The 90,300-nt window shown below is 74.3% G+C and carries 88 protein-coding genes (1 of these 88 cut by a window edge); 33 read left to right on the top strand and 55 right to left on the bottom strand.

What is annotated here, in order from left to right; genetic code table 11:
- The first annotated feature begins 118 nt into the window (after positions 1-118).
- Together ACFCY1_RS18685 and ACFCY1_RS18680 are read left to right on the top strand one after the other, a co-directional pair.
- Positions 119-1,333 carry a serine hydrolase domain-containing protein gene (locus ACFCY1_RS18685; RefSeq protein ID WP_375875257.1) on the top strand — a complete coding sequence of 405 codons (1,215 nt, stop codon included), beginning with the start codon at positions 119-121 and terminating at the stop codon, positions 1,331-1,333.
- A gap of 106 nt (positions 1,334-1,439) precedes the next feature.
- Positions 1,440-1,976 (top strand): hypothetical protein, encoded by a 537-nt coding sequence (locus ACFCY1_RS18680; protein ID WP_375875256.1) that lies wholly within the window; start codon positions 1,440-1,442, stop codon positions 1,974-1,976.
- 187 nt (positions 1,977-2,163) lie between these two features.
- Here ACFCY1_RS18680 and ACFCY1_RS18675 read toward each other — a convergent pair whose 3' ends face one another.
- A complete protein-coding gene (locus ACFCY1_RS18675) occupies positions 2,164-3,183 on the bottom strand; it encodes a hypothetical protein (protein WP_375875255.1) in 1,020 nt (339 codons plus the stop codon).
- Between the two features lie 130 nt (positions 3,184-3,313).
- Here ACFCY1_RS18675 and ACFCY1_RS18670 point away from each other — a divergent pair, with 130 nt between their 5' ends.
- On the top strand, positions 3,314-3,913 hold the full coding sequence (locus ACFCY1_RS18670; protein WP_375875254.1) for a TetR/AcrR family transcriptional regulator: 600 nt from the start codon (positions 3,314-3,316) through the stop codon (positions 3,911-3,913).
- On the opposite strand, the gene ACFCY1_RS18665 is transcribed toward ACFCY1_RS18670, so the two are convergent.
- The gene (locus ACFCY1_RS18665; protein WP_375875253.1) at positions 3,910-4,581 is read right to left on the bottom strand and encodes a TetR/AcrR family transcriptional regulator; all 672 of its coding nucleotides are present in this window, start codon (positions 4,579-4,581) and stop codon (positions 3,910-3,912) included. The two genes, ACFCY1_RS18670 and ACFCY1_RS18665, sit on opposite strands and share 4 nt — an antisense overlap.
- A 115-nt stretch (positions 4,582-4,696) precedes the next feature.
- Here ACFCY1_RS18665 and ACFCY1_RS18660 point away from each other — a divergent pair, with 115 nt between their 5' ends.
- Entirely contained in the window at positions 4,697-5,440 is a 744-nt protein-coding gene (locus ACFCY1_RS18660) for an SDR family oxidoreductase (RefSeq protein ID WP_375875252.1), read from the top strand.
- Between the two features lie 61 nt (positions 5,441-5,501).
- Positions 5,502-5,924 carry a hypothetical protein gene (locus ACFCY1_RS18655; protein WP_375875251.1) on the top strand — a complete coding sequence of 141 codons (423 nt, stop codon included), beginning with the start codon at positions 5,502-5,504 and terminating at the stop codon, positions 5,922-5,924.
- A 105-nt stretch (positions 5,925-6,029) separates the two neighbouring features.
- Here ACFCY1_RS18655 and ACFCY1_RS18650 read toward each other — a convergent pair whose 3' ends face one another.
- Positions 6,030-7,565 carry a carbohydrate binding domain-containing protein gene (locus ACFCY1_RS18650; protein ID WP_375875250.1) on the bottom strand — a complete coding sequence of 512 codons (1,536 nt, stop codon included), beginning with the start codon at positions 7,563-7,565 and terminating at the stop codon, positions 6,030-6,032.
- A gap of 345 nt (positions 7,566-7,910) precedes the next feature.
- Between ACFCY1_RS18650 and ACFCY1_RS18645 the strand changes: the two genes are divergently transcribed.
- Positions 7,911-8,864, top strand: a complete 954-nt coding sequence (locus ACFCY1_RS18645; protein WP_049658731.1) for an aldo/keto reductase — start codon at positions 7,911-7,913, stop codon at positions 8,862-8,864.
- Positions 8,865-8,892: 28 nt separating this feature from the next.
- On the opposite strand, the gene ACFCY1_RS18640 is transcribed toward ACFCY1_RS18645, so the two are convergent.
- From ACFCY1_RS18640 to ACFCY1_RS18625, 4 genes are all read right to left on the bottom strand, one after another.
- The gene (locus tag ACFCY1_RS18640) at positions 8,893-9,495 is read right to left on the bottom strand and encodes a GNAT family N-acetyltransferase (RefSeq protein ID WP_375875249.1); all 603 of its coding nucleotides are present in this window, start codon (positions 9,493-9,495) and stop codon (positions 8,893-8,895) included.
- A gap of 103 nt (positions 9,496-9,598) precedes the next feature.
- On the bottom strand, positions 9,599-10,282 hold the full coding sequence (locus tag ACFCY1_RS18635) for a nitroreductase family protein (protein ID WP_049658730.1): 684 nt from the start codon (positions 10,280-10,282) through the stop codon (positions 9,599-9,601).
- Positions 10,283-10,427: 145 nt separating this feature from the next.
- Positions 10,428-12,065, bottom strand: coding sequence for an ABC-F family ATP-binding cassette domain-containing protein (locus ACFCY1_RS18630; RefSeq protein WP_074002235.1), 1,638 nt, complete (start codon positions 12,063-12,065; stop codon positions 10,428-10,430).
- A 152-nt stretch (positions 12,066-12,217) separates the two neighbouring features.
- The gene (locus tag ACFCY1_RS18625; RefSeq protein WP_375875248.1) at positions 12,218-13,465 is read right to left on the bottom strand and encodes a hypothetical protein; all 1,248 of its coding nucleotides are present in this window, start codon (positions 13,463-13,465) and stop codon (positions 12,218-12,220) included.
- Between the two features lie 521 nt (positions 13,466-13,986).
- On the opposite strand from ACFCY1_RS18625, the gene ACFCY1_RS18620 reads away from it, so the two are divergent.
- Positions 13,987-15,600, top strand: a complete 1,614-nt coding sequence (locus ACFCY1_RS18620; protein ID WP_375875247.1) for an ABC-F family ATP-binding cassette domain-containing protein — start codon at positions 13,987-13,989, stop codon at positions 15,598-15,600.
- 3 nt (positions 15,601-15,603) lie between these two features.
- On the opposite strand, the gene ACFCY1_RS18615 is transcribed toward ACFCY1_RS18620, so the two are convergent.
- Positions 15,604-17,052, bottom strand: a complete 1,449-nt coding sequence (locus ACFCY1_RS18615; RefSeq protein WP_375875246.1) for a S41 family peptidase — start codon at positions 17,050-17,052, stop codon at positions 15,604-15,606.
- A gap of 370 nt (positions 17,053-17,422) precedes the next feature.
- Here ACFCY1_RS18615 and ACFCY1_RS18610 point away from each other — a divergent pair, with 370 nt between their 5' ends.
- Positions 17,423-17,635 carry a hypothetical protein gene (locus tag ACFCY1_RS18610; protein WP_074002239.1) on the top strand — a complete coding sequence of 71 codons (213 nt, stop codon included), beginning with the start codon at positions 17,423-17,425 and terminating at the stop codon, positions 17,633-17,635.
- 27 nt (positions 17,636-17,662) lie between these two features.
- On the opposite strand, the gene ACFCY1_RS18605 is transcribed toward ACFCY1_RS18610, so the two are convergent.
- The 10 genes from ACFCY1_RS18605 to ACFCY1_RS18560 form a co-directional block, all read right to left on the bottom strand.
- A complete protein-coding gene (locus tag ACFCY1_RS18605) occupies positions 17,663-18,313 on the bottom strand; it encodes a Pr6Pr family membrane protein (protein WP_049658279.1) in 651 nt (216 codons plus the stop codon).
- 157 nt (positions 18,314-18,470) lie between these two features.
- On the bottom strand, positions 18,471-19,178 hold the full coding sequence (locus ACFCY1_RS18600; RefSeq protein ID WP_375875273.1) for a response regulator: 708 nt from the start codon (positions 19,176-19,178) through the stop codon (positions 18,471-18,473).
- 17 nt (positions 19,179-19,195) lie between these two features.
- Positions 19,196-20,494, bottom strand: a complete 1,299-nt coding sequence (locus tag ACFCY1_RS18595) for a sensor histidine kinase (RefSeq protein WP_375875245.1) — start codon at positions 20,492-20,494, stop codon at positions 19,196-19,198.
- Positions 20,491-21,468, bottom strand: a complete 978-nt coding sequence (locus tag ACFCY1_RS18590; RefSeq protein ID WP_375875244.1) for a hypothetical protein — start codon at positions 21,466-21,468, stop codon at positions 20,491-20,493. The genes ACFCY1_RS18595 and ACFCY1_RS18590 overlap by 4 nt, the downstream gene beginning before the upstream one ends.
- Positions 21,469-21,595: 127 nt before the next feature.
- On the bottom strand, positions 21,596-22,144 hold the full coding sequence (locus tag ACFCY1_RS18585; RefSeq protein WP_375875243.1) for a GNAT family N-acetyltransferase: 549 nt from the start codon (positions 22,142-22,144) through the stop codon (positions 21,596-21,598).
- A gap of 81 nt (positions 22,145-22,225) precedes the next feature.
- Entirely contained in the window at positions 22,226-23,290 is a 1,065-nt protein-coding gene (locus ACFCY1_RS18580; RefSeq protein WP_375875242.1) for a hypothetical protein, read from the bottom strand.
- Positions 23,291-23,386: 96 nt separating this feature from the next.
- Positions 23,387-24,460 (bottom strand): hypothetical protein, encoded by a 1,074-nt coding sequence (locus ACFCY1_RS18575; RefSeq protein ID WP_375875241.1) that lies wholly within the window; start codon positions 24,458-24,460, stop codon positions 23,387-23,389.
- Between the two features lie 91 nt (positions 24,461-24,551).
- Complete coding sequence (locus ACFCY1_RS18570; protein ID WP_049654667.1) at positions 24,552-25,565, bottom strand: hypothetical protein; 1,014 nt, start codon at positions 25,563-25,565, stop codon at positions 24,552-24,554.
- Between the two features lie 5 nt (positions 25,566-25,570).
- Positions 25,571-27,721, bottom strand: a complete 2,151-nt coding sequence (locus ACFCY1_RS18565; RefSeq protein ID WP_375875240.1) for a hypothetical protein — start codon at positions 27,719-27,721, stop codon at positions 25,571-25,573.
- A gap of 22 nt (positions 27,722-27,743) precedes the next feature.
- Complete coding sequence (locus ACFCY1_RS18560; protein ID WP_375875239.1) at positions 27,744-28,226, bottom strand: hypothetical protein; 483 nt, start codon at positions 28,224-28,226, stop codon at positions 27,744-27,746.
- Positions 28,227-28,485: 259 nt separating this feature from the next.
- On the opposite strand from ACFCY1_RS18560, the gene ACFCY1_RS18555 reads away from it, so the two are divergent.
- The 4 genes from ACFCY1_RS18555 (at position 28,486) to ACFCY1_RS18540 (ending at position 34,426) form a co-directional block, all read left to right on the top strand.
- Positions 28,486-29,688 carry a CaiB/BaiF CoA transferase family protein gene (locus ACFCY1_RS18555; protein ID WP_375875238.1) on the top strand — a complete coding sequence of 401 codons (1,203 nt, stop codon included), beginning with the start codon at positions 28,486-28,488 and terminating at the stop codon, positions 29,686-29,688.
- 2 nt (positions 29,689-29,690) lie between these two features.
- Positions 29,691-30,833, top strand: a complete 1,143-nt coding sequence (locus ACFCY1_RS18550; protein ID WP_375875237.1) for an acyl-CoA dehydrogenase family protein — start codon at positions 29,691-29,693, stop codon at positions 30,831-30,833.
- Between the two features lie 83 nt (positions 30,834-30,916).
- Positions 30,917-32,131, top strand: a complete 1,215-nt coding sequence (locus ACFCY1_RS18545) for an acetyl-CoA C-acetyltransferase (RefSeq protein WP_375875236.1) — start codon at positions 30,917-30,919, stop codon at positions 32,129-32,131.
- A 93-nt stretch (positions 32,132-32,224) separates the two neighbouring features.
- Positions 32,225-34,426 carry a 3-hydroxyacyl-CoA dehydrogenase NAD-binding domain-containing protein gene (locus tag ACFCY1_RS18540; RefSeq protein WP_375875235.1) on the top strand — a complete coding sequence of 734 codons (2,202 nt, stop codon included), beginning with the start codon at positions 32,225-32,227 and terminating at the stop codon, positions 34,424-34,426.
- 70 nt (positions 34,427-34,496) lie between these two features.
- Here ACFCY1_RS18540 and ACFCY1_RS18535 read toward each other — a convergent pair whose 3' ends face one another.
- The 4 genes from ACFCY1_RS18535 to ACFCY1_RS18520 form a co-directional block, all read right to left on the bottom strand.
- Complete coding sequence (locus tag ACFCY1_RS18535) at positions 34,497-35,276, bottom strand: MerR family transcriptional regulator (protein ID WP_074002251.1); 780 nt, start codon at positions 35,274-35,276, stop codon at positions 34,497-34,499.
- A gap of 236 nt (positions 35,277-35,512) precedes the next feature.
- Positions 35,513-36,577, bottom strand: a complete 1,065-nt coding sequence (locus ACFCY1_RS18530; RefSeq protein ID WP_375875234.1) for an isopenicillin N synthase family dioxygenase — start codon at positions 36,575-36,577, stop codon at positions 35,513-35,515.
- 359 nt (positions 36,578-36,936) lie between these two features.
- Positions 36,937-37,584, bottom strand: coding sequence for a response regulator transcription factor (locus ACFCY1_RS18525; protein WP_049655241.1), 648 nt, complete (start codon positions 37,582-37,584; stop codon positions 36,937-36,939).
- A complete protein-coding gene (locus tag ACFCY1_RS18520; protein ID WP_375875233.1) occupies positions 37,536-38,984 on the bottom strand; it encodes a histidine kinase in 1,449 nt (482 codons plus the stop codon). Before ACFCY1_RS18520 ends, ACFCY1_RS18525 begins: the two co-directional genes overlap by 49 nt.
- Before the next feature lie 301 nt (positions 38,985-39,285).
- On the opposite strand from ACFCY1_RS18520, the gene ACFCY1_RS18515 reads away from it, so the two are divergent.
- Complete coding sequence (locus tag ACFCY1_RS18515; protein ID WP_234348522.1) at positions 39,286-39,999, top strand: ABC transporter ATP-binding protein; 714 nt, start codon at positions 39,286-39,288, stop codon at positions 39,997-39,999.
- Entirely contained in the window at positions 39,996-42,389 is a 2,394-nt protein-coding gene (locus ACFCY1_RS18510) for an FtsX-like permease family protein (protein ID WP_375875232.1), read from the top strand. The genes ACFCY1_RS18515 and ACFCY1_RS18510 overlap by 4 nt, the downstream gene beginning before the upstream one ends.
- Positions 42,390-42,527: 138 nt before the next feature.
- Here ACFCY1_RS18510 and ACFCY1_RS18505 read toward each other — a convergent pair whose 3' ends face one another.
- From ACFCY1_RS18505 to ACFCY1_RS18485, 5 genes are all read right to left on the bottom strand, one after another.
- Positions 42,528-43,286, bottom strand: a complete 759-nt coding sequence (locus tag ACFCY1_RS18505; RefSeq protein ID WP_375875231.1) for a MerR family transcriptional regulator — start codon at positions 43,284-43,286, stop codon at positions 42,528-42,530.
- Between the two features lie 141 nt (positions 43,287-43,427).
- The gene (locus ACFCY1_RS18500) at positions 43,428-44,471 is read right to left on the bottom strand and encodes a DUF2332 domain-containing protein (RefSeq protein ID WP_375875230.1); all 1,044 of its coding nucleotides are present in this window, start codon (positions 44,469-44,471) and stop codon (positions 43,428-43,430) included.
- A 440-nt stretch (positions 44,472-44,911) separates the two neighbouring features.
- Complete coding sequence (locus ACFCY1_RS18495) at positions 44,912-45,319, bottom strand: DUF6191 domain-containing protein (protein ID WP_375875229.1); 408 nt, start codon at positions 45,317-45,319, stop codon at positions 44,912-44,914.
- Between the two features lie 23 nt (positions 45,320-45,342).
- Positions 45,343-46,479 carry an SUKH-4 family immunity protein gene (locus tag ACFCY1_RS18490; RefSeq protein WP_074002256.1) on the bottom strand — a complete coding sequence of 379 codons (1,137 nt, stop codon included), beginning with the start codon at positions 46,477-46,479 and terminating at the stop codon, positions 45,343-45,345.
- Between the two features lie 125 nt (positions 46,480-46,604).
- Positions 46,605-47,549: a hypothetical protein gene (locus tag ACFCY1_RS18485; protein ID WP_375875228.1), complete on the bottom strand. Its 945-nt coding sequence runs from the start codon at positions 47,547-47,549 to the stop codon at positions 46,605-46,607.
- Between the two features lie 161 nt (positions 47,550-47,710).
- Here ACFCY1_RS18485 and ACFCY1_RS18480 point away from each other — a divergent pair, with 161 nt between their 5' ends.
- Positions 47,711-48,268: an ATP-binding protein gene (locus ACFCY1_RS18480; protein WP_375875227.1), complete on the top strand. Its 558-nt coding sequence runs from the start codon at positions 47,711-47,713 to the stop codon at positions 48,266-48,268.
- A 76-nt stretch (positions 48,269-48,344) separates the two neighbouring features.
- Here the strand turns inward: ACFCY1_RS18480 and ACFCY1_RS18475 are convergent, their stop codons facing one another.
- On the bottom strand, positions 48,345-48,935 hold the full coding sequence (locus ACFCY1_RS18475) for a DinB family protein (RefSeq protein ID WP_049653774.1): 591 nt from the start codon (positions 48,933-48,935) through the stop codon (positions 48,345-48,347).
- A gap of 123 nt (positions 48,936-49,058) precedes the next feature.
- Here ACFCY1_RS18475 and ACFCY1_RS18470 point away from each other — a divergent pair, with 123 nt between their 5' ends.
- Positions 49,059-49,898, top strand: a complete 840-nt coding sequence (locus ACFCY1_RS18470; RefSeq protein ID WP_375875226.1) for a class I SAM-dependent methyltransferase — start codon at positions 49,059-49,061, stop codon at positions 49,896-49,898.
- Between the two features lie 58 nt (positions 49,899-49,956).
- Here the strand turns inward: ACFCY1_RS18470 and ACFCY1_RS18465 are convergent, their stop codons facing one another.
- From ACFCY1_RS18465 to ACFCY1_RS18455, 3 genes are all read right to left on the bottom strand, one after another.
- Positions 49,957-50,529, bottom strand: a complete 573-nt coding sequence (locus ACFCY1_RS18465; protein ID WP_375875225.1) for a dihydrofolate reductase family protein — start codon at positions 50,527-50,529, stop codon at positions 49,957-49,959.
- Positions 50,530-50,622: 93 nt separating this feature from the next.
- On the bottom strand, positions 50,623-51,390 hold the full coding sequence (locus ACFCY1_RS18460; RefSeq protein WP_375875224.1) for an SRPBCC domain-containing protein: 768 nt from the start codon (positions 51,388-51,390) through the stop codon (positions 50,623-50,625).
- Positions 51,387-52,067, bottom strand: a complete 681-nt coding sequence (locus tag ACFCY1_RS18455) for a helix-turn-helix domain-containing protein (RefSeq protein WP_117487261.1) — start codon at positions 52,065-52,067, stop codon at positions 51,387-51,389. The genes ACFCY1_RS18460 and ACFCY1_RS18455 overlap by 4 nt, the downstream gene beginning before the upstream one ends.
- Positions 52,068-52,435: 368 nt before the next feature.
- Here ACFCY1_RS18455 and ACFCY1_RS18450 point away from each other — a divergent pair, with 368 nt between their 5' ends.
- The 3 genes from ACFCY1_RS18450 (at position 52,436) to ACFCY1_RS18440 (ending at position 58,190) form a co-directional block, all read left to right on the top strand.
- Positions 52,436-53,071, top strand: a complete 636-nt coding sequence (locus ACFCY1_RS18450) for a hypothetical protein (protein WP_079272076.1) — start codon at positions 52,436-52,438, stop codon at positions 53,069-53,071.
- A 1-nt stretch (position 53,072) separates the two neighbouring features.
- On the top strand, positions 53,073-54,782 hold the full coding sequence (locus ACFCY1_RS18445; protein WP_375875223.1) for a DNA polymerase Y family protein: 1,710 nt from the start codon (positions 53,073-53,075) through the stop codon (positions 54,780-54,782).
- 123 nt (positions 54,783-54,905) lie between these two features.
- Positions 54,906-58,190 carry an error-prone DNA polymerase gene (locus ACFCY1_RS18440; protein WP_375875222.1) on the top strand — a complete coding sequence of 1,095 codons (3,285 nt, stop codon included), beginning with the start codon at positions 54,906-54,908 and terminating at the stop codon, positions 58,188-58,190.
- Between the two features lie 57 nt (positions 58,191-58,247).
- Here ACFCY1_RS18440 and ACFCY1_RS18435 read toward each other — a convergent pair whose 3' ends face one another.
- The 3 genes from ACFCY1_RS18435 to ACFCY1_RS18425 form a co-directional block, all read right to left on the bottom strand.
- Complete coding sequence (locus ACFCY1_RS18435; RefSeq protein ID WP_375875221.1) at positions 58,248-58,730, bottom strand: hypothetical protein; 483 nt, start codon at positions 58,728-58,730, stop codon at positions 58,248-58,250.
- A gap of 85 nt (positions 58,731-58,815) precedes the next feature.
- On the bottom strand, positions 58,816-59,430 hold the full coding sequence (locus ACFCY1_RS18430; RefSeq protein ID WP_234348643.1) for a hypothetical protein: 615 nt from the start codon (positions 59,428-59,430) through the stop codon (positions 58,816-58,818).
- 70 nt (positions 59,431-59,500) lie between these two features.
- Positions 59,501-60,319 carry a TIGR03084 family metal-binding protein gene (locus tag ACFCY1_RS18425; RefSeq protein ID WP_375875220.1) on the bottom strand — a complete coding sequence of 273 codons (819 nt, stop codon included), beginning with the start codon at positions 60,317-60,319 and terminating at the stop codon, positions 59,501-59,503.
- Between the two features lie 147 nt (positions 60,320-60,466).
- Here ACFCY1_RS18425 and ACFCY1_RS18420 point away from each other — a divergent pair, with 147 nt between their 5' ends.
- Positions 60,467-61,303 carry a LuxR C-terminal-related transcriptional regulator gene (locus ACFCY1_RS18420; protein ID WP_375875219.1) on the top strand — a complete coding sequence of 279 codons (837 nt, stop codon included), beginning with the start codon at positions 60,467-60,469 and terminating at the stop codon, positions 61,301-61,303.
- An 18-nt stretch (positions 61,304-61,321) separates the two neighbouring features.
- Here ACFCY1_RS18420 and ACFCY1_RS18415 read toward each other — a convergent pair whose 3' ends face one another.
- From ACFCY1_RS18415 to ACFCY1_RS18405, 3 genes are read right to left on the bottom strand one after another with little or no spacing between them, the layout of a single operon-like run.
- Positions 61,322-62,857, bottom strand: coding sequence for an AMP-binding protein (locus tag ACFCY1_RS18415; RefSeq protein ID WP_375875218.1), 1,536 nt, complete (start codon positions 62,855-62,857; stop codon positions 61,322-61,324).
- A 51-nt stretch (positions 62,858-62,908) separates the two neighbouring features.
- On the bottom strand, positions 62,909-63,346 hold the full coding sequence (locus tag ACFCY1_RS18410) for a MerR family transcriptional regulator (protein WP_375875272.1): 438 nt from the start codon (positions 63,344-63,346) through the stop codon (positions 62,909-62,911).
- A 20-nt stretch (positions 63,347-63,366) separates the two neighbouring features.
- Complete coding sequence (locus tag ACFCY1_RS18405; protein ID WP_117487254.1) at positions 63,367-64,131, bottom strand: SDR family NAD(P)-dependent oxidoreductase; 765 nt, start codon at positions 64,129-64,131, stop codon at positions 63,367-63,369.
- Positions 64,132-64,373: 242 nt separating this feature from the next.
- On the opposite strand from ACFCY1_RS18405, the gene ACFCY1_RS18400 reads away from it, so the two are divergent.
- From ACFCY1_RS18400 to ACFCY1_RS18390, 3 genes are read left to right on the top strand one after another with little or no spacing between them, the layout of a single operon-like run.
- Complete coding sequence (locus tag ACFCY1_RS18400; RefSeq protein WP_049654748.1) at positions 64,374-64,832, top strand: group II truncated hemoglobin; 459 nt, start codon at positions 64,374-64,376, stop codon at positions 64,830-64,832.
- The gene (locus ACFCY1_RS18395) at positions 64,829-65,374 is read left to right on the top strand and encodes a GNAT family N-acetyltransferase (protein ID WP_241852856.1); all 546 of its coding nucleotides are present in this window, start codon (positions 64,829-64,831) and stop codon (positions 65,372-65,374) included. Before ACFCY1_RS18400 ends, ACFCY1_RS18395 begins: the two co-directional genes overlap by 4 nt.
- A 4-nt stretch (positions 65,375-65,378) precedes the next feature.
- Entirely contained in the window at positions 65,379-65,765 is a 387-nt protein-coding gene (locus ACFCY1_RS18390; protein WP_375875217.1) for a VOC family protein, read from the top strand.
- A 9-nt stretch (positions 65,766-65,774) separates the two neighbouring features.
- Here the strand turns inward: ACFCY1_RS18390 and ACFCY1_RS18385 are convergent, their stop codons facing one another.
- Positions 65,775-66,392: a maleylpyruvate isomerase N-terminal domain-containing protein gene (locus ACFCY1_RS18385; RefSeq protein ID WP_375875216.1), complete on the bottom strand. Its 618-nt coding sequence runs from the start codon at positions 66,390-66,392 to the stop codon at positions 65,775-65,777.
- Positions 66,393-66,585: 193 nt separating this feature from the next.
- Between ACFCY1_RS18385 and ACFCY1_RS18380 the strand changes: the two genes are divergently transcribed.
- Positions 66,586-67,233, top strand: a complete 648-nt coding sequence (locus ACFCY1_RS18380; RefSeq protein WP_049654755.1) for an NAD(P)-dependent oxidoreductase — start codon at positions 66,586-66,588, stop codon at positions 67,231-67,233.
- 46 nt (positions 67,234-67,279) lie between these two features.
- Here ACFCY1_RS18380 and ACFCY1_RS18375 read toward each other — a convergent pair whose 3' ends face one another.
- The gene (locus tag ACFCY1_RS18375; protein ID WP_074002274.1) at positions 67,280-68,062 is read right to left on the bottom strand and encodes a dioxygenase; all 783 of its coding nucleotides are present in this window, start codon (positions 68,060-68,062) and stop codon (positions 67,280-67,282) included.
- Between the two features lie 130 nt (positions 68,063-68,192).
- On the opposite strand from ACFCY1_RS18375, the gene ACFCY1_RS18370 reads away from it, so the two are divergent.
- The 3 genes from ACFCY1_RS18370 to ACFCY1_RS18360 all read left to right on the top strand — a co-directional run bounded on the left by ACFCY1_RS18370 (position 68,193) and on the right by ACFCY1_RS18360 (position 69,913).
- Positions 68,193-68,660 (top strand): MarR family winged helix-turn-helix transcriptional regulator, encoded by a 468-nt coding sequence (locus tag ACFCY1_RS18370; RefSeq protein WP_074002590.1) that lies wholly within the window; start codon positions 68,193-68,195, stop codon positions 68,658-68,660.
- 153 nt (positions 68,661-68,813) lie between these two features.
- Positions 68,814-69,275, top strand: coding sequence for a molybdopterin-dependent oxidoreductase (locus ACFCY1_RS18365; RefSeq protein ID WP_074002275.1), 462 nt, complete (start codon positions 68,814-68,816; stop codon positions 69,273-69,275).
- Between the two features lie 119 nt (positions 69,276-69,394).
- A complete protein-coding gene (locus ACFCY1_RS18360) occupies positions 69,395-69,913 on the top strand; it encodes a GNAT family N-acetyltransferase (protein ID WP_049654760.1) in 519 nt (172 codons plus the stop codon).
- A gap of 68 nt (positions 69,914-69,981) precedes the next feature.
- Here the strand turns inward: ACFCY1_RS18360 and ACFCY1_RS18355 are convergent, their stop codons facing one another.
- Positions 69,982-71,010: a LacI family DNA-binding transcriptional regulator gene (locus ACFCY1_RS18355; protein ID WP_375875215.1), complete on the bottom strand. Its 1,029-nt coding sequence runs from the start codon at positions 71,008-71,010 to the stop codon at positions 69,982-69,984.
- A 156-nt stretch (positions 71,011-71,166) separates the two neighbouring features.
- Here ACFCY1_RS18355 and ACFCY1_RS18350 point away from each other — a divergent pair, with 156 nt between their 5' ends.
- Positions 71,167-72,129: a DUF4436 family protein gene (locus ACFCY1_RS18350; protein WP_375875214.1), complete on the top strand. Its 963-nt coding sequence runs from the start codon at positions 71,167-71,169 to the stop codon at positions 72,127-72,129.
- Between the two features lie 84 nt (positions 72,130-72,213).
- Here the strand turns inward: ACFCY1_RS18350 and ACFCY1_RS18345 are convergent, their stop codons facing one another.
- From ACFCY1_RS18345 to ACFCY1_RS18325, 5 genes are all read right to left on the bottom strand, one after another.
- A complete protein-coding gene (locus tag ACFCY1_RS18345; RefSeq protein WP_074002276.1) occupies positions 72,214-72,963 on the bottom strand; it encodes a GNAT family N-acetyltransferase in 750 nt (249 codons plus the stop codon).
- 124 nt (positions 72,964-73,087) lie between these two features.
- The gene (locus tag ACFCY1_RS18340) at positions 73,088-74,182 is read right to left on the bottom strand and encodes a glycosyl hydrolase (RefSeq protein WP_074002277.1); all 1,095 of its coding nucleotides are present in this window, start codon (positions 74,180-74,182) and stop codon (positions 73,088-73,090) included.
- Positions 74,183-74,311: 129 nt separating this feature from the next.
- Positions 74,312-75,835, bottom strand: coding sequence for a dihydrolipoyl dehydrogenase family protein (locus ACFCY1_RS18335; protein ID WP_375875213.1), 1,524 nt, complete (start codon positions 75,833-75,835; stop codon positions 74,312-74,314).
- Positions 75,832-76,170, bottom strand: coding sequence for a hypothetical protein (locus ACFCY1_RS18330; RefSeq protein WP_375875212.1), 339 nt, complete (start codon positions 76,168-76,170; stop codon positions 75,832-75,834). The genes ACFCY1_RS18335 and ACFCY1_RS18330 overlap by 4 nt, the downstream gene beginning before the upstream one ends.
- A gap of 156 nt (positions 76,171-76,326) precedes the next feature.
- Positions 76,327-77,061 (bottom strand): alpha/beta fold hydrolase, encoded by a 735-nt coding sequence (locus ACFCY1_RS18325; protein WP_375875211.1) that lies wholly within the window; start codon positions 77,059-77,061, stop codon positions 76,327-76,329.
- 174 nt (positions 77,062-77,235) lie between these two features.
- On the opposite strand from ACFCY1_RS18325, the gene ACFCY1_RS18320 reads away from it, so the two are divergent.
- Complete coding sequence (locus ACFCY1_RS18320) at positions 77,236-78,198, top strand: helix-turn-helix transcriptional regulator (RefSeq protein ID WP_375875210.1); 963 nt, start codon at positions 77,236-77,238, stop codon at positions 78,196-78,198.
- A 99-nt stretch (positions 78,199-78,297) separates the two neighbouring features.
- Here the strand turns inward: ACFCY1_RS18320 and ACFCY1_RS18315 are convergent, their stop codons facing one another.
- On the bottom strand, positions 78,298-78,687 hold the full coding sequence (locus ACFCY1_RS18315) for a co-chaperone YbbN (RefSeq protein WP_049655132.1): 390 nt from the start codon (positions 78,685-78,687) through the stop codon (positions 78,298-78,300).
- Positions 78,688-78,875: 188 nt separating this feature from the next.
- Between ACFCY1_RS18315 and ACFCY1_RS18310 the strand changes: the two genes are divergently transcribed.
- The 3 genes from ACFCY1_RS18310 to ACFCY1_RS18300 are packed head-to-tail and all read left to right on the top strand — an operon-like array spanning position 78,876 to position 80,840.
- The gene (locus tag ACFCY1_RS18310; protein ID WP_375875209.1) at positions 78,876-79,463 is read left to right on the top strand and encodes a hypothetical protein; all 588 of its coding nucleotides are present in this window, start codon (positions 78,876-78,878) and stop codon (positions 79,461-79,463) included.
- A gap of 46 nt (positions 79,464-79,509) precedes the next feature.
- On the top strand, positions 79,510-80,082 hold the full coding sequence (locus tag ACFCY1_RS18305; RefSeq protein WP_375875208.1) for a sigma-70 family RNA polymerase sigma factor: 573 nt from the start codon (positions 79,510-79,512) through the stop codon (positions 80,080-80,082).
- On the top strand, positions 80,079-80,840 hold the full coding sequence (locus ACFCY1_RS18300; protein WP_375875207.1) for a zf-HC2 domain-containing protein: 762 nt from the start codon (positions 80,079-80,081) through the stop codon (positions 80,838-80,840). The genes ACFCY1_RS18305 and ACFCY1_RS18300 overlap by 4 nt, the downstream gene beginning before the upstream one ends.
- Here the strand turns inward: ACFCY1_RS18300 and ACFCY1_RS18295 are convergent.
- The 4 genes from ACFCY1_RS18295 to ACFCY1_RS18280 form a co-directional block, all read right to left on the bottom strand.
- Positions 80,808-81,557: a hypothetical protein gene (locus tag ACFCY1_RS18295; protein ID WP_375875206.1), complete on the bottom strand. Its 750-nt coding sequence runs from the start codon at positions 81,555-81,557 to the stop codon at positions 80,808-80,810. The two genes, ACFCY1_RS18300 and ACFCY1_RS18295, sit on opposite strands and share 33 nt — an antisense overlap.
- Positions 81,554-82,207, bottom strand: coding sequence for a hypothetical protein (locus tag ACFCY1_RS18290; RefSeq protein WP_375875205.1), 654 nt, complete (start codon positions 82,205-82,207; stop codon positions 81,554-81,556). The genes ACFCY1_RS18295 and ACFCY1_RS18290 overlap by 4 nt, the downstream gene beginning before the upstream one ends.
- 1,323 nt (positions 82,208-83,530) lie before the next feature.
- Positions 83,531-84,043 (bottom strand): DUF1990 family protein, encoded by a 513-nt coding sequence (locus tag ACFCY1_RS18285; protein ID WP_375875204.1) that lies wholly within the window; start codon positions 84,041-84,043, stop codon positions 83,531-83,533.
- Positions 84,040-84,945 carry a YndJ family protein gene (locus ACFCY1_RS18280; protein ID WP_375875203.1) on the bottom strand — a complete coding sequence of 302 codons (906 nt, stop codon included), beginning with the start codon at positions 84,943-84,945 and terminating at the stop codon, positions 84,040-84,042. Before ACFCY1_RS18280 ends, ACFCY1_RS18285 begins: the two co-directional genes overlap by 4 nt.
- A gap of 189 nt (positions 84,946-85,134) precedes the next feature.
- Here ACFCY1_RS18280 and ACFCY1_RS18275 point away from each other — a divergent pair, with 189 nt between their 5' ends.
- Positions 85,135-85,404 carry a DUF1876 domain-containing protein gene (locus ACFCY1_RS18275; protein WP_049655118.1) on the top strand — a complete coding sequence of 90 codons (270 nt, stop codon included), beginning with the start codon at positions 85,135-85,137 and terminating at the stop codon, positions 85,402-85,404.
- Between the two features lie 133 nt (positions 85,405-85,537).
- On the opposite strand, the gene ACFCY1_RS18270 is transcribed toward ACFCY1_RS18275, so the two are convergent.
- The 5 genes from ACFCY1_RS18270 to car form a co-directional block, all read right to left on the bottom strand.
- Entirely contained in the window at positions 85,538-86,014 is a 477-nt protein-coding gene (locus ACFCY1_RS18270; protein WP_063780248.1) for a PPOX class F420-dependent oxidoreductase, read from the bottom strand.
- Positions 86,015-86,045: 31 nt separating this feature from the next.
- Positions 86,046-87,656, bottom strand: a complete 1,611-nt coding sequence (locus tag ACFCY1_RS18265) for a cytochrome bc complex cytochrome b subunit (RefSeq protein ID WP_375875202.1) — start codon at positions 87,654-87,656, stop codon at positions 86,046-86,048.
- A gap of 123 nt (positions 87,657-87,779) precedes the next feature.
- Positions 87,780-88,823, bottom strand: a complete 1,044-nt coding sequence (locus ACFCY1_RS18260; protein ID WP_375875201.1) for a glycosyltransferase — start codon at positions 88,821-88,823, stop codon at positions 87,780-87,782.
- A gap of 96 nt (positions 88,824-88,919) precedes the next feature.
- Entirely contained in the window at positions 88,920-89,267 is a 348-nt protein-coding gene (locus ACFCY1_RS18255; RefSeq protein ID WP_049658964.1) for a nuclear transport factor 2 family protein, read from the bottom strand.
- Between the two features lie 12 nt (positions 89,268-89,279).
- Positions 89,280-90,300, bottom strand: the final stretch of a protein-coding gene (gene car, locus ACFCY1_RS18250) for a carboxylic acid reductase (protein WP_375875200.1). Its footprint extends 2,465 nt past the window's final position; the window shows 1,021 of its 3,486 coding nt (coding positions 2,466-3,486); its start codon lies beyond the right edge, outside the window; the stop codon is at positions 89,280-89,282.

Below are 90,300 nucleotides of genomic sequence, written 5' to 3'. Positions count from 1 at the left end.
CTTGGGGGGGGGGGCCCCCCCCCCCCGTTGCCCCCGGGGGGCGGGGTCTTTGCATCCTGGGTGGGCGGGGGGCCCACCCCCCCCCCGCCCCCACGACCAGTCTGGAGCCGGACCGCACGTGAACGCGCACACGAACCGCAACCGCTGGGCCGTCGTGGCCGCCTCCGCCGCCCTGGCGGCCGCGCTGACGGTCGGGGCGGGCACGCCCGCCCTCGCCACCACCTCCACCGTGTCGGCGACGACGGCGAGCCCGTCCGCACTGTCGCCGCTCGACCCGGCGGCGCTCCGGGCCGCCCTCGCCCAGCGGCCCGCCGCCGACGTCTCCGCCGGGTTCGTGCGGGTCACCGGCTCCGCCGGAAGGTTCGAGGGCAGCTCGGCGGAGGGCGGGGCGGCCGTGGACCCGCAGGGCCGGTTCCGGATCGGGTCGATCTCGAAGGTCTTCACCGCCACCGTCGTCCTCCAACTCGCCGCCGAGGGCCGGATCGACCTCGACGGCAGCGTCCGGCGGTACCTCCCGGACCTCCCCGCCCAGTTCGGGGCGGTCACGGTGGGGCAGCTGCTCAACCACACCAGCGGACTGCCCACCGGCGACAACACGTACTGGGGCGACGGCACCACCGGCTGGTTCGCCGAGCACCGGCTCGACGCGCCCACCCCCGAGGAGATCGTCGCCTCGATGGCCGGGCAGTCGCCGGCCTTCGACCCCGGGACCGCCCAGCAGTACAACGGCATGAACACCTTCGTCGCCGGGCTGGTCGTCGAGAAGGTCACCGGCCACCGCTACGCCGAGGAGCTGCGCCGTCGGATCATCGGCCCGCTCGGCCTGCGCGACACCTCCCTCCCGGACGCCGACGACCCGGCGCTGCGGCGCCCCGCGACCCGCCCGTACCTGACCGTCCCCGACGCAGACGGCGGCTCGCACCGCGTGGACGTCACCGAGCAGAGTCCGTGGCCCTGGGCCGAGGGCGGCATGATCTCCAGCGCCCCCGACCTGGACCGCTTCATGACCGCCCTGTTCCGGGGCCGCCTCCTCCCGCCGGCCCAGCAGGAGGAGCTGTTCACCGTCCCGGAGGTGCCCGTCGCCCCGGGCAACCGCTACTGCCCGGACGACACGGCGTGCCTGAGCATGGGCCTCGTGCGCCTCGCCTCCGGCGGCGTCGTGGCCTGGGGCAAGACCGGCTCCCGGCCCGGTTCCACCAGCGGCGTCTTCGCCACCCGCGACCTCTCCCGGACGGTCGTGTACTCGGTCGACCCGACCACGCTGAAGGGCACCGAGACCCCGTACGCCCTCGGGCTGCTGAAGTCCGCCTTCGGGTTGGGGTCCATCAGCTGACGGCCCGTCTCCGCCGCTGGTCGGACGGGCGGCTGGCTCGCGCGGGGGAGGGGGACGGGCCGAGCGGTGGACGTGCGGCGGGGGCGGTGTCCGGGAGCGTGGACGCATGCTGAAGACCATCCCGGTGGGCGACACCGAGCGCCCCGTTCCCCGGTGGGCCCTGCGGCTCGCCAAGGCCCTCCCGTTCATCGTGCTGCCGCACTGCCTGTGGCGGCTGCCGTTCGCGTTCGACTTCCGGATGGGCACCGTCGACCCGCAGGCCCCGGCCTACGTCTGGTGGGCCGCCCCGTACGTGATCGGTCTGAGCGTGCTCACCGAGGCGCTGACGCTCCTGACCCTGGGGCTGGTCAGCGGTTGGGGCGAGGTGTTCCCGCGCTGGGTGCCCGTGCTGCGGGGCCGCCGGGTGCCGCCGCTCGCGGCGGTCGTCCCGGCCGTGCTCGGCGGGCTGGTCCTGGCGGCCCTGTTCGACGGGATGCCGCTCGGCTGGCTGGGGGTGTTCGAGGAGGTCGGCTACAGCAACGGCTGGTGGCTGCTCCTGGGGCGGGTCTGCACCTCGACGGCGATGTTCTGGGGCCCGATCACCCTCGCCCTGGCCTGGGCCTACCACCGCCGCCGTCGCCCCGCCGCCGCTCAGGCCCGTTGACGCCCGGCCGCGGGCGGGCCGCCGTGCGCGGGGAGTCGGCCCGGCCGACATCCCCCTCCGCGCCCCGCGCCCGCCCCCCGGGGGGGGCGCGCCCCCCCGCCGCCGCCGGCCCCCGCGGCCGGGCGGGCGGGGGGGGTGGGCCGCCCCGCCGCCCCCCCCCCCCCCCCCCGCTTCCGCGGCGGGCGGCTCAGTGGGTGCGGTAGTACTCGGCGACGGCGGAGAACGCCTCCTTCGGGTCCCAGGGCAGGCCGGGGTAGGTGGTTCCCGTGCGGTCCTCGTAGGTCCTGACGACGCCGTAGCTGGCGAGGTCGAGGTCGTCGCGAGGGTCACCGTCCGGGCGGTGGACGTGGTCGTAGAGGGCGAAGGTGAAGACGAAGGCGGCGTCGACGCCGCCGGCGTCGAAGGCCTCCAGCAGTTCCCGGACGTACGCGGCCTGCCCGGCCTCGTCCCGCTCGTAGACGCCGTCCAGGCGGACCGGGCCCCCGTCGGCGTACTCGACGATGTCCAGGCCGTTCGCGCCCCGGTCGCCGGCGCCGCGGAAGGTGGCGGAGCCGAACTCGGTGACGGCGACCGGCTTGCCCTGGGCGGTCAGGTCGCGGACGCCGCCGGCGAAGCGGTCGGCGGTCTCGGCGGAGCGGTACAGGTCCAGGGAGACCAGGTCGAAGGGCTCCCAGTCGACGCGCTCCAGCGGTACGGCGGCGTACGTGACGCGCCCGCCGAAGCGGGCCCGGACGGCGGCCACCGCCTCGGCGAGGAACGCGTTGACCCGGCCGCTCACCGCACCGAGGTGTGCGCGCACCTGCTCGGGCCGGGCGAGCAGGGCGAGGCGCTCGCCGATGCCGGAGCCGGGCAGGAACCCCGGGTTCATCAGGCTGAGTTCGGCGCCGGTGACGAACACCACCTCGGCGCCGCGCCGCCGCAGCCGCTCGGCGCGCTCGGCGCAGTCGGTGAGGAGCGCGAGCATCGCGTCGGCGGTCAGTTCCAGCGGGTAGGGCGAGAACCAGACCTCCAGGCCCAGGTCGGCGGCGTGGCCGGCGGCGAGCTCGATCCGCTCCGGGTCGCCGCCCATGATGCGGACCGCGGTGCAGTGCAGGTCGTCCCGGATGATCCGCAGCTCACGCTCGACCGCCTCGGAGTCGAACCAGGCGCGGGAGTACGCCCCGTCCCTGATGAAGCCGGTGTCGTAGCTGATTCCCTTGGTGCGCACGTTCTTCCGCCTTTCCGGCGAGAGAGAATTTACGGTACGGCCAGTACCGTAGTTGCCGACGGCCCGGCACGGCAAGAAGGATGGGGAGGGTACGGGCGGTATCGGCGGGCGGACTGGGCGGAGCGAGGGCATGGCCGGGCAGACGCGACGGCGCGGGGCGGCGCTGGAGGAGGCGATCCTGCACGCCGCGGTCGAGGAGCTCACCGGGGCCGGGTACGCCGGGCTGACCATGGACAAGGTCGCCGCCCGCGCGGGCACCAACAAGAACGCCATCTACCGCCGCTGGCCCAACCGGCTGGCACTCGGCATCGCCGCGTACAAGCAGCTCGCGAAGACCGCCCCGCTCCCCGACACCGGTGAACTGCGCGGCGACGCCCTGGAGTTGCTCCGCCAGGCGAACCGCCACTGGAGCTCCCCGCTGGGCGCCGTACTGCGCGAGCTGCTGGCCGCGGCCGGCGGCGCCACGGAGTTCCTGGCCCAGTTGCAGGACCAGTCCGGCGACGCCGTGGCCGCGCCCTGGCTCACCGTCCTGGGCCGCGCGGTCGCCCGTGGCGAGGCCGCCCCCGAGGTGCTGCACCCCCGGGTGGCGACGGTGGCGATGGTGCTGCTGCGCAACGAGTTCATGGCGCGCGGGGTGCCGACGGCGCCGGACGACGTGCTGGTGGAGATCGTCGACGAGGTGTACCTGCCCCTGGTGCGCGGGCGCGGCCAGGGGTGGCAGCGGGGCTAACGGCCGCGGTTCCCCTCGGTGTTCGCCTCGGTGTTCGCCTCGGCGTTCCCGCTGGCGTTCCCCGTGAGCAGTGAGTCGGCGAGCCGCTCCGCGGTGCCCGCGTCCAGCGGCCCGTGCCCGAGCAGGAAGCGGTACCAGAACACCCCGTAGACCTGGTCGGCGATGAGGTCCGGATCGGCGTCCGCGGACAGTTCGCCGCGCTCGCGTCCCCGGGCGAGGAGTTCGCGCAGCGCGGTGCGGCGGGTGGCGGTGAAGCTCCGCATCAGGTCGGCGAGGTGCGGGTCGCGCGCGGCCTCGCGGGCGACGGTGCGCAGTGCGGGGGCGGTGGTGTCGCGCTGGGCCGCCTCGAAGGTGGTGCTGACGAAGGCGCGCAGGTCGGCGCGCAGGTCGCCGGTGTCGGGGCCGGACACGTCCTGGTCGGCGCGGTCGGTGAGGGCGTCGAGCAGGACGGCGCCCTTGGAGGGCCACCAGCGGTAGACGGTCTGCTTGCCGACGCCGGCCGCGCGGGCGATGGCGTCGATGGTGACGGGGGTGCCGTCGGACTCGGCGAGCAGGCGCAGCGCGGCGTCGAGGATCGCGCGGTGGGCGGCCTCGTTGCGGCGGCGTCCGGTGTGCGGGCGTACCGCCGGGGCGGCCTCGGTGGCCTCGGTGCCCTCGGTCTCGCTCATCGTGCTCCCTCTCCTCCGGTGTGCCTCTCCCCGATCCCCCTTGACAAGACTATCAGTCTCGACAACCATCATTTCCGGAACCGACAGTCTCGACAATTCGAAAGGCCCCACCACCATGAGCACTGCGTCAACCCCCTTCGCCGGACAGCGCGTCGTCGTGATGGGCGGCAGCTCGGGCATCGGCGAGGCCACGGCCACCGCCTTCGCCGCCGACGGCGCCGAGGTCGTGGTGACCGGCCGCGACCGCGACCGGCTGGACGCCGCCGTCGCCCGGATCGGCGGCAAGACCACCGGGCACCCGCTGGACGCGACCGACCCGGCCGCCCTCGCCGCCTTCTTCGCCACGACCGGCGTGGTCGACCACCTGGTCGTCGCGGTCAGCGGCGCGGCCGGCGCCGGCCCGTTCGCCCAGCTCGACCTGGCCGAACTCGCGGCCGGCTTCGACGCCAAGTTCTGGCCGCAGGTGCGCGTACTCCAGGCGGCGCTGCCGCACCTGCGCGAGGACGGCTCGGTCACCCTGATCACCGCCGCCTCGGCCCGCGCCGCCTTCCCCGGTACCGCCGGACTGGCCGCCATCAACGGCGCGCTGGAGGCGATGGTGCCGCCGCTGGCCGTCGAGCTGGCCCCGCTGCGGGTCAATGCCGTCTCGCCCGGCGTGATCGACACCCCGTGGTGGGACCGCGTACCGGCCGAGCAGCGGGCCGCGCTGTTCGAGGGCCTCGCCGCCACCACCCCGGTCGGCCGGGTCGGCCGGGCGGAGGACGTCGCCCGGGCGATCCACCTGCTGGCCGTCAACGGCTTCGTCACGGGTGTGGTGCTCGACTGCACCGGCGGGGCGAACCTCCCGACCGGCCGCTGAGCCGGCCGCTGGGCTGCGCGGAGCCGGCGGTGCTGTCACAGCTCGCCCGTACGGTTCGACCGTGAACGTTCCCGAGGTCATCCCCGTCAGCCACCGGCCCGACTACCGCACCGACACCATCGGCCGCTGGCAGGGCGGCCAGTTCCTCGCTTCGGCGCTCGGCCTCGGCGCCGGCCGGTACTACGCCGTCCTGCACCGCTTCGACGCCGCCGGCCGCCACCTCGACTCGCGGATACACCCCGCCGACGAGGCGCCGCAGGCCCGGCTGCTGCTGGCGGAGTGGCTCGACGCCCTGCCCGGCCGCGAGTACGGGGACATCGCGATCGCCCCGTTCGCCGTGCACGTCGACGGCGAACTGTTCGGCCTGGTGCGCGAGGACTACGAACCGGACGAGGGGGACGACGAGGAGGATCGGGTCCACTTCGAGCTCTACCCCGACGGCCTGGGCTTCGACGCCCCCTGGTGCGGCTGCTACGACACCTGAGCCGCCCCGGGGCGCGTCACCACTCCGCGTCCCGGTAGGCGGGGCCGGTGGCCGGCCGGCCACCGGGCGTGTGGTCGACTGCCCGGCGGCTGGCGGCCGGTGGGCTCAGCCCGCGTACTGGCCGAGGATCTTCGCGAACTCGTACGGCTGCTGCGGGATGTTGGTGCACTTGGACAGCGAGCCGCCGGTGCAGGCGTTGGCGTCCCGGGTGGCGTCCCAGAAGGAGAGCATCCCGAGGTGGTTCTGCCGGGCGAAGGCCACCAACTGCTGGGCGTCGGCCTGGTTGTAGACCTGGTGGTCGTCGTTCTCGCCGATCATCGGGGTGACGCCGACCATGGCCCACAGCTGGGCGTCGGTCTTCGCCGGGTAGAGCGCCTTGAGCTGGCCGAACAGCGACTGGGCGGCCTGGACGGCGGCGTTGCCGTAGTCCGTCCCGCTCCGGTAGTAGTCCATCGCCATGATGTTGACCAGGTCGACGGCGACCCCGGCGTCCCGGGCGGACTTGACGATGGCGACGCCCTCGGAGGTCAGGCCCTCGGGCAGGACGGGCAGGGTGAAGGAGACCCTGAGGCCCGGGTGGGCCTGCTGGAGCCTGGCGAGGGCGGCCGAGCGGCGGTCGTTGGCGGCGGTGTCGGCGATGGCCGCGCCCTCGATGTCGAAGTCGACGTAGCGCAGGTTGTAGGCGCTCACCACCGCGTCGTACTCGGCGAACAGCGAGTCCACCGTGGTGCAGGCGGCGGCGAGTTCGGTGCCGGCGGCGCCGCCGAAGGAGACCTTGACGTCGCCGCCGGCCGCGCGCAGCGCGTCCACCTGGTCCTTGGCCCAGGCGGTGCGCGGGTCGTAGGCGTTGAACCAGCTGGCCTTGCAGCCGACGCCGGTGACGAAGCCCATCGTGTAGCCCTTGAGGCCGGCCGCCTTGGCCAGGTCGGGCATCGAGGGGGTCGGCCAGGCGCCCATGTCGATGAACGGGGCGACCGGGAGCGCGACGTTCGGCGCCGGGGTGCCCGGGCCGCCGGTGGGCGTTCCGGTGGGCGCGCCGGTCGGGGTGCCGGTCGGGCTCGGCGGGGTCGAACTCGGCGGCGGGGTGGTCGGGTTGCCGCCGCCCGGGCCGGTCAGGGCGATGTCGTCGGCGAGGTAGCCGCCCTGCCCGTACCAGCCGTGCAGGTACACGGTGACGCTGGTGGTGGCCGCCCCGGTGGTGAAACTGGTGGACAGCTGCTGCCAGTCGGCGCCGCCGGCGGTCCAGGTGGCCGGGTCGGTGACGCCGCTGCCGGTGGCGCCGAGGTAGACGTACCGGCCCTGCACCCAGGCGCTGAGCGTGTACGTGGTGTTGGGCCGGACGCTGACGGTCTGGCCGCACTGCGCGGTGTCGCTCGCGCCCACCGCCCCCTTGAGCGCGTACGTCCCGCTGTGCGCGCCGGAGGCGACCACGCTCCCGGTGCCGGCCGAACAGCTCCACGGGCCGAGCGCGCCGCTCTCCAGCCCGCCGTTGGCGAGCAGGTTGCCGTCGGCGGCGCCGGCGTTCCCGGCGAGGACGGCCAGGCCGCCGGCGGCGAGCGCGGTGGCGGCGGCGAGGCTCAGCAGAGTGGTCCGGCGGGCGGGGCGGCGGTGCGTGGGGGCGTGCTGGGGCGCGCTGGGCATGGGGGTGCCTCTCGGGACGTGGGGGCCGCCCGCGCCGCGAGGGGGAGGCGCGGGGCGGGCGGCGGCCTGGGGTGGTCCGGGGTGGGGGAGCGCGGTGCTGAGCATCAAACTGGACTAGACCAGCTGTGCACGTCAAGCATTTCCCGGCCTCGGACGCCCCGTCAGGGACAGGTTTTAGGAACGGTTAAGACGATGCCGGGCGGTGGTCGCGGCGGGCCCGGGGACGAAGGGGCTTGACCTTGAGTGCACTCCAAGGTGAAAGCTGAGGGCGTTGATCACGCACCACCACGCGAACACCGCGGCCACCCCCACGGGAACCGCGGAAACCACGACGGGAGCACCACCATGCGCAACGCCTCGTTCGGCACCAGCGGCCCGGAGATCGGCGTCATCGGTCTCGGCTGCATGGGCATGACCTGGGCCTACACCGAGCGGGACCGGGACGACGAGAAGTCGGTCCGGGTGATCCGGCAGGCGCTGGACCTCGGCGTCGGCCTGATCGACACCGCCGACATGTACGGCCCGTACACCAACGAGGAGGTGGTCGGCGCCGCGCTGGCCGGCCCGTACCGGGAGCGCGCCTTCCTGGCCACCAAGGTCGGCATCGTGCCGGGCGGCGCGGGCCAGCAGGAGCGCAACGGCCGGCCCGAGCACGTGCGCCGCTCGATCGACGAGAGCCTGCGCCGGCTGGGCACCGACCACGTCGACCTCTACCAGCTGCACCGGGTCGACCCCCAGGTCCCGATCGAGGAGACCTGGGGCGCGTTCGCCGAGGTCGTCGCGGCGGGCAAGGCCCGGAGCATCGGCCTCTCCGAGGCGGGCGTCGAGGAGATCAAGCGGGCGCAGAGCGTGCACCCGGTGGCCTCGGTGCAGTCCGAGCTGTCGCTGTGGACCCGGGACGCGCTGGCCGAGGTGCTGCCGTACACCGAGGAGCAGGGCATCGCCTTCCTGCCGTTCTCGCCGCTCGGCCGGGGCTTCCTGACCGGCGGCATCACCTCCATCGAGGAGCTGCCCGCGGACGACTTCCGCCGCCGGCTGCCGCGCTTCCAGCACGACGCGCTGCGGGCCAACCTGGCGCTGGTCGGGAAGGTCCGGGCGGTCGCCGAGCGGATCGGTGCCACCCCGGCGCAGGTCGCGCTGGCCTGGGTGCTGGCGCAGGGCCGGTACGTCTTCCCGATCCCGGGCACCAGGACGCCGCGCTACCTGGTGGACAACGTGGGGGCGGCCGGGATCGAGCTCTCGGCGGCGGACCTGGCCGAGCTGGACGCGCTGCCGGCCGCGACCGGCGAGCGCTACTGACGGCGGCGCTGCCCCCGTACCCGCGCCGTCAGCGCTCCCGCACCCACACCAGCTGCCGTCCGGTCTCGCCCGGAGCCCGGACGGCGGCCTCCGCGACCCGGTCCAGCCGGTAGCCGAGCTTGCGCGGGACGGCCGCGCTGGCGCCGTTCGCCCGGTCGCAGCGGATCTCCACCCGGGTGATCCCGGGCAGGGCCAGCGCGGCCTCGGTCAGTGCCCCGGCCGCGGTGGTGGCGATGCCCCGGCCGACGTGCCCGGCGGCGACCCAGTAGCCGATCTCCAGCGCGCCCGGGCCGATCCGCCCGTGCAGGCCGAAGGCGCCGATCACGCCGCCGGGCTCGGCGTCCAGGCCGGCCAGGTACATGAAGTCGGTGCCGGCCTCCCAGGCGGCCGCGCCGGCCCGGGTCAGCTCGGCGGTCCGGGCCCGGGAGGGGGCCTCGGCCGCCCACTCCATCCAGGGCCGCAGGTGGTCCAGGTTGGCGCGGACGGCCTGGTTCAGCGCCGCCGTGTGGCTGCTGCGGCGGCGCCGCAGCCAGAGGCCGCCGGGCAGCCGCAGCCGTTCCGGCGGCCGCCCGGCGGTCGCCTCCACCAGCGGCGGGGCGAGGCCGCAGGGCCGTGGCTGTGCTTGGCTCATGGCGGCGATTATGTCCTTGGCCGGGACCTGTCACCATCGGATATCCCTCTGGTGGCGGGCGCGTCCCCCCGGTGGCGGGCGCGCCCGGCCGCACCCCGGCGCGTCAGAGCCGGACCATCACCTCGTCGAGCTCCTTGCGCCGCAGGTCCGGCACGCGCGCCCCCTCGGCCGGGTAGCCGACCGGGATGACGTACGCCGCGCGCTCCTCCGCCGGGCGGTCGCACACCTCGTTGAGGAACTTCATCGGGCTCGGGGTGTGGGTCAGCGTGGCCAGGCCGGCCTGGTGCAGCGTGGCCAGCAGCAGCCCGACCGCGATCCCCACCGACTCCTTGGTGTAGTACGGGCGCGGCGACTCGGGGCCCTTGTGCACCTCGAACACCACGATCACGGCCGGCGCGTCCTCCAGGAACGGCTTGCGCCAGTCGGTGCCGATCGGGGCGAGCGCGGCCAGCCACTCCTCGGACGCCCGGTGGCCGTAGAACTCGCGCTCCTCGGTCTCGGCCGCCTCGCGCAGCCGCCGCTTGCGCTCCGGGTCGGTGATCACCACGAACCGCCAGGGCTGGACGTGCGCGCCGCTGGGCGCGGTGGAGGCGGTCCGGACCGCCCATTCGACCACCCCGTCCGGGATCGGGCGGGTGGAGTAGTCGCGGACGGTCCGGCGCTGCGCCATCACGTCGTGGAAGGACCTGCTGCGGGCCTCGGCCTCGTGGGCGGGCACCGTCATGGGGGTGAGCGGGACGGTCGGGTGGGACGTCCCCGCCACGGCGCTGTCAGTGCTGTCAACCATGGCGCACAGCACAGCACATGACGGCCCCTCCGGGAGGGGGTTTCCGGGAAGAGGTAGAGACCAATCCCCGGAGGCCGATCCCGGAGGCCATCCCCGGAGGCCGATCCGGCCGGCGGCCGATCCCGTTCCCCGGGCCCGGCAACCCCTACAGCTCGTGCGCCCGCCCGTCCCGGACCTCGATCCGCCGGTTCACCGCCACGGTGTCCAGCATCCGCCGGTCGTGGGTGACCAGCAGCAGGGTGCCGGTGTACGAGCCGAGCGCGGACTCCAGCTGCTCGATCGCGGGCAGGTCCAGGTGGTTGGTGGGCTCGTCCAGCACCAGCAGGTTGACCCCGCGGGCCTGCAGCAGCGCCAGCGCGGCCCGGGTGCGCTCACCGGGGGAGAGGGTGCCGGCCGGGCGCAGCACGTGCACCGCCTTGAGGCCGAACTTGGCCAGCAGGGTGCGCACGTCCTCCGGCGCGAGCTCCGGCACGGCGGCCGCGAAGGCCTCCAGCAGCGGCTCCCCGCCCAGGAACAGCCCGCGCGCCTGGTCCACCTCGCCGACCACCACGCCGGAGCCCAGCGAGGCGCTGCCGCCGTCGAGTTCGAGCCGGCCGAGCAGGGCGGCCAGCAGCGTGGACTTGCCCGCGCCGTTGGCGCCGGTGATGGCGACCCGGTCGGCCCAGTCGATCTGCAGGTCCACCGGGCCGAAGGAGAAGTCGCCGCGCTTGGCGACGGCCGCGCGCAGGGTGGCCACCACCGAGCCGGAGCGCGGCGCGGTGGCGATCTCCATCCGCAGCTCCCACTCCTTGCGCGGCTCCTCGACCACGTCCAGCCGCTCGATCATCCGCTGGGTCTGCCGGGCCTTGGAGGCCTGCTTCTCGGTGGACTCGGTGCGCTTCGCCTTGGCGTTCTTGTCGTTGTCGCTGCTCTTGCGGCGGGCGTTGCGGACGCCGTGCTCCATCCAGTTGCGCTGCATCTGGCCCCGGGCCTCCAGCGAGGCCTTGGTGTCGGCGTACTCGTCGTACTCCTCGCGGGCGTGCCGGCGGGCCACCGCCCGCTCCTCCAGGTACGCCTCGTAGCCGCCGCCGTACAGGTTGACCTGCTGCTGGTGGAGGTCCAGCTCCAGCACCTTGGTCACGGTGCGGGCCAGGAACTCGCGGTCGTGGCTGATCAGCACGGTGCCCGTGCGCAGGCCCTTGACGAAGGACTCCAGCCGCTCCAGGCCGTCCAGGTCGAGGTCGTTGGTGGGCTCGTCGAGCAGGAAGACGTCGTAGCGGGAGAGCAGCAGCGAGGCGAGGCCGGCCCGGGCGGCCTGGCCGCCGGACAGGGCGGTCATCGGCAGGTCCAGCGAGACCTTCAGCCCGAGCGAGTCGGCGACCTCCTCGGCGCGCTCCTCCAGGTCGGCGCCGCCGAGGTCCAGCCAGCGCTCCAGGCCGACGGCGTACGCGTCGTCGGCGCCCGGCCGGCCCTCGACCAGGCCCTCGGTGGCCTCGTCCAGCGCGGCCTGCGCGGCCGCCACACCGGTGCGGCGGGCCAGGAAGTCGCGCACCGACTCGCCCTCGCGCCGCTCCGGCTCCTGCGGCAGGTGGCCGACGTTGGCGCTCGCCGGGCTCAGCCGCAGCGAGCCGCCCTCGGGGGTGTCCAGGCCGGCCAGCAGCCGCAGCAGGGTCGACTTGCCGGCGCCGTTCACGCCGACCAGGCCGATCACGTCGCCGGGGGCGACGACCAGGTCCAGGCCGGAGAAGAGGGTGCGTTCGCCGTGGCCGGCGCTGAGGTCCTTGACTACGAGTGTGGCGCTCATGATGAGCCCGATTGTAGGAGGAGCCGGGCGTCCGGCCGAAAAGGCGGGGGCCGCGGCCGTCGCGGCCGCGGCCCCCGGATCACCGCTCAGCGGGTCACCGCGCCGCTCGGAAGACCACTCGGCCTTCGTCGGAGCGGGTCACTCGGCCTTCTTCACTTGGCCTTCTTCGAGAAGTACTCGAACATGTGCTGGGCCACGTCCTCCAGGTACGGACCGGCCTCGTAGGTGTTCGCGCCGTTGCCGATGGAGGTGTCGCTGACCAGGGCGGGCTTGCCGTCCTTGGTCGCGTACCAGCCGCCGCCGCTGCTGCCGCCGGTCATGTTGCAGCCGATCAGCAGCATCGCCGGGCGGCTCGGGTCGCCGGTCTTCTTGGACGGCTTGCCGCCGTCGCAGTGCTCCAGCTCCACGCCGTCGAAGGGCTTGCCCTCCGGGAAGCCGTAGTTGCTGACGGCGCCGACCTGGTCACGCGGGGCGTTGAACCAGAGCGGGACGGAGCCGCCGACGGTCTCCTCCAGCGACTTGCCGCCCGGGCTGGGGTTGGCGACCTTCACGATGCCGAAGTCGTACTGGCTCCACGGGCCGCCCTTCTCCGGGTCGGCCTCCGCGGCCCACTGCGGCGAGACCATGCCGGAGGTGGCGGTCCACTCGCCGTACGGCTCGGCGTCCTCCAGCTTGGCCTGCTTGTTGCCGTTGCTCAGCACGCCGTTGCTGTTGAAGGCCGGGGCGAAGGTGATGTCGGTGTAGTACTTGTTGCCCTTGCCGCCGTGCAGGCAGTGACTGGCGGTCCACACCAGGTTGCTCTTGCCGGGGTTGGCCGGGTCGGAGACGACGGTGCCGGAGCACACGTAGTCCTCGTTGCCGTCCTTGAAGAAGATCTTGCCGTTGACGTGCATGTTCTTCGGGAACGGGTGCGCCACGGGCTTGGCCGGGACCATCGCGGGCAGCTGGTCCGCGCCGCCGCCACCGCCGGGCTGGGCCGCGGTGGGCTGGGCCGTGGGCGCGGCGGTGGCGGGCGCGGCCGAGGCGGGCGCGCTGGTGGCCGGCGCGGCGCCGGTGGGCTGCGCGGGCGGCTGGGTCCCCTCCGGGGCGGGCTGCGGCAGCGGCTTCGGCTTGGCGTCCAGCAGCTTCTGCAGGGTCCAGTAGCCCTTGACCGCCGGGGTGATCACGTTGGCCTGGGCCCACTTGTCCCAGTCCTCCAGCTTCCAGGTCTTCAGCTCTTCGAGCGTCGGAAGCTTGATCGGAGCCGCGCCCGGCGTGCCGGAGGCGCCGGCCGTGACGCCGGGAGCCGCGGTCACGGCCGGGTCGGCGTTGTCGGGGCCGCACGCGGTGGCGACCACCATGGTCAGCGCGACGACGGAGGCGCCCAGGACGGCACGGCCCGGCCGGGATATCGGTGACATGAGTTCAAATCCCCCTGTTGACTACCGCCATGCGGCCCGTTCCCCGGGTGCGGCCCCACTCGGCCGCAGGCATGGCAGGTGAGGAGTCTGCCATGCGTCCGGGGGACTCCCGAATTCCGCACCGGACCGGGACGGGGCCGTCACCGGATGGGCACGGGATCGGCACCGGGGCCCGTCGTGGGGCGGTCCCGGGGGTGCGCCCGGCGGATCGCGCGGTGGTCGCGGCGGGCCCGGCGGCCGGTAAATCGGTTGCACGCCCCGGGCGGGCTGCCTAGCGTGGTCCGGGTCATCAGCCAGACAAGGAGAAGGCCGTTGCTCTACTGAGGTCCCGGGACACCGCCCCCGCCGCGCAGGCCCTGCTGCCGTCGCGCGGTGCGCGAGTGTGCGACCTCAGTCACGGCCCGTGGCACTCCTCTGCGTGACGCCACCCCTTCGTTCCCCCGGCCGTGCCCGGTTTCCGCACCCGCGGTGTCTCCCCGTGTTGCTCACCACCCCTTCGGCAACCACCCCGGGAGGCCTGTATGGCACACCACCCCACCACCACCGCCGTCCTCTGCACCGAGCTCTCGTTCGAGTGGCCCGACGGCAAGCCCGTCCTGGACGGCTTCCAGCTCGCCGTCGGCCCCGGCCGCACCGGCCTGATCGGGCTCAACGGCGCGGGCAAGTCCACCCTGCTGCGGCTGATCGCGGGCGAGCTCGCCCCGACCGGCGGCACCGTCCGGATCGACGGCGAACTCGGCTACCTGCCACAGGGGTTGACGCTCGACACCACCCTGCGGGTGGACGAGGCGCTCGGCATCCGCGCCGCCCGCGAGGCCCTGCACGCCATCGAGTCCGGCGACACCGACCAGCGCCACTTCGACGCGGTCGGCGACGACTGGGACGTCGAGGAGCGCGCCCGCGCCACCCTCGACCGGCTCGGCCTGCACCGCCTCGGCCTCGACCGGACCACCGGCGAACTCTCCGGCGGCGAGGCCGTGCTGCTGCGGCTGGCCGCCCTGCTGCTGGCCCGCCCCGACGTCCTGCTGCTCGACGAGCCCACCAACAACCTCGACCGGGCCGCCCGCGAGCGGCTCTACGAGACGGTGGCCGGCTGGAACGGCGTGCTGCTGATCGTCAGCCACGACCGCGAGCTGCTCCGGCACGTCGACCAGATCGCCGACCTCCGGGACGGCGAAGTCACCTGGTACGGCGGCAACTTCGAGGAGTACGAACGCACCCTCGCGGCCCAGCAGGAGACGGCCGAGCGGCTGCTGCGCAACGCCGAGGCCGACGTCCGGCGCCAGAAGCGGGACTTGGCCGAGGCCCGCATCCGGCTGGACCGCAGCGCCGCGTACGGCAAGAAGCGCTCGGTCACCCGCAACGACCCGCACATCTTCGCCGGGATGCTCAAGCGCAAGGGCCAGGAGACGGCCGGCCGGCTCCAGGGCATGCACACCGAGCGCCTGGAGGAGGCCAAGGCCCGGCTCGACGCGGCCGAGGAGGCCGTCCGGGACGACGCCGAGATCCGGATCGACCTGCCGCGCACCGCCGTCCCGGCCGGGCGCACCGTGCTCACCCTGGACAGGGTCCGGCTGCCCCACGGCACCACGGCCGACCTCGACCTGCGCGGGCCCGAGCGGATCGCCCTGGTCGGCCGCAACGGCGCCGGCAAGACGACGCTGCTGCGCACCATCGCGGGCGAACTCGCCCCGCCGGCGGGAGAGGTCATCACCCCGGTGCCGCTGCGGCACCTCCCGCAGCGGCTCGACCTGCTGGACGAGGAGCGCTCCGTCGTGGAGAACGTCAAGCTGTTCGCCCCCGCAGCCGGGGACAACGCGGTCCGCGCCCGGCTCGCCCGCTTCCTGTTCCGCGGCGCCCGGGCCGACCAGCCCGCCGCCACCCTCTCCGGCGGCGAGCGGTTCCGGGCGACGCTGGCCGCCCTGCTGCTGGCCGACCCGCCGCCGCAGCTGCTGCTGCTCGACGAGCCGACCAACAACCTGGACCTCGCCAGCGTCCGCCAGCTCACCCAGGCGCTGTCCGCGTACCGGGGCGCGCTGATCGTGGCCAGCCACGACCTGCCGTTCCTGCGCGGCCTGGGCCTCACCCGGTGGCTGGAGCTGGACGGCGAACTGCGGACGGTGGGGCCGATGTAGCGCCTACTGCTGCTCCTGCCGTTGCTGCTCCTGGTCGTTCTCGGCGTTCCCCTGGTCGCCGTGGTCGCCCTGGCTGCTTTGGTTGCCTTGGGCGTCCTCGGTGAGCATCCGGCGGGCCGTGCTCAGGGCCGAGTCCCTGAGCGCGGCCAGCTCGTCCGGGGTGAACACCGGCGTGCGGACGTTCGGCGGGATGCCCGGGCCGTCGAAGGTACTGCCGTTCCTGGTCAGGTACTTCTCGTTCGGCAGGACGGCCATGAAGTCCGGCGAGAGCGACTTGATCATGATGTCGGAGAAGACGCCCTGGGTGTTCTCGCCGACCCGGAGCACCCGCGGGGAGCGGCCCGTCATGGCCTGGGTGAAGGTCTCCGCGGCGCTGGTGGAGATCGAGGAGGTGAGCACCGCCACCGGTCCGGTGAAGTGCCCGCCCGCCGACGGCCGTACGGTGATCGGCTCGGGCCGGGTGAACTTCGTCGGGTCGGCCGGGTCGTTGCGCGCCACCTTCCGGTAGGCGACGTACGGGCGGTCGGTGAGCCGGGCGGCGATGTGCAGCCCGAGCGCGTCCGAGCCGCCGCCGTTCAGCCGCACGTCGACGACCAGGCCGGTGGGCCGGTCCGGGCCGGCCAGCACGGCGTCCAGCGCCCGGTCCAGCTCGTCGACCTGGCTCCGGAAGTCGCCGTCGGTGTAGCCGTCGAAGCTGCTCACCCGGAGGTAGCCGAGGCCGTCCGGGAGCCGGCCCACGCCGAGCCGGCCGCCGGCGAACTGCTGCTCCGGGCCGGTGAGCTGGGCGGCCGAGGCCTGCAGGGCCCGCGCGGTCAGCTCCGGGGTCTGCACCGTCGAATCCGGCCGCTGCCCGCCGAAGACCTCCTTGGCGTGCCCGTCGACCACCCGGGCCAGCCCGGTGTGCGCGTCGCCGAGCGGGCCGAGCATGTCCGTGAAGACGTCCTGCAGCCGGTCGGCGGTCGTCGCCGGGGTGATCGTGGGCCGCTTCTCGTCCCGGACGGCGTGCCAGTCGATGCCCTTGGCGGCGAAGAACGGGTAATTCTCCTCGAAGTCCTCCCAGAACCGGTCGAAGACCGCGAGCGGGTCGTTCGGAGCCGGCCGCGCGCACAGCGGCGGCAGGGCGTCCAGGCGGGTGAGCGACTTGGTGCCGACCCCGCTCTCCTCGCGTTCCACGGCCCGGTTCCGGCCCTTGGGGGTGAGCGTCATGGCGAGGTTGCCCACGGTGTAGCGGGTGGTGCCGTCCGGGCCGGGCTCCGAGGCCTGCGTCCCGGTGACCCACCCGGGCAGGCAGCTGTGCGAGGTCACGTCGTAGGTGGTGACCCGGCCCCCGGAGACCGCGATCAGCAGGCCGTAGCCCTCCGTCCGCCAGACCCCCTCCAGCGGGTTCCCCCGCCCTTCCTGCGCCGCGGCCGCCCCCGGTGCCGCCAGCCCCACCGCCGTCGCGAGGGCCACCGCCGCGGCCGCGGTCCTGCCGACGCCGCTTCCGGTCCTGCTGCGCGCCGTTCCCGTCGTGCGTCCTGTTCCTGTCCTGCGTGCCGTTCCTGACCTGCGTGTCATCTCCGGCCTCCGCCGAAACCCCGGTCTCCCCCGCGGAACCCCTCCGCCACCGCTCCCCGTCGACGCTACGGCCGGCCCCACCGCCCGGGCGTCATCCGACGAGCCGCACCCGCTTCCTCCTCCGGGCGCACCGGCTTCCTTCTCCGGGCCGACCCGGAGCCGGGCGCAATGGTCCTCGGCGGTCTCGACAGCGACCGTTTTGACTGCGGGTGAAAAACCGCCGTCCGCGGCCCCAACTACCCGTCGCTCCAGTACCATCGGCGGCATGCCTGCGCTCACCATCGAGTACACGGAGCACGAGCTCGCCGCGATCCGCGAGGCCGCCGCCGCGGACGGCAAGACCGTGAAGGCCTACGTCCACGACCTGAGCGTGCGCGAGCAGCAGCGCCGGGTCTTCGTGGACCACGCGGTGGCGTTCTGGAAGGCGCACCGGGCCGAGTTCGACGCCGCGTTCCCCGAGGACGCGCCCGCTGCGTGAGCGACGGGGGAGCGTGAACTCCCGGGGCTATGCCTGCGGCGTCGACCGCAGCCTTCCCGCGATCCGCGTCCCGAGCCGGTCCAGCCCGACGACGAGTGCGGCGAGCGCCACGAACTCGACGGTCAGCAGGGCTATCTGGCCCCAGACGTAGCCGTAGCCCTTGGTGGTCGGGTCGAAGAAGAAGTACGGGTAGGGCATCGGGTAGTCGTCGAACAGCGCGTTGCGGGTGAGCACGATCGCCGCGTAGCCGAGCGGGAAGCCCAGCCAGAGCGGGATGTCCTTCCACGCCGAGGCGTTGCGCGGCTTGAGCACCAGCCAGTCGGCGATCACCATCACCGGCGTCACGTAGTGCAGGAAGAACGACGACCAGTGCGCCAGCTTGTCCGGCCCGCTGACCAGCCCGGGCAGCGGGTTGGCGCCGTGTTCGAGCAGGATGTGCGAGACCAGCCCGGTGATCAGGATGTACAGCGTGGCGGCGCCGCGCAGCCGGGGCGCGGGCGCGTCCACGGTGCCGCGCTTGAGCATCCAGTACACCGCGCCGATGAAGTAGCCGAACACGATCACGTTGCTCTGCACGGTGAAGTAGACCAGCGGCGCGGTCCCGAGGGTCAGGCCGAGGCCCGCCGAGAGCACGATGCCCATGCGCCACCAGAGCGCGGGTCGGGTCCGGACTGTCATGCGGCCACCAGTTCGTTCCAGGCGATACGGGAGGTATCGGACGTCGAGGGGGAAACCCGCACTCTACTCGCTGGTACCGATCGGATGGAATCCACGTTCGAGGCGCTCGGGCGTACCGGGGGCACGGGGGATGGTCGCGGTGGATCCTGAGCAGGCGTCAGCCCGGCAGCACGAAGCCCGACTCGTACGCCGCGATGACCGCCTGGGTGCGGTCCCGCGCGCCCAGCTTGGCCAGCACGCTGCCGACGTGCGTCTTCACCGTCTCCTGGCTCACCACCAGCTGCCGCGCGATCTCGCCGTTGTTGAGCCCGGTGGCCATCAGTCGCAGCACCTGCCCCTCCCGCTCGGTCAGCCGCCCGATCGGCCCCCGGTCGCCCGACCCGGCCTCCCGGCGCCGGTCCGCGCCGTGGCGCAGCGCGAGGTCGCGGACGGCCGCCGGGAACAGCAGCGAGTCGCCGCGCGCGACCAGCCGCACCGCCTGCACCATCTCCTCCGCCCGGGCCCGCTTCAGCAGGAACCCGGCGGCGCCCGCGCGCAGCGCGTCGTACACGTGGTCGTCGTGCTCGAAGGTGGTGACCACCAGGATGCGCGGCGGCGGGGCCATCCCGTTGACCAGCTGTTCGGTGGCCCGGATGCCGTCGATGCCGGGCATCCGGACGTCCATCAGCACCACGTCCGGGCGCAGTTCGCGCACCAGTGGAACGACCTCGGCCCCGTCGGCGGCCTCGCCGACGACGGTGAGGTCCGGTTCGCTGTCGATCACCACCCGCAGGCCCAGGCGGACCAGCCGCTCGTCGTCCGCGATCACCACCCGGATGCCGTCGGCGCCCTGCCGTGCACCCTCGTCCACGGCGTCGTTCCCCATCTCGTTCATGTCCTCGTTCACGTCGTCCCTCCCACCGGCAGCCAGACGGCCAGCCGCCACGTCGTTCCGTCCCCGTCCGGCCCCGCCGCGCTGCCGCCGTGCAGGGCCGCCGCCCGCTCACCGATCCCGCGCAGCCCGCGCCCGCCGCCGGGGCGGCTCGGCCGGGCGGGGCCGAGCGGATTGGTCAGGTCGATCTCCAGCCGGCCGTCGGCGAGCCGGACCCGCAGCCCGGCCGGGGCGGGCCCGGCGTGGCGCAGCACGTTGGTCAGGCCCTCCTGCACGATCCGGTACGCCTCGCGGGAGACCGGCTCGGGCAGGCCGGCCAGCCCGGGCGCCAGCTCGGCGTCCACCGCCACCCCGGCGCGGCCGAGCTGGCGCAGCAGGTCGTCCAGCCCGGCGAGGGTCGGCCCGGCGGGTCCGGCGGCCTCCGGGTCCTCCTCGCGCAACAGCCCCAGTACGGCGTCGAGTTCGGCGACGGCCGCCCGGGCGGTCTCCTCGATCGCCGCGAGCGCCTCGGCGGCGAAGTCCGGGTTGCTGCGCAGCACCCGGGCGGCGGCCGAGGCCTGGATGCCGACGGCGCTGAGCGCGTGGCCGACCGAGTCGTGCAGCTCGCGGGCCAGCCGGTTGCGGTGGGCGAGCACGGTGGCCCGGCGCTCGGCGGCGGCCACCCGCTCCTCCGGGGTCGGGCCGAGCAGGGCGGGCGCCCAGCGGGCGAGCAGCGCGCCGCAGACGGCGTTGGTGCCGACGATCAGCAGCAGAACGCCGAGGCCGAGGGCCGGGCCGGTGACCAGCCAGCCGGGGAAGTGCCGCTCCCACATCCGGACGAACTCCCTGGTCCCCGCGAAGCCGCAGACCAGCACCACCGCGAACGGGGTGCCCGCCAGCGTCATCCCGGCGACCACCCCGCCGAACAGGACGTGCAGCACGTACCAGAGCGCGGTGCGCCACCGGGCGCCCCAGGAGCGGGCCGGCCCGGTGGCCAGCTCCTCCGGCCGGGCCGCCGAGCACAGCGCCCGCGCCGCCGCGCCCTCCAGCCCCCGCACCATCGGCACCAGCGCGGTGACGGCGGCCATCGGCAGCGAGGTGAGCAACGACAGGACGTAGAGCAGCAGTTGGCGTTCAGGCGGCTGGTTCGGGTTGAGCGCCCCGTACAGCACCACCGACAGCATCCAGTACGGCATCAGCAGCGCGCCGCCCAGCACCAGGTGCACCCAGCGCAGCCGGGCCCGCCGGCCGACCGACGCCCCCGCCGCACGCCGCAGCCGGACGCCCGCCTCTCCCGTACGCCGCAGCCGCATGCCCACCCCCGTGATCACCCGCGCGACTCTACGGCAGCGGCGCGCCGGAGGGTGCCGCGTTCGGTGAGCGCGACCGCCCCGACCGCCAGGACCAGCACCGCGGCCACCACCTGGGCGCCCTGGACCAGGGGGGTCAGCCCGGGGACGGCCGTCCGCAGCTCGGTCACCCGGGTCGTCGTCGCCCCGAAGGCCACCAACTGCCAGGCGCCCCAGCCGAACAGCGAGCCGGCCGCCGTCCAGACCACCAGCAGCGGCCCGAGCAGCCGGCGCCCCGGACGGAACCGGAAGACCAGGACCAGCAGCGCCGCCGCCGCGGCCACCGCCATCACCGCGGTCACCCCGTTCATCACCGCCACGCCCCGGGACCGGCCGTCCACCAGGTCCTGCGGCACTCCGGCGGTGCCGCCGAACGCCCAGTAGACCCGGGCCGCCGCGACACCCGCGGCGAGCAGCGCGGCGACGCAGGCGAGGACGCGCTGCACGGTCAGGGTGGGGGAGTTGGGCAGGTCGCCGATCCGCTCCCGCAGCAGCCCGGCCCAGCGCCGGCGGGCGTACAGCACGAAGGCGGTGATCAGCGCGAGGCCCTGGACGGCGAAGCCGCCGTACACGACGGGGAAGACCCAGCCGCCGAGGCCCTTGTCGTCCGGGTCGGCGCTCTCCGGCCCCAGGACCAGGAGGCTCAGCAGGTACAGCGGCAGCGCGACCAGGATCGTGCCGAGCAGACCGGTCGCCACCCACATCGGGAACGCCACCAGCCCGGCCGGCGCCCGCCGCCCCCACGGCCGGACGAACGCCAGCGCCAGGGCCACGGCGATCGCGTCCATGCCGAAGGTCAGCAGGTTCACCAGCCACAGCCGGTCCATCTCGCCGGGATCGCCCGCCCCCACCGGATGCCCGGTCAGCCACAGCAGCTTCAGCGTCAGGTACGGCCCGGTCGCCGCCACCGCCGTCCACGCCGCCCCGGCCCGCACCACGTGCTCGTTGATCCTCATGCCCCCACGGTCCCGCCGGGCCGGGCGCCGGGGCCTCCGCCCGGGGCGCGATCCCGCTCCCCCTGGCGGGGGATCTCGGCGGGCGGGGGCTCCTCCGGGGGGCCTCTCCGGGCGGCGGGCTCCGGCCTCAGGCCATCCGGTGGATCACCCGGTCCTCCTCGTCGGTGCGGCCGTCCGGGTCGGCGACCAGCCCGAGCCGCTCGGCGAGCCGGCGCGAGGGCAGGTTGTCCGCATGGATCAGGGCGACCACCGGGACGCCGGGGTGGCGCGGCAGCGCCTCCGCCATCGCCGCCCGGGCCGCCTCCGCCGCGTACCCGAGGCCCCAGGCGGACGGCCGGAACCGGTAGTAGAGGTTGAACACCCGCTCCCCGTCCAGGGTGTGCAGGTAGAGCCCGGCGAACCCGATCACCGTCCCCGGGTCCTCCCGGGTGGCGACGGCGCAGTACCCCACCCCGTCCCGCACCCAGTCGGCGACGAACCCGTCCAGCATCTCCCGCGCCTGGACGAGCTCCCGCTGCGGCCCGTGCGGGTTGTACCGGTTGGTCTCCGGATCCCCGTGGATCGCGAACACCGCCTCCACGTCCCCCTCCCGCGGCCGCGTCAGCACCAGCCGCTCGGAGATGGCGACGACGGTGCGGGCGGTGTGGTCGGTACGGTCGGTGGTGGTGGTGCTCATGGTGCTCCCCCGTGTCTCACGTAATAGGTCCATCGCAAGATAGACCATTACCCCGACACCCGCCCGCCCATTTTCCGCCCGCTACAGGATCGGCTCACACCCGATCGCCTGGCCGCCGGCCGTGAGGAACTGCTTCCAGGCCTCGTCGGAGGTGGAGAACAGGTGCCCCAGGTGCCTGATCGCGCCGATCCGGAAGTAGACGGGGCGACCGTGGCAGGTCACCACGATCTCGTCCCGGGGGAGGGACCCCACCCAGCGGGCACGGCCGAACGCCGGCCTGGTGTCCCGCTCGGTGGCCTCCGGCCGGAGCCGGGACTCGGTGGCGATGACGAGGGAGGAGGTGCTCCCGTACGCATCCTCAGGCGTGATCTCGCAGGTCCACAGGGGATCGGATCCCACGGTCACGGCCTCCCTGTAGCGCTTGTCGGGCGAGCGCTGGACGGAGACCCCCGGCAGGCCGCAGACCGCGTCGCCGTCGAGCTCCCGCTCGGTGGCGGCCGGGGCCAGCTCGTGCAGGACAGGCAGCGGCGCTTTGCCGCAACCGCGCTGGTCCGCGATGCGGTCGGCCGCCGACACGGCGAGCCGGGCGAGCTTCAGCGGGTCGGGATCCTTCCCGGAGTACGCGGTGACCCTGGCCCAGAGCCCGTTGGGGCAGCCCTCGGGGAGCAGTGCCCACGCCTCGTCGCCACGGACGGCGCCGACCGCGCCACCGTTCGCCGAGGCGGCGAACGTCCGGGTGCCGGGAGGGATCGGGAGGTGGAACACATCCTTGCTCTCGCCGAGGGACACCCGGATGTTCCGGTCGTCACCGAACATCCCGCCGGCCACCTGCACGGTGCAGACCGCCGTGCCGCGGCTGACGTTCCCCTCGTACGGCTCCGCGCTGACCTTGCCCGACCCGAGCGCTTCGTTCACCGCCCGTGAGCTCACCACCTCGTCGCACACGCTGTCCGGCCCGAACCTGTTGGTCATGTCGTCCGCCAGCAGCGCCCACCCGGCGACCCCCAGCCCGGCCACCAGCCCGACCGCCGCCACTGCCATGACCCCGGCCCGCACCCGCAGCCCCCGGGTGGTGAACCCCCGCCGGTCGAGCGCCGCGTCCATCCGCCCGACGGGGCCGTTGGCGGAGCCGTTCTTGTCTTCCATGGTGTGTCGTTCCCCGGTTGATGCTCGGTCGGTCGGATTCAGGCGTGCTCCTGCGGGCGGCCGGTCGTCAACCGGCCGCCCGCAGGAGGGGAGGCGTCACAGGATCGGCTCACAGCCGATCGCCTTGCCGCCGGCGGTGAGGAACTGGCGCACCAGGTCGTCCTGGTCGGGGAAGAGGTAGCGCTTCTCAAGCTGAGAGGAGTACCCGCCGGTGACGGTGAAGAAGACGTCCTTGCCCTGACAGCTCGTGACGAGCGTTCCGCCGGCCACCCACTGGGCCCGACCCAGATCGGAGGCCGTACCGTTCTTCCGACCCAGGGCGGTTGTCTGCGGCTCGGTGGTGATCGCGAACTGCTGCACCCGGCTATCGCGTCGCGGGTCCCCGCCGATCGTGCAGGACCAGATCGGGGCGGTGGCGGTGGTGACCTGCTGTGGTATGCGCCACCGGGCCTCGGGGTTCTTCGCGGGTGCGAACCCCGGCAGGCCGCAGAGGTTGACCCAGTCCGGGTCCGAATCGATGCCCTTCTCCGACAGGCTCGCCGGTGCCGGGGGCACCCCGTTGCCGCATCCGCGCGCCTTGGCCACGTCGTTGGCGAGGGCTACGGCCAGCCGGGCCCTGGTCTCGTCCTGGCCGGTCTCACTGGTGCGGACCTCGGCTCGAACGCCCTTCTCGCACCCCTCGGGGAGTACGGCCCATGCGACGTCCGGCGTCACCGAACCGGCAGAGTCACCGGAGAACAGCCGGGCGTCCGAGGAGGCCAACGCGCCCGGACCGTCATCGGTGTTGTGGGTGATGGTGAACTGTGCGACCGCCGTGGAGGTCTGGAACAGGCCGGAAGTGACCCTGGTGGTGCAAGTGTTCCCGGTGTAGTTCTCCGTGGCGGAGTAGCGACCCTTGCTCTCACTGATCCGCCCCGACCCCAACAGGTGGTGCACCTGGTCCGCGGTGACCGCTCCGTCGCACACACTGTCCGGCCCGCCGAGGTTCGTCAGCCGGTACAGCCCGAACCCCACCGCCCCTACCGGAACGAGGGAGAACGCCACGAGTACGACCGCCAGCCGCACCCGCAGCCCCCGCGTGGTGAACCCCCGCCGGTCGAGCGCCGCATCGACGCGCCGGGCGAGGCCCGTGGCGGAGCCGTCGGGCTTGTCGTCGTCCTTCGTTTCCACGATGTGCTGTCCCCTGTGTGTTGCTCGGTCGGCCGGAATCACGCGTGCCTCCGTGGGCGGCCGGTCGCGAACCGGCCGCCCGCGGGAGGTGTCAGAGGATCGGCTCGCAGTTGATCGCCTTGGCACCGGCGGTGAGGAACTGTTCCCAGGTCGTCTTGCCGATGAGGTCCCGGAAACCGTCCACTTCGAACCGGAAGCGGGTGGGCCGTCCCTGGCATGTCGCCATGACTTCGTGTTGCCCGACCCAGTGGGCTCGGCCGAAGGCCGGGCCGGGGTCGAGGGTCCACGGCTGGACGAGGCGCGGATCGGTGCCGATGGAGAAGGTGATCGCGGACCTGAGGTCCGCGTCCGAGTGGATCCTGCAGGCCCACAGCGGATCGGTCGCGTTGGTCACGGTCTCCTGATAGACGGGGCCACCGGGAGTGTCGGGCATCGTCAGCCCCGGCAGGCCGCAGACGGCGTCGCGGTTGAGGGGGCGGTCCGCACCCGCCGGGGTGAGCTCGCGCGGTGCGGGGAGCGGCGCCCCGCCGCAACCCTGTTGTGCCGCGACGCGGTTGGCCACCGCGGTGGCGAGCCCGGCGAGCTTCCGGGCGTCGGAGGACCGGGACTTGACGGTGGCCCGCTGCCCGTTGGCGCAGTCCTTCGGGAGCAGCGCGAAGCCGTACGACGACTTGTGCACGGCGCCGGCCGCGCCTCCGTTCGCCGAGGCGGCGAACAGCTGGGACTCCGCGTCGTATTTGAACCTGGCGAGGTCTCCGGCCTTGGGGAGCTCGATGACGGCGAACCGGTCGTTGCCGAAGATCCCGTTGCTCACCATCGCCGCACAGGACGCGCCGGGGGTGTCCAGCTTCCCGTCGCCGTACATCGTGGCGCTGACCTTGCCCCACCCGAGCGCGTCGTTCACTTCGTCCGCGCTCACCGCGCCGTCGCACACGACGTCCGGCCCGAAGGCGTTCGTCAGGTTGTCCGTCAGCAGGAGCGACCCGCCGCCCAGCGCGGCCAGCACCACCGTCACCACGATCCCGCGCCAGGGTCGTTGCAGCCGGTAGCGTGGCTCGTCGGGGTTGTCGGAGTTCTCTTCGTGGTTGGTCTTCTTGGTCTTCACAGCGCTCACCCCTTGCCGAACGCGCCTCGGTAGGCCTTGTCGATCCCGGTTTGGTAGGCCTTCCCCACGTCGAGTACCAGCTGCTCCGTCACAGTGCCCGTACGGTCGGCGGCCTCGGGGTCGATGCCGTACTGGCTCGCCTTGTCCACGATCATGGCGTCCAGCTGCTGTTGCCCCCCTGAGTACCGGGTGCTCACGCTGGTCGTGGTGGCGGTGTCGATCTCGGCCTTGGCGTTCTCGGCGTACTTGGCAGTCCCGACATCAACGAGGCGCTGCGCCATGTCGCCCAGCGGCACCACTTGGGAGACTCCCGGTAGAAGAAGCCCCGGGACCACGTTCGCGGGCGTTCCGATCGCGTGGTACGCCATCCTCTGCTGCCAGTCGATGCCCGCCTTCTTCGCGTCCGCGTGGTCGACGGTCGCGTTGACGAACGCCGCGTCGAGCGAACCGAGGACCTTGGAGGACTCCTGTGTGAAGGCGGACAGGACGTGGTTCGGGCGGCCCGTCTTGTCGGGCTCGAAGGCCTCGGGCCCGTACGTGTCGAGGCGGCGGGCGATCTCCCTGGTCTCTGCCTGGTGGATGATCCGGAACGTGTCCGTGTCCTCCAGGGCGCCGCGGACCACGCGCAGCAGTTGCTCCGGCTTGGCGGTCAGCCCGTTCGGCTGGGACGGGTTCTGCAGATCCTTGCCGAGGATCTCGTGCATGTCCGGGGCGTAGTCGGCGAGCATCCTGGCCATCGGCTTGCGGAGGACCTCGGGTACCGGGAGGCTGTCGCCGGGCGTGGTGCCGCCGACGGTCTTGAGCGTCTCGTCCATGATCCGCGCGCTGACCTTGTCGTGCGGGGCGGGGTACCGGGAAGCGTCGTGGCTGGTCGTGGCGTTCTCCAGCATCTCGGCGAACATCTCGTGCGAGGTGTCGCGCAGGACGTCTCCGGGGAGCTTGCGCTCCTGGCCCTCGTCGAGCCAGCCGCGGTCCTTGAGCAGGTGGACGAGGTTCTTGTTCTGGCTCGGGTCGAGGAATTCCTGGGCAGTCTCCCGGTCGCCCCTCATCAACCTCAGCAGCGGGGCGAGGGGGTCGCCCTTCGTGGGGTCTTCGGTGAATGCCGGGCCCCACAGATCCACGCCCTTGGCCTTGCTGGAGGCCTCGTAGTCGAGCAGGTCGGTGCCGACCCTGCGGACGAAGGCCTGGTCGAAGGTCCCCTTCGTCTCCATGAGCGCGGTGAGCGCCGGGTAGTTGTCGTTCAGCCCGCCGGCCGGACCGCCCTGGCGGCGGGCAGCCTGGAAGAGGCCGTCCTCCCAGGCCTTGCCCATGCCGGCGTCCCGGGTGCCGGTGGCGAGGACGACGGCGAGGTTGCCGTAAACGTCCTGGTAGCCCTTGGCGTTGTGGCTGCCGTGGGCCAGTCCGTCGAGGACCTTGGTGTAGTCCAGGAAAGCCTCCGGGCCGGTCTTCCCGCCGATCTGGAGGCCGTTGAGCAGGGTGGTCGCGAATTCCCTGTTCTCCGCGTTCGCGGTCAGGAGGGCCTGCAGCTGCCGGAGTTCGTCGTCGGAGAGGTCGTACGCCCTGGCCATCAGGTCCCGCGCCCGGTTGGCGTCGGGGGCCGGGCCGGTGCCGCCAGGGGCGGGGTTGAAGGCGGTGTCGCTGGTGCCGATGTCGCTCTGGAGGTGGAGGGCGGCCCGCTGGTCGGCGGCGGTGGCCTTCTCGACGGCCTTGCCCAGGCGGTCCGCGACGGCTTTGGCCTTGGCGGCCATGTCCCGTGCCAGCACCTCGCCGTCCGTGTCGTTGCGCGCGTCCTTCGGCATGCTCCAGCTGACCGTGCCGTCCGCGGAGACGGTCAGATCCTGGGTCTGCGCGTCGTGGAGTGCTGTGTCGAGGTCACGGCGGGCGGCGGCGAAGTCCTCGGCGGCGGTCTTCATGACCGCGGCGAGGGCGGTGGCGACGGCCGAGGCCTGTTTGAAGTCGCCGTCCATGTCCTGGAGCTTCCTGGTCGCGCTGTCGGCGGCATCGCCCTTCCAGCCGGCCCGCTGTGCGGCGGTGGTGAGGTCCTTGGCGACCCGGCCGTCCAGGGCGGTGAGGGCTTTGGCGACGCCGGCCCAGGCCTCGGCCGCGTCGCTGACCCCGGAGAAGTCGGCTTCGTGCAGTTCCTTGAAGGACACCATCTGTCTTTCCCCCTTCTGGTGTCTACCGGGTGGCGCGCAGGTCGGCGGCGGTCGTGATCTCGTTGGAGTGGTAGTTCTGCCGGGTCTGCTCAAGGCCGTCGGCGGCGTTGGTGAGCTTGTCGTGCAGGACCTTGCACTCCTTCAGCCACCGCTCCGTGGCGCCGGTGAGTGCGCCGCTGAAGGCGAAGCCGCGGATCTTCGTCGACGCGGTGCTCGCGTACTCGGTGAGGCTGTGTGCGCCGGGGCCGGCCTTGCCGTTGGCGCTGTCGAGGTCGGTGGCGATCTGTCGGGCCATCCCGGCCGAGGCGCTGAGTTCGTACGGGGTGTCCAGTTGGGTGGTGACCTTGCCGGGGTGGATGAAGGGAAGGGCCGGCACGGTGCCGCCGTTGGACGAGGGCGGCGCGGGGTCGGCGTAGGGGGAGTCCTTGGCCGAGGCGAGCTCCAGGCCCGGCACCGGGTCCTTGGCCGGTGCGACCGGTCCGGTGACGAAGTTCGGGTTACCCATGTGCGCGGAATCCTCCCCAATCGGCAAAGCGGCCGCTCCCCTGCGGCATGACGACCGTACAGGGAGCCTCCGTCAGTGCACCGACCCACCCTCCGTGATTCCGTGGGCGCGGGGAGTGTCCGGGTTCACCGGGCGTGGGTCGAGGGGGAATTGGCGGCTCGGCGCGGGCGTGGAGGTCTTGTTACCGGCGGGTCGCTTGCCTATCATCCCGAGTGTGACAGCTTTACTGTCAAACCCGTCGGGAAGGGTTCAGCAGCCAGTGGGTGACGCGAGCAGGGCGCCGGAGGCCGGGGGGCCGTTGGCGGGTGTGCGGGTGGTGGAGCTCGCCGGGATCGGGCCGGGGCCGTTCGCGGCGATGCTGCTGGGGGACCTCGGGGCGGACGTGGTGCGGGTGGACCGGCCGGAGCCGTCGCCGCTGGGTACGGACCCGGCGTACGACCTCAGCAACCGCAACAAGCGTTCGGTGCTGATCGACCTGAAGTCCCCGGAGGGCCCCGGGCGGGTGCTGGAGCTGGTCGAGCGGGCGGACCTGCTGATCGAGGGGTACCGGCCGGGTGTCGCGGAGCGGCTCGGGGTCGGCCCCGAGGTGTGCCTGGCGCGCAATCCGGCGCTGGTGTACGGGCGGATGACCGGCTGGGGGCAGCACGGCCCGCGGGCGGCGACGGCCGGGCACGACCTCGGGTACGCGGCGGTCGCCGGGGTGCTCGGGATGGTGGCGGCGCCGGGCGGGGCCGAGGAGGCCCCCGGCATCCCGGCCAACCTGCTGGGCGACTACGCGGGCGGCTCGCTCTACCTGGTCGTCGGCCTGCTCGCCGGACTGCACCACGCCCGCGCCACCGGCGCCGGGCAGGTGGTCGACGCCGCGATCGTGGACGGCGCGGCGCACCTCGGCTCCATGCTGTGGGGCCTGCTCGCGGCCGGCCACTGGCAGGACCGCCGGGGCGTCAACCTGCTGGACGGCGGCGCGCCGTTCTATGCGGTGTACCGGGCGGCCGACGGCGGCCACCTGGCCGTCGGCGCGCTGGAGCCGCGCTTCTACGCGGAGTTCGCCCGGCTGCTGGAGCTGGGCCCGGACGCGCCCGGCCAGTACGACCCGGCCCGCTGGCCCGAACTGCGCGCCCTGATCGCCGCCCGCTTCGCCACCCGGACCAGGGCCGAGTGGGAGGCCGTCTTCGCGGGCTCCGACGCCTGCGTGGAACCGGTCCTGACGATGCGTCAGGCCGCCGTGGACGCCCATCTGTCAGCGCGCGGGACGTACGTCGAGGCGGACGGCGTCACCCAGCCGGCCCCCGCCCCGCGCTTCTCCGCCACGCCGGGCGCCCTGCGCCGCCCGCCGGCCCGGCCGGGCTCGGACACCGCCGAGGTGGCCCGCGACTGGGGCGTCCCCGCCCTCGATCCTGACGTACCGGTCCCAGGGGCCGGCGGCACCTTCCCCAACTCCACGGCAGAGCAAGGAGAGTAGCGTTGCAGCGCGAGATCTTCACCGAGCAGCACGACGACTTCCGGGCCACCGTGCGGGCCTTCCTGGCCAAGGAGGTGCTGCCGCACTACGACCGCTGGGAGAAGGCCGGCATCGTCGACCGCTCCGCCTGGCTCGCGGCCGGCCGCCAGGGCCTGCTCGGCCTGGCCGTCCCCGAGGAGTACGGCGGTGGCGGCACCCCGGACTTCCGCTACGCCGCCGTACTGGCCGAGGAGTTCGCCCGGGCCGGCGCGTCCGGACTGGCGATCGGTCTGCACAACGACATCATCGGCCCGTACCTCACCTCGCTCGCCACCGAGGAGCAGAAGCGCCGCTGGCTGCCCGGCTTCTGCTCGGGCGAGCTGATCACCGCGATCGCGATGACCGAGCCCGGCACGGGCTCCGACCTCCAGGGCATCCGTACCCAGGCGGTCGACCAGGGGGACCACTTCCTGCTCAACGGCGCCAAGACCTTCATCTCCAACGGCATCCTCGCCGACCTGGTGATCGTGGTCGCCCGCACCACCCCCGAGGGCGGCGCCCACGGGCTGAGCCTGCTGGCCGTCGAGCGCGGCACGCCCGGTTTCGAGCGCGGCCGCAACCTCGACAAGATCGGCCAGAAGGCCCAGGACACCGCCGAGTTGTTCTTCGAGGACGTCCGGGTGCCGAAGGAGAACCTGATCGGCGAGCTCAACGGCGGCTTCGTCCACCTGATGCAGAACCTCGCCCAGGAGCGGCTCACCATCGCCGTCGCGGCGATCGCCGGCGCCGAGTACCTGGTCGAGATCACCACCGACTACGTCAAGCAGCGCGAGGCCTTCGGCCGTCCGCTCGCCAGGCTCCAGCACGTCCGCTTCGAGATCGCCGAGCTGGCCACCGAGTGCGCCGTCACCCGCGCCTTCGTGGACCGCTGCATCACCGAGCACAACCGCTGGGCGCTCACCCCGGCGGACGCCTCGATGGCCAAGTGGTGGGCCACCGAACTGCAGAAGCGCACCGCCGACCGCTGCCTCCAACTGCACGGCGGCTACGGCTACATGAGCGAGTTCCCGGTCGCCCGGGCGTTCACCGACGGCCGCATCCAGACCATCTACGGCGGTACCACCGAGATCATGAAGGAGATCGTCGGCCGCTCCATCCTCGGCTGATCGCCCCCGTCCTTCCGAACCCCCAGAGTCCCCGCCCCGAACAAGCCCCCCGCCCCGAAAACCCGCTGAAAGGCGTTCCCACCGTGACCACCGAAGCGTACGTCTACGACGCGATCCGCACCCCGCGCGGCCGGGGCAAGGCCACCGGCTCGCTGCACGGCACCAAGCCGATCGACCTGGTCGTCGGCCTGATCCACGAACTGCGCGGCCGCTACCCCGGGTTGGACCCGGCCGCGATCGACGACATCGTGCTCGGCGTGGTCAGCCCGGTCGGCGACCAGGGCTCCGACATCGCCCGGATCGCGGCCATCGCGGCCGGCCTGCCCGACACCGTCGCCGGCGTCCAGGAGAACCGCTTCTGCGCCTCCGGCCTGGAAGCCGTCAACCTGGCCGCCGCCAAGGTCCGTTCCGGCTGGGAGGACCTGGTCCTGGCCGGCGGCGTGGAGTCGATGTCCCGGGTGAAGATGGCCTCCGACGGCGGCGCCTGGTTCGCCGACCCGATGACCGCGTACGAGACCGATTTCGCCCCGCAGGGCATCGGCGCCGACCTCATCGCCACCATCGAGGGCTTCTCCCGCACCGACGTGGACGCCTTCGCCGCCGAGTCCCAGGCCCGCGCCGCCAAGGCCCAGGCGGACGGCCTGTTCGACCGCTCGGTCGTCCCGGTGCGCGACCGCAACGGCCTGGTCGTGCTGGAGCGCGACGAGTTCATCCGCCCCGGCACCACCGTCGAGACCCTGGCCGGCCTCAAGCCGTCCTTCGCCGGCATCGGCGAGGCCGGCGGCTTCGACGCCGTCGCCCTCCAGAAGTACCACTGGGTCGAGGCCATCGACCACGTCCACCACGCGGGCAACTCCTCCGGCATCGTGGACGGCGCCGCACTGGCGGCCATCGGCAACCGCGAGGTCGGCGAGCGGTACGGGCTGCGCCCGCGCGCCCGGATCGTCTCCGCCGCCGTCTCCGGCTCCGAGCCGACCATCATGCTCACCGGCCCCGCCCCGGCCACCCGCAAGGCGCTCGCCAAGGCCGGGCTCACCGCCGCCGACATCGACCTGGTCGAGATCAACGAGGCCTTCGCCGCGGTCGCGCTTCGCTTCATCCGCGAACTCGGCTTCCGCCACGACCAGGTGAACGTCAACGGCGGCGCGATCGCGCTCGGCCACCCGCTCGGCGCCACCGGCGCGATGCTGCTCGGCACCGTGGTCGACGAACTGGAGCGGCGCGACCTGCGGTACGGCCTGATCACCCTCTGCGTGGGCGGCGGCATGGGCATCGCCACCATCGTCGAGCGCATCTGAGTCCACGCGTCGCCCGCCGCCTCCCTTCGTGGGACACGCTGCGCGTGGTACCTCCCTCTGCAGACCGGTAGACCGGTAGACCTGGAGAACTTGATGAGCGACACCACCACCATCCGCTGGGAGCAGGACCAGGACGGCGTGGTCACCCTCGTCCTCGACGACCCCACCCAGTCCGTCAACACCATGAACGAGGCCTTCACCGCCGACTTCGAGACCGTCGTCGGGCGGCTCGCCGCCCTGGCCGCCGCGGACGCGCTGCGCGGCGTGGTGATCGCCTCCGGCAAGAAGACCTTCTTCGCCGGGGGAGACCTGCGGATGCTCTCCGCCGCCCGACCCGAGGACGCCGAGGCCGTCTTCGAGAAGTCGATGCGGATCAAGCGCGCGCTGCGCACCCTGGAGACCCTCGGCAAGCCGGTCGTCGCCGCCGTCAACGGCAGTGCGCTCGGCGGCGGCCTGGAGCTCGCCCTCGCCTGCCACCACCGGATCGCGCTCGACACCCCGGCCAGCCGGATCGGCCTGCCCGAGGTCACCCTCGGCCTGCTGCCGGGCGGCGGCGGAGTGGTCCGTACGGTCCGGCTGTTCGGCATCACCGACGCCCTGCTGAAGTTCCTCCTCCAGGGCCGCCAGTACCGCCCGGCGCAGGCGCTGGAGCACGGACTGGTGCACGAACTGGTCGACACCCCGGAGGAGTTGACCGCCCGCGCGAAGGCCTGGATCGAGGCCAACCCGACCGCCGTCCAGCCCTGGGACGTCAAGGGCTACAAGATCCCCGGCGGCACCCCGGCCACCCCGGCCTTCGCCGCCAACCTGCCCGCCTTCCCGGCCAACCTGCGCAAGCAGCTCAACGGCGCGCCCTACCCGGCCCCGCGCAACGTCCTGGCCGCCGCGGTGGAGAGCGCCCAGGTGGACGTCGACACCGCGATGACGATCGAGGCCCGCTACTTCACCGAGCTGGCCTGCGGGCAGACCAGCAAGAACATGATCCAGGCGCTGTTCTTCGACATGCAGGCGGTCAACTCCGGCGCCGGACGCCCGAAGCACGTCGAGAAGCGGCCGGTCCGCAAGGTCGCGGTGCTCGGCGCCGGGATGATGGGCGCGGGCATCGCCTACGCCTGCGCCAAGGCCGGCATCGAGGTCGTGCTCAAGGACGTCGGCATCGAGGCCGCCGAGCGCGGAAAGGCCTACTCCGAGGGGCTGTTGAACAAGGCCGTCGCGCGCGGGCGCTCCACCGAGGCCGACCGCGACGAGCTGCTGGCCCGGATCACCCCCACCGCCGAGGCCGCCGACCTGGCCGGCTGCGACGTGGTGATCGAGGCGGTCTTCGAGAACACCGAGCTCAAGCACAAGGTGTTCCAGGAGATCGAGGGCGTGGTCGGCCCCGACACGCTGCTCTGCTCCAACACGTCCACCCTGCCGATCGGCCTGCTCGCCGAAGGCGTCGAGCGCCAGGGCGACTTCATCGGGCTGCACTTCTTCTCGCCGGTCGACAAGATGCGCCTGGTCGAGATCATCCGCGGCCCGCGCACCGGCGACGAGGCGCTGGCCCGCGCCTTCGACCTGGTCCGGCAGATCGACCGCACCCCGATCGTGGTCAACGACTCCCGCGGCTTCTTCACCTCGCGGGTGATCGGCCAGTTCCTCAACGAGGGCGTCGCCATGGTCGGCGAGGGCATCCACCCGTCCAGCATCGAACAGGCCGCCGCCCAGGCCGGCTACCCGGCCAAGGTGCTCTCCCTGATGGACGAGCTGACCCTCACCCTGCCGCGCAAGATCCGCGACGAGTACCGGCGCTCGGTGGAGGCCGTCGGCGGCAGCTGGACGCCGCACCCGGCGGACGCGGTGGTCGACCGGATGGTCGACGAGTTCGGCCGCCCGGGGCGCAGCGGCGGGGCGGGCTTCTACGAGTACGGCGAGGACGGCAGGCGCGGGCGGCTCTGGCCGGGGCTGCTGGAGCACTTCTCCGGTGCTCCGGCCGGTGCTCTGGGGGACGCCCCGGGGGACGTCCCGTTCGAGGACCTCAAGGAGCGGATGCTGTTCAGCGAGGCGCTCGACTCGGTGCGCTGCCTGGAGGAGGGCGTGCTGACCTCGGTCGCCGACGCCAACGTGGGCTCGATCCTCGGCATCGGCTTCCCGGCCTGGACGGGCGGCGTGTTCCAGTACATCAACGGGTACGAGGGCGGCCCGGCCGGCTTCACGGCCCGCGCCCGCGAACTCGCCGCCGCGTACGGCGAGCGGTTCGCGCCGCCGGCGCTGCTGGAGCGGGTCGCGGCCGAGGGGCGGACCTTCACGGACTGACCGGTCGGCCTGTCGACCTACCGATCTGCTGACCTGCTCGGACCTGGGTGAGGCCGTGGCCCGTACGGCCTCACCCGGGTTCCAGGCCCGACTCCAGGCCCGATTCCTGGTCCGACTCCCGGCTCAGCTCCTCGCCGAGTTCCTCCCGGAGCGAGCGCTGGAAGGCCGTGACCAGCGCCTGCGCCACCATCGGCTGGATGTGGTCCGTCAGCGCCCGCATCCGGGCCAGCTCGGCGGGCGCGGGCTCGCTCTCCCGGTACGGCTTCCACACCGTCTCGCGGAACAGCCGCTGCAACTCCCGTGCCGTCGCCCGGCTGTGCTCCAGCACCACGGCCCGGGCGGCCAGCAGCGTCTCCAATGGGATCGGCACGTCCAGGATCCGCACGCCCAGCGGCAGCAGCCCGGGATCCACCCGGAACACCTCCGGATCCCGCGTCCGCTCCAGCGCCCCCATCGCGGCGAGCCGCTCGACCTGCCCCTCCGTCAGACCCCGCCCGGCCCGCCGCTCCAGCTGCGCCCGGGTGACCTCCTCCGGGGTCTCCGGCGTCCACGACGCCACCAGCGCACGGTGGATCGCCAGGTCCAGCGGCGTACTGTCCTCCGGCAACCGCGCCAGGTACCGCTCGATCGCGGCCAGCGTCAGGCCCTGCCGCTGCAACTCCTCGATCAGCTCCAGCCGGTCCAGGTGGGCCGCCCCGTACAGACCCACCCGCCGCGGCCCCAGCTCCGGCGGCGGCAGCAGCCCCTTCGTCCCGTAGAACCGCACCGTCCGCACCGTCACCCCGGCCCGCGCCGCCAGCTCGTCCACCGTCAGCCGCACTCCGCCCCCCACCCCGCCGTGCTCCCCCATCCGCCGCCTCCCGCGCTGGCACACTCCTGCTGTGACAGCAGCAGTGTGACAGTGGTGGGCGGGCCGGTCCACCGATGCGGGCGGCGGGCGGCAGGCGAGCGGCGGGGGTGTGCGGGAGTGCGGGCGCGTGCGGACGCGTGGGGGCGCTGACGCCGACGCCCCGGCCGTCCGCCGGGGGACCGGCTTCGGGCAGGGGCGTCGGGGTTGCGGCGTCGGGGTTGCGGTGGCCCGGGGGGTCAGGCGAGGGCGGCGTGGTGGCGGCGGGTGACCTCGGGGTGGGCCCTGGTGTAGCCCTTCCACTCGTTGAGGCCGAAGTCGGCGAAGAGCGGGTTGGCCGGGTCGGCGGTGGCGCCGGGGGCGTGGTGGGCGAGCGGGAAGTCCAGCGGCTCGATGTGGGCGTCGAGGCGCGGGTTGTAGAAGAACGGCACCGAGAAGCGCTCGCGGGCGCCGACCGGGCTCACCACGCGGTGGTTGGTGGCCTTGAGGTAACCGTCCGTGGCCACCTCCAGCAGCTCGCCGAGGTTGACGACGAAGGCGCCGTCGAGCGGCGGGACCTCGAGGAAGGTGCCGTCCGCGCGCTCGACCTGGAGGCCGCCGACGGTGTCCTGCAGCAGCAGGGTGATGAAGCCGTAGTCCTTGTGGGCGCCGACGCCCTGGCCGGCGCCGTCCGGGGCGGTGCCGGGGTAGCGGACCAGCTTGAGGCGCAGGTGGGGGTGGCCGGCGAAGGCCTCGTCGTAGAAGTCGGGGCGGGCGCCGATCGCGGCGAGGAGTTCGTGCAGCAGGCGGCGGGCGACCGCGCCGAGGTGGTCGATCCAGCCGAGCGCGGCGGTGCGCAGCTCGGGGAGGGCCTCGGGCCACTGGTTGGGCCCCTCCAGCCACCAGTACGGGGGCTCGCCGCTGCCGGGGACGTGCGGGGGCAGCTCGGCGCCGATGTCCAGCTGGTCGCGCCAGTCCTGGCTGCCGCCGGTGCGCTCGTCGCCGGTGCGGGTGTAGCCCCGGTAGTGGGGGGAGTTGAGGTTGCTCACGGCGAGCCGGTCGGCCTCGGGGAGGGCGAAGAAGGCGCGCATGGCCCGGGCGAGCGCGGCCGTCTCCTCCGGGGTGACGCCGTGGCCGACCAGCTGGAAGAACCCGACGCCGGTGGCCGCGGCGCGGAGCTCGTCGTGCAGGCGGCGGCGGTCGTCCGGGCTGCCGTCGGCGAGCGAGAGGTCGATCACCGGGAGGGCGTCTGCCGAGGGGGCCTGCGCCGAGGGGGAGCCGGTGCCGGTGCCGGTCTCGGATATGGGCGTGTACTGCTGCGTCATGTGTGACATCCGCTGGGTCTCGTCCCGGCTGGTCCCGGTGGTCGACCGGGGGCGGCCGGAGCTGTGCCTGGTGCGGCGGGTGCTCCGGGGCCGGGAGGTGGTGGCGGCCGGGCAGGGGTCGCCGTTGAGGGTGGGTGGCGCGAGGTTCAGCCGGAGCGTCGACAGGACATGGTCGTCACGCGGAGCAGGTCCACGTGGCGGCGGCGAACAAGGATGAGCACCCCACCAGCCTAATTGACCCGTTCTGCGGCAGGCGAGCCCCCTGCAGCGGAGGGCCACTCGCCATTTGTCGGTGATCTATCAAGTTGTGGGACGGTGGTGCCGGAGTGTGGGCGGTGGCGGCTCCTTTCGGGAGTCGTTCAGGAGTTGTTGAGGTAGGCCAGGACGGCCAGGACCCGGCGGTTGTCGTCGTCGGAGGGCTGGAGGTCGAGCCGGACGAAGATCGACGCGGTGTGCTTGGCGACGGCCCGCTCGGTGATCACCAGCTGTTGGGCGATCGCCGCATTGGACCGGCCCTCCGCCATCAGTCCGAGCACCTGCCGCTCGCGCGGGGAGAGCGTGGAGACCGGGCCGGCCGAGGAGTTATGGGTGAGCAGCCGGGTGATCACCTCCGGATCCATCGCGGTGCCGCCCTGGGCGACCCGCCGTACGGCGTCGATGAACTGGGTGCCGTCCATCACCCGGTCCTTGAGCAGGTAGCCGATCCCGCCGGTGCTGCCGGCCAGCAGCTCGCGGGCGTACAGCTGCTCCACGAACTGCGACAGCACCAGGACGGGCAGGCCCGGGTGGGCCTGACGGGCCGCCAGCGCCGCCCGTAGGCCCTCGTCGGTGAAGCTCGGCGGCAGCCGGACGTCCACCACGGCGATGTCGGGCCGGTCCGCGGCCACCGCGGCGAGCAGCTGCTCGCCGTCCTCCACCGCCGCGGTGACCTTCATGCCGTTGGCCTCCAGCAGCCGGGTCAGTCCGTCCCGGAGGAGGAAGAGGTCTTCGGCGATGACAACGCGCACGGGATCTCCAGGTTCACGATGGTCGGCCCACCGGGCGGGCTGCTGATCGCGAGCACCCCGTCGAAGGCGGCCAGTCGGCGTTCGGTTCCGCTGAGGCCGGTTCCCCGGGACGGCTCGGCGCCGCCGCGCCCGTCGTCGGTGACCGATATCCGCAGCAGCCCGTCACTGTGCCCTATCTCGATCCACACTCGCGAGGCCCCGGCGTGCTTCACCACATTGGCCAGCAGCTCCGTCACCGCGAAGTAGGCGGCCGACTCCACCGGGGCGGGAGCCCGGCCGGGCAGGCCGCCGGTGAAGCCGACCGGCAGCGGCAGGTCCAGCACCGTCGCCCGCACCGCGTCGGCCAGGCCGCGGTCGGCGAGCACCGGGGGGTGGATCCCGCGGACCAGGTCCCGCAGCTCGCCCAGCGCCTTCACCGAGGACAGCCGGGCCTCGGCCAGCAGCGGCCCGAGGGCGTCCGGGTCGTCCTTCAGCTGCTCGGCCACGGTCAGCAGCATGCCCAGTGCGACCAGCCGGGCCTGCGCCCCGTCGTGCAGGTCCCGCTCGATCCGGCGCAGCTCGGCCGCGCCGGCGTCGATGGTGTCCGCCCTGGTCCGCGCGAGATGGCTGACCTGGCGGGCCAGCTCGGCCCGGCGGGAGGGCCCGAGCAGGGCCCGGGCGGCCTTCTCGTGGATCCGCAGGGCCGGCGGGGCGGCCCACAGGACGGCCAACGGGGCGATGGTCAGGCCCATCGAGTAGACGACGCCCAGGGCGAAGAACGGTCCGTTCCGGCCGAAGACCTCCAGGGCGACCGGGGTCAGCACGACGATCGCGGCGGTGAGCAGCACGGTGGCGCCGGTGAGCAGCGTCCAGGCGAAGTCCCGCCAGGTCGCCGGGTCGGTGAGCCAGCCGCCGGCCCGCAGTCGCGGCCAGGCCCCGGCGCGGACCGGCCGGCGGTACGGCACCGGTATCGGCCGCCCGCTCCACTTCCCGACGGTGCGCCTGCTCTCCGTCGCGATCCAGCGGGCGCCGAACAGCCCGAGCACCAGCAGTGCGGGCGCCAGCCAGACCGAACCAGACCGGCCGCCCGGCGCCGCACCGCCGTAGAGGTGGGCCGCCATCAGCGCTATCGTCCCCGGAGCGAACAGCGCGGCGCCGACCGCCCGGCCGCCGCCCCCGGTGGCCCAGCAGAGCGCCCACAGGGCGACCGGTGCCATCGGCACCGCCAGGATCAGCGGCCCGCCCGGGGTGAAGCCCCCGGGCTCGTCCGGACCGAACAGCGCGGTGGCCAGCAGGACCGGCCCCGCCAGCAGTGCGAGGAACCCCGTCACGGCCAGCGTCACCGCGTACCAGGCGCGCACCCCGTCCGCACACGCCCGGCCGACCCGCAGGGCCAGTCCGTTCAGCACTCCCGCGTCCATGACGCGCCCCCTCTCCCTTGCGCGGCCCCGCCCGGAGGCCGCGGTGCCGCGGCCCGAAGCCGCGGTTCCGAAGCTGTCGTTCCGGGGCCCCGCGGACCCCGGTTCCGATCTTTCGCTGGGTCAGTCTGCCCGGCCGGGGCCTCTGGTGCTCTAGGCCTGAACACCCAGTTCGGGGTGTATCTGGATACACCCCGCAGAGGCCGTCCAGACGGCTGTCGGCACCCCGCCGCCGATTCGTAGCGTGATGTTCCGTCAGCCGGCCCGGGCTTCCCGGGGCCGGACGCCCAACAGTGGAGGGCCCGTGAACGCGCCGATCATCCGGATCCGCGGCGTCAGCAAGACGTACGACCGATCCGACGCCGCCCGTCCCGCCCTGGCCGGGCTCGACCTGGAGGTCCGGGCCGGAGAGGCACTGGCCGTGCTCGGCCGTTCGGGCAGCGGCAAGTCCACCCTGCTGAACCTGATCGCCGGCCTCGACCGCCCGAGCGAGGGCGAGGTGGAGGTGGACGGCGTCGCCGTGCACCGGCTCGGCGAGGCCGCGCTGGCCGAGTACCGGCGGGCGCGGATCGGCATGGTGTTCCAGTTCTTCAACCTGCTGGACGACCTGACCGCGGAGGACAACGTGCTGCTCCCGGCCCAGCTGGCCGGGATGCGGCGGGAGCAGGCGCGGGCCCGGGCCGGGGAGCTGCTGGAGCGGCTGGGGGTGGCCCGGCACGCCAAGGCCTTCCCCGGCCGGCTCTCCGGCGGGGAGCGCCAGCGGGTCGCGGTCGCCCGGGCGCTGATGAACCGTCCGCCGCTGCTGCTGGCCGACGAGCCCACCGGGGCGCTGGACACCGCCTCCGCCGCCGACGTCCGCGACCTGCTGCGCGGGCTCAACGCGGAGGGCCAGACGATCCTGCTGGTCACCCATGACACCGCGCTCGCCGAGGCCTGCGCCGACCGGACGATCGAACTGCTCGACGGCCGGCTGGTCCGGGACACGGCGGCCGTGCCGGCACCGGGCGGTGGCCGATGAGCGCGCTCGGCAAGGTGGTGCGCGCCGGGGTCGGCCGCCGGCGGGTGCAGACCCTGGTGATGGTGCTCACCACGATGGTGTCCGTGACGGCGTGCATCCTCGCGCTCGGGCTGCTGGTCGCCGCCCAGGGCCCGTACCAGCGCTCCTTCGCCGACCAGCGCGGCGCCCACCTCAACGTGCTGTACGACCGGGCCAGGGCGAGCCCCGCCCAGCTCGCCGCGACGACCCACGCGCCCGGCGTGACGGCCTCGGCCGGCCCCTACCAGGCGGTCGCCGTCCAGCCGCGCTCCGGCCCCGATACCCGGATCCCGCCGGCCGGAAGCCCGCTGCCGCCGATGACGCTGGTCGGCCGCGCCCAGGACGGCCCGCTGGACGGCCTGCGGATCACCAGGGGCCGCTGGGTCGCCGGCCCCGGCGAGGTGGTGTTCCTGGACGGGCACTCCCCGCTGGCGGTCGGCGACAGCATGGAGTTCCCGGAGCTGCCGGGGCACCCGACGCTCAAGGTCGTCGGCCTGGCGGCCTCGGTCTCCTGGAGTGCGGACGGCTGGGTCGCCCCGGAGCAGGTGGCCGGGCTGACGGCGCCCGGAACGGAGCCCTCCGTCCAGTACCTCTACCGCTTCGCCCACGCCGGCGGCGACGCCGAGGTGGAGGCCGACCGCGCCGCACTGGCCGCCGCGGTCCCGGGCGGGGCGCTCGCCAGGGCCACCTCCTACCGGCCCGCCCAGGAGGAGGCGAACCGGACGGCCTCGACCTTCGTCCCGTTCGTCACGGCCTTCGGGGTGCTCGGCCTGGCCATGTCGGTGCTGATCATCGGAGTCGTGGTCAGCGGCGCCGTCAGCGCCGCCACCCGGCGGATCGGCATCCTCAAGTCCCTGGGCTTCACCCCGGCCCAGGTGGCGCGCGCCTACGTCGGCCAGGCGCTGATACCCGCCGGGGTCGGCACGGCGCTCGGTGTGCTCCTCGGCAACCTGCTGTCCGTACCGGTCCTCGGGCTGGCACACAAGGCCCTGCGCGGCGGGCTGCTCGGCATCCCGGTCTGGGTGGACGTCGTGGTCGCGGTGGCGGCCCTGGGGGCGGTGGCGGGCACCGCGCTGGTACCGGCGCTGCGGGCCGGGCGGCTGCGGACGGTGGAGGCGCTCGCGGTCGGCCGGACGGCGCCGGGCGCCAAGCGGGCAGCCACCCGCGGCACGGTCGGCGGGGCGGGGGCGGTGGGCCCGGTGTCCCGGGCGCAGGAGCTGATCGGCCGGCTGCCGGTGCCACGGGCGCTCAGCCTCGGGCTGGCCTCCCCGCTCAACCGGCCGGGCCGCTCGGCGACCACCGGGGCCGCCGTGGTGCTCGGCACGGTCGGGGTCACCCTCTGCGTCGGCCTGACGCTCTCGCTGGGCTCGATCCAGGACGGTCTGGCGGCCGACCGCGCGGGCAAGGTGGTGGTCCAGACCCCGTTCGACGGCGCCGCGCCGTCCGCCGACCACGTGGACGAGGCGGCCGTGGCCAGGGCCGTCGACTCCCGCCCGGGCACCCGGGCCTGGTACAGCACCGTCCCGACCCCGGCCGCCCTGGCCGGCAGCACCGGGCGCTCCGAAGTGGTCGCGTTCAGCGGCGACACCTCCTGGAGCGGCTTCCAACTGGTCTCCGGCCGCTGGTTCCACGGCCCCGGCGAGGTCGTGGTGGCCGCCGCCACCCTGCGGGCCACCCAGGCGAAGGTCGGTGACACCGTCACCCTCACCGACCACGGACGCAGCACCCCGGCGAAGATCACCGGCGAGGTCCTGACCACCAACGACCTGGTGTTCACGGACCGGTCCACGCTGGCGCCGCTCGGCGGCGCGATCCACGCCGAGGCGCTCACCTTCCACATCGACCTCACCCCGGGCACCGATGCGAAGTCCTACGCCGACGGGCTGGACCAGGCCGTGAAGCCGCTGGGCCTGAGCGCCGACCCCGGAGAGGAGCACCTCAGCATCGTGGTGCTGGCGATGAACACCCTGGCGGGCACGCTCACGCTGCTGCTCTCCGTGGTGGCGGGACTCGGGGTGCTCAACACCGTGCTGCTGGACACCCGGGAGCGGGTGCACGACCTCGGGGTGCTCAAGGCGCTCGGGATGTCACCCCGGCAGACCGTCGGCATGGTGCTCACCTCGGTCTGCGGCAGCGGGCTGGCGGCCGGGGTGATCGGGGTCCCGATCGGCATCCTGGTGCACCACCGGGTGATGCCCGCGATGGCACGGGCCGCCGGAATCGGGGTGCCGGACGCCGACCTCGCCGTGTTCGCCCCGTCGGTGGTGGGGCCGCTGATACTCGGCGGCCTGGTGCTGGCCCTGCTCGGAGCCGTCCTCCCGGCCACCTGGGCGGCCCGCACCAGGACGGTCACGGCGCTGCGGACGGAGTGACGACGCGGGGGAGGGCCAGGAGAGGAAACAAAACCCGGTACCCGGCCCCGTCTGGGAACCCCCCGTAAGGCTCCCAGACAGGGCCGGGCCGGGCAGGGCCGACCCAGGCCGTCCGATCAGGCCCGGACCAGGCCCGGATCAGGACAGCCGTGCCGCCGCGTACGCCTCCATGGCAGCACGCTGGTAAGCGGCCAGGCCCGGGGCGATGGCCTCGTACGCGGCGCTCCACTGCTCGTTCTCGGTGCAGGAGCGGGCGATCGCCAGGTACTCCTCGGTCGAGACGGACCGGAAGTCGTGGAGCAGCCGGTACTCCTCCTCGACCGTGCTCTGCACGGCCTCGGCGTCGGCCGGGTGGCCGGCCGCCTTCAGCTCCGCCAGGCGGATCATGCGGGCGGTCCGCTCGCGCTGCCCGGCCTCGATCTCGGCCGGGGTCATCGCGGCGGTCGCGCGCCGGGCCGCCTCGGCGTGCTCGGGGAAGTCGCGCAGGCTCGCGTCGACGTCGTCGGGCTGGATGCCCTCGAACAGGTTCTCGGGGCGGTTGATGGTCATGGGTGTGCCGTCCTTCTGGGAGCGTTCCAGGTCGGCGATCGTGCGGGAAACGGTGGCGGCCAGGGCGTCGAGCCGGTCGCGCTCGGCGACCAGCCGCCGGCGGTGGCCCCGCAAGGCCTCCAGCTCGTCCACCTGATCGCTCAGGATCCGGGCGATCTCGGTCAGCCCCACGCCCAGCGCCCGCAGTACCAGGATCTGTTGCAGCTGGAGCAGCTGCCGCTCCTCGTAGTAGCGGTGGCCGTTGGAGCCGATCCAGGCCGGGGGCAGCAGCCCGATCTCGTCGTAGTGCCGCAGGGTCCTGGCCGTCACACCGGACATCCGGGCCACCTCGGCGATGGGCCAGGCCATGGTTGCCTCCCTCGTTTCCACGTCCCACGTTCGCGTGGACCAGGGCCGGTTCTCCGGCCCTGGTCATGACGGTAGAAGCTGCCGCTGCGGCAGCTTCAAGCCCGGGACTTCCACGCTGCCCGCACGTTGTCGTACGGCCGCTCAGCCCTCGCCGAACCAGTCCAGGGACTGCCCGTGCGGTCCGGTGAAGGCCACCGGCCGCTCGTCCAGGGCCAGCGCGAACAACCCGGCGACGGCCGCCGGGCGGGGGAGGCGTCGGGCGACGGCCGGCAGCACCGAGACGGCCTCGTTGGAGATCCAGTGCCCGGGCAGCTCACGCATCGTCGCCGCGAACTCCTCCCGCTCCTCCGGCGGCAGGTACGCGAGCACCGCGCTGTGGAACACCACCGGCGTCGCCCCCGCCGGGGCCCGCGCGACCAACTCCCGTACCGTGGCGTTGAGATCGCCGCGCACCAGCAGCGGCGGTTCGGCCCGGGCGACCCGGACGGCGCCGCGCAGCCGCTCCAGCCGGTGGGTTTGCTCGGGCCAGACCAGCGACTCCAGCCAGCGCATGTCCTCCTCGGCCCGCACGTCCAACGGATTGAGGTCGATCCCGGCCCGCCACACCACCTCGGGCAGCCGTTCCCGCAGGGAGTCTGTGAGCGGCACCGGCCCGCTCACCACGCAGTCCAGCGTCACCGGGCTCGCGGCGGCGCCGAACTCGGCGACCGGGGCACCGGCCCCACGCTCATGTCCGTCCCCGTCCCCCTGCCCGTCCCCGTCCTGGTCCCCGGCCAGGTACCGGTACCGATACCGGTCCGGGTACAGGCAGAGCCCGGCCGAGGCGCCCACCTCGATCAGGGCGAGCGGCTGCGGCAGCGCGGCCAGCAGTGGCAGCAGGGTGGCGCAGCGGCCCGCCTCGTTGGTCTGCGTCCGCCGCTCCAGCATCGTCGCCGAGACCTCGGCCCACCGCTGCGCCGCCCAGTCGCGGAAGGCCGGCCAGCCCTCCGCCACCGGCCCACCCAGGTGCCGGACCGCGCCGAACAGAAGGTTCGGCTGCCGCTTCGCGGCCGGAAGCCCGTCCAGCAGTGCGCGCAACTGCCCGTCCCCGGCGATGCCTTCGGCCAGTTCCTGGTAGATCGGCGAGTTCCCGCGCGCCTCCCGCTCCGCGAACGCCCGGTAGAGCTCCTCCGTGTCGCCGCGCATCCCCCACCGGTCCTTTCGACGCCTTCGCGAGTGATCGAATCGGCCCAGCCTACGCCCGGACCGACGTGCCACCCGCTGACCCCAAGTGCTCTCCCGGATGGTGCAACCGGGGCGGCGCGGCCTCGCCGTGACCGCCGGGTGGTGGGGAGCTCACGGCCTTGGGAGCGACTGGGTTCGGGGCGTACCGGCCCGGCGGATCGGCCACCGGGTGACCGGCAGGTGGCCCGTCGGGCGAGCACGAGTTCGGTGTTGGGCCTGCGGTGAACAGCATCACCGTCTCCGATGACCTTCTGGAACGCCACTTCGCCGCCTTCGAGGAACCCAACGGTGAGGGCGAGCGCGTCATCGTCCAGGAGTAGCTCCCCAGGCCGCTTCCCAGGGCTCGTCCGCGAGTTCGGCAGGCTCCAGCAAGCGTCGGGCGCAAGGAGAAGGAGGGTGAACTACCGCTGCTGTCGGACGACTGCGGTGCCGGCGCCCAAGTCGACACCCAGGCGAGGCGGGGCGCCGGCGTGGTCGTCGTCCCGTAGGACCAGTTGAGTCCGCCGCTGCTCGATCTGCACGCGCTTGTTGGCATTGAAGAAGGCGTGCAACTCCTCGGTCGCGGTGGCGCCAAGGCCGAGTCCGCTCCTTCGCGTCCGAGTGGTCAGACGGCGGCACAACCATCGCGGGCTGCCCGATCGCACCACGAGATGCCGGATCGAGGCCAGTGTGAAGGGCACGATCACCAGTACTGCCATGAGGAGCAGACCCGCCATCATCACCATGTCGGTCCAACGCGTGGAGGTGACACGTCCGTTCCTGGCCGTTGCCGCCGTCCACGGCGGCGGCCGACCGGGCTTGTCGCCCACCGGCGGCAACGGCTCCTGGGCGCTCAGCCGAGCAGGCCGCCCATGTGGCCGTCCTCGGCGAGCAGCCGCCAGGAGCAGCCGGGCGAGGCGAACGCCTCCGGGTCGACGGCCTCCACCAGCCGGTCCACCACCGCGCTCAGCAGTGCCTGCGGATCGAACACCGACCATGTCTCCCGGGCCCGGCCGTAGTCCCAGCGGTCCCATTCGGCGCGCAGCCGCTCGTACGTCCAGAGGGCGTAGAGCAGGGCGGACAGGTCGCGGTTGAGGTAGGCCTCGGGGTGGCCGTCGTCGTACCAGTCCGGCAGCTCCAGCCGGCCGGTGGCGCCGTCCAGGGCGATCGTGAGGTCGGTCGGCCAGTCCCCGAGGGCGAGGAAGTCCCGCTGGTACGGGCGTTCCTCCTCGCCGTCGAAGTACTCGGGGTAGGCCTCGCCCATGGTGACCAGCGGTTCCTCGCACACCCCGAACATCGCCCCGCCCAGCGGCAGGCCGACCTCGGTCAGCAGCCGCCGGGTCGGCTCGTGGACCAGGGCGGCGGGCAGCTCGGCGGGCCGGAAGCGGTGCACCCGGCCGGGGCCGCCGTCCTCGTCCGTCAGCGCGGCCAGCTCCGCCACCAGCTCCGGGGCTATCGCGTACGCGGGCCCGCCCGGACCGCCCGGCAGGGCGCCCCAGCCCAGCGCCCGCACCAGCAGCGCGGTGCCCCAGTGCGGGGGCGGTGCGGAGCCGTCGCCGAACAGGCCGGGATCGATCTCCCGCATCCGCCGTTCGGCCCCCGCCAGCACCTCGGCCAGGACGGCCGGTCCGCGCCGCCCGTCCAGCGCCTCCGGGCGCAGCGCCGCCTCGGCCACCGCGTCGACCTCGCGCACCAGGCCCGCGAGCGCGGTCAGGCCGGAGGCCAGCAGGTCGCGCCGCGGGCCGCCGTTGTCCAGGAACACCTCACCGGTCACCCCGTCCAGCAGCACCAGGCTGCCGCCGGCGGCGAACGGCGTGCAGTACTCCGTCTCCCCGAGGACGAACAGCCGCTCCGCCTCCGCCGGGAACGCCGTCAGCTCCCCGCCCCGGAGCGCCTCGAAGTCCAGGAACGCCCCGGCCGCAGGCAGCCCCTCCCGCACCAGGAACTCCCGGCTCCCCGCGTGCACCACCCCACCCGGCAGCTCCGCCACCCGCTCACACCTCACGTGCCCCCACCCTTTCCCGGCCTGCCCCGTGACCCACAGACCCTAGCGGTCCGGCCTGACAGTGCTGAGGTGTGCTGTGGGTGGGGGAGGTGTGCGGTGGCCCGCCCGGGTCACGGCAGCGCGACCTCGTCGACGTTCCAGTGTTCGGGCAGGTCCGCGTCGCAGAAGGCGCAGGCGTAGTGCTCCTCGCGGACGAGGTTGCAGTTGCCGCACCGCGGGCAGCGGCGGAAGACCGCGGCGTGGGTGAAGGCGCCGGGGTGCGGGAGTCCGACGAGGGTGAGGGCGGCGGCGACGGCGGGCCAGGAGGTGGTGTCGGGGCAGTAGCCGGTGGAATGGTTGCCGACCGTCTCGACCTCCCAGCCGTCCCGCGAACGCCGGAACCCGATCTCCCCGGCGCTCAGCACCAACTCCCCACCCGCGCAGGCCACATGCTCGCTACGGCGCGGAGCAAGCCGCAGTGTGCCGCCGAGGCCGACCACGAAGGTGAACGGCTCCGCGAGCTCCGCCGCCGTCCGCTCCGCCCGATCCTCCGCCCAGGCGGCGAACTCGCCTGCTGTCCGTACCGGTTGGCCGCATCCGGTGCCCGTCCCGCCGTCGTCCCCCGGCCACAGTTCCGGCGGTCCCACGTACCGGTACGCCCGTCCGAAGCCGTCCGCCGTCTCCGCCGCGACTCCCCGTTCGGCCAGCCGCACCCGCCAGTACGCCATCTCGACGGCCGTCCCGCTCAGGCCGAAGTCCCGCAGCTCGTCGAGGAGTTCCCGGGTCTGCCGGAGCGGGAGCCCCGAGCCCTCGCGGAGCACCCGCAGCGCGGCCAGGGTGGCCGCCGGGTCGGTGAGCGGTGCGGAGAGCCGGAGCCGGGCCGGTCCGTGGGTGGTCAGCAGCGCCTCGCGGATGTCCCGGGGTGCGGCCTCCTGGCCCCAGTCGCAGCAGACGGCTGCGCACTGGGGGCAGAACCGCTCGGCGTCCCACCGCAACTCCCGCCCGTGCAGCAGGGACTGGCCGACGCTGCGGACGGCGGTGCCCCCGCAGTCCGGGCACCGGACGGCCGTCCTCACACCCTGCCCCTCGTCTGTCACGCCGGATGCCCCCATGCCCCCATGCCCCCATGCCCCCATGCCCCCATGTGCCCATGCCCCCATGTGCCCGGCCCCTGCCCCCGATGTCCGACACCCTACGGCGCCCCGCACCCGCCACCCCGGGCCCGTAGAGTGCGGGGATGAAGCGCTATCTGCTGACCGGTACCCCGGGGGCCGGGAAGACGGCGGTCCTGCGGTGGTTGGAGTGCGCGGGCTACCCGGTGGTAGAGGAGGCCGCCACGGACGTCATCGCGCTGCGGCAGGCCCAGGGCGTGCCGGAGCCGTGGACGGACCCGTCGTTCGTGGACGCGGTGGTCGCCCTGCAGAGGCAGCGGCAGGAGGGGGCCGTCGGCGGGCCGGGGGAGGTGCGGTTCTTCGACCGCTCGCCGGTGTGCACGTACGCCCTGGCGGTGTACCTCGGTCATCCCGTGACCCCTTTCCTCGCCCGGGAGTTGAATCGCATCCGGGCGGAGGAGGTGTACGAACGCGAGGTGTTCTTCGTGGAGAGCCCGGGCTTCGTCACCCCGACCGAGGCGCGGCGCATCTCGTACGAGGAGTCGTTGCGGTTCGAGCGGATCCACCGGGAGGCCTATGCCGGGTTCGGGTACGTGTGCGTCCCGATCGCCCCGGGGCCGCTCGCCGACCGGGCGGCGGCCGTCGTGCGGCACGTCGGCGCGCCCGCCCGGTACGGAAGCTGAGATCCCCGGCCGCTCCTCCGCCCTCCCCGCGCTCTCGGGCTCAGGCGATGCTGCCGTCCTCCCGGCGCTCTCCGGCTCAGGCGAGGCCGCCGGCCTCCCGGGCCGCCCGCTCCACGCGGTCGTGGTGGGCCCGCCACCAGTCGGTGTCGCCGGGGGCGGTGTTGGCGCCGTCGGAGCGCTGGCCGGTGGCGCCGTCGACGAGTTCGCGGACCAGGTCGGCGTGGCCGACGTGGCGGTGGGTCTCGGCGATCATGTGGACGAGTACCCGGTGCAGGGTCTGCTCGTGGCGGGCGCCGAACGGCACCTTGCCGACGGCGTCCAGCGGCAGGGCCTCGATGGTGGCGTCGGAGTGCGCCCAGACCCGCCGGTAGCGCCCGACGACCTCCTCGGTGCTCTCGTCCGCCCGCGCCCACAGGTCGCCGTTCGGCTCGGTCTGGCCGGTGATCCACACCGGGGCCGGCTCGGGGAAGGGGCGGCCGAAGGTGTCGCCGAAGTACAGCGCCTCGGCGCCGGTGACGTGCTTGACCAGGCCCAGCAGGTTGGTTCCGGTGGGGGTGAGCGGGCGGCGCAGGTCGTACTCGGAGAGGCCTTCGAGCTTCCAGAGCAGGGCGTCGCGGGCGTCCTGGATGTAGATCCGGAGGTCGTTCTTGTCATCTGCAGTGGTCATGGGATCAGTCTGTTGATCGCATGATGCCTGTCCATTGATTTCCGGTCCCACCCGCCCCGACTAGGCGTCAACCTGTGCCACGATCAAGCCTGTTCACCCGAAACAGACCTGTGAGGAGCAGCCATGACCGGCGACGCCTGGTCCTGGGACGAGACGCTGTTCGCCGGAACGGCCGCCCACTACACCCGGGGCAGGCTCCCGTACGCCCCCGGACTGGCGGAGGCGCTGGCCGGGGCGCTGGGGCTCGACGGGCGGGGGCGGCTGCTCGACGTGGGGTGCGGGCCGGGCACGCTGGCGCTGGGGCTGGCCCACCTGTTCGGCGAGGTCGTCGGGGTGGACCCGGACGCCGGGATGATCGCCGAGGCGCGCCGCGTGGGCGCCGAGGAGCCCAAGGCCACCTGGGTGCGGGCCAGGGCCGAGGAACTGCCGCCGGGCCTCGGCACCTTCACACTGGCGGTCTTCGGCCAGTCCTTCCACTGGATGGACCGCGACCTGGTGGCGGCGACCGTACGGCGCATGCTGCGGCCCGGCGGTGCCCTGGCGCACGTCTCGGACCTGAAGGGCGAACCGCGTCCCACCGAGGGGCTGCCGCACCCGCCGGTCCCGTACGCCGCGATCGACGGGCTGGTCCGGCGCTACCTCGGCCCGGTCCGCCGCGCCGGGCAGGGGCTGCTGCCGCACGGCACGCCGGGCGACGAGGCCGCCGTCCTCGCCCGGGCGGGCTTCGCCGGCCCGCAGCGGATCGTCGTCCCGGGCGGACGACCGCTGGAGCGCACGGCCGACGACGCGGTCGCGGGCGTCTTCGCGCTCTCCTCCTCGGCCCCGCACCTCTTCGCCGATCGCCGTCCGGCCTTCGAGGCGGACCTCCGCCTCCTCCTCGCCCGGACCTCGCCGTCGGGGCTCTTCTCGGAGCGGCAGCCGAGCAGCGAGGTGTTCATCTGGCGCACCACGGAAGAGCGTTGACGGTCCGGGGCCGTCAACGCTCCCACCGGGGAGGATGGAGAGGAGGAGTGGAGAGCGGTCAGCGGACCACGTCGAGGACCTGCTTCTGGATGCCGTTCCCGTAGGCCCCGTACTCGACCAGCTTCAGCTTCTGGGCGTCCTTGTCCGTCGTGCTGAACAGGCGCTTGCCGGCGCCGAGCAGCAGCGGGAAGACGAGCAGGTGGTAGCGGTCGATCAGGCCGGCGTCCGAGAGGGCGTGGTTCAGGGTGGCGCTGCCGTGGACGATGATCGGGCCGCCCTCGGTCTCCTTCAGCGCGGCGACCTCGTCGAGCGAGCGCAGGATGCTGGTCTCACCCCAGTTCGACACCAGGTCGGTCTCGGTGAGGGTGGTGGAGACGACGTACTTCGGCAGCGTCTTGTAGTGGGCGAACTCCGCCATGTCCGGCCACACCGGGCTGAACGCCTGGTAGCTGGCCCGGCCGAGCAGCATCGCGGTGGCCTCCTCCTGCTCCCGCCCCTTGATCTCGAACGCCTCGGGGAGGAACTCGATGTCCTTGAAGGTCCAGCCGGAGTTGCGGTAGCCGGGTTCGCCGCCGGGGCCTTCGACGACGCCGTCGAGCGAGATGAAGGCGGTGCTGATCAGGGTGCGCATGGGTGGTACCTCGGTTCTCGTGCGGTTCTGCTTCTGTCGGGTCTGAAGGAGCTCTGAAGGTCTGATGGCCCGAAGGTCCGAAGGTCCGAAAGGTCAGGCGAGGGCGCCGGTCAGCCACCGCTGCCAGGCGGCCTCGGCCCCGGCCCCGGTCCCGGCTTCACCCCCGGCCCCGCCCGGCGTCGGGCCGAAGAGGTGGTGGAATATCAGCACCAGGCCGGAGCCGTGGTGGAAGGTGTAGAGCCCGTCGGCAGTGCGGACCTCGAAGCGCTCGTCGTCCGCCCAGACCACCTCGCCGTCCAGCGGCGGCAGGCCCGCCGGTTCGCCGTGGACCCGGGTGCCCGCGGCGACCGGGTGCGGCAGCGACAGGGCGCGGGCGAGGAGGGCCCGGACCTCCGGTTCCGTCCGGCCGACCGACGGTGCGGCGGCGAAGACGGGGACGGCGGTGCGGCCGGGGAAGTGGGTGAGGTACTCGCGGAGCGTGTGGAGGTGGAAGGGCCAGCCGCGGCGCAGCGCGTCGTACTCGTCCTGCCAGTCGTCGCCGAGCAGGCCGCTGTGGACGACGCGGAGCACGGTGGCGCCGCCGTCCCGGCCCTCGATCAGGTACTCGAAGGCCATGAACCGGCCGTCCTCGCCGGTGGCCGTACGGGTGGCCAGGCGTTTTCCGGGCTCGTAGGCGGTGACGACCGCCTCCGCGCGGTGGCCCCCGGTCTCCATGACGGCGGTGCCGCCCTCGCGCGGGTCCAGCTCGTTGCGGCCCATGAACCAGGAGTCGATCCCCGGTCCGGTGGCGATCGCCTCCCAGACCTGTTCCGGGCTCGCCGGCAGGGAGGTCTCCAGCTCGATCTCGAACGGGTGGGTCATCGTGGGTCCTCCTGGTCCGCCCGGGTGACGGCCTGTTCCGTGCCGGGTCCGTCCTGCTCCGCCCCGGTCACGTCCTGCTCCGCCCCGGGGCCGGGCTGGGCGGCGGGGATCTGGTGGAGTCCGACGATCACCCGGTGGCTGCGGCCCCCGGGGGCGGACTCGTCGTGGTAGCGGCTGACGAGGGTGGCCACGGACTGGGCCAGTTCCTCGGCGAAGGCGGCCCGGTCGGCGGCGGAGGCGAACCGCACCTGCGCGTCGATGCCGAAGCTGGCGACCCGCCGGCGGGCCCGGGAGGCGCCGGTCAGCAGGGCTCCGACCTCCTGCACCAGCCGGGAGCCGAGCGCCAGCAGCCAGCGGGCGGAGAGCTGGTCGGGGGAGCGGGCGGGGTCCGGGCTCACGGCGGCCAGGACGCTGGGGGAGATCACGTAGGAGGCCGCGGTGGCGCGGTACACCCGTTCGGTGACGTTGCCCTTGCGGCGCTCCTCGTCGAGTTCGACGAGGCCGTGCCGCTCCAGTTCCTTCAGGTGGTAGTTGACCTTCTGCCGGGGCAGGCCCAGCCGGGCGGCCAGCATGGCGGCCGAGGCGGGCTCGGTCAGGGCGGCGAGGAGGCGTGACCGCAGGGGGTCCAGCGAGGCCTCGGCCGCGGCGGGTTCTTCGATCACGGCGACTTCCAGCACCGTTCCAGCATCCATCCGACAAAAAAATTTGTCAAGGAAAGAAGGTTTGTCGGTAGTCCGGTCGGACGAACGGTGTCGCCCGTCCGGTGCCGGAGCCTCCGGCGGCCGCGCCGCGCCGCGATCCGCGCGGCCCCGCCGAGGCGGGACAGCGGAGAGTGACGGGTGGGGTGGACGGATCGGACTTGAATCTTTGCGAACGAATGTTCGATCCTGGGGGTGTGCCCGTTTTCGAACCTTTTTTCGAATCCACCGCCGAGCAGACCGCACGCCCCGTGCTCCGCCCGGTGGCGTCCCCGGCTGCCGTGCCGGGAAAACGGGGGCAACAGGGGGAGGGCGGGGAGCAGAGGGAGGGGTGGGGGCTGCTGCCGGTGCCGTCCGCCCTCCGGGAGGTGCTGCCTGAGGCCGGGCTGCGCCGGGGGACGGCGGTGTCGGTGGCGGGCGGGGACACCGGGCTGCTGCTGGCGCTCGCTGCCGGGGTGAAGGAGACCGGGGGCGGCTGGGCCGCGGCGGTCGGACTGCCGGACCTGGGACTGGCCGCCGCCGAGGGGTACGGGCTGGACCTGCGCCGGCTGCTGGTCGCGGACGACCCGGGGCCGCACTGGGCCGAGGTGGTCTCGGTGCTGGCCGGCGCGGTCGAGCTGATCATGCTGCGCCCGGACGGGCCGGTGCCGCCGAAGCTGGCCGCCCGGCTGGCGGCGGTGCTGCGGCGCAGCGGCTGCGTGCTGCTGGTCGCCGGACCGTGGCCGGGCGCGGCACTGCGGCTGGCGGTGCGCTCCGGGCGCTGGTTCGGACTGGGCGACGGCCACGGACAACTCGTCGGCCGACAGGTGGAGGTGGTGGCCGAGGGCCGCGGCTCGGCGGTGCGCGGCCGGACGGCCCGGCTCTGGCTGCCGGACGAGTACGGCGCGGTGCGTCCGCTCCAGGAGCAGCCGCAGCCGGTGGCGGAACCCACGGTGATACCGGCGGCGGAGCCGATGGCACCCCGCGTGGCGGCGGTGGTCTGAGGTGACGGCCGAGACAGCGATGGCATCCGGGACGGCGGACGACAGGACCCCCCGGGTGCTGGTGGTCTGGTGCCCGGACTGGCCGGTGGTGGCCGTCACCGGCGACGACCCGGTCGCGGTGACCGAGGGCGGGCGGATCCTCGCCTGCTCGGAGGGCGCCCGGGCGGCCGGGGTGCGGCAGGGGCAGCGGCTCAAGCTGGCCCAACGGCTCTGCCCGGAGCTGGAGTTGCGCGACCGCGACCCGGAGGCGGAGACCCGCCGTTTCGAGCCGGTGGTCGCGGCGGTGGAGGCGTTCACGCCCCGGGTGGAGGTGATCCGCCCGGGCCTGTGCGCGATCCCGGTGAAGGGCCCGGGCCGCTACTTCGGCGGCGAGGAGGCGCTGGCCGCCAAGGTCGGCAGGGCGGTGGCGGACGCCCTCGGGCAGCCGCTCGTCCCGGACGCCGTTCCGGGCGCGCCGGCCGTCGAAGAGCGGCAGCCCACCACCCCTCCACCGGCCGCCACCGCCCCTCCATCGGCCACCACCGCCCCCCGGGCCCGGGTCGGTGTCGCCGACGGCCTGTTCGCCGCCGTGCTCGCCGCCCGGGCCGGGGTGCTGGTCCCGGCCGGACGGACGGCGGAGTTCCTCGCCCCGTACCCGGTGAGCGCGCTGGGCGACGAGGCGTTGGCCGAACTGCTCGGGCGGCTCGGCCTGCCCACCGTCGGGGCCTTCGCCGCGCTGCCGGCCGAGTCGGTCGCGGACCGCTTCGGCCCGTCCGGGACGGTCGCGCACCGGCTGGCCCGCGGCTTGCAGCCGCGTCCGCTGGTGCCCCGCGACGAGGAGCCGGACCTCGCCGTCGAGCAGCGCTTCGACCCGCCGGAGCCGTCGGCCGAACCGCTGGTGTTCGTCGCCCGCGCGCTGGCCGAGCAGCTGCACCAGCGGCTGGCCGGGGCCGGGCTGACCTGCCGCCGGGTGGCCGTCGAGGTGGCCTGCGCGGACGGCCGGACGGCCTCCCGGCTGTGGCGGCACGAGGGCCGGCTGTCCGCGACGGCGCTGGCCGAGCGGGTCCGCTGGCAGCTCCAGGCCTGGCAGGGCGCGGGCACCTTCACCGGCACCGGCACCGGCACCTTCACCGGCACAGGCGACGGCGACGGCAACGGCGGGGAGGACACCGGCTTCACCCTCCTCCGGCTCGCCCCCGACGGCCTCTCCCCGGACCAGGGCCGCCAGCTCGCGCTGTGGGGCCAGGCCGTCGCGGACGACCGGGTGGAGCGGGCGGTCGCCCGGGTGCAGGCGGTACTCGGCCACGCCGGGCTGCGCCGGATCGAGCCGGCCGGCGGGCGCGGCCCGGGCGAGCAGGCGGTGAAGGTGCCGTGGGGCGAGCCGTACGAGGCGGCGGTGCCATCCGACGCGCCGTGGCCGGGGCGGCTGCCGGAGGTGTGGCCCGCCGTGGTGCTGCGGGAGCCGGCGCCGGTGCGGGTGCTGGACGGGGCCGGGCGGCCGGTCACGGTGGACGGCCGGGCGGGGGTGTCGGCCCGGCCGGCCCTGGTCGTGGTCCGGGGCCGGGAGGAGCGGGTGGACGGCTGGACCGGGCCCTGGCCGGCGGTCGAGTACTGGTGGGACCAGTCGCTGGCCCGGCGCCGGGCACGGTTCCAGGTCGTGGTGGAGGGCGGCCGGGCGCTGCTGCTCACCGTGGAGGGGGGTGCCTGGTACCTGGAGGCCGGCTACGACTAGCGGCCCCGGCACCCGAACGGAGCAGGCCCGCAAGGGCAGGGCCGAAGGGAGCGGGCCGAGAAGGCCGAGGAGGCGAGCAGGGGGGGAGCAGGACGAGCACGAGAACGACGAAGGCAACCCCCGATGGGCTTCACCAGCCACCCCACGCTCCCCTGGAGCGAACTGCACCGCCGGCTGACCGGCGCGGCGCCGGACCGTACGGTCGTCCCGCTGCGCCGCCCCGCCCCGGCTCCCGAACGCGCCGCACCGGAGAAGCCCGCCGCACCGGAGCAGCCCGCCACCCCCTGGGCCGAACTGCACGTCCACTCCGCCTTCAGCTTCCTGGACGGCGCCAGCGACCCGGAGGACCTGGTCGCCGAGGCGGTCCGGCTCGGCGTGGAGACCCTCGCGATCACCGACCACGACGGCCTGTACGCCGCCGTCCGGCTCGCCGAGGCGGCCCGGGGCACGGGCCTGGCCACCGTGTTCGGCGCCGAGCTGACGATCCGCGACGGCGGGACGGGCCGCGACGGCGGGACGGGCCGAGACGGCGGGACGGAGGAGCACCTCCTGGTCCTCGCCCGCGACCCGGCCGGCTACCGCCGCCTCTCCGCCGCGATCGCCGCCGCCCAGCTGGCCGGCGGCGCCAAGGGCAACCCGGTGTACGACCTCGGGGCGCTCGCCGGGGCGCACGGCGGCCACTGGGCGGTGCTCACCGGCTGCCGCCTCGGCCGGGTCCCCGCCGCGCTCGCCGGGAGGAACGGCCCGGACCAGGGCGAGGCCGAGCGCCGGCTCCGCACCCTCGCCGAGGCGTTCGGCCCGGAGAACGTCCACGTCGAGCTGATCGACCAGTGGCTGCCCGGCGACGACCGGCGCAACGACGCCCTCGCCGCCCTCGCGGCGAAGGCGCGGCTCCCCGTCGTCGCCTCCACCAACGCCCACCACGCCGGCCCCGCCCAGGGCCGCCTCGCGCAGAGCCTCGCCGCCCTGCACGAGCGCCGCACCCTCCAGGACGCGGTCGGCTGGACCAGCGCGGCCGGCACCGCGCACCTGCGTTCGGGCCGGGAGATGGCCGGCCGGCTGGCCCGCTTCCCCGGGGTGCAGCGGGCCACCGCCGAACTCGGCCGGGCCTGCGCCTTCGACTTCGCCCGGCTGGACCCGGAGCTGCCCGGCTTCCCCGTCCCCGCGGGCGGGACCGAGATCGGCCACCTGCGCGCCCTGGTCGCGGCCGGCGGCCCGGCCCGCTTCGGCTCCGGCAACGCGGCCGCCCGCCGTCAGCTCGCCAAGGAGCTGGACGTGATCGAGGACCTCGACCTGGCCGGCTACTTCCTGATCGTGCACGACATCGTGGACTTCTGCCGGAGCCGGGACATCTGGTGCCAGGGCCGCGGCTCGGCCGCCAACTCGGCGGTCTGCTACGCCCTCGGGATCACCGCCGTCGACCCGGTGCACTACAAGCTGCTGTTCGAACGCTTCCTCTCCACCGCCCGGGACGGGCCGCCCGACATCGACCTGGACATCGAGAACCGCCGCCGCGAGGAGGTCATCCAGTACGTCTACGGCCGCTACGGGCGCGAGCACGCCGCCCAGGTCGCCAACGTGATCACCTACCGGCCCCGGCTGGCGATCCGCGACGCCGCCCGGGTGCTCGGCTACCCGCAGGGGCAGGTGGACGCGTTCAGCCGGCAGACCGACTTCCGCTCCGCCCCCGGCGCGGACGCCGTCATCCCCGCCGACGTGCTCCGACTCGCCGCCCAGCTCCACGGTCTGCCCCGCCACCTGGGCATCCACTCGGGCGGCATGGTGCTCACCAAGGAGCCGATCGGCGAGATCTGCCCCACCGAGTGGGCCCGGATGCCCGGGCGCTCCGTGCTCCAGTGGGACAAGGAGTCCACCGCCGGCGCCGGGCTGGTGAAGATCGACCTGCTCGGCCTGGGCATGCTCGCCGCCCTGCACGACGCCTGCGACCTGGTCGCGGAGCACCACGGCCTGCGCTACGACCTGGCCACCATCCCGGACGACGACAAGGGCGTGTACGCGATGCTGCGCCGGGCGGACACCGTCGGGGTGTTCCAGGTCGAGTCCCGGGCCCAGATGGCGACTCTGCCCCGGCTCAAGCCGGACCACTTCTATGACCTGGTGGTCGAGGTGGCGCTGATCCGCCCCGGCCCGATCCAGGGCGGCTCCGTCCACCCGTACCTGCGCCGCCGCGCCGGGGCGGAACCGCCCGGCTGCCCGCACCCGCTGATGGAGAACGCCCTCGGCAAGACCCTCGGGGTGCCGCTGTTCCAGGAGCAGATGATGCAACTCGCCATCGACTGCGCCGGGTTCACCCCGGAGGAGGCCGACCGGCTGCGCCAGGCGATGGGCGCCAAGCGTTCGCACGAGCGGGTCGCCCGGCTGCGCGAGCGGCTGCTCACCGGGATGGCCGAGCGCGGCATCCCGGCCGAGGTGGCGGAGGACGTCTACGGCAAGATCGAGGCCTTCTCCAACTACGGCTTCCCGGAGAGCCACGCGATCAGCTTCGCCTACCTGGTGTACGCCAGCGCCTGGTTGAAGCACCACTTCCCGGCGGCCTTCACCTGCGCCCTGCTGGCCAACCAGCCGATGGGCTTCTACTCGCCGCTCAGCCTGGTCGCGGACGTCCGGCGGCACGGCGTGCGGGTGCGCGGGGTGGACGTCAACGCCAGCGGGGCGCGGCCCACCCTGGAGCCGTACCGGGGGCCGACCCCGAAACCGCCGCTGACCGCCGGGCGCCCGCAGCCGGCGATCCGGCTCGGCCTGGAGACGGTGCGCGGCATCGGCACCCCGCAGGCCGAGGCGATCGTGGCCGGGCAGCCGTACGCCGACCTGGAGGACTTCGCCCGCCGCACCGGCCTGCCCGGTCCCGCCCTGGAGGCGCTGGCGACGGCGGGGGCCTTCGACTGCTTCGAACTGACGAGGCGTCAGGCACTGTGGGCGGCAGGGGCGTTCGCCGGGATCTCGGATGGCCTGATCCCCGGCACCACCCCCGGGACCGAGGCGCCGGAGCTGCCCGGCATGAGCCCGGTCGAGGAGACCATCGCCGACCTGTGGGCCACCGGCACCTCGGCCACCAGCCACCCGCTCCAGCACCTGCGCGCCCACCTGGACCGCGGCGGCGCGCTCAGCGCCGCCCGACTCCCGGATGTGCCGCCGGGAACGGAGGTGGTGGTCGGCGGCCTGGTCACCCACCGGCAGCGGCCGCCGACGGCCGGCGGGGTGCTCTTCCTCAGTCTGGAGGACGAGACCGGGCTGATCAACGTGATCTGCAACCGCCCGGTCTGGGAGTCCCAGCGCCGCACCGCCCTGGATCGGGCCGGGCTGCTGGTGCACGGCCGCGTCGAGCGCGACCGGGGTGCGACCAACCTGGTCGCCACCCGGCTCACCCCGCTCCGGATCGGCCTCTGAGCGGGGCGGGCCGGCGTGTGCCTGTGAAGCGGCGCGCGTCGACGCGTCGGGGTACGGCTAGAAGGCGGGCTGGTCGCCGAGGTCGAAGATCCGCAGGTCGGTGAGGCGGACGGTGTACCAGACGTCCTGGCTGCCCCCGCCGCTCCAGAACTCGGTCAGCCGGACGGAGGCGTAGCCCTCCTCCTCCTTGACCTGCTGGGCCGACCAGCTCGCCGGGACGTTCTGCGCGCGGAACACCGGATCGGCGTCGTTCTGCATCGCCCACTGGTCCAGCCGGTAGTTCAGGTACGGGGAGAGGTACTGCTCGCGGACCTGCCGCGGGCTCTCGGTGCCGCCCCCGCCCTCCACGGCGTTGCGGTACGCCTCCAGGAAGGTGAGCACCTGCTGGGCGGCCGGGGTGGCCGCCCGGACCTGGGCCCCGGCGACCACGGGGGCGGGCGCCGCGACGGCGGCCTGGGCGGGGGTGGCGGCCAGGCCGCCGACGGCGAGCAGGGCGGCGGTGAAGGACAGTGCGGTGCGCATGGCACGTGTACGGATCATGCGGGCATTCCACCACCCCGGAAGGCCCCGGCCCATCGCCGGAAGGAGTGGTGTACCCGTACTGCCCAACAGATGTGACGATACGTCAGGAAGTGGGGTAGCCGATCTCCGCGAGGTCGACGGCGAGCTCCTCCTCGTCGATGTCCGGGTTGAGCGCCGCCAGCACGGCCGGGGTGAGCGGGCGCAGCGCCAGGACGTGCTCGATCGCGGCGAGGTCCAGCTCGTGCTCCGGCTCGAAGTACTCCGTGGCCCAGGCCCGGTACCCGGCGGCCGAGCCGTCCAGCAGCAGGTCGAAGAGGCCCTCCGCGCCCCGCTCGGCGGCAGCGCCCCGCCAGGCGCCGTCCTCGTGGGCGCGCCAGAAGCAGCGGGTGACCGTCGGCCCGTCCTCGTCCCCGAAGGCGGGCTCCTCGGCGAAGCGGCGGAACTCCTCGGGCACGGCCGCGAGCAGCTCCGGGGCGTTGGGCGCCTCGTGGTCGAAGCCGCGCCCGTAGGCGCCGACGGGGGAGAAGACCAGGCACCAGTCGTCGCCCTCGCCGTCGCGCATCGAGGCCAACTCCTCGCCCTCGTCCCAGGAGGCGTCGAAGGAGTGGTACCGCGCCTCCCAGTCGTCGGGGCTGAGGATCGCGTCGAGCGTGGCGAGGGCGCGGCAGCGGTCGCGCAGGTCGGGGATGGCGGGCAGTCGGTTGAGCAGGTCGTCCATGGGCGCCATTCAACCAACCCCGGCGGTCCGCCCGCGCCCCGGGCCGCCGTGCCTTGCCTGGTGCGCCGCCCTACGCCCCGGGCGGCCGCCCCTTGCCCGGCGCCCCGGCGAAGACCTGGGCGATCGGGAGCCAGGCGGTGGCGACGGGCCCGGTGGCGGTGAGGGCGAGGTCGTCCCGGTGCCGGCGCTGGGTCACCAGCAGGCAGAAGTCCAGGGCGGGGCCGGCCACCACGTCCCGCGCCCCGGCCGGGCCGATGGACCAGGACCCGCCGTCGGGCGCGGTCAGGTCTAGCCGGACCGGGCGCTCGGGCGCGGCCAGTCCGTGCAGGGTGAAGGCGAAGCCCAGGGTGCGCAGCCCCAGGTGGGCGATGTGCCGCAGCCGGTCGGTGGGCTCGCGGGCGGCGCCGAGCGCGTCCGCGACGTCCTGGCCGTGCGCCCAGGTCTCCATCAGCCGGGCGGTCGCCATCGAGGCGGGCTTCATCGGCGGGCCGAACCAGGGCAGCCGGACGTCGGCCGGGGCGGCGCCGAGCGCGGCCAGCACCTCCGCCCGCCCGGCCCGCCAGCGGGCGAGCAGCGCCGCGGGCCCGGCGGACAGTCCGGCGCGGGCGCCGTCCTCGACCGGGTCGGCGCCGGCCGCCAGCAGCTCGGTGAAGTGCCCGCCGAGCGAAGCGCCGAAGCCCTCCGGGTCGCGCGCGGCCAGGGCCGTCCAGTCGTCGGTCCAGGCCAGGTGGGCGATCTGGTGCGCCACCGTCCAGCCCTCGGCGGGGGTCGGGCGGGCCCACTCCTCGGCCGGCAGCCCGGCGACCAGGTCGTCCAGCACCGCGCTCTCGGCCCGCAGGTCCGCCAGCAGGCCGCCCAGCACGTCGCCCGGCGCGTTCGGCTCGGTCATCGGCTCCCTTTCCGGTCACGGCAGTTGCTACCCGCCGGTAGCGTACGGCCGCACACTACGCCCGGCCCGGCGGCGGCGTCCGCCACTCCACGAAACACGCACGTCAGGACTCTCGCCACCGGCCGCACCGCGTGTGACAATTCCGCGATGACCAGGGCTGCGGACCCCCATCCTGCGCACCCCGTCGCCGACGCCGCGCGACCCGAGGACCCCGAACTCGCCGCGCGCGCCGCCGAGCTGGTGCGGGACGCCGTGCTCGGCGACCTCGCCCGCCGGGTGGTGGCCGAGTGCGGCGCCGACGTCGGCCTGGTCGGCGTGCCCGAGCCGCTGCCCGGCAGCCGTCCCGGCAGCGAGGGCATGGTGCTGCGGCACTGGGCCGGCACCCGGGCCGACCTGCTGCACGACGTGCCCGTCCCGGCCGGACTCGGCCTCGGCGGCCGGGCGCTCGCCGAACGCGCGCCCAGCTGGGTGCCCGACTACCGTGCGGCGACGACCATTTCGCACCACTACGACGCGGCCGTGGCCGCCGAGGACCTGTACGCGATGCTCACCGTCCCGCTGATGGACGGCGACACCGTGCACGGCGTGGTGTACGCCTCGCTGCGCGCCGTCGTCCCGTTCGGGGACGTGCGGATCTCCGCGGTCGGCACGCTGGCGAAGGCGGCGACCCGGGCACTGGCCGGGGCCGCCGCCTGGAGCCGCGAACGGCCCGGCGGAAAGCCCTGCGAGCAGTCCTGTGGAAAGCCCTTCGACAAGCCCTTCGACAAGCCCCGGACGGCCGCCCCCGTACCGCCGTTGACCCCGCGCGAGCACGAGGTGCTGCGCTGGGCGGCGACCGGCCGGACCAACCCGGAGATCGCCGCCCGACTGGGCCTGACCTGCAACACGGTGACGGGCTACCTCAAGTCCGCGATGCACAAGCTCGGGGTCCGCAACCGGACCGAACTCGCCCTCGCGGCAAGGGAGTCGGGGCTCGTCGGGTGACGGGCCCCCGACGCGGCCTCAGTTGACCCGGCGCTCCCGCCCGGTCCAGTACGGCTCGCGCAGCCGGAACTTCTGCAGCTTCCCGGTGGCGGTGCGCGGCAGGGCGTCCCGGAACTCCACCGTGGTGGGCGACTTGTAGCCGGCCAGCCGCTGCTTGCAGTGCGCGATTAACTCGGCCTCGGTGACGGCCTCGTGGCCCTCCCGGAGCACCACCAGCGCCTTCACCGTCTCGCCCCACTTCTCGTGCGGCACCCCGATCACCGCCGTCTCGGCGACCGCCGGGTGGTCGTACAGGCAGTCCTCCACCTCGATCGAGGAGACGTTCTCCCCGCCGCTGATGATGACGTCCTTCTTGCGGTCGGAGATGGTCAGCAGGCCGTCCGTGAGGGTGCCGCCGTCGCCGGTGTGGAACCAGCCGTCCCGCAGCGCCTCGGCCGAGGCCTCCGGCTGCTGCCAGTAGCCGTCCAGCACGGTGTTGGAGCGCACCAGCACCTCGCCGGACGCGTCCACCCGCAGCCGGGTGCCGAGCGCGGGGGAGCCGGCCTGCACCAGCTTCTCGGCCCGCTCGGCGGCCGGCAGCGCGTCCCACTCGGCCCGCGAGCGGTTGACCGTGACCACCGGGGAGGTCTCGGTCAGACCGTAGAGCTGCATGAACTCCCAGCCCAGCTGCTCCTCGACCTGCTGGATCACCGAGGTCGGCGGCGGGGCGCCGGCCACCACCAGCCGCACCCGGTCCCGGCCGGGCACCGGGCCGTCCCAGTCGGCGGCCGCGTCCAGCACCATCTGGACCACGGCGGGCGCGCCGGACAGGAAGGTCACCCCGTGCCGCTCGACCCGGCGCAGGATCTCCGCGCCGTCCACCTTGCGCAGCACGATGTGCTGGGCGCCCAGGCCGGTGAGCGAGAACGGCAGGCCCCAGCCGTTGGCGTGGAACATCGGCAGGGTGTGCAGGTAGACGTCCCGGTCGCCGGCCCCGTAGTGCAGGGCCATCAGCGTCGCGTTCAGCCAGACGTTGCGGTGGGTGAGCTGAACGCCCTTGGGGCGGGCGGTGGTTCCGCTGGTGTAGTTGATGGTGGCGGTGTCGTTCTCGTCCACCGAGTACCGCCGCGGGGTGGCGTCGGTGTCGTACAGCACGGCGTCGCTGGCCGCGCCCAGCACGAACTTGTGCTTGGCCACCACCCCGTCCAGGGCGTCGGCGACCTCGGGGTCGACCAGCAGCACGGAGGCGCCGCTCTGCTCGACGATGTACGACACCTCCTCGGCCTTCAGCCGGAAGTTCACCGGCACCAGCACCCGGCCGTACCCGCTCACCCCGAAGAAGGAGGTCAGCAGCCGGGCCGAGTTGTGCGAGACGACCGCGACCCGCTCGCCCGGCCCGACACCGAGCCGGTCCAGCCCGGCGGCCTGGGCCCGGGCCAGTTCGGCGACCCGGCGGTAGCTCAGCTCGCCCCAGGACTCGGCCGGCTGCACGGGCTCGTCGACGATGCCGACCCGGTCGCCGTAGACCAGCTCGGCCCGGTCGAGGAAGTCCATCACGGAGAGTGGAATCTGCATGGGGCCACTGTCCTCCCCCACCCGCCCCCTGCACACCCCCGATCGGGGGTGTCACCCGTCCGCGCCCACCCCGTCCGTGCTCACCCCGCCCGCCACCGCCCCGTCCGTCTCGGCTCCGTCCGCGGGGGCTCCGTCCGCGCTCACCCCGGCCGCCGCCAGCGCCGCCGCCAGCCGGTCCCGGGCCTCCGTCTGGGCGGCGATCCGGCGCTCCAGCACCGCCAGCCGCCGCCGGGCGATCCCCAGCACCTGCTCGGACGGCCGGACCGCCAGCACGTCCCCGTCCAGGCAGCCCAGCAGCGGGCGGAGGTCCTCCAGGGTGAGCCCGGCGGCCACCAGCGCACGGATGTTGCGCACCCGGACGACCGCCGGCTCGCCGTACTCGCGGTAGCCGTTCGGCGCGCGCTCGGAGTCGATCAACCCGGCCTGCTCGTAGTGCCGCAGAGCGCGCGCGGTACTGCCGGTCCGGGCCGCCAGCTCGCCGATCCGCACCGCCACCCGTCCCCTCCCGGTCAGCCCACCAGCGCGCCGCCGTCCACCGGCAACACTACGCCGGTCACGAACGAGGCCTGCGGCGAGGCGAGTCGGGTGATCGCCCAGGCGACCTCCTCGGGGCGGCCGATCCGGCCCAGCGGGGTGTGCTCGATCTGCCACGTCCGGATCGCCGCCCGCTGCTCGGGGCCGTACCCGGAGTGGTCGCCGATCGGGGTGTCGATCGCCCCGGGCGCCACCGCCACCACCCGGATCCCGCGCGGCGCCAGCTCCACCGCCCAGCTGCGGGTGACCGTCTCCAGCGCCGCCTTGGTCGCCGCGTACACCGAGTTGCTCGGCCAGCCGCGCTGCCCGACGGCGGTGCTGACGTTGACCACCACGCCCCGGCTCCCGCTCAGCGCCGGCACCGCGGCCTGGCCGAGCAGCACCGGGGCGACCAGGTTGGTCGCCAGTAGCGCCTCGACGCCCGCGCGGTCGAAGCCGCCGATCCCCTGCCCGCTCCGCACGATCGCCGCGTTGTTGACCAGCACGTCCAGCCGCCCGAACCGCTCCAGTGCCGCCCGGACGATCTCCTCCGGCGCGCCCGGCCCGGTCACGTCCGCGGCCAGCGGCTCGATCAGCGCCGGGTACGCGGCGGCCGTCGCGGCCAGCGGCTCCGGCCGCCGCCCCACCGCCAGCACCCGCGCCCCCTCGGCGGCGAAGGCCAGCGCCGTCTCCCGCCCGATCCCCGTCCCGGCCCCCGTGACCACCACGACCCGGTTCCGCGTCCCGCTCTCGTCGTCCATGGGCCCACCCTCCGACCCTGCCGCCAGCGTCAGGGTCAAGCGGGAACGGCGGAGCCGTCGGGTCGGTCCGCCAGGGCGCCGCGCACCCGGGCCCACCCCGCCCGCCACCCGGGCCCGGGCGGGGGAGCCCGGGCCTCCGCCCGCCGAGCCCGGCGCGAACAGCGGGCCCGGGGCCGCGCCGACCGGGCCCTCCGGCTGCTAGGAAGGTCGCAACATACGGTTCACCCACGGGGAGCACAGCCATGAACGACCAACGGCCCGGCACGCTCTACGAGGCCGTCGGCGGCATCGACGTCCTGCGCCGGCTCAGCCGGACCTTCTACCGGGGCGCCCTCGCCGACCCCCTGCTCGCGCCGGTCTTCGCCGACTTCACCCCCACCCACATCGAGCACGTCGCGGTCTGGCTGGCCGAGGTGTTCGGCGGCCCGACCGGCTACACCGACCGACTGGGCGGCCACCAGGCGCTGCTCCGCGCCCACCTGGGCCTGGCCGTCACCGAGGAGCAGCGGCTGCGCTGGATGGAGCTGATGGCCGAGGCCGTCCGCGCGGAGCTGCCCGGGGACGAACTGCTGCGCCGCCGGGTGCTGGAGTACTTCGACTGGGGCACCCGGATCGCCGAGGACGTCTCCGGCTCCCCGGCCGGCACCGACCTCGGCGATCCCGGCCCGACCCCGCGCTGGGGCTGGGAGGGCCTCAAGTGACCGCCGCCCTGACGGCCGACGGCCTGCTGCTGCGCCCCTTCGAGGACGCCGACGCGCCGGCCCTGATCGAGGCCTACCGGGACGCGACCCTGCGCCGCTTCACCCGGACCCCGGTCGGCGACGCCGAGGAGGCCGCGCACTGGCTGCGCCTCCAGGAGGAGGGCCGTGCGGCGGGCACCCGGTACAGCTTCGCCGTCCTGGACGGCGCCGAGCTCGTCGCCAACGTCGCCCTCAAGTACCCCACTCCCGGCGGGGAGACGGCCGAGGTGGGGTACTGGACGGCAGCCCCGGCCCGTGGCCGGGGGGTGGCCCCGCGCGCGGTGGAGGCCCTCACCGCCTGGGCCTTCGCCACCTTCGCCGAGGGCGGCCTGCGCCGGATCGACCTGCTGCACCAGGTGGACAACCCCGCCTCCTGCCGGGTCGCGGAGAAGGCCGGCTACCCGTTCGTGGAACTGCTCCCGCCCTTCCCGCCCTTTCCGCTGGACGGCCACCGGCACTCCCGCAAATGGCTGGACGAACCCGAACCGCGCAGGTCAGAGTAGGCGGATGGCATCTCTGGTACGACATGTGACGATCGATTGCGGCGACGCGCACGCCCTGGCCTCCTTCTGGGCGCAGGCGCTGGACGGCACCCTGGGCGAGGACGACAACCCGTGCGACGAGGAGGCGGTGGTGAACTCCGCCGGCGCCTCGCTGCTCTTCATCCGGGTGCCCGAGGGCAAGTCGGCGAAGAACCGGGTCCACCTCGACCTCCAGCCGCAGGACCGCAGCCGGGACGAGGAGGTGGAGCGCCTGGTCGCCCTCGGGGCGACCGTGCTGGCGGACCACCGCCTCCCGGACGGCAAGGGCTGGGTCACCCTCGGGGACCCGGAGGGCAACGAGTTCTGCATCGAGCGCAGCCAGGCCGAGCGGATCGCCACCGGGAGCGCCTGACCGGTCGGATCAGTCCGGCCACTCGCCCATGGCCGCCCGCCAGGTCCACGAGGACTTGCGCGGGCGGCCGTTCAGTTCCCCGCGCCCGGTGCACCAGAGCAGGACCTCCGCCGGGTGGGCATCCGGCTCCCGCGGTGCGTGCGGGAAGAGCCGGTCGAGCGCGAAGCGGCACGGTTCGGCGGGCGGCTGCCAGGGCAGGCCGAGGCCGCGGGTGATGTCGTGGGTGTGCAGCAGGGTCTCGGCGACGCCCATCGCGGCGAAGCCGAGCGGTTCGCAGGGGCCGTGGTGGTAGGCGCGCAGCTCGGGCGGGGCGGCGTCCAGGGTGGTGGCGAGGAGGTGGCCGGCGGCGGTGACCACGGTGAGCACCTGGGCCGGGTCGGCCTCGGGCCGGACGGTGAGGTCCAGCGGCAGGTAGCGGTCGCGGGGGCGGGCGGCGAGCTGGCCGGCGTAGGCGAGCAGGTCGTGGGCGATGTGGGCGGCGGTGTCGCGGCAGCTCCACTCCAGGAGCCCGGCGGGGGCGTCCCAGTCGCGGTTCCCGGTGTGCGGGGTGAGGACGGCCAGGGCGGCGTCCAGGGCGGTTCGTACGGCGTCGCCGTTGGCGGTTGGTACGGCGTCGCCGTTGCGCATGACCACTCCTTCGACGGGGCGTCCGGGGCGTCCGGGGCGTCACACGATAGGCCCAGTGCCCCGGCTCGCGCCGGGAGTTCGTCCGATAATCGGTCCTGTCCGGCGCGTCCGGCGCGTCCGGCGTCCGGCGCCCTGCGATCCAGCGTCCCGCGGTCCGACGCCGCCCCACCCGCGAGCACCCAGGCAGGTACCCATGGCCAGAATCGCCGTGATCGGCGCCGGCGGCACCATCGGCAGCGCGGTCGTCAGGGAGGCGGCGGCGCGCGGGCACGAGGTCACCGCGGTGGTCCGGGACCCGGACCGCTACCGGGGCGCGGCCGCCGCCGTGGAGCGCGCGGACGTGCTGGACCCGGCGGACGTGGCCCGGGTCGCGGCCGGCCGGGACGTCCTGGTGAGCGCCGTCGGCGGCGGCGACGGCCCGGGCCACCAGGCGCTGGTCGAGCCCGCCGCCCGCTCCCTGGTCGAAGGCCTGCGCACGCTGGGCGGCGCGGCCCCCAGGCTGATCGCGGTCGGCGGGGCGGGCAACCTGGAGACCGCGCCGGGCGTGCGGGTCTGGGACGCCCCGGGCCTGCCGGAGCCGCTCCTCCAGATCATGCACGCCCACGGCGCGGCACTGGACTACTACCGGACGGTCTCCGACCTGCGCTGGACGGTGCTCAGCCCGGCCGCCGAGATCGGCCCGGGGGAGCGGACCGGCCGCTACCGCACCGGCCTGGACCAGCTGCTCACCGATGCCGAGGGGCAGAGCCGGATCTCGGTGGCGGACTACGCGGTCGCTCTGGTGGACGAGATCGAGCAGCCCGAGCACATCGGCGAGCGGTTCACCTGCTGCTCCCTGTGAGGGCTGTGAGGCGTCCGGTGGGCGGGGTGCTCGAAGGGGGAGGGGTTCACCCCAGCTGGATCGAGCGCTTGGCCAGGCCCATCCAGAACCCGTCGATGACGCTGCGCTGGCTGTCCAGGTCGGCCTCGCCGGCGCCGAGGGTGACGAACAGCGGGGCGAAGTGCTCGGTGCGCGGGTGGGCCAGGCGTCCGGCCGGGGCCTTGTGCTCGAAGTCGAGCAGCGCGTCGAGGTCGTGGGCCTCCAGGGCGCGTCGGCCCCAGTCGTCGAACTCGGCCATCACCGAGGTGATCCGGCCGTCGTTGCTGAGCGCCCGCAGGTTGTGGGTGAAGAAGCCGCTGCCGACGATCAGCACGCCCTCGTCGCGCAGCGGGGCGAGCTTGCGGCCGATCTCCATCAGCCGCTGCGGGTCGAGGGTGGGCAGCGAGACCTGGAGCACCGGGATGTCGGCGTCCGGGTACATCTCCACCAGCGGGACGTAGGCGCCGTGGTCGAGCCCGCGGTCGGGGATGTCCTGGACGGGCGTGCCGGGGGCGCGCAGCAGCTTGCGCACGCGCTCGGCGAGGTCCGGCGCGCCGGGGGCGGCGTACCGGACCCGGTAGTAGTGCTCGGGGAAGCCCCAGAAGTCGTAGACCAGCGGGACGGTGGTGACGGCGCCGAGGGCGAGCGGGGCCTCCTCCCAGTGGGCGGAGACCATCAGGACGGCCTTGGGCCGGGGCAGGTCGGCGGACCAGGCGGCCAGCTCGCCCGGCCAGACCGGGTCGTCGGCCAGCGGCGGCGCGCCGTGCGACAGGTACAGGGCGGGCATGCGCTCAGGGGCCGCGGTGCTCATGGCGTCCTCCTCGGGGCCGTTCGACCGGCAGGTAGTCCGACAGGTAGTTCAAATTTGAACCTTTACGGAACCGACGGTACACCTTCGTTCGAATTTGAACAACAGGAGTAGGCTTCACCCCATGTCCACACTGAACGAACCCCGCTGGCTGGACCCGGACGAGGCGGCCGCCTGGCGGGGCTTCGTCGTCGCGAGCAACCTGCTGAACCGGCGGCTGGAACGCCAGCTCAAGGACGACTCCGGACTCTCCCACCAGCAGTACGAGATCCTGGTGCACCTGTCCGCCGCCCCCGGCGACTCGCTGCGGATGACCGAGCTCGCCGACAGGCTGGTCACCTCCAAGAGCGGCCTGACCTACCAGGTCACCCAGCTGGAGCGGGCCGGCCTGGTCGCCCGCCGCTCCTGCCCCAGCGACGTGCGCGGCGTCATCGCCGAACTCACCGACCAGGGCCGGGAGGCGCTGCGCCAGGCCGCGCCCGGGCACGTCGCCCTGGTGCGCGAACTGCTGATCGACGTGCTCAGCCGCGAGCAGCTCGCGGTGCTCGCCGAGGGGCTCGGTGCCGTCAGCGCCCGGCTGCGCCAGGACGAGACCCCGTAGGGCCGGCCCCGCCGACAGCCGCCACCCGGGCCCAGGGCCCGCACCTGCGAGTGGAAGTCCGCCCGATCCATCGCATCTGCGAATGCTCCGGCCGCCGCTCGGGTACTCCTCCTCCCGGGCCGCGGCGCCGTGGCCCGGGAGGAGGGAGCACCCATGACCCCGGCGAGACCCACCGTCCGACTGCACGGCCACCTCGACCGCCCCGCCGAGCTGACGGTGGCGCAGCTGCGAGCCCTCCCCGCCCGCCGGGTCGAGGTCAGCTTCGACTGCCGGACCGCGGGCGAGCAGCGCCACGGCTACGAGGGCCCGGCGCTGCTGGACGTGCTGCGCGCGGCCCGGCCCCGGATCGACTTCTCCGGCCGCAAGCAGCGGCTGCGCTTCCTGCTCTCGGTGGCCGGCGCCGACGGCCACCGGGCGGTGGTCTCCTGGGCCGAGATCGATCCGGACTTCGGCGGCCAGCAGATCCTGCTCGCCACCAGCATGGACGGCGCCCCGCTGGACGCCGCCGGTCCGCAGCTCGTCGTCCCCGGCGACCACTGCGGCGCCCGCTACGTCAGCGCCGTCACGGCCGTCTGGCTCGGCCCGCTCGGCGACCCGGCGCGCCCCACCGCCTGACGCCCGGGCGCCCGCCTCGCGCGCGTGCGGCCCCGGCCCCGCGGCCGCACGCCGGAAGGGGCCGGACGGCGGGTCGAAAACACTCGCCGGAGCCGGGTTTCCGTGCCAACATGCCCCATATGGGGACGATTCTGCACGGCACCTTGGTCACGCTCCGCCCGGCCACCGGCGACGACATCCCGGCGCTGGCGGCCATCCGCGGCACGCCCGAGGTGTTCGAACGCTGGCGTGGCGGTGACGACCTGGCCGACGAGGTCGCCAACGACCTGGAGTCGCCCGGCACCGAGACCTTCGCGATCGACCTCGGCGGCAAGGTGGTCGGCGCCATCCAGTGGTACGCCAACAACGACGACGAGTACCGGCACGCCGGGATGGACCTCTACCTCGACCCGACGGTGCACGGCCTGGGCCTGGGCACCGACGCCGTGCGCACGATGGCCCGGTACCTGGTGCACGACCACCACTACCACCGGCTGGTGATCGACCCGGCCGCGGACAACCTCGCCGCGATCCGCTGCTACACCAAGGTCGGCTTCCGCACCGTCGGCACCATGCGCCAGTACGAGCGCGGGCCGGACGGCACCTGGCACGACAACCTGCTGATGGACCTGCTCGCGGACGAACTGCTCGAAGGCTGAGGCGCCCGTACCGTCCCCGACGTCAGCCCCGCGCCGCTGCCCGGCCGGTCCGGGGTCGCCCCCCGGCCTCAGCCCCGCGCCGTCCCCGGCGGGCAGCCGCAGGAGCGCCGGACCACCAGCTGGGCCGGGAAGGTGCGGGCGCCCTGGGCGCGGCGCTCCGGCCCGCCGAGGACCAGCTCCACCGCGGCCCGGGCCATCTCGTCCTGCGCCGTGGTGACGGTGGTCAGCGCGGGCCCGGCGATCACCGCCTCGGCGATGTCGTCGAAGCCGGCCACCGCGAGGTCCTCCGGCACCCGGATGCCGAGGTCGTCGGCGGCCCGCAGCAGGCCGATCGCCTGGTCGTCCGTCGTGCAGAACACGGCGGACGGCCGGTCGGGACGGGCGAGCAGGGCGAGCGCCTCGGCGTGCGCCCGGACCCGGTCGAACGGCGCCGGGGTGAGTCGCCCCTCGGTGGGCAGCCCGGCCTCCTCCAGCGCGGCGAGCCAGCCGGCCGTCCGCCCGGTGACCGGGTCGTGCGGGCTGAGCGCGAGGGTGCCGCCGAAGCAGTGCACCTCGGCGTGCCCGTGCCCGAGCAGGTGGCGGACCACCTCGCGGGCGCCGCCCTGGTCGTCCGCGACCACGGCGACGCCGCCGGTGCTCTCCGCCCGGTGGTGCAGCAGCACCACCGGGGTGCCGTCGGCCACGTCGAAGCCGGTCAGCCCGGGGGTGGCCGGGTCCTGGGTGACCAGGACCAGACCGTCCACCTGCATCCCGAGGAAGGCGCGGATGTAGTGCGCCTCGCGCTCGTCGGCGTAGTCGGAGTTGCCGATCAGCAGCAGCCGGCCGTGCTCGGCGGCGGCCTGCTCGACGGCGTGCGCGAGCCCGGCGAAGAAGGGCTGGCGGGCGTCCGGGACGACCATCCCGAGCAGGTCGGTCCGCCGCCGGGCCATCGCCTGGGCGACCCGGTTCGGCCGGTAGCCGAGCTCCTCGACCGCCGCGAGCACCCGCGCCCGGGTCGCCGCCGCCACCGGCCGCGGCCCGTCGTTGATCACATAACTCACGACCGCCGTGGACGTCCCCGCCACCCGCGCCACATCGTCCCGTGTCACCCTCGCCATGACCGTTGAGCCTACACAGCCCCTCCGACCAGCGTCTTTGCCGAGTCTCGGGCCCGCCCGATCGGCCCTCTGCGGTTGCGCCCCGGCCTCGGCCGCCCGGAGGGTGGCGGGACAGGCGGCACCCGCAGCCGCCACCGCCGACCGTGGAGCAGGCCGATGAACAGGCCGATGGGCGCGCCGCCGCACCGGCGGGCCGTCCGGCGCACGCGCCCGGCGGCCCGGCCGCGGGTCCGCGTCCACGCCCGGGCGCGCGGCGCGGGCACCGCGCCCCGGCCGAAGGTCAGGCCCTGGCGCGCGTACGCCGTGGTGGCGGCGATCGTGCTGTCCGTCGTCGCCGGGCTGCTGCTCTACCTCGACGAACGCTCCAGCCGCGGCCGCGTCCAAGTGGTCGGGACGGTGCCCGGCCCGGACTTCCTGGAGGTCGACGTGACGCTCCAGCGGGTGGACGCGGCGGCGCAGACGCTCACCGCGAAGGTCCTGGTCCACCCGCACGGCGCCCTGGAGCAGCCGGACAGCCTGCTGGTCCCGGCCCGGGACGTGGTGCTGGAGACCACCTCGCTGGAGCAGACCGTGCTCAGGTACCCGGCCGGGCAGCAGGTCGCCTCCAGCGCGGTGGCGTTCAGCCTCCTCGACGGCCGGGTCACCGACTACCCCTTCGACCACTACCACGCGCTGATCGGCTTCCAGGCCACCGCCGGCGGGCAGCCCGTCCCGGTGGTGATCGGCGTGGAGGAGGCCGACCCCTTCTTCGTCTTCAAGCAGGCCGAGCAGCAGAGCGAGGGCGGCGCCGTCGTGGTGACCGAGCGGATCAGCCGCTCGCGCAGCACCTTCATCCTGGCCTGGTTCATGATGGCCGCGATGTGGGCGCTGGCGCTGTCCGTGCTGGTGGCGGCCTGGCTGATCGTCCGCCAGCGGCGCGGCATCGTCTGGCCCGCCCTCGGCTGGATGGCGGCCACGCTGTTCGCCCTGGTCGGCATGCGCAACGCCGCGCCCGGCAGCCCGCCGATCGGTTCGCTGCTGGACTACGCGGCGTTCTTCTGGGCGGAGCTGCTGGTCGCGGTCGGCCTGACCATGGTCGTGGTGCGGGGCGCCCGGATCGAGGGCGGGCACAAGGAGTAGCCCGGGCGCACGTGTCCGGCGGCCCGGCCACTCGGCTCAGGGGGTCAGAGGTTCAGGGGTTCGGAGGCCCGGAGGCTCAGGGGTTCAGGCGTCGGGCACGACCACCGTCAGCGACGTCTCCTGGAGCCGGAAGCCCAGCGACTCGTAGACCCGGCGGGCCGGGTTGCCCTCGGACACCACCAGCGTCACGTCCGCGAGCCCGCGCTCGGCGGCGTCCCCGACGGCGCGGCGCAGCAGGTCGGCGCCGAGGCCGCGGTAGCCGCGCTCCGGGTGGCGGAAGACGTCGCCGATCCAGGGCAGGCCGTCGCGGTCGGTGAGGATCAGCCCGGCGACCACGCGGTCCTCGGCGTCCACGGCGAGCAGGCTGGACGGCAGCACCGGGCCGATGACCTCGCCCTCCAGTAGCGGGGTGATCCGCTCGGCCACCACCCGGGCGTCCTCGCCCGGGTAGAAGTCGACGTGGTCGGGGGCGAAGGCGGCCCGCCAGGCCTCGTACAGCTCCTCGGGCGCGCGGTCGCAGGGCACCGCCCGCAGGCCCTCGCGCAGCGGCGTACCGGCCCAGTCGGCGGGCGGGGGGTCGGCGCGCAGGTCGCGGCGGAAGGTGTGGGCGTGCCGCAGCACCCGCGCGCCGTGCGCCACCAGCTCCTGCCCGAGCCCGGGCGGGCCGGAGACCACCCAGCCGGGCAGCTCGGCCCGGACGAACGCGGCGGCGTCCACCGACTCGTCCAGGACCTCCAGCAGGTCGGCCCAGGGCCGGCCCTCCCGCTCGTCCAGCAGGTAGCGCAGCACCGGCTCGCCGTCGGTACCCCGCCTGACCACCCAGTCCTCGGCCATGGCCCACCCCACAATCGCGTGATCGTTCGTCGGCGGCCATGTTCACCGAGGCCCCGCCGTCCGGCAACCGGTTATTTCCGGCCACCACCGCGTCGGGCCGGCACCGCATCAGGCAGCCACCGGGTCAGGCCACCACCGCGGCCCGGACGCAGAGCACGTCCGGCAGGTGGGAGACCAGCAGGGACCAGCTCTCGCCCTCGTCCCGGCTGCCGTACACGTCGCCGGTCCGGTTGCCGAAGTAGATCCCGGCCGGGTCGGCGTCGTCGGTGCGCAGGGCGTCGCGCAGCACGATGCCGTAGTGGTCCTCGCCGGGCAGGCCGTGGGCGAGCTGCTGCCAGCTGGTGCCGGCGTCGGTGGTGCGGAAGACCCGGCAGCGGCGGCCGGGCGGGATGCGGTCGTCCGAGCCGCCGAGCGGGAAGACGTAGGCGGTGTCGGCCCGGCGGGGGTGGGCGGCCACGGCGAAGCCGAACTCGGCGGGCAGGCCGTCCACGATCGAGCGCCAGCTCGCGCCCCAGTCGTCGCTGCGGTAGACGCCGCCGTGGTTCTGGAGGTAGAGCCGGTCCGGGTGGACCGGGTCCGGGGCGATCTTGTGCACGCACTGGCCGAACTCCGGGTACTGGCTCTCCTCCGGGAGGAACTCGGCGCGCAGGCCGGTGTTGGAGGGCTGCCAGCTGTCGCCGCCGTCCTTGCTGCGGTAGACGCCGCCGCTGGAGACGGCGACCAGCAGCCGCTGCGGGTCGCGCGGGTCGGTCAGGATCGTGTGCAGGCCCTGGCCGCCGTAGCCGGCGCCCCACTGCGGCCGCTGCGGGTGGTTCCAGAGCGCCTCGACCAGCGCGAAGGTCTCGCCGCCGTCGGTGGAGCGGAACAGCGCGGCGGGCTCGGTGCCCGCGTAGACGACGCCGGGGGCCTCCGCCCCGGCGGGCTGGAGCTGCCAGACCCGGGTGAGCGAGGCGCCGGTGGACTCCGGGAAGCGGATGGCCGGCCGCGGGGGCTCGTACCAGCTGGCGCCGAGGTCGTCGGAGCGCCAGATCGACGGCCCCCAGTGGCTGCTGTCGGCGCCGGCCAGCACTCTGGTCCGGCCGTCGCGGCGGTCGACGGAGACGGAGTAGATCGCGTTCATCGGGAAGTGCGGCCCGCTGAACTCCCACGTCAGCCGGTCGCGGCTGCGGCCGAGAAAGAGGCCCTTCTCGGTTCCGACGGCCAACAGCACCTCGGTCATGTCTCACACCACCTGGTCACGAGCAACGGCCCCCCGGGACGGCCCCCGAGTGCCAGTGTCCCGCCGTCCACCGGTGGTCACATCTCGCCGCGCCGACCGCCCGGGAGGCCGTCCGTGCCGGGGGTGCCGCTACCCCCGGCAGTCCTCCAGCAGCCGCAGCCAGACCTCGCTGATCGTCGGGTACGAGGGCACCGCGTGCCAGAGCCGGTCGATCGGCACCTCGCCGACCACCGCGACGGTCGCCGAGTGCAGCAGCTCGGCGACCCCGGGGCCGACCAGGCAGGCGCCGACGATCACCTGCCGGTCCAGGTCGAAGACCACCCGGGCCCGGCCGCGGTAGTCGTCGGCGTACAGCGAGGCCCCGGCGACGGAGCCGATCTCGTGGTCGACGGTCCGTACCCGCAGCCCGGCGGCCTCGGCGGCGGCCCGGGTCAGGCCGACGGCGGCGACCTCGGGCTGGGTGAACACCACCTGGGGCGCGCCCGCGAGGTCGGCGGACGCAGAGTGCGCGCCCCAGCGCGAGGTGTCCAGCGGGCGCCCCTCGGCGCGGGCGGCGATCGCCGCGCCGGTGATCCTGGCCTGGTACTTGCCCTGGTGGGTGAGCAGCGCCCGGTGGTTGACGTCCCCGACGGCGTAGAGCCACGCGCCGTCCACACCCTCCGCGCCGTCCACGCCGAGCACCGTGCAGCTGTCGTCCACCTCCAGCCAGCCGCCCGGCTTCAGGCCGACCTGCTCCAGCCCGATGTCGGCGGTGCGCGGGGCCCGGCCGGTCGCGTACAGCACCTCGTCGACGGTCAGCGTCCCGGTCCCGTCCTGGCCGTCTTCGTGCTGGCCGTCCCCGCCCTTTCCGTCCCCGTTCCGGCCGTCCCGGGCGGCGAGCGTGAGGGTCACCGGCCCGGAGCCGTCCGCCCGCTCCAGCGCGGTGACCTCGGTGCCGAAGCGGAGGTCCACCCCGGCCGCCCGCAGGCCCTCCGCGACCAGCTCGCCCGCGAACGGCTCCATCCGCGGCAGCAGCCCGTCACCGCGGACCAGCAGCACCACCTCGGAGCCGAGCGCCCGCCAGGCGGCGGCCATCTCCACCCCGACCACCCCGCCGCCGACCACCGCCAGCCGCCCGGGGACGGTCTGCGAGCCGGTCGCCTCCCGGTTGGTCCACGGGTGGGCCTCGGCGAGCCCCGGCACGTGCGCGGGCAGCACCGGGCGGCTGCCGGTGCACACCGCGACGGCGTACCGGGCGGTGAGCACCCGCTCGCTGCCGTCCTCGGCCTCCACCGTCACCGTCCGCACCCCGGCCAGCCGGCCGTGGCCGCGCACCAGCTCGATGCCGGTGTCCCGCAGCCACTCCACCTGGCCGTCGTCCTTCCAGTCGGAGGTGAAGGAGTTCCGCCGGGCCAGCACCGCGGCCGGGTCCAGCCGCCGGTCGCCGACCGCCTCCCGGGAGCCGGCCACCGCGCGGGCGTCGGCCAGCGCGGCCACCGGCCGCAGCAGCGCCTTGCTCGGCATGCAGGCCCAGTACGAGCACTCGCCGCCGACCAGCTCGGCCTCCACGATCACGGTGCGCAGCCCGGCGGCGACCGTCCGGTCGGCCACGTTCTCGCCGGTCGGACCGGCCCCCAGGACGATGACGTCGTACTCCTCGGCGGTGCTGGTCATGCCCTGTCCTCCGTCGTCTCGATGGCCGCCCCGGCCCGCCGGGCGGGGGCGGCGGGCGTGCGCCCACGGGTGTCGAGCGGCCGGTCGCGCCCGACCCCGGGCCCGCCGCTGCCGCCTGCGGTTCCGTACCCGAGCGTGACCCGGACCGCCCACCGCGGCCACTTCTCGCGCCGGTCGCGCGAGCGCGGGACGCGTGGGGCGAGAAGGGAGCGCGGGGTGAGCCGGGCGCGGGAGCCGAGCCGGGCACGCCGCGGGCCAGCCGGCCCCGGACCGCCGTCCGGCCGGAACTCCGGCACGGCGTCCGGCGGTTCGGTCCGGCTGGGCTGCTCGCGCACGGGTGCTCGCTCCTCGCTCGGGTACGGCGTGGGCCCCATCCTGCCGGTCCGGGCGCGGTTGCGCGACGGACGGACACGCCGAGGGCGCCGTGGGGCGCACCACCGGGCACGGACAGGACAGGGCGAGGAGACGGACCGGCGGCCGGACAGGCGGGTTCAGAGCGCGGCGAGCTCCGCCAGCAACGCCGCCGTGTCGGCCGGGCGGGAGAACATCGGCCAGTGCCCGGTGGGCAGTTCGCGCAGCTCCCAGTTCGGCCCGGACATCCCGGCGAAGTACGGGTGCCCGGCGGCGATCAGCTCGCGCACCTGGGAGAGCGGGAAGGAGCAGGAGACCAGCGCCTGGGGCAGCGCGGCCCCGGCGCCGGTCAGCCGCAGCCGGTCCCGGAACGCCCCGGCCGGGTGCGGGGTGGAGCGGGAGCGGATGGACGCGAGGGCGGCCTCGTCCAGCCCCGCCGTGCTCGTGCCCTGCTCGCCCAGGTACTCCCAGGACGGCAGCGGGAGGCGGCCGTCGACCACCGAGGCCTCGGCCGTCTTCTGGTAGTCGGGCTGCCAGAGGTCGTACACCGACGAGCCGTCGATCAGCGGGCCGCTGTCCAGGTAGACCACCCGGCGGATCCGCTCCGGCATCCGGTCCGCGAGCCCGCCCACCGGGGCGCAGGCGCCGCTGTGGGCGACCACGACGACATCCGACAGGTCCTCCCGGACCAGCAGTCCGGCGAGGTCGGCGATGTGGTCCTCCAGCCCGAACTCGCCCTCCTCGCCCGCGCGTTCGCCCACTCCGGGCAGGCTGACGGCGTACACCCGGTGCCCGGCCGCGCGCAGCGGCGCGGCCACCTCGTCCCAGGCCCAGGCGCCGATCCAGAATCCGGGGACCAGTACGAACGTGCTCATGGCGGATCGCTCCTTCGTCGGTGGGAAGTCCGGGGAGGCCGCGACGAGCCGTGGACGTCTCGACGGGCGGCCCGCGAGGGGCTCCATCGAGGCGGGGCCTCCTCCACCGCCGACTCTAGGATCGGATCCGGACAGAAGTCGCCCGGATTTCCGCCGAGGAAAGGAGTGCGTGCGATGGAACACCCGGTCAGCCGCGTCCTCGCCCTGCTGGAACTGCTCCAGGACCGCCCCGGCCTGACCGGCGCCGACCTGGCCGCCCGGCTCGACGTGGACGAGCGCACCGTCCGCCGCTACGTCGCCCGGCTGACCGAACTCGGCATCCCCGTCGAGGCCGACCGCGGCCGCTACGGGGGCTACCGCCTGCGGCCCGGCTACCGGCTGCCGCCGCTGATGCTCACCCCGGACGAGGCCGCTTCCGTCGTGCTCGGCCTGCTGGCCGGCCGCAGCTCCGGCCTGTCGGTGGGGGAGGAGGCCACCGGGACGGCCCTCGCCAAGATCCAGCGGGTGCTGCCGCAGCCGCTGCGCGAGCGCGTGGCGGCCGTCGAACAGACCCTCGGACTGACCGCCACCCCCGCCACCGGCCCCGGCCCGGCCGCCGCCGCGCTGTTCACCCTGGCCGAGGCGGCCCGCCGCCGTCGCCGGGTGCGGCTCGCCTACCGGGACCGGGAGGACCGGCCCAGCGAACGCGACTTCGACCCGTACGGGCTGGTCTTCCACTCCGGGCGCTGGTACACCACCGGGCTCGACCACCGCAGCGGCGAGCCGCGCACCTTCCGGCTGGACCGGATCACCCGGGTCGAACAGGGCGAGGCCGGCTTCGAGCCGCCGGAGGACTACGACCCGGTCCAGCGGGTGGTGGAGTCGCTGGCCGGCGCGCCCTGGCGGCACCGGGTGGAGGTCGAGCTGCGGACCACCCTCGCCGAGGCCCGCCGCCGGCTGCCGCCCGCCGTCGGCACGCTCACCGAACTCGCCGAGGGCCGGGTGCTGCTGCGGGCCCGGGCGCAGAACCTGGACGGCGTCGCGGTGCTGCTGGCCGGCCTCGGGTGGCCGTTCACCGTCCGGGAACCCGCCGCGCTGCGCGCCGAGGTGCGGGTGCTCGCGGACCGGCTCGCCGCCTGGGGCGCCGAGCCGTCGTGACGGCGGGTGCGGCGGCGGACGGCTCTGGGGAGCGGGCATGCCGAGGGCCCGGGGAGCTTCGACTCCCCGGGCCTTGGGGCCTGTCTTCGGACGTCCGGATCAGGCCTGGCCGCCAGCCGCCCGCTCCTCGGCGACCTTGCGCTTCACCTCGGTCATGTCCAGCTCGCGGGCCTGGCCGATCAGGTCCTCGAACACCGCCTCCGGCAGCGCACCGGGCTGCGAGAAGACCAGCACGCCCTCACGGATGATCGCCAGCGTCGGGATCGACTGGATGTCGAACGCGGCCGCCAGCTCCTGCTGCGCCTCGGTGTCCACCTTGGCGAAGACCAGGTCCGAGTGGCGCTCGGCGGCCTTCTCGTACACCGGGGCGAACTGGCGGCACGGCCCGCACCACCCGGCCCAGAAGTCGATGAAGACGAAGTCCTTGCCCTCCGGGCCCGGGACGATCTCGTCGAAGTTCTCCTTGGTCAGCTCGACCGTGTTGCTCATCTCGTGATTCCTTCCCTTCCGGACGTGGCGGTTCAGGCCATGTGCCCGCCACAACCGTCCCGGTCGGCGGGGTATTCCGGCGGCGTTCCGGCGGTTGCCGGAGCCAGGGAGTGAGCAGCCGGCGGCCGCCGCCCGTACGGAAGGGTGTCCGGTCCGTTCCGACCCCTTCCCCCCGAGGGAGGCACCCCATGCGCAGCACACTCCGCACCCGGCGGACGCTCGCGCTGACCGCGTCCGGCATCGCGGCGGCCGCCCTGATCGCCGGCTGCGGATCGTCCGGCGGCTCCTCCGGTCCGTCGAGCAGCCCGAGCAGCCCGAGCAGTCCGGGCACCCCGGCGGCCGTCACCCTGCAGACCGCCCAGGACCCGAAGCTGGGCACGATCGTCACCGACAGCGCGGGCTTCACGCTCTACCGCTTCGACCAGGACCGGAACAGCCCGCCGGAGTCCTACTGCAACGGCAGCTGCGCCGTCATCTGGCCGCCCGAGCACGCCGACGGCAACGGCAACGTCACGGTGAAGGGCATCGACAGCAAGCTGGTCGGCACCGTCACCCGCGACGACGGCACCAAGCAGGTCACCCTGAACGGCTGGCCGGCCTACCGCTACTCGCCGGACACCAAGCCCGGCGACACCAAGGGCCAGGGTGTGGCCGGCACCTGGTTCGCGCTGACCCCGACCGGCGGCAGGGCGGGCGCCGCGAACTCCGGCCCGATGAACCCGACGCCCGGCACCCCGGCACCGGGCAACCCGACGCCCAGCACCCCGGGCTACTGACCGGTTCCGATGACCGGCTCCGACCACCCTCGCCCAGGAGGCCCGGGTGCGCAACGATGAAGTGGTGACCGAGGAGCACCCCGTCGGCCGCACCGGCGGCCACGACACGGGGGCGCCGGACGAGGACCTGATGCGCGCCCTGTACCGGGAGCATGCCGGTCCGCTGTTCGGGTTCGTGCTCCACCTGGTCGCCGGGGACCGGCAGCGGGCCGAGGACGTCGTGCAGGAGACCCTGCTCCGCGCCTGGCGCAACATCCACCGGCTCGACCCGGAGGCCGGCTCGCTGCGGCCCTGGCTGGTCACCGTCGCGCGGCGGATCGTGATCGACGGGCACCGCAGCGCCATGGCCCGGCCGCGCGAGGTGGACGCCTCGGCACTGGAGCAACTGCCCGCCGAGGACGAGATCGACCGGGCGCTGCGGATGATGACCGTCGCGGACGCGCTCGGCGACCTCTCGCCCGTGCACCGGGAGATCATCGTCGAGACATACCTGAAGGGCCGTACGGCCAACGAGGCGGCCGCCGAACTCGGCATCCCGGCCGGGACGGTGCGCTCGCGGGTGTTCTACGCGCTGCGCTCGCTCAGGCTCGCGCTGGAGGAACGGGGAGTGACATCGTGACCAGGCACCCCGACCGCGACCCCACCCCTGACCCCGACCGGGCGCCCGGCGGCCCGGTGCACGTCGACGCGGGCGCGTACGTCCTCGGCCTGCTGGAACCCGTTGAGCGCGCCGCCTTCGAGCAACACCTCGCCGACTGCCCGCAGTGCGCCGAGCAGGTGACCCAACTCGGCTCGGTGGAGCCGTTGTTGGCCGAGTACGCGGCCACCGCGCGGGCGGCCGGAACGGACCCGGCCGGTCCCGCCCCGCAGCCGGACCCCCGACTGCTGGACCGGCTGGTCGCCGAGGTCGGCGCCACCCGGAGGCGGGGCCGGGTGCGGCGGCTGGTGCTGGCCCTGGCCGCCACCGCGATGGTGGCGGCCGGCCCCGCCGTCACCGCCGCGGTGCTCACCGCCGACAACACCCCGGCCGTGGTCGCGGTGGCCGAGCAGTTCAGCGCCACCGACCCGGGCACCGGCGCGCACGCGACCGTCGGCCTGGACGGCACCACCTGGGGCACCCAGGTCAGCCTGCAACTCTCCGGCGTCCAGGGCCCGTTGACCTGCAGCCTGGTCGCCGTCTCGCACACCGGCGAGCAGCAGACGGTCACCACCTGGTCCGTCCCGGCGGGCGGCTACGGGAACGGCGGCGGGGGCGGCGACGGCACCGTGCGCACCACCGGCGGCGCGGCCTTCCGGCTGGCGGACATCGACCACTTCGAGGTCCGCGTCCAGGACGGCGGCGCGCTACTGGTCGCGATCCCCGTACACCACCCCTGACCCCCAGTGGATCGTGTACGACTCCAACCGCTCCACCCGGGCCGCGCCCCGGACACCCGGCCAGCACGGGCTCGGCTCGCCGCCGCCGGTCATGTGCTCCCGACCCCAGATCCGGCTCCAGCCGGTCCGCAGCGCCGGCTCGAAGCTGTGCCACCGCCCGCAACCGCAGGGCGTCAGCACCCGCGCGCAGCAGCGGCACAGCTCGGCCCGGCCGTGGCTGTCGCTGCCGCCGTCGTCAGTCGGGAGCGGCACCGGCGGGCCCTGCTCCCCGCAGGCCGGGCACCCGGGCAGCACGGCACCGTCCAGCAGCGCGTTCTGCCGCCGGACATAGTCGGGCAGCCGCAACGGCGGGTGCAGGAACGGGTCGTGCTCCCAGGCCGCGTTCGGCGACCCCCACCAGCGCACGTGCCACCAGGCCGTCTCCGGAGGCAGCCGCCGCCCGGCCCGCTTCTGCGCCCGGCGCCGCTCCGCGTACTCCTCGGCCCTGGCCCGCCACAGCTCGCGCGCCTCGTGCAACTCGTCCACCGCGCGGACCAGGGCGTCCGGGTCGGCCTCCAGGAAGCGCGGAATCCGGGCGCTGACGGTGAGGTGGTGGTACGTCGCCCGCAGGCCGTACGGGGCGAAGCGGGTCAGGCAGGTGCGCAGCGCGCTGTGCCGCCGGTACGGCGGGAGCGAGGCGTCGTGCACCCGGGCCCGGTGGGTGTGGAAGCTGGTCATGACGGCGGCTTCAGGTCCGGGTCCGGGTCCAGGTCCAGGGCTCGGGCGAGCGCGGCGGTGACGGCGGCGGCGTGCCCGGGCAGCTGCCGCTCGGCCCAGCCCGCCGCGAGCGCGAGGAAGTCGCGCAGGTCCCGCTCGGCTCCGGCGAGCAGCCGGCGCAGTTCATCCACCGGCAGCTCGACCACCGGGCCCTCGTCGCCCTCGGCGTCCTGGGTCAGCCGGACCACCCGGCCGACGCACTCGGCCCGGGCGTCGGGGTCGTGGCCGAACCAGGCGGTGCCGGACCCGTCCGTGACGTCCAGCCACTCGCGCCAGTCCTCTAGCCCGTTGCAGCAGCCCGGCCTGAAGACGGCGCCGGTGGCGGAGTCGGCCACCACCAGCCCGCCGGGGGCGTACGGGTGCGGTTCGGTCAACAGCGCGTGCAGGAACGCGCCCAACGGGTCCGCCGGCCGGGGACCGCGCCCCTCGGCCTGCCCGGGGTCGGGCTCGACGTCGTTGCAGTCCGCCAGCCGCCACACCGCCGTGCCCACCTCGTCCGACGTCAACCGCCCGTCCAGCGCGAGATCCCCGTACGGCCCGAGCTCGGCCGTCGGCCAGAGCGTGAAGCCGTCGGAGGCGAAGATCTCCAGGACCGGTCGCATCGACATCATCCGCCGATCATCCCGAACACACCCCCGCCCCGACCAGCCGTTTTACGCCCCACCCCCGCCCTGGACCCAGCCGGCCTCCGCCACCACCTGCTCGGCCTCGGCCGCCCACCTCGCGGCTGCCGTCCAGCCGGCCCGCCCTCCGACCGGCCTCCGCCATCGCCTGGGCGGTCTGCGCCGTGATGTGGGTGAGTGTGGGCTGGCGGTGTCGGGCGGAGCGCCGCCCCCAATCGACCTCCGCTGCCCGGCGGCCGTCGTCCAGCCGGCCTTCACCATGGCTCGGGTGGCCCTGCCATCCAGCCGATGCCCGCCGCCGTCGCTCGGCCGGCCTGTGCCGCGATGTGGGCCAGTGCGGGCCCGCGGTTTCGGGTAGAGCGCCATCCAACCAGCCTTTGCCGTCGGGTGGTTGTGTTCGACCTGATCGCCATCCGACCGGCGTCCGCGAGGCGCTCGGGTGGCCTTGCCGACCAGTTGGAGTTCCCTGCCATCGCCTTGGCGGTCTGCGCCGTGAGGTGGGTGAGTGTGGGTTGGCTGTGTCGGGCGGAGCGCTGCCCCAACCGGCCTCCGCTGCCCGGCGGCAGTCGTCCAGCCGGCCTTCACCATGGCTCGGGTGGGCCTGCCATCCAGCCGATGCCCGCCTCCACCGCCCGACCGGCCTTTGCTGTTGGGCGGTTGTGCTCGAACGGCTTGCCATCCGACCGGCCTCCGGGAGGCATTCGGGTGGCTCTGCTGCCCAGCCGGATCCCTCCGCCGTCGCCCCGGTGGTCGGTGCCGCACCGCGGGCCGGTACGAGCCCACATCGTCGGGTGGCTATGGGTTGGGCGCGCGGGGGCTGTGGGTTGGTGAATGGCTGGGCCAGGTGGACCGGTTGATTGATGGTGGTGGCGGTGAGATGCCCCTCCAGGCGGTCTGCGCCGCGCTGCGGGCCAGTGAGGGCCCGCAGCGCCGGGCGGAGTGCCGCCCATACAGCACACCATCTGGCCGGCCTTTGCCGTCCGACCGGCCTCGGCTGCGCTGGACCGGTCTCGACCGTTCAGCGATTGTCGCTCGGCCGACCTGTGTCGGGATGTGGGCCAGTTGCGGGCCTTCGGTTTCGGGCAGAGCTTCTCCCGACTGGCCTCTGCCGTCGGGTGGTTGCCGCTCGACCGGGTCGCCGTCCGGCTGGCCTTCGCGGGGTGTTCGGGTGGCCACTTCGCCATCGCCGGGGCGGTCTGCGCTGCGATGTGGGTGAGTGTGGGCCCGAAGTGGTGGGCGGGCTGGTTGATGACGGTGGTGGCGAGCGGGGGTGTGCCGGGGGATCGGGGGGTGATGGTGGTGGGGCGCCGGTCAGGTGGCCTGGGTGGCGATGCGGGTGAGGACGCGTCCGCAGTGGTGGGCGAAGGCGCGTTGGGCGAGGGGGAGGAGTGGGCCGGCGAGGCGGGCGTACCAGGCGACGGGGCGGCTGAAGGCGGTGACGGAGAAGCGGACTTCGCCGTCGGGGGTGAGTGCGACCAGGAAGGTTTCCTCGCCCTGGGCCAGGTGGCCGGTCCTGGTGCCGTAGGTGAAGCCGTACCGGTCCGGGCCGTCGACCGTGGCCAGGACCCGGTTGGGGGCGCCGGCCCGCAGGGGGCCGAGGCCGATGGCGCAGTGCACGGCGACGCCGGGGGCGGCGCGGTCGGCCGTCGTGTCGATGCGGACGCCCGCGAGCCGGTGCATCCGCCAGTCGAGCAGGGCGGCGCCGGCGGCTTCCAGGGCGGGGCGGCCGTGGCCGATGAGGGCACTGTGCCGCATGTGGTTGTAGCCGGCGGGGAGGTGGCCGGTGCGGCTGGCGCCCTGTTCGGGGTAGCTGTAGTCGTTCATCGGGGGGTCTCCGTCGTGTCGGTCCGGGTGGCGTCGGTCCGGTCCGCGGTGATCCGGCGCCAGGCGAGCAGCGCGCAGAGGGCGAAGCCGAGCGCGTTGCCGACGCCGTGGGTGGCGGCCATCCAGGTCAGGGTGGGGTGGGGGAGTCCGGCGGCCCGGCCGAGTGCCCACCACAGGGCGAGCAGCATGGTGAGCGCGAGGACGGCCGAGGAGGCGGCGAGCAGGCGGGCGGTGGTCCGGTCGCCGCTGCGGGGGCGCAGGTCGCGCCAGGTGACCAGGCCGACCAGCCACATTCCGGTGGTCAGGACGGCGGCTCCGGCGAACTGCCACCAGTTGCCGAGGAAGTACCCGGCCAGTACCAGCAGGGTGCCCGCCGGGACGCTGAGGGCCGCGCAGCGGGCCGGGGCGGAGCCCGGGCGGGCGGCGCGGCAGACCAGTCCGGCGACCAGGGCGGCGGTGAATCCGGCGTAGTGGAAGTGCGGGACGGTGAGCGCCAGGATGTGCGGTTCGAAGCCGAACAGCGGGTAGCCGGAGCGTTCGGCGACCAGGGCGACCCCGGCGACCGAGGGTGCGGCGAGCGCGGTGAGCACCGCGACCTCGGCGGGTGCGAGCGAGCGGGTGCGGGCCAGCCGCAGGGGGGCGTGCAGGGCGACGGCCAGGGTGCCGAGCGCGTAGAGCAGGGCGCAGCCGGTGGCGAGGCCGCCGCCGCGGGGCAGCCAGAGCGAGAGCGCGCCGGGGACGGCGGCGAGCGGCCAGAGCCGGCGGATCCGGGCGAGGCCGGGCTCGTCGACCAGGGCGAGGCCGAGCGGGACGACGGCACCCATGCCGAGCAGGACCAGCAGGTCGACCAGTTCCGTGGTGCCCGGGCCCATCGCGGACACAGCCGTCGTGAGCGAAGCCATCGTGGACACACCCCCTTGAACGCGTTCAAATAGCTTGCGTCGCCGACTCTACGCGGCTGAGTTGAACGTGTTCAACTAGGCGCCGATGTCGCCCCCGATGTCGCCCCCGATGTCGCCCGGACCGGCTGGCCTGGTGTTCACGGTGGGTGCGGCGCACTCTGGAGGGGTAACCGATGGAGGTGATCCGCCATGCAGACTCTGGTCGGTTGGCACATCGAGATGGAGTTCCGCGAAGAGGGGGCACGGACCAGCGCCGCCGCACTGCTGCGGCTGCGCGACGGGAGCGAACTGCGCGCCCACGGCTACAGCAGCCGCCACCCCTCCGACCCGGAACAGCTGAGGGTCGGCGAGGAGATCGCGGGGGCCCGCGCGCTCAACGAGCTCGCCTCGCAGCTGCTCACCAAGGCCCATGCCGAGATCCAGGAGGTCAGTCCGGTCCCGACCCACCCGCTGTCGTGACCTCCGGCCCGCCGCCAGCAGTCGCGTCGAGGTGCCGGAAAGCGGCGAGTGCCGGGGCAGACCTTCTCAAGGCCCCGGCACTCGACGGAGGTTGACGATCGGACGGGACGCGACGACCGGACGCGACGGCCCGTCAGTTGACGCAGTAGGTGGCCGGCGGTAGCCACTCCGGCCCGACCAGCCGCCGTTCCAGTTCGTTCAGCGTGATCCGGATGCCGACCGTCCCGGCCAGCCCCACCCGGAACCGGCTGCGGGCGAGCGCGATCAGTGCCGTCAGGCCGTACTTGTTGATCAGCGAGGTGCGGTAGCGGGCGGTGTCGTCGGCGTCGCAGAGCCGGGCCCGGGCCGGGATCCGGCGGCCGGTGGGGCGCCCGTGGGCGTCGCAGGGGCCGATCAGCACCCGGGGGTGGCGGCGGATCCGTTCGGCCTCGCCGGAGTGGGCCGGGGTCCAGACCCCGAGGGCCGTGCCGTCCTGCACCACCCAGAGCTGTGACTCCAGCCGGCTGCCGTCCTCGCCGAAGGTGGTGAGCAGGAGGTACCTGCTGTCGGCGATCCGGTCGGTCGGGTCGACCTGGTCGGTCCGGTCGCTTCGGTCGGTTCGGTCGTGCACCTGTCCTCCCTGTGCCATCGGGGGGTGCGGGTCAGTGCCCGTGGCCCTCGGTGATCTCGTGGAACTCCTCGGCGGTGGGCTTGGGGATCCGGCCGCCCTCGCCGTGGAACCCGCGGGAGAGCCGGGTCCGGGTGCGGGTGAGCACCCCCGCCGGGCGGGCCACTCCATTCTCGTCCACCGGGGCGGGCAGTTCGAGGGGGCGGGGCTGTTCGTGCGCCGTGAGCCGGTGCAGTTCCCGCGGCGTGAGCCGGGCGTGCACTTCGGTGAACTCGCCGTGCGGCAGGCGCTTGATGACACCCGTCTCGCGGCCGTGCAGCACCTTCTCCCTGTCGCGGCGCTGGAGGCCGAGGCACCAGCGCTTGGTGAGGACGAAGACGGCGACCGGGACGGCGAAGAAGCCGACGCGGGCGGCGTACGTGATGGAGTTGAGCGACAGGTGCAGGTGGGTGGCGATCAGGTCGTTGCCGCCGGCGGCCAGGGCCACCAGGTAGAGGCTGATCCAGGCGGCGCCGAGCGCGGTGCGGACGGGCGCGTTGCGCGGCCGGTCGAGCAGGTGGTGCTCCCGCTTGTCGTCGGTCACCCAGTTCTCGATGAACGGGTAGACGGCGATGGCGCCCAGGACGAGCGGGAACAGCGCGAACGGGATGAGCACCCCGAGGTTGAGGGTGTGCCCCCACAGTCCGATCTCCCAGCCGGGCATGATCCGGATCAGGCCCTCGGCGAAGCCCATGTACCAGTCGGGCTGGGCGTCGGTGGAGACCTGGTCGGGGCGGTACGGGCCGTACGCCCAGATCGGGTTGACGGTCGCGATCGCGGCGGCCAGCGCGACGATGCCGAAGACGAGGAAGAAGAACCCGCCGGCCTTGGCCATGTAGACCGGCATCAGCGGCATGCCGACGACGTTCTTCTCGGTCCTGCCGGGGCCCGCCCACTGGGTGTGCTTGTGGTAGAAGACCAGGATCAGGTGGGCCACCAGCAGGCCGAGCATGATGCCCGGGATCAGCAGCACGTGGATGGTGAAGAACCGCGGCACGATGTCGTGGCCGGGGAACTCCCCGCCGAACAGGAACATCTGGATGTACGTGCCGACCAGCGGCACGGCGAGGATCGAGCCCTCGATGAACCGGATGCCGGTGCCGGAGAGCAGGTCGTCGGGCAGGGAGTAGCCGAAGAAGCCGTCCAGCATGCCGAGGAAGAGCAGCAGGAAGCCGAAGACCCAGTTGATCTCGCGGGGCTTGCGGAAGGCGCCGGTGAAGAACACCCGCATCATGTGGACGAACATGGCGGCGACGAAGACGATCGCCGCCCAGTGGTGGATCTGCCGGATCAGCAGGCCGCCGCGCACCTCGAAGCTGATGTCCACCGTGGAGGCGTAGGCCTCCGACATCGGGACGCCCTTGAGCGGTACGTACGAGCCGGCGTAGACCACCTCGCCCATGCTGGGCTTGAAGAACAGTGTCAGCCAGACACCGGTCAGGATGATGATGACGAAGGTGTAGAGGCAGATCTCGCCCAGCATGAAGGACCAGTGGTCCGGGAAGATCTTCCGCAGGTTCGCCCTGGCCAGGGAGTAGATCCCCAGCCGGCCGTCCGCCCAGTCGGCGGCCCGCTGCCCCCGCCCAGGGCTCTGATTCCGGGTCATGTGCACGCACCTCGGTCCGAAGGAAGCGGGGAGGAGTCCCCGATTCGCACTGGTGCCCACGATAACCGGGGGGTAATCCCCATTTCTATTCGGGGTGGTCGGTGCGCCGGAGGGCGGCGGGTCCTAGGCGGTCGGTGGTTCCATCCGGGCGTACGCCTCCGGCGGGATCGGGAAGCGCCTCAGCAACTCCTCCATCCAGGCGGTCGGATGGGTGGCCGGAGCCGCGCCGCCGGGCAGGGCGCGCGCCTTGCGGATGCCGTCGAGCAGTGCCTCCACCGCGGCCTCGGTGGTGTACCGCTCGGAGACCCAGCGGCGGCCCGCCCGCCGCACCTCGTCCTGGCCGGGCAGGTCGAGCAGTTCCAGGGCCCGGTCCGCCAGCCGGTCCGTTTCGAGCTCCGGGATCCGCCACGCGGACGGCGAGTCGAACAGTTCCGCTCCGCCGCCGCCGGCGTAACCGGTCACCAGGCAGCCGCTGGCCATCGCCTCGGCCGGCGGCAGGCCGAAGCCCTCGCCCTCGGGCGCTCCCAGCGCGATGAACACCGAGGTGTCCGACAGCACGCGGGCGACCTCCTCGTGCGGGACCGCGTGGATGTCGTACAGCTCGACGCCCCTGGACCGCGGGTCGGCGTGGAGCAGACGGTGGAGCAGCGTGCTCTCGACCGGGCGCTTGCGGGACATCCACGCGATGCGCCGGACCCGCCCGGTCGACGCCGGCCGGAACAGCCCGGTGTCGACGGTGTTCGGCACCAGGTGCGGTTCGAACCCGGGCAGGGCGCGGCGGAGCATGTCGGCGCCCGCCTTCGAGACCGTCCACAGGGCCGGCCGGGCCGACCAGCCCGGGTACGGGCCGGGGGCGGGGCAGGTCAGGAAGTGGATGTAGTGCCCCTGCGAGTAGACGACCTTGCGGCCGCCGGGAGCCGGGTCGCGGCCCGGGAGCACGCTGACCTCGGGCAGCACGAGCACGTCCTCGGGGCCGAGGTCCAGGGTCATCCCGGACAGCGTCGGCACGTCGTCGTCGAACCACGTGTAGCGGAATCCCGGTGTGGGCGTCCAGCGGTACGCCTCGACGCCGGCAGCCCGCAGCAGTGCGACCTGTTGGTTCAGGACGCGGACGCCGCCCAGCGGGAACTGGAACTCGAACGACGCGTAGACGACTCGGCCGGTCACCGAACCTCCTTGAAGAACCAGCGACTTGAGCGGAACAGGGACCCCCGGATCCCCGGACCCACGGACCCCCGGATCCAGGGAACCAGGGAGCCGGGACTACTGCAGGTGCTCCTCGATCTCGGCGATCAGCCCGTCCTCGAAGCGGAAGTAGGTGGTGGCGTGGACCCGGCTGCGGGTGCCGTCCGGCGCCTCCAGCACCAGGACGTGCTGCTGGAGCACCTCGTCGGGCTTGTGGAAGCGGCGCACGACCTCGTACCGCAGGGAGTCGACGGTGGCGAAGAACGCGGCGATCCGCTCCAGCCGGGCGTCGATCGGCCGGGTGCCGTCGCCGTCGTTCTGCCACACCGTGGCGCCGGGGGTGCACAGGGCCCGGAAGCCGGCGAGGTCGCGTGCCTCCAGCAGCCGCAGTCCGGCGTCCACCGTCGCGTCGAGGTCCTGGTCCATGGGCTTCTCCGTTCAGTGCGGGCGGGAAGGGGAGGGGTGCCGGTCGAGCAGGCCGAGGCCGCGCAGGTCGGTGACGTACTTGGCGACGAGGGCGGGGGACAGCCGCGGCACGTCCCGGTCGGGCCCGATCCCGGCCGCCCGGACGGCCTCCCGGAACCGCGGGGCCGGGGCGGGCCGGTCCTCGGCCGGCTGCTCGAAGGCGTGCAGCAGGGGCAGCACCGAGTGGGTGCGCTGCCGTTCCGGCAGGGCCCGGACCGCGGTCGTGAAGCGGGCGAACCAGTCGTCGTAGTCGTCGACGCGCCGGATCGGGTGGCCGTCCTCGACCAGCCAGTCCACGAGGGTGTCCAGGGAGGCGCCGTCGTCGTGCGGGTTCCAGGCGTTGTAGGTGCGGTAGCCGTCCGGGCCCGGGGTGCCCAGCGCGGTGACCGCCTCGGCGAGGAAGTCGACCGGGAGGCCGTCGTACCGCGCGGGCGCGCCGCCGCGGTGGAACGACCGCGGCGCGATCCCGGTGGCCACCAGGCTGAGGACCAGCCGGGTGAACACGTCGGGCACGTTCAGCTGTCCCGGGTAGCTGCTGTGCGCGAGGATCATGCCCGACCGGAACGTGGTGACCGGCAGGCCGTACCGTTCATGGGCCTCCCGCAGCAGCACCTCGCCCGCCCACTTGCCCGCGGCGTACCCGTCGGCGTAGCCCCGGCCGAGGCGGCGGCGCGGGATCGCCTCCCGGACGTCGGCGTCCTCGTCGAGCGCGGACGGCCCGGCTCCGCCGCGCACGGCCACGGTGGACAGGTAGGTGACGGGCTTGAGGCGCTCGGTGAGCGCCAGCCGGACCAGTTCGGCGGTGCCCGCGACGTTGGGGCCGAACAGCTCGGCGTAGGGCAGCACGTGGTTGACCAGTGCGGCCGGGTGGACGACCAGGTCCACCGACTCGGCCAGCCCGTTCCACACCGCCCGGTCCAGGCCCAGGCGCGGTTCGGCGAGGTCCCCGGCGAGGACGGTCAGCGTGCCGGTGGCCAGTTCCCGGTACCGCCGG

Source organism: Kitasatospora sp. NPDC056273 (genome assembly GCF_042268845.1).
Taxonomy (GTDB): Bacteria; Actinomycetota; Actinomycetes; order Streptomycetales; family Streptomycetaceae; genus Kitasatospora.
The sequence above is the reverse complement of the archived record's forward strand: the minus strand, read 5'-3'. Positions and strand labels throughout refer to the sequence as shown.

Excerpts from the sequence above, each read along its gene's own strand:
- ACFCY1_RS18680 (WP_375875256.1), top strand. The coding sequence starts at position 1,440 with ATGCTGAAGACCATCCCGGTGGGCGACACCGAGCGCCCCGTTCCCCGG.
- ACFCY1_RS18670 (WP_375875254.1), top strand. The coding sequence starts at position 3,314 with ATGGCCGGGCAGACGCGACGGCGCGGGGCGGCGCTGGAGGAGGCGATC.
- ACFCY1_RS18665 (WP_375875253.1), bottom strand. The coding sequence starts at position 4,581 with ATGAGCGAGACCGAGGGCACCGAGGCCACCGAGGCCGCCCCGGCGGTA.
- ACFCY1_RS18660 (WP_375875252.1), top strand. The coding sequence starts at position 4,697 with ATGAGCACTGCGTCAACCCCCTTCGCCGGACAGCGCGTCGTCGTGATG.
- ACFCY1_RS18650 (WP_375875250.1), bottom strand. The coding sequence starts at position 7,565 with ATGCCCAGCGCGCCCCAGCACGCCCCCACGCACCGCCGCCCCGCCCGC.
- ACFCY1_RS18645 (WP_049658731.1), top strand. The coding sequence starts at position 7,911 with ATGCGCAACGCCTCGTTCGGCACCAGCGGCCCGGAGATCGGCGTCATC.
- ACFCY1_RS18640 (WP_375875249.1), bottom strand. The coding sequence starts at position 9,495 with ATGAGCCAAGCACAGCCACGGCCCTGCGGCCTCGCCCCGCCGCTGGTG.
- ACFCY1_RS18635 (WP_049658730.1), bottom strand. The coding sequence starts at position 10,282 with ATGGTTGACAGCACTGACAGCGCCGTGGCGGGGACGTCCCACCCGACC.
- ACFCY1_RS18630 (WP_074002235.1), bottom strand. The coding sequence starts at position 12,065 with ATGAGCGCCACACTCGTAGTCAAGGACCTCAGCGCCGGCCACGGCGAA.
- ACFCY1_RS18625 (WP_375875248.1), bottom strand. The coding sequence starts at position 13,465 with ATGTCACCGATATCCCGGCCGGGCCGTGCCGTCCTGGGCGCCTCCGTC.
- ACFCY1_RS18620 (WP_375875247.1), top strand. The coding sequence starts at position 13,987 with ATGGCACACCACCCCACCACCACCGCCGTCCTCTGCACCGAGCTCTCG.
- ACFCY1_RS18610 (WP_074002239.1), top strand. The coding sequence starts at position 17,423 with ATGCCTGCGCTCACCATCGAGTACACGGAGCACGAGCTCGCCGCGATC.
- ACFCY1_RS18605 (WP_049658279.1), bottom strand. The coding sequence starts at position 18,313 with ATGACAGTCCGGACCCGACCCGCGCTCTGGTGGCGCATGGGCATCGTG.
- ACFCY1_RS18600 (WP_375875273.1), bottom strand. The coding sequence starts at position 19,178 with ATGGGGAACGACGCCGTGGACGAGGGTGCACGGCAGGGCGCCGACGGC.
- ACFCY1_RS18590 (WP_375875244.1), bottom strand. The coding sequence starts at position 21,468 with ATGAGGATCAACGAGCACGTGGTGCGGGCCGGGGCGGCGTGGACGGCG.
- ACFCY1_RS18585 (WP_375875243.1), bottom strand. The coding sequence starts at position 22,144 with ATGAGCACCACCACCACCGACCGTACCGACCACACCGCCCGCACCGTC.
- ACFCY1_RS18580 (WP_375875242.1), bottom strand. The coding sequence starts at position 23,290 with ATGGAAGACAAGAACGGCTCCGCCAACGGCCCCGTCGGGCGGATGGAC.
- ACFCY1_RS18565 (WP_375875240.1), bottom strand. The coding sequence starts at position 27,721 with ATGGTGTCCTTCAAGGAACTGCACGAAGCCGACTTCTCCGGGGTCAGC.
- ACFCY1_RS18560 (WP_375875239.1), bottom strand. The coding sequence starts at position 28,226 with ATGGGTAACCCGAACTTCGTCACCGGACCGGTCGCACCGGCCAAGGAC.
- ACFCY1_RS18540 (WP_375875235.1), top strand. The coding sequence starts at position 32,225 with ATGAGCGACACCACCACCATCCGCTGGGAGCAGGACCAGGACGGCGTG.
- ACFCY1_RS18535 (WP_074002251.1), bottom strand. The coding sequence starts at position 35,276 with ATGGGGGAGCACGGCGGGGTGGGGGGCGGAGTGCGGCTGACGGTGGAC.
- ACFCY1_RS18530 (WP_375875234.1), bottom strand. The coding sequence starts at position 36,577 with ATGACGCAGCAGTACACGCCCATATCCGAGACCGGCACCGGCACCGGC.
- ACFCY1_RS18520 (WP_375875233.1), bottom strand. The coding sequence starts at position 38,984 with ATGGACGCGGGAGTGCTGAACGGACTGGCCCTGCGGGTCGGCCGGGCG.
- ACFCY1_RS18510 (WP_375875232.1), top strand. The coding sequence starts at position 39,996 with ATGAGCGCGCTCGGCAAGGTGGTGCGCGCCGGGGTCGGCCGCCGGCGG.
- ACFCY1_RS18505 (WP_375875231.1), bottom strand. The coding sequence starts at position 43,286 with ATGGCCTGGCCCATCGCCGAGGTGGCCCGGATGTCCGGTGTGACGGCC.
- ACFCY1_RS18500 (WP_375875230.1), bottom strand. The coding sequence starts at position 44,471 with ATGCGCGGCGACACGGAGGAGCTCTACCGGGCGTTCGCGGAGCGGGAG.
- ACFCY1_RS18480 (WP_375875227.1), top strand. The coding sequence starts at position 47,711 with ATGAAGCGCTATCTGCTGACCGGTACCCCGGGGGCCGGGAAGACGGCG.
- ACFCY1_RS18475 (WP_049653774.1), bottom strand. The coding sequence starts at position 48,935 with ATGACCACTGCAGATGACAAGAACGACCTCCGGATCTACATCCAGGAC.
- ACFCY1_RS18470 (WP_375875226.1), top strand. The coding sequence starts at position 49,059 with ATGACCGGCGACGCCTGGTCCTGGGACGAGACGCTGTTCGCCGGAACG.
- ACFCY1_RS18465 (WP_375875225.1), bottom strand. The coding sequence starts at position 50,529 with ATGCGCACCCTGATCAGCACCGCCTTCATCTCGCTCGACGGCGTCGTC.
- ACFCY1_RS18460 (WP_375875224.1), bottom strand. The coding sequence starts at position 51,390 with ATGACCCACCCGTTCGAGATCGAGCTGGAGACCTCCCTGCCGGCGAGC.
- ACFCY1_RS18440 (WP_375875222.1), top strand. The coding sequence starts at position 54,906 with ATGGGCTTCACCAGCCACCCCACGCTCCCCTGGAGCGAACTGCACCGC.
- ACFCY1_RS18435 (WP_375875221.1), bottom strand. The coding sequence starts at position 58,730 with ATGATCCGTACACGTGCCATGCGCACCGCACTGTCCTTCACCGCCGCC.
- ACFCY1_RS18430 (WP_234348643.1), bottom strand. The coding sequence starts at position 59,430 with ATGGACGACCTGCTCAACCGACTGCCCGCCATCCCCGACCTGCGCGAC.
- ACFCY1_RS18425 (WP_375875220.1), bottom strand. The coding sequence starts at position 60,319 with ATGACCGAGCCGAACGCGCCGGGCGACGTGCTGGGCGGCCTGCTGGCG.
- ACFCY1_RS18420 (WP_375875219.1), top strand. The coding sequence starts at position 60,467 with ATGACCAGGGCTGCGGACCCCCATCCTGCGCACCCCGTCGCCGACGCC.
- ACFCY1_RS18415 (WP_375875218.1), bottom strand. The coding sequence starts at position 62,857 with ATGCAGATTCCACTCTCCGTGATGGACTTCCTCGACCGGGCCGAGCTG.
- ACFCY1_RS18405 (WP_117487254.1), bottom strand. The coding sequence starts at position 64,131 with ATGGACGACGAGAGCGGGACGCGGAACCGGGTCGTGGTGGTCACGGGG.
- ACFCY1_RS18400 (WP_049654748.1), top strand. The coding sequence starts at position 64,374 with ATGAACGACCAACGGCCCGGCACGCTCTACGAGGCCGTCGGCGGCATC.
- ACFCY1_RS18390 (WP_375875217.1), top strand. The coding sequence starts at position 65,379 with ATGGCATCTCTGGTACGACATGTGACGATCGATTGCGGCGACGCGCAC.
- ACFCY1_RS18385 (WP_375875216.1), bottom strand. The coding sequence starts at position 66,392 with ATGCGCAACGGCGACGCCGTACCAACCGCCAACGGCGACGCCGTACGA.
- ACFCY1_RS18380 (WP_049654755.1), top strand. The coding sequence starts at position 66,586 with ATGGCCAGAATCGCCGTGATCGGCGCCGGCGGCACCATCGGCAGCGCG.
- ACFCY1_RS18375 (WP_074002274.1), bottom strand. The coding sequence starts at position 68,062 with ATGAGCACCGCGGCCCCTGAGCGCATGCCCGCCCTGTACCTGTCGCAC.
- ACFCY1_RS18365 (WP_074002275.1), top strand. The coding sequence starts at position 68,814 with ATGACCCCGGCGAGACCCACCGTCCGACTGCACGGCCACCTCGACCGC.
- ACFCY1_RS18360 (WP_049654760.1), top strand. The coding sequence starts at position 69,395 with ATGGGGACGATTCTGCACGGCACCTTGGTCACGCTCCGCCCGGCCACC.
- ACFCY1_RS18355 (WP_375875215.1), bottom strand. The coding sequence starts at position 71,010 with ATGGCGAGGGTGACACGGGACGATGTGGCGCGGGTGGCGGGGACGTCC.
- ACFCY1_RS18350 (WP_375875214.1), top strand. The coding sequence starts at position 71,167 with ATGAACAGGCCGATGGGCGCGCCGCCGCACCGGCGGGCCGTCCGGCGC.
- ACFCY1_RS18345 (WP_074002276.1), bottom strand. The coding sequence starts at position 72,963 with ATGGCCGAGGACTGGGTGGTCAGGCGGGGTACCGACGGCGAGCCGGTG.
- ACFCY1_RS18340 (WP_074002277.1), bottom strand. The coding sequence starts at position 74,182 with ATGACCGAGGTGCTGTTGGCCGTCGGAACCGAGAAGGGCCTCTTTCTC.
- ACFCY1_RS18335 (WP_375875213.1), bottom strand. The coding sequence starts at position 75,835 with ATGACCAGCACCGCCGAGGAGTACGACGTCATCGTCCTGGGGGCCGGT.
- ACFCY1_RS18325 (WP_375875211.1), bottom strand. The coding sequence starts at position 77,061 with ATGAGCACGTTCGTACTGGTCCCCGGATTCTGGATCGGCGCCTGGGCC.
- ACFCY1_RS18320 (WP_375875210.1), top strand. The coding sequence starts at position 77,236 with ATGGAACACCCGGTCAGCCGCGTCCTCGCCCTGCTGGAACTGCTCCAG.
- ACFCY1_RS18315 (WP_049655132.1), bottom strand. The coding sequence starts at position 78,687 with ATGAGCAACACGGTCGAGCTGACCAAGGAGAACTTCGACGAGATCGTC.
- ACFCY1_RS18310 (WP_375875209.1), top strand. The coding sequence starts at position 78,876 with ATGCGCAGCACACTCCGCACCCGGCGGACGCTCGCGCTGACCGCGTCC.
- ACFCY1_RS18295 (WP_375875206.1), bottom strand. The coding sequence starts at position 81,557 with ATGACCAGCTTCCACACCCACCGGGCCCGGGTGCACGACGCCTCGCTC.
- ACFCY1_RS18290 (WP_375875205.1), bottom strand. The coding sequence starts at position 82,207 with ATGATGTCGATGCGACCGGTCCTGGAGATCTTCGCCTCCGACGGCTTC.
- ACFCY1_RS18285 (WP_375875204.1), bottom strand. The coding sequence starts at position 84,043 with ATGAACGACTACAGCTACCCCGAACAGGGCGCCAGCCGCACCGGCCAC.
- ACFCY1_RS18280 (WP_375875203.1), bottom strand. The coding sequence starts at position 84,945 with ATGGCTTCGCTCACGACGGCTGTGTCCGCGATGGGCCCGGGCACCACG.
- ACFCY1_RS18275 (WP_049655118.1), top strand. The coding sequence starts at position 85,135 with ATGCAGACTCTGGTCGGTTGGCACATCGAGATGGAGTTCCGCGAAGAG.
- ACFCY1_RS18265 (WP_375875202.1), bottom strand. The coding sequence starts at position 87,656 with ATGACCCGGAATCAGAGCCCTGGGCGGGGGCAGCGGGCCGCCGACTGG.
- ACFCY1_RS18255 (WP_049658964.1), bottom strand. The coding sequence starts at position 89,267 with ATGGACCAGGACCTCGACGCGACGGTGGACGCCGGACTGCGGCTGCTG.